This window comes from Bradyrhizobium sp. BRP20 (genome assembly GCF_020194215.1).
Lineage (GTDB): Bacteria > Pseudomonadota > Alphaproteobacteria > Rhizobiales > Xanthobacteraceae > Bradyrhizobium > Bradyrhizobium yuanmingense.
Genome location: NZ_JADYVY010000002.1, coordinates 342,951 through 453,801, shown reverse-complemented (window position 1 = coordinate 453,801; position 110,851 = coordinate 342,951). Strand labels below are relative to the sequence as shown.

The following is a 110,851-nucleotide window of genomic DNA, read 5'->3' as shown; positions in this document are numbered from 1 at the left end:
GGCCGTGGCTCTTTCCGCAGGAGGGCGGACCTCAGCGCGAGATCATGCCATCGGGCCGGCTCCGACTTGACGACCTGGAGGCGATTGCCGATGCCGCGGCACAAGGCATGGGTCTCGCCTGGCTACCCTATTGGCTGGTCCGCGAGCGCCTCGACACGGGTGCGCTGGTCAATCTCTTCAGCAGTCAGCCCCAATTCCTCTACGAGTGCCACGCTCTCTGGCCGCGCTCACCCCGGCTGCCGCCGAAGGTGCGCGCTGCCGTGGACATCCTCGCGACCGGCTTGCCGAAGCTGATGGCGTGACCATGGCTGCGCCCAATTAACTTCTCGTCCACCATCCGGCCCGGCCTGGCGCCGGTAACCACGAGAATTAACAGGCCCTCAACGCACCCCCGACAAATCTATCAATGTTTCTGGAGATTTCGCCGTGGATCTGTTGGTTTTCGAGTTCCTGGGATTGGCCTTGGTCGCCATGTGCGTGATCGTGGTGGCGCTGCCCTGCGCCCGCAAATCCTCGCACCGGATCCGTTACGAATAGGAATTTCGTCGGAAAGGGACGATTCCGGCCCGATGCAAGGCTCGAATTCGCTTAGAGCCCCTTGACATCACAGCACTTTCGGCGGAACGGCTGATACCAAGTGTCATGGGCCGTTCATGGATTTAATTACCACCACCGCTGACCTCGCGGCTGCCTGCAGCCGGCTGGCCAAGCACCCCGTCATAACAGTCGATACCGAATTCCTGCGCGAGACCACTTACTACCCGCTGCTGTGCGTGGTGCAGATGGCCAGCGCCGAGGAAGCCGTGGTCATCGACACCCTGGCCGAGGGGATCGATCTCAAGCCGTTCTTCGAGCTGATGGGCAACGAGGGCGTGCTCAAGGTGTTTCACGCCGCCCGCCAGGACATTGAGATCATCTGGCACCAGGCGGGCATCATCCCGCACCCGGTGTTCGACACCCAGGTGGCTGCGATGGTGCTCGGTTACGGCGACAGCATCGCCTATGACGCGCTGGTCGAGAAGGTCACCGGCCACCGCCCGGACAAGACCCACCGCTTCACCGACTGGTCGCGCCGGCCGCTGACCAAGGAGCAGATGCATTACGCGGTCTCCGACGTCACCCATCTGCGCGACGTGTTCGCCGCGCTCGACGCCGACCTGAAGAAGCGCCGCCGCAGCGAATGGGTCTCCATCGAGATGGAGGTCCTGACCTCGCCCCGCACCTATGATTTCCATCCCGAGCGCGCCTGGGAGCGGCTGAAGACGCGGGTCCGCAAGCCCAAGGACCTCGCGGTGCTGATGGAGGTCGCGGCCTGGCGCGAACAGGAGGCGCAGAGCCGCGACGTGCCGCGCGGCCGCGTGCTGCGCGACGAAGCCGTCACCGATATCGCGACCCACGCGCCGACCACGCTGGAGAAGCTCGCCCATCTGCGCTCGGTGCCGAAGGGGTTCGAGAAATCCAAATGGGGCGCGGACATCATCGCCGCGGTCGAGCGGGGGCTGGCGCGGGACTTCTCGAAGCTGCCCAAGCTGGAGAAACCGCGCAACAATTCCAACGGCGCCGCCATCGTCGAGCTGTTGAAGGTGCTGTTGCGGATGACCGCCGAGCGCCACGCAGTCGCAAGCAAGGTGATCGCGACCGTCGACGACTTAGAGGAGATCGCGGCGGACGATGAGGCCGACGTGCCCGCCTTGCGCGGTTGGCGCCGCGAGCTGTTCGGGGACGCCGCGCTGAAGCTCAAGCGCGGCGAGCTCGCGCTCGCGATCGAGAAAGGCCGCGTGATCGGGGTGCAGCGGGCGTAGGGCCGCTCCGCTCACTCGATCGTCATTGCGAGGAGCTCTTGCGACGAAGCAATCCAGACTGTCTCCGAGGAGGGATTCTGGATTGCTTCGCTGCGCTCGCAATGACGACGGAGAGAGCGACGAAGCCTTACGCCGGCGTCAGCTTCGCCACTTCGCTCTTCATGTCGTTCAGCACGCCGGAGATCGCGTCCACCAGTTCGTCGATCTGGGTCTTGGTCGTGATCAGCGGCGGGCAGATCGCGATGGCATCGAGCATGTTGCGCGAGATCACGCCGCGCTCCTGGAGCATGCGGCTGGCGATGCCGCCGACGGCGCCCGGCGTTGCCGCCGCGGTCTTGCGCGCCTTGTCGAGCACGAGCTCGAGCGCGGCGATCATGCCGACGCCGCGGACCTCGCCGACCAGCGGGTGGCTGGCGAGTTCACGCAAGCGGCCCTGCATGTAGCCACCGAGCTCGGCCGCGTGTGCGACGAGGCCGCGCTCCTCGATGATCTTGAGGTTCTCCAGCGCAATCGCCGAGCCGACCGGATGGCCGCCTGCGGTGAAGCCGTGGCCGAGCACGCCGATCTTGTTGCTCTCGTCCGCGATCGGCTCGAACATGCGGTCGTTCAGGATGATCGCCGAGAGCGGGAAATAGCTCGATGTGATCTGCTTGGAGACGACGATCGCATCGGGCTTGATGCCGTAGGTCTCGCAGCCGAACATCTTGCCAGTGCGGCCGAAACCGCAGATCACCTCGTCGGCGACCAGGAGAATGTCGTACTTCTTCAGGACCTTCTGGATCTTGTCCCAATAGGTCGCCGGCGGCACCACGACACCGCCCGCCCCCATCACCGGCTCGCCGAAGAACGCCGCGATCGTATCCGGCCCTTCCTTCTGGATCAGGGCGTCGAGCTCCTCGGCCCGGCGCGTGGCGAAGGCTTCCTCGCTCTCGCCGGGGGCGCCGTCCTTGTAGAAGTGCGGCGAGCCCGTATGCAGGATGTTCGGCAGCGGCAGGTCGAACGAGCGATGGTTGTTCGGCAGGCCCGTGAGGCTGGCGGATGCGATGGTGACGCCGTGATAGGCACGCAGGCGGCTGATCACCTTCTTGCGCTGCGGTTGGCCGAGCGCGTTGGAGCGATAGGCGATCAGCTTCAACACGGTGTCGTTCGCTTCCGAGCCGGAATTGGTGAAGAACACCTTGCTCATGGGCACCGGCGCGAGCGCGACCAGTTTCTCGGCGAGGTCGATCGAGGGACCGTGCGATTTGGCGGAGAACGTATGGTAGAACGGCAGCGCCTGCATCTGCTTGTGCGCCGCCTCGACCAGTCGCTTCTCGTTGAAGCCGAGCCCGACGCTCCACAGGCCCGCCATGGCTTCGAAATAGCGCTTGCCCGACGCGTCGAAGACGTAAGGCCCCTCGCCGCGCTCGATCACCAGCGGACCGGCCTGCTGATGCGTGCGCGCATTGGTGTAGGGATGGAGCTGATAGGCCACATCCCGGGCCTCTTGCGAATTGGGCAGCATGGACATTTGCGATGATCCCTAAAAGCGTCACGCCGCCGGCGGGCCGGCGTCATCACTCGATGGCGAGTACTTGTCTCAAGTACTTGGCTATTGCCACGACGCAAAACTTGCAATGCCAATTCGTCGGCGGCAAGCGCTCAGCAGCGATGCACAAAGCCGCACATGACAGGACCGCGGATCGCAGAATCGGGCTGGGCAGCTCTCACGCCGCGCCGTCGTCGTCCACTTCGTCGGTGGCGGAAACGGCTTCCCTCACCTCCATCAGCGCCATCGAGAGCAAGTAGACCGTGGTAGGCAGCCCAAGCCTGCGCGCCTTCTCGGCGGCATGCGACAGATCGCTCGCCAGCTCCTTGAGCTCGTCTCCCCGCGACAATTCTCAACCCATCGACCGGCCGCGGCCGCCTACACCGCAACGGCGCCGCTGGTTCTGATCAGTTCGGCGCTGGACTGGACTGTAGCAAAATTCGCAATGACATCCACTACCGCATGCCGGTAGGCCGCGGCATCGTCCGTGCCCGGCTGCCGGCAAGCCACCGCGTCGGTGATCACATGGTAGCGATGACTGCGGTGAAACCCCTCGACGGCAGTGGCCAGGATGGTCTCGTCCAGGGAAAAGCCGATCAGGATGCAGCGTGTGGTGCGGATAGCGGACATGTGGCCGCCAAACCGCGACGAGCTGTAGGCGGACGGCAGCGGGTGCTCGAACGTCATCTCGCCCGGTTGTGGCCTGGTCTCCGCGATCCAATCGGTCAGCCTGGATGACGGATTGAACCAGGCCGCCTGCGCGATGCGCTTCAGATGCATCACCGGCCATAGATTGCTGCGCCACAGCGTCAGGAGTTCCAGGCAGCGCGCCGCCGTCGCATCGCCGTCGCGGATAACGTGACGGCGGCCGGGAGTCAGGTACTCGACCTGAAGATCCGCACAGACCAGGATCGGCGGATCATCGTGCATTGAAACCAGCATCGAGTTGCGCGCAGCTGCACCTGTTTCAGCGGTCGGCGAGCGCGAGGTCCCGCAGCGGCGAGGTCACCGCCCGCCCGGCCGAGGCATCGAGCACGCCAGGACGGTCCCAATCGCCCTCGGGACGAATAATCACATAGGGATCGCTATCCAGCGTGATGGCGTCCGGGCCCGGCTCGATCTCCAGCAGCATCTCCGTGTAGGAGAAATCCGAGAACGTGATCTTGCGGTTGTGACCGAGCGGCTTGGCGCCGAAATGGGCCCAGAAATCGACCAGCCGGTCCTGCGCCTGGCCGTAGATCTTGCGAAAGCCCTTGCGCTTCACATAATCGACACTGGCCTGCACCAGCTTGAACGAGACGCGCGAGCGCCGATATTGGTGACGCACCGCAAGCCGCTCCACCTTGGCGAAATCGCCGAAGAAGCGCACCCGCAGGCAGCCCGCAGGCTCGTTGCCGACGAAGCCGATGAAATGCGCCGCGACCATGTCGTTGCCGTCGAACTCCTCCTCGAACGGACAATCCTGCTCGGCGAGGTAGACCGCCGAGCGGATGGCGGTCACCAGCATGAGATCGCTTGGGTCGCGCGCGAGGCGGATGGTGATGGCGCGGGAACAGGGCTTGGCGACTGGAATCCTAGTACCGTGCATCTGCAAAGCTCCTTGATTGGATGATCGCTCCCGGCATGCGTATCGGCTGTCGATGCCAGGGCCGCTCGTAGCACCAAAGGTCGGGTTGGAAGCTCGGGACGGGCGCAAAGCCTGTCGCCTTCATGATGTCGCGTCCGGCCACCGTTGACGGCTGCGCATAGCAATCCGCATCGCGAAACCTTATCTGCCGCAGATGAGCCGCGGCCTTACCGAGACCGGCGATGCCGCGGCCCGTCGCCGCGATCGCCCAGATGTAGATGGCAGCGACGTCTTCGTCTGCCGATGCGAGATAACGCGTCTCGGGCGCGGTGAGGCAAATCTCGTCGAGCAGCAGCGCGTCATGTCCGCGGTCATTGAGAAACAGGAAGGCCATGCCGCCGACGAGCTTGCCTTTGCGGCTGAATGTCAGGATGCTCTGGGGATCGAAGACGTAATATTTGGCAAGCTCCGCCGTCCCGATCTGCACGCCCGGCACCAGCCGGTGCGCCATCTCCGAAAGCGCTCCAATTTCGGAAAATTGCGCACAGCGGACGTCGACGTCCGGGCTCAACGGCAAGGCATCGAAATCATGCCTTGCGGCAAACGTGCCCCTTTCCATACTCATGTCGCGCCTCTATCGTTCGAGGCTTTCATGCCCCGCTACGACGAGCTTAGCGGTTGGGGATCAGGAGTATGCAGCAGTTATTGCACCGGGGTGCTGCGATGATGCAGCACCGTGAAGAAGCCCTGGGCGCGTCCTGGGATGATTTGAAGCTGTTTTTAGCGTGCGCAAAATTTAAAAGTTTTCGGAATGCCGCCGAAGAGCTCGGCCTCACCTCCACCACGCTGATGCGCCGCATCGACCGGCTCGAGGAGAGCATTGGGTGCAAGCTGTTCCTGCGCGACCAGAGCGGGCTGACGCTCAGCGATGAAGGCGCCGCGATGATCGCCGACGTCACGCATATGGAGCGTCATGCCTTCAACGTCTTCCGCCGCGCCGCGCGGTCCTCGAACGACACCTCGGGCACCGTTCGCGTCGCGGTGACGGAAGGCCCCGGCAATTTCTGGATCCTGCCGCGGTTGATCGACTTTCAGAAGACGTACCGCAAGATCACGGTCGATCTGCGCTGCGCGATGGAGCAGGCCGACGTCGCGCGGCTCGAATCCGATATCGCGATTCAGCTCGAGCCGCCGACCAATCCCGATCTGATCGTCGCCAAGCTCGGCCGCCTCCACATCTATCCCTTCGTCTCCAAGGAGTATGAAAGCCTCTACGGCGTGCCGGCAACGCTCGCCGAACTGAACAATCACCGCATCATCAAGCAGAGCGCGCCGCAGGTCGACGACGGCGCCTATGCCCGCGTGCTCGGGCTGAAGTCGCTCGAAGGCATCGTCGGGATCAAGACCAATTCGTCGGTGGGCGTGCTCTACGCGGTGGAGCGCGGCGCCGGCATCGGCTTCCTGCCGACGGTATCGATCGCGCTCGGTGCGCCGCTCGTTGCGGTCGATCTCGGCGTCAGCCATCACGCCGATCTCTGGCTCACCTATCACAAGGAGTTCCGCAGCTCCGAGCGGCACAAGATCGTGGTCGACTGGCTGAAGAAGATCTTCGATGCCAGGACCTATCCCTGCTTCCGCGACGAGTTCATCCATCCGAACGCGCTGGTGCCGATGATGACGGCGGCGCGCGAGGGCTTTGGCCTGGCGGGATACGTGGCGACGGCGCCGACTTAACGCAGGCGAGCGTCAGCTCACCATTTGTATTCGAAGCCGAGCGTGCCCTGGTGCGAGGTGAGCTCGTTGCGAAATTTGCCGTCGTAATTGACGTAGAGCCTCGCCACGTTGGTCAGGCTGAGCGAAGCCGAGGCGCCGGCATCCGCGCCGTAACGGCTCTCGCCGATGCCGGGGACGATGACGTTCTGGGCGCCCAGACTGACCTGGATGGATCCGAGGTCCTGGTGGAAATTGTCGACGAACTTGCCGTAGGCCGAGAGGTCCAGGATCTTCTGGTCGATGATGAAATAGCGGCCGACCTCGGCCCCGAGCATGATGCGCGCGCGCGAGAGCGCCGACGAGCCGACGTTGAGCGGATCGAGCCCGCCGGTCTCCTGGAACGCGGCGCTGGTGGCACGCACATATTCCAGCGCGCCCTTGGGCACGATGCGCATCTCGTCCTTGGTCCAATAATAGCTGATCTCGGTCAGCGCGCCGTCCACGGCGGCGCGATAGCGCGCGGTCGCAAGGCCAAGGCCGGTATCGCGGCTGGAATGGACCTTGCCGAAGCCGTGCACCACGGCAAACGCCCAGGTCCACGGGCCCTTGTCGACGGAGCCGCTGAAGCCGAGCTGGGTCAGATCGAGGGTTGCGGATTGCAGCGCCAGCGGCACGTCGACGTCGGTGTGGCTATGGTCGACGGAGAATCCGATGTTGACGCCGGGTGCGAGCCGCGCGCCAAAGCCGGCAACGCCGCCGAAGGTCTTGCGCTTGTCGCCGACGAAGTCGCCTTGCGCATCGGTGCGGACCGAAAGGCCATAGCCCTCGAACCAGGTGCGGTAGCGCGGATCTTCCGCAGCCGCCGAGGCGCCGCCGCCGCCCGGATTGGTGCGGAACGCCCGGTTGACGCCGCCGGAGGCCTGATTGCCGAGCCGCTCCAGAAAGCCTGAGCCGAAATTGAGCATGCTGTTGCCGGCTGACTGATTTTGATTGGTCGAGGTCGGCGACGGAATCGGGGTCGGTGACGGCGTGGGTGTCGGCGTGGGCGTCGGGGTCGGTGTGGGCGTGCTTTGCGCGAAGCCGGGGCTCACGGCCGCCATCGTCACGACCAGGGCAAACGCCATCGCAAGCGCAGCCGCGATCCGGCGGACGCGGGTGAGCCCGATCGTCTGCCGTGTCCCGGAGAGCTGCGCGGCGCAGCGCATGACGATGAATCCCGAAAGCGAAGTGGCAGCGCGCAAAAATGCAACACGGTCTGCAGCGCTTGCGGCGATTTGGGCCGAACTGCCACGAAGGGTCAACCGGTTGGCGCATAACGGCCGAGGCTATTGCACCGATTGTGGTTCTGCTGCCACAGGTCGCAAATTGCGCTTGAAGGCACCCGGCTTGGTCTTGAAATCCGCGCGCGGCTTGCTAGCCGGCGAATTTCATGTTGCAATATCGGTCACAATCGGAATTGGCCGTTTGCTGTGCGTTTCGCGACATTGCGCCTCAAGACTCGAACAGACTTCCGGGAGCCCGTTTGTGGCGTGGCACGCGAAAAAGCGGCCGCGTCGTTTTTATATCTAGTGGAGGAGACGAGCGATGCCGCAAAAGGGCACCGTCAAATGGTTCAACCCGACAAAGGGCTATGGGTTCATCAAGCCGAATGGCAGCGACAAGGACGTGTTCGTCCACATCTCCGCCGTCGAGCGTGCCGGACTCTCTACCCTCAACGAGAATCAGGTGGTTGAATTCGACCTCGTGGAGAACCGCGGCAAATCATCCGCGGAGAACCTCAAGGTTTCCTGATGTCTCTCGCGGCATGCGAGCGACCATGACGTTGCCCCCGGCTCTGCCGGGGGATTTTGTTTGTGGCGCCGAAACGGCGACGACTCTTCAGCGCGCCACCGGCGCAACCAGAAAATTCTCCGACGCTGCGCTTCCCGCCGTCCTGCAGACGTCGCCCTCGATACGGACCTTGCCGGTCGCGAGCAGCCGCAGCGCCTCGGGATAGATGTGGTGCTCGACCTCGAGGATGCGCTCCGACAGCGTCTCCGCGGTGTCGTGGTCGCTGACGGGAACCGCGCCCTGCATCACGATCGGGCCGGCATCGGTCTCGGGAATGACGAAGTGCACCGTCGCGCCGGAGAGCTTGACGCCGGCGCGCAGGGCCTGGCCGTGCGGGTCGAGGCCGGGGAACGATGGCAGCAGCGAGGGATGGATGTTGAGCATCCGCCCGTACCAGGCCTTGGTGAACTCGGCCGTGAACAGGCGCATGAAGCCGCCGAGACAAATCAGCTCGATGCCGTGCTTGTCGAGCGCGGCCTGCAGCACCGTCTCGAAGCCGGCGCGGTCCTTGCCGAACGGCTTGCTTTCGATCACCTCGGTGGTCACGCCGCTCGCCCGGGCGCGTTCGAGGCCGGGCGCATCCGCCTTGTTCGAGATGACGAGCGAGATCTCCGCCGGGAAATCCGCGGCGGCGGCTGCCCTGATCAGCGCAGCCATGTTGGAGCCGCGCCCGGAAATCAGGATGGCGACGCGGCGCTTCATCACGGCGCCAGTCATTATAGCGCCATGTCGAGGTGGCCGTTATAGATGACGCGGTGCTCGCCCTCGCCCGGAATCACGGTGCCGAGCTGCGCCACGGTCTCGCCTGCGTCGGTGAAGACTTCGACGACCTTGTCGACCTTGTCGGGCTCGACGATCGCGATCATGCCGATGCCGCAATTGAAGGTGCGCAGCATTTCCAGCTCGGCGATGCCGGCTTGGGCCGCCAGCCATTTGAACACCGGCAGCACCGGCAGGCGTGCCAGGTCGATGCCGACACCGAGATGCTTCGGCAGCACGCGCGGGATGTTGTCGGTGAAGCCGCCGCCGGTGATGTGGGCGAGCCCCTTCACCGCCCCGGTCTCGCGGATCGCGCGCAGGCAGGATTTGACGTAGAGCCTGGTCGGCGTCAGCAGCGCGCCGCCGAGCGTCATCACCGGCGCGAACGGCGCCTGCGCCTCGAAGCCGAGGCCCGACTGCTCGACGATCTTGCGGACCAGCGAGAAGCCGTTGGAATGCACGCCGGACGAAGCGAGACCGATCACGGCATCGCCCGCGGCGATGTCCTTGCGCGGCAACAACGTACCGCGCTCGGCGGCGCCGACGGCAAAGCCGCCGAGATCGTAGTCGCCGTCCTTGTAGAGGCCGGGCATTTCGGCAGTCTCCCCGCCGATCAAAGCGCAGCCGGATTCGCGGCATCCCTCCGCAACGCCCGCGACGATGGCGGCCGTGGCCTCCGGATCGAGCTTGCCGCAGGCGAAATAGTCCAGGAAAAACAGTGGCTCGGCGCCCTGGACCACGAGGTCGTTGACGCTCATGGCGACGAGGTCGATGCCGATGCCGCCATGCAGGCCGGTCTCGATCGCGATCTTGACCTTGGTGCCGACACCGTCGGTCGCGGCCACGAGGACCGGATCCTTGAAGCCGGCCGCCTTGAGGTCGAACAGGCCGCCGAAGCCGCCGATCTCGGCATCGGCGCCCGGCCGCGCGGTGGCGCGCACCATCGGCTTGATCAGGTCGACCAGGCGGTTGCCCGCGTCGATATCGACGCCTGAATCGGCGTAAGTGAGGCCGTTTTTGCGGTCGGTCATGCCCGATTTCCAGTGGGTTTGCGGCTGGTTACGTTGAATTCCGGGGACGCGCAATGGCTCGCATGGCGCTCCCCGCTATACTATGTAGACATATCAACCGGTTCAGCCTGCAACGGGCCGGATTTGAGGTCAGAACCGGTGCCGGGAAGCGCTTTCGTGAGTATTCCGAATATCATTACCTTGGGCCGCATCATGCTGGTCCCGATCATCGTCTGGGCCATCGTGTCGAGCCAAATGGAGGTGGCGTTCGCCGTCTTCCTGATCGCCGGCATCAGCGATGCCGTGGACGGCTTTTTGGCCAAGCGCTTCAACATGACGAGCGAGCTCGGCGCCCTGCTCGATCCGCTCGCCGACAAGGCGCTGCTGGTCTCGATCTACATGGCGCTCGGCATCTGGGGCGCGATCCCGCGCTGGATCGTGATCCTGGTGGTCTCGCGCGACATCATGATTGTCGCCGCCGTGATCGTGTCCTGGTTGTTCGACCGGCCGGTCGAGATGAAGCCGTCGAAAGTCTCCAAGCTCAACACGGTGGCACAAGTGGCATTCGCAGCTTTGGTGCTGGCGGCGCTTGCCTTCGGCTTCAAGCCCGCGCCTTATGATATCATCCTGATGGGTCTCGTCACGGTCTTCACGCTCTCCTCCGTGTCGCTCTATCTCGTCGAGTGGCTGCGGCACATGAGCACGATCGAGGCCAAATGAGCGGGGAAGCAGCCAGCAAAAGGCCAAGTCCCGCACCATCAAGTCGAATCTCTACAAGCGGGCCGGCGCGCCGGCATGGAGCAGAGCAAGCGTGGCAGGCCGCGTTCATCCCCGACAATTGGCGTTTGCGCTTCCGCATGCGGAGAGCCTCAGCCGGGACAACTTCCTCGAAGGCCCCGCCAATGCGGCCGGTCTCGGCCTCATCGACGGCTGGCCGGAATGGCCGAACCGGATCATGTGGCTGGCGGGCCCGGAGGGAAGCGGCAAGAGCCATCTCGCCGCGATCTGGGCCGAGGAAGCCGGCGCCCGCTCGACCACCGCCAATGCGCTGACCGCAATGGACGTGCCCGGCGCGCTCGCCACCGGCGCGCTGGTGGTCGAGGATCTCAAGGCTGGGGACTTCGACGAGCGTGCCCTGTTTCACCTGATGAACCTCGCCCGCGAGGACGGCGCCTACGTCCTGTTCACCGGCCGCGAGGCGCCGGCCGCGCTTCCGATCGAGCTTCGCGACCTGCGCTCGCGCCTGCGGGCCGTTCCGGCGGTCACGCTGCTGCCTCCCGACGACCAGCTGTTCCGCGGCCTCATCGTCAAGTTCTGCGCCGACCGCCAGCTCAATGTGGACGAGAGCGTGGTCGGCTACCTCGCGACGCGCCTGGAGCGGTCCTCGGCTGCCGCCCGGCGGGCCGTCGAGCTGCTCGACAGCGAAGCCCTACGGCTCGGCCGTCCCGTCACCCGGGCGCTGGCCGCTGAGCTGCTCCGGGACGCCTGACAAGCTCGCGGGCCCGCTTGACGCGGCGCGGGGGCGGAACATCAATGTCATCGAAACGTCATCGCTCTAACACATGCTCCCGCCGATTTTTGCGCTTGAGTCGCAATTGGGGTGAACTGGATGGACCGACTTCTGATGGACTCTGCGCAAGCTGTTGAAACGAAAGAGAAAGCCCCGGAAACCGAGAGCCTTCCGGCGATCGCGTCCAGTCCCGAGCGGTTCATCAACCGCGAGCTGTCCTGGCTGCATTTCAACCGCCGCGTCCTGGAGGAATCGGTCAACCCGAGCCACCCCGTGCTGGAGCGGGTGCGATTCCTGTCGATTTCGGCCAATAACCTCGACGAGTTCTTCATGGTTCGCGTCGCCGGCATCAAGGCCCAGGTCCGCGAGGGCATCGCCGAGCGCAGCCCCGACGGCCTGACGCCGTCCGAGCAGCTGGCGCTGATCAACCGCACCGTCTCCCAGCTCGCCTCCGACCAGCAGGCGATCTGGCGCGACCTGCGCGCCACGTTGGCCGAGGTCGGCATCGTGCTGGTCGACGGCAAGGACGTCACAAAGGCGGAACGAACCTGGATCGAGGACTACTTCCTCCACAACGTGTTCCCTCTCCTGACCCCGCTGGCGATCGATCCGGCCCACCCCTTCCCGTTCATTCCGAGCCTCGGCTTCACCATCGCGCTGCAGCTCACGCGCGCCGCCGACGGCAAGCAGATGAACGCCCTGATCCGCATGCCCGGCAAGATCGACCGCTTCATCCGCCTGCCCGCGGATGGCACGGTGCGCCTGATCTCGCTGGAGCAGGCCACCGCCCTGTTCATCAACCGCCTGTTCCCCGGCTACAATCTGCACGGCCAAGGCGCCTTCCGGATCATCCGCGACTCCGAGCTCGAAATCGAGGAGGAGGCCGAAGATCTCGTCCGCCTGTTCGAGACCGCACTGAAGCGCCGCCGCCGCGGATCGGTGATCCGGCTCGAGATCGACGCCAAGATGCCGGAGCAGCTGCGCAGCTTCGTGCAGCACGCGCTCTCCGCCGCCGACGACGAGATCTTCCTGGTCGACGGCGTGCAGGCGATGAACGAGCTCTCGCAGCTCACCCGCCTCGACCGGCCCGACCTCGAATTCACCCCTTACGTGCCGCGCCACCCCGAACGCGTGCGCGAGCATGGCGGCGACATCTTCGCCGCGATCCGGCAGAAGGACCTGATCGTCCACCATCCCTACGAGTCGTTCGACGTGGTGGTGCAATTCCTGCAGCAGGCCACGCGCGACCCCGACGTCGTTGCGATCAAGCAGACGCTCTACCGCACCTCCAACAATTCACCGATCGTGCGCGCGCTGGCCGAAGCGGCCGAAGCCGGCAAATCAGTCACCGCGCTGATCGAGCTGAAAGCGCGGTTCGACGAAGAAGCCAACATCCGCTGGGCACGCGATCTCGAACGCGCCGGCGTGCAGGTCGTCTACGGCTTCCTCGAATTGAAGACGCACGCGAAGCTCTCGATGGTGGTGCGCCGCGAGGGCGGCAGCCTGACGACCTACGTCCATACCGGCACCGGCAATTATCACCCGGTCACCGCGCGCATCTACACCGATCTCTCCTACTTCACCTCGGACCCGACGATCGGCCGCGATGCCGCGCGCGTGTTCAATTTCATCACCGGCTATGCCGCGCCGAGCGATCTGGAAAAGATGGCGGTGTCGCCGCTGACCTTGCGCAAGCGCATCATCGAGCACATCCAGGGCGAGACCGCACATGCGCGGCATGGCCGTCCCGGCGCGGTCTGGATGAAGATGAACGCGCTGGTCGATCCTGATATCATCGACGCGCTCTACGAGGCCTCGCAGGCCGGTGTCCAGGTCGAGCTCGTGGTGCGCGGCATCTGCTGCCTCAGGCCCGGCATTCCCGGTCTGTCGGAGAACATCCGCGTCAAGTCGATCATCGGCCGCTTCCTGGAACATGGCCGAATCTACTGCTTCGGCATGGGCCAGGGACTGCCGAGCGCGAAAGCGGCTGTGTATATCTCGTCCGCCGACATGATGCCGCGCAACCTTGACCGCCGCGTCGAGGTGCTGTGTCCGCTGCAAAATCCGACGGTGCATCAGCAGGTTCTCGAACAGATCATGGTCGCGAACCTGAAGGACAATGAGCAGAGCTGGCAGTTGTTGCCGGATGGGTCTTCAACGCGTATGAAGACCGCGAAGGGCGAGGAGCCTTTCAACGTCCACAACTACTTCATGACGAATCCGAGTCTGTCTGGCCGTGGAAAGTCGCTCAAGGAATCCTCGCCGCGTCGTCTCACGCGCCGGAACGAACGTCATCAATCCTGATCGGGGATTTGCGACGTGAAGCGGCCGCGCAAGCGCGGCTCGAGCGTCGCGGTTATCGACATAGGCTCCAACTCGGTCCGCCTCGTCGTCTACGAGGCGCTGGCGCGCAGCCTGATCCCGATCTTCAACGAGAAGACGCTGTGCGGCCTCGGGCGCGAGGTGCAGAGCACGGGCCTGCTCGCGCCCGACGCCATCGACAAGGCGCTGACCTCGCTGAAACGGTTTCGCGCGCTGTGCCGGGTGATGAAGGTCGGACGCGTGTTCGCGATCGCGACCGCCGCATGCCGCGACGCTTCCAACGGCCCCGATTTCATCGCCAGGGCCGAGCGGATCTGCGCGGTGAAGATCGAGATCCTGTCGGGCTCGCGCGAAGCACGACTGTCCGCGCTCGGCGTGATCTCCGGCATCCACCATCCAGACGGCATCGTCGGCGACCTCGGCGGCGGCTCGCTCGAGCTGATCGACGTGCGCAGGAACGCCGTACGCAGCGGCGTGACGCTGCCGCTCGGCGGCCTCGCACTGCAGGACCTCGCCCACAAATCGCTCAAGCGCGCCGACCGCATCGTGCGCGAGGAGATCGACGGGGTCCAGTTACTCACTGCCGGCCGCGGTCGCACCTTCTACGCCGTCGGCGGCACCTGGCGCGCGCTCGCGCGCATCCACATCATCCAGAGCGGCTATCCGCTCCAGGTGATGCACGGCTATTCCATTCCGGCTGCCGAGGCGCTCGACTTCTCGCGCCGCCTGCGGCGCCTCGCCGCCGCCGACATGCTTGCCGACATCGAGATCGTCGCCGATGCGCGGCGCCCTCTCCTCACCTATGCGGCGCTGGTGCTCGAGCACATCATCCGCGTCGCGAAGCCAAAGAACATCGTGTTCTCCACCTTCGGCGTGCGCGAGGGCCTGCTGCACGAGAAGCTGCCCGAGACCGAACGCAACAAGGACGGGCTGATCTGCGCGGCGGAGGAGCTGAACCAGCTGCTGTCGCGTTCGGCCAGGCACGCGCGCGAGCTGATTGCCTGGACCGACCGCTTGGTGCGCGTCGTCAAGCTGCGCGAGACGGAAGTGGACCGCCGCCTCCGCCACACCGCGTGCCTGCTCTCCGACATCGGCTGGCGCGTGCATCCCGATCATCGCGGCGAGCAGACGCTCAGCCTCGTCGTCAACGGCAATTTCGGCGCGATCACCCACACCGAACGCGCCTTCGTCGGCCTGTCGGTGTTCTATCGCTATGCCGGCCTCAGCGAGGAAAACCAGCCGCCGATCACCATGCAGGAGCTGCTGACGCCGGCCCAGCTCGAACGCGCGCGCCTCCTGGGCGCTGCGTTCCGCGTCGCGCATCTGATCTCGGCCGCACGTCCCGGCGTCCTGCCAGCCACGCATTTCCGCAGCCAGGGCCGCAAATTGATGCTGGTGTTCGAGCACCGGCTCGGCGACCTCGTCGCCGACCGCGTCGGCAGCCGCTTCCGTCAGCTCGCCCGCCTGGTTGGCCGCGCCGGTTCAATCGTCAGGCGCTAACCTCTCAGCCGGGCCTCATCTTCCCGGGCCGTCTCTTGAGCCACATCATCGCGCCGCTGACGAAGAGGACTAGCGGTGCGAAGCCGGCCGCGAACACCAGCAGGCGTCCTGCGAATCCGAACGTCGCGCCATTGTGGAGCCAGAGCTGCTCGGCGAGATAGCGGTCCCCCATCGACATGGTGCCCGGCGTGCGGTCGTGCACCACAGCGCCGCTCCACGGATCGAGCCAGATCGCTCCACGCGACCGCACCGCGGGATCAGCTCCATCAGGACGGAATTGCACCCGCCAGGTGTTGCGCGTTGCGGTCGGCGGATTGAGCATGGCGACCGTCGCACCGGGCTTGACCTCTTGCGCGCGTCGCATGATCGCGTCAGGTGAGAGCACCGGCGTCCCTGCCGGAGGCGGCATTTCGACTCGCGGCGAGCGATCAGGCGTCGGCTGCGACACGAGGCCGACGATGGGCCGCACCAGGTCGGGAAAAACGATGCCGACGCCGGTGATCGAGATCAACAAGAGCACGGACAGCGCCCAAAAGCCTGCCGCACCGTGAAGGTCCAGAACAAATCGAAGCAGCGAGACGTTCTTGCGCACCGAGATCGATCGCCAAAATCGCCCCGGCTTCGGCCACCAAAGGAAGAGACCCGAGACCGCCAAGCCGAGCAGCACGAACCCGGCCACGCCGACCAGTTCCTTGCCCCAGAACTCGTAGAGCAGCAGCGTGAAATGGAGACGGTAAACCTTGAGCGCGAACGCGTTGGCGTAGTCACGCCGCCCGAGCACCTTGCCGTTGGAAGGATCGACCATGGTCGTCCACCGGTTCGGGTAGCTGCCTGGCGCGGTCTCGTGCGAATGGATCACGATCCAGACCGGCCAGGTCCGGTCTGGCGCCAGGATCGTCGCGATCGGCGCGGGATCCGCTGCTGCGGCGGCGTGCATCACCTCCGCTAACGTGACGCTCTGCTCCGGACCGGCGGGCGCATAGAGCGCCGGATTCAGGGCGACATCGATCTCCCGGTAGAAGACGATGAAGCTTCCAGTCAGGCCGATCAGCACCACGACGATGCCGCCGATCAATCCGAACCAACGGTGCGCCCACAGCAGCGCGCGCTGCACGCGTCCGGGCATCATCCTGGATCGGGCGGGCGCCGAGCCGCCTCGACGTGGTGCCCTGATTGTTTGGTCCATTCAGAGCACCCGTCGTCTGCGCCTGATCCAGCTCCGCAGCCGGCCCGAGGAGGCCAAAGCTCAGAAGTCGGTCGACATCGACAAGAGCAGGGTTCGGGGCGAGCCTTGCGCTAGCGCAGAGAAGCTCGCGACGCCAGCCCAGTAGTTGGTGTCGAACACATTCTGGACCAGGGCCCGAACCGTCACTGGCCGGTTGCTGATGCGCGTGGTGTAGCGCGCGCCCAGATCGAGCCTCGTCCAGGCCGGAACAACCTGCGTGTTTGCCCCATTCAGATATTGGTGCCCGGTATAGATGGTGTTGGCGACCAATGTCAGCCCTGGTGCGAACGGGGTGTCCCATTCGGCGGACAGATTGGCCTGCACCTCGGGCACTCCGATCGGCGTCTTGCCGAAATTGGCCAGCGTGCTCGTCTTCGTCAGCTCCGCATCGATCAATGTCACGCCGCCAAGAACGCGAATGCCCGGCTGCACTTCTCCAAACACGGTGAATTCCACGCCGCGATTGCGCTGCTCCTGATCAGCCCGGAAGACGTTGCCGGCACCCGTCTGCCCCGACGGCTTGGTGATCTCGAACAGGCTGATCGTGGTCGCGAGCGTGCCGAAATCGACCTTGACGCCTGCTTCCTTCTGCTTGCTCAAATACGGCGCAAGGACCTCGCCCTGATTTGCCGCCGTGGTCGGCGCGGTGTCGCCCTTGCTGAGCCCTTCGATATAGTTGGCGTAGAGCGAAACGTTGCTCCAGGGCTTGACGACCACGCCGACCATCGGTGTAAACGCCGTCTGATCGTAGGCCGAGCTCACGGCGCCCGTGGTGGTGTTGTAGTTGTTCGACCTAACGCCCTGCTGCCTGACGCCGACCGTCAGCTGAAGCCGCTCCTGGAGAACCGACATGGTGTCGGCCAGCGCAATGCCGGTCAGCTCGGTGTCCGACAGCCGCGGCACGGTCGCGGGAGCCGCAACGAACTGCTGGGGACGGGCGATCGGCGCATAGATGTTGGACGACACCGCCGTTCCGTTCACCGAGCCCCGCGAGATCTCATCCCCGTAGTAGCTCCCCTGCAAGCTCACGGCATGACTGATCGCGCCAGTCTCGATCCGGGCCCGCACGCCGACGTCGGCCACGTTCCTGTCGATGTCGAACTTGAACCGTCCCGGTGTCGACGTGGTGTTGCCAGCCGCATTCAGGATCGTTGGCGTCCCGAACAGACGGTCGACCTGGGTCCTGCCGCCTCCGACATCTGCGAACACCGTCACGGCGTCAGTCACATCGTATTCGGCGCGCGCCAGAAGCGAGTTGTCGTGAACCTTGGCGAATTCCCAGGCCTGGGTGACATTGCGCCGTCCGACCGGCGCGGTCGGAACGGCCACGCCGGTTGCGACCAGGAACGGTCTCGTCGGCGCGTCGAACTTTTCCTCCTGCTCGATGAAATCGAGCGAGGCCCTGAACTTCTCGCCGCGATAGTCGAAGGCTGCAGAGCCGACATGCGCCTCCCGCGTCTGGTTGTCCAACGGCGTATCGCCGTTGTGATAGCTGCCATTGACGCGAATACCGAATTCGCGATTTTCACCGAACCGCCGGCTCACGTCGAGATGTGTGCCGAGCTGGGTGTTTGACGCGTAGTCGGTCGTGACCCGCGTTAGATCGATGTCCCCGGCACGCTTCGGCACGATGTTGATGGTGCCGCCGACACTGCTGTTCGGCGCCATGCCGTAGAGCAGCGCCGTCGGGCCCTTGATGATCTCGATGCGTTCGACGTAGTCGGTGAACACGCGGTAGTTCGGTGCAACGCCGTAGACGCCGTTGAAGGCGATTTCTCCGACATTGCCCTCCCCGATCGGAAAACCGCGGATGAAGAAAGAATCGAAAATGCCGCCGGGTTGGCTCCCCAAGCGGACTGAGGGATCGTTGGTGACGACATCGGCGACGGTGACCGCTTGTTGATCTTCGATCTTCTTCGCCGTGAAGCTCGTGATGTTGAACGGCGTATCCATGAAATCCTTGTTGCCGAGCAAGCCGACCTGGCCTCCACGTGCCACCTGCCCGCCTGCGTAAGTCCGCGGCAGTGCACCGGGCCTCGCAGCCGTCGGGGTCGCTTCCGCCTGCAATTTAGCCCGCTCGTTCGCGGGCGCGCCGCGGCCCGCCCTCCTGACTGGATTGGCTCGTGGACGCGCGCGCGGCTTCGGCGCGTCTGCGGTGACGGTCACCGCCGGCAACGTGCTTCCCCCCGCAGCCTGGGGCGCAGCGCTCTGCGCGCTGCTGCCGTGCAGGACGCCGTCGCTGCACAAGGCAATGGAGACCAGGGAAACCGTGAAGGCTCTCGGGCTGGCGCACGTCAGAAGCGTCTTGATGCGAGCGGCAAGAACGGCAACAGGACGACAAAACACTTTCGACGACATCGCACCTTCCGATTTCATGAACATGAACGTCGGGGCGAGGTGCCGTGCGAACCCTCGTCGAGTCAACGAAAGCACCCTTGAATCTCAGTAGTTTATAATAAGACAAGGTCTAAATCGCGTGAGGGTTGCGAACGACCACTCTCCACGCAACGCCCGCGCGCACGCGCGCGCGACGCGAGCTCTCGCGAAGCGTGATGCGCGCCGGTCATACGAATGCAATGATGGGAGGATTCGGACGAACCCGTGGCCGGTGATCGCTCGCGTCCTGCCAACGCGGGAAGCGCCTCAGTGATGTGGACGCCTCTCATCGCTGGAGGGGCGGCCGCACCGATCAGCGCTTCAACGTCACTCCGTGGAGGCCTTGGCGTGCCGTTCGGAGGATTCGAGGGCAGCCGCGGTGAGACTGCGCCGGCGCCAGATGGTGCCGACCACCAGCACGACGACGACTCCAATCACAGCACAGAAATACTCGCCGCCGGCCCCGCCATGGCCGAATTGCGGCGGGATGCGCAAGACCCCGAGCATGGCGTCGAGCGAGGCGCCGAACGGCCCCTCGAGCAGCGCATGCAGCCGCGGCGTGACCCCGGGATCGGTCGCCATCACCTCGCCCGCGATCCAGCCGAGCAGCGCCGCACCGGCCCAGACCAGCACCGGGAGCTTTGTGAGCAGTGCCATGATCAGCGCGGCGCCGGCGACGATCAGCGGCACGCTGATGGTAAGGCCGAGGATCAGCAGCGGCACGCTGCCATTGGCCGCGGCAGCGACAGCAATGACGTTATCGAGACTCATGACGATGTCGGCCACCACGACGATCTGGATGGCGTGCCACAGATGCGCGGCAGCGTCGACGTCGTTCTCGTCCTCGTTCTCCGGCACCAGGAGCTTTGCCGCGATCACGATCAGCGCAAGGCCGCCGACCAGCTTGAGGTACGGCAGCTCCATCAGGGTGGCGACGATGCCGGTGAAGATGATCCGGAGCATCACCGCTGCGCCGGCGCCGAAGATCATGCCCCAGAGCCGATGCCGCGGCGACAGACCGCGGCACGCGAGCGCAATCACCAGCGCGTTGTCGCCGGAGAGCAGGATGTTGATCCAGATGATCTTGCCGACCGCGATCCAGAAAGTCGGTGCGACCATCTCGTTGCGGAACTGGGTAAAGAAGCTCCCGATCGTAGCGGGATCGAAGATCTGCCAGAGCCAGTCCACAATGAGTCCCTTCGCGCGTCGCCTCTAACCTGCGGACCAGATCAGCCGACGATTTCGTTACCCGAGAAGAACTGCGCGATCTCGATCGCGGCGGTCTCCGGCGCATCCGAACCGTGCACCGAGTTCTCGCCGATCGACTTGGCGTAGAGCTTGCGCACGGTGCCCTCGGCAGCCTTGGACGGATCGGTCGCGCCCATCACCTCGCGGTACTTGGCGATCGCGCCCTCGCCTTCCAGGACCTGAACCACGACCGGGCCGGAGGTCATGAATTCGACGAGCTCGCCGAAGAAGGGGCGCGCCTTGTGGACGGCATAGAAGGTCTCTGCCTGCTCCTTGGTCATGCGGATGCGCTTCTGCGCGACAATGCGCAGGCCCGCCTTCTCGATCACGGCGTTGACTGCGCCGGTCAGATTACGCTCGGTCGCGTCGGGCTTGATGATCGAGAAAGTGCGTTCGATGGCCATGATCTTGTCCTTGGGGAGAAAGCGGTGGTTCGGGGTTGCGGGGCTTATATCGGCGCCTTCGCCGGACGGCAAGCGACCGCGGAACAGCCTCATAGGCGGTTTCCGCGAGGGGATGGCTCCGATCCGCTGGATGACGACAATTTCACCCAGATGAACCCAATCTGAAACCGCCGTCAGGATCCGGTTCAGCTTCCCCGGCGTAAGGTTGGGCCCATCGAAACCGAAGCCTGACCTCAGGCGGACCGTTTCGGCGGCCTTTCAATCGGCGCGATAGCCCCGCGCTGGCAGTCTTCAGGAGATAACCATGTTGAGGAAACTTTCGCTTGCCGCTGTCGCCGCGGTCGCGCTGGGAGCTGCGCTGGCGCCGACCTCTGCCTCCGCTCATTGGCAAGGCGGCGGGCATGGCGGTGGCCGGCACCACGGGCACGCGCACCATCACCACGGCCATCACCACGGCCATGGCTGGGGCGGACCGCGCTTCTACGCCGGCGGTCCCGTCTCCTACGGTTATGGCGGCTGCTATGTGCGCCGGCTGGTCCCGACCCCCTGGGGACCCCGCTGGCGGCTGATCAACCGCTGCTACTGAATCCGTCAGCACCTTCCGAAGGCTACCTAAGCCCCCCAGGTACCTTCCAAGAGAAGCCCCGGCGCCCCCCTCGCCGGGGCTTTGCCTTGAGCGTACAAAGCGCCGCTCATACAATTTTTACGAGAATACCCGGCTTTCCCCAAAGCCAGCGAAACCATTTCGCCGGCAATGACTTGGTACCGTGTCTTTACTTCGAGAACACGGAACCTTGCGATGGCTGGGCTTTTTGCCAATGACAGCGAACAGATCGACCGGCGCACCAGCCGCTCGATTTGCGATGCCGTGGGCGAACGGCTGCAGCAGAGCCTCCGGCCCGAGCCGCGCCTTCCGACCCATCTCGAGCAGCTCCTGAACGAGCTGCAGCGGCGCGAACGCGAGACGCACTAACGCAAAAACGAGTTGCGTTCGCCGCGCCTTGCGGTGACAAGGCCGCATGCTCGCCATCACCGACCTCTCCATCCGCCTCGCCGGACGCCTTCTGATCGACCAGAGTTCCGTGCAGATCACGCCCGGATCGCGCGTCGGCCTGGTCGGACGCAACGGCACCGGCAAGTCGACGCTGTTCAAGGTGATCCGCGGCGAGCTCGCGGCCGAGCACGGCTCGGTGACCCTGCCGCCGCGCTGGCGCATCGGCAGCCTCGCGCAGGAAGCGCCGAACGGCCCCGAAAGCCTGATCTCGGTCGTGCTCAAGGCCGACCTCGAGCGCGACGCGCTGCTCAATGAAGCCGAGCACGCGACCGATCCGCACCGCATCGCCGAGATCCAGACCCGCCTCGTCGACATCGACGCGCACTCGGCGCCGAGCCGCGCGGCCGCGATCCTCTCCGGCCTCGGCTTCTCCGCCGCCGATCAGCTCCGCCCCTGCGCCGAGTTCTCCGGTGGCTGGCGCATGCGCGTTGCGCTCGCCGCAACGCTGTTCGCGGCGCCCGACCTGCTGCTGCTCGACGAGCCCACCAATTATCTCGACCTCGAAGGCACGCTGTGGCTGGAGGATCACCTTGCGCATTATCCGCGCACGGTGATCGTGATCAGCCACGACCGCGACCTCCTGGAAAGCTCGGTCGACCAGATCCTGCACCTCGAGCGCGGCAAGCTCACGCTCTACAAGGGCAGCTACTCCTCTTTCGAGGAGCAGCGCGCCGCGCGCGAGCTGCTCGACGCCAAGGCGGTCAAGCGCCAGGAGGCCGAGCGCGCTCGCCTGCAGTTCTTCGTCGATCGTTTCAAGGCCAAGGCGTCCAAGGCCCGCCAGGCACAGTCTCGCGTCAAGATGCTGGAGCGGCTGAAGCCGATCACGGCGCTGGTCACCGAGGACGTGCGCGAGATCAGCTTCCCGGCACCGGAGAAGATCTTGTCGCCACCGATCATCGCCGTCGACAACGCTTCGGTCGGCTACGACCCGGCGAGCCCGGTGCTGGGCCGCGTCACCTTGCGCATCGACAACGACGACCGCATCGCGCTGCTCGGCGCCAACGGCAACGGCAAGTCGACGCTTGTAAAACTGCTCGCCGGACGGCTCGCGCCGTTCTCGGGCAAGGTGACGCGCGCGGACAAGCTGTCGATCGCCTATTTCGCGCAGCACCAGCTCGACGAGCTCAACGAGGACGCCTCCGCCTACGACCACGTCCGCAAGCTGATGGGCGATGCGCCCGAAGCCAAGGTGCGCGCCCGCGCCGGCGCGATCGGCTTCTCCGGCAAGGCGGCCGATACCAAGGCCGGCAAATTGTCAGGAGGCGAGAAGGCGCGCCTTCTCCTGGGCCTTGCGACCTTCTTCGGCCCCAACATGATCATCCTGGACGAGCCGACCAACCATCTCGACATCGACAGCCGCGGCGCGCTTGCAGAAGCGATCAATGAATTTCCCGGCGCGGTGATTATGGTCTCGCACGACCGCTACCTGATCGAGGCCTGCGCCGATCGGCTCTGGATAGTCGCCGATCGCACCGTGACCAATTACGACGGCGATCTCGACGAGTATCGCCGCCTGGTGCTGTCCACGCGCAACGCGGAAGCCCCGCGCGAGCGCAGTGCGCCGCCTGAGAAGCCGCAGCGGCCGAAAGCGGACAATCGCGGCTCGCTGAAGAAGCGCATCGCCGAAGCCGAGGCCGAGATCGCCCGCGTGAGCGAGATCATCGCCAAGATCGACACGGCGCTGGCCCTGCCCGACATTTTCACGCGCGATCCCAAGCAGGCGGCGCAGCTGTCGAAGGCGCGCGCCAATGCCGCCGACGCGCTGGCGCGCGCCGAGGAGCAATGGCTCGAGGCGAGCGCGCAGTTCGACGAGGCGGCGGGCTAACGTCTCCACCGCACTCCAACCAAACGTGCAAAACAACCCCATGCACAGTACCGGCATGATGGCACCGGCGAACTAGCCTTTGAAGGAGTTGCTTTTTGCCCGCTCGGCCGGCAAGCCCAGCGGGACGCCCCAGCCTCAATCCGCGTATTGCCCGGCCGCCTTGATGATCGGCGCCCAGCGGTCGATCTCGCTCGTCAGCGTCGCGCCTAACGCCTCCGGCGTCGCCCTGTCCTGCGGGACCGGCTCGGTGTTGATGTCGTTGAACCGGGCGATCAGCGCGGGATCTCTAAGCGCGGTCTGCAGCGCCGCGGTCAGCTTCTGAACGACCGCCGGCGGCGTGCCCTTGGGCGCATAGATGCCGTGCCAGACACCGAGCTCGAAACCCTTCAGGCCTGCCTCGTCGGCCGTCGGCAGATCGGGCAGGCTCTTAAGCCGCTCCTTGGTGGTGATCGCGTAGGCCTTGACCTGCTTGGCCGTGATCGGCCCGGTGGTGTTCGTCGCCTGGTCGCAGGTGAGATCGATCTGCTTGCCGAGCAGGTCGTTCATGATCGGGCCGTTGCCCTTGTAGGGCACCGTCGTGAGCTGCTTCTGGATCGCGGTCATGAACAGCATGCCGCACAGATGGGAGGCCGCACCCAGGCCGGCGTTGGCGTAGGTCAGCTTGTCGCCCTGCTGCTGGGCGTAGGCGACGAGCTCCTTGAGCGTGTTGGCCGGGAAATCGGGCCGCGCAATGATGGTCATCGGCGCGTTGGTCACGAGCCCGATCGGCGCAAAGGCCGTCTTGGTGTCGTAGCTGAGGTTGCGGTAGAGCGTCGCCGCTGTGGAGATGCCGACGTGATGGATCAGCAGCGTGTAGCCGTCCGGCTGGGCGCGCGCGGCCCGGGTCGTGCCGATGGTGCCGCCGGCGCCGGTCGCGTTCTCGACGATGACCTGCTGCCCCAACGATTTCGCCATGCCGGCCGCAGTCAGGCGCGCGATGGTGTCGGTCGGCCCGCCCGCGGCGAATGGAACCAGCATGGTGATGGGCCGGGTCGGATAGTCCTGGGCGAATGCCGCACCGAGCGGCAAAAGCAGCGCCGATGCGAGGGCAATGAACCGCATTAGTTTCCTCCGGATTGTTGTTTGCGCCATCAAAGCGCATTCCGGGGCGGGCGGCCATCACGAAAGCGACGTCAGCAGGAGTGTTGCGATCACGATTATGGTCGGGCCACCTACGCAGACGGATATCTGAGCGACTGCGACCGGGCCCGTGGCAAGCAGCCGGCAATTGATCAGGCGGTGCGCTAATGCGCGACGAGATCCTGAGCTGTCACGCTTTTGGCTGTTCGCTGCGCATGAACTCTCCGGAAAACCGCTTCGCCCTTTTTTCCGCATCATGCTTTAAGTTGTCAGTTGTGGGATCACGACAATCTGGGCCACCACTCGACATGCGATTTCAGCGGCATTTGCATCTATTGGCTGCGGCTCTACTTGCGGCGTTCGCTGCGACCATTGCGTTCGTCATCCCATCTTTCATGCAGATCGAAGAGACGATCAATATCGTCGTGATCACGCAAGGCCTGAACCTGACCATGACGACGTTCATGGTCGCAACGGCGCACGCAGTGCTGCTCGGTCTTCCCCTCTATCTTCTCATCAGCCGCAAGCGATCGCACGTCGGGATTGCGGCCTGCGCTCTCGGAGGTTTCGCCGTCGGGGCAATGCCATTCGGAGTCCTAGCATTGATTTCCATGATCGGTGGCGGCACGCCGACAACGATCAATTGGTTCAACGGCGCACCACCCCCGTTTGGTTGGATCGAGTACGTCAGCACCTTAGGACTCCTGGGTTCGTTGGGCCTTGTTGGCGGCCTCACCTTTTGGGCCGCCATACGAATATCCGGGTCTGATGAACGATCATGGCGTGTCGTTTCTGCAGCCGTCCTTCTGACATGCGGCGTCTTCGTCCTGCCGGTCGTCGTAAGAGACAAAAGCTGCCACAATCTCTTCCGGGACAGCCGCACGCCCGTCCGACTACAAGTCCATGCAAATCTAAGGGTGCCGCCCGAAGAATGGAAAAAACTCGAGCAAACCTTCGCCGACTTCGGTCAAGCGCAAGCGCTATCAATTCGGCGCGACGTACACAGCCAGGATGGAAACGTCATATGGCGGAGCGTAAGCCTGTGCAACGATGCCGGAATCAGCATCAGCGTGGACGACGAGCCGTGGCTCGCTCGTATCCATCCTACTCGTGCGGATGAAGGCATGACCCTCAGCATCTATTCTCTAAGGTCGGGTTGGGACTGGAAGCCGCTCACCCGCCATCTGCTCGGCGAGCTCGAGAAAATTTGGCCCGAGAAAACTACATTCAGGGGACTGAGCGGTCAGATCCTGTTGTTCGAAGATGCAATGAAGGGACGGCCGTAGCCGTTACCTTACGTCTGCTTCCTCTTCGGACTTGGCTGCCCTCGGCATCGGCTGCTGGTCCGGATTGCCTTCGATGGAGGACATGCGACCTGCACGCGGCCTCGCCATCGCCCACCTCACGTCTGCTGCTCGGCATCGCTCTCGAGCTTGTTACGGAGTGCCGCGACGATGCGATGAACCGTTTGCAGATCCTTGACCGCAAGCCCTTCGGAAAGGCTGTTGACCCACGGCATCTGCAAAGCCATGGCGGCGTCGAAAGCGCGCCGCCCCTTGTCGGTGAGGACGACGAGCTGTGCGCGGCGGTGATGCGGATTGGCCTCGAAGGCAACGAGGCCTTCCGCATGGAGGTCGTTGACGATCCGCTGCACGTTCTGGCGATTGCCGCCGAGATCGCGGGCGAGCCAGGCTACCGGCTGCGGTCGCTCTGCCTGCACGATGGCGCCGAGAATCTGCCAGCGGGCGCTGGTGAGCCCGAGCGGTGCCACCAAACGGTCCCCTGCGGTCAGGAGCAGGCTGTTCAGCCGGAACAAGTCAAGCATGAGGTTCGTCAGGGCATCGCCGGCCGGCGTCCGTTGGGATTTCCGCATCCGTCACCATAGACAGTTATTGACATCATGATGTCAAATTACTAGATTGGCCATAGTACCATATTGACATCATAAAACCATCTCGACGGAGTTCGTCATGGCACGCTTACGCCCACTGGACCCTGACTTTCCCATCGAGCGTCAGCTCGGCATCGACACCGGCCCTTTGGTGCTGGTGAATCTGTTCACGCTCGACAAGGCCGACGAACAAAGCTTTCTCCAGGTCTGGCAGGACGATGCCGCCTTCATGAAGCGGCAGCCCGGCTTCATCTCCACCCAGCTTCATCGGGCGATCGGCGAAAGCCCCACGTATCTGAACTACGCAGTTTGGCAGACGAATGCCGACTTCCGGGCTGCGTTCACGCACCCCGAGTTCAGGTCGAAGATCTCGGCTTACCCTGCATCCGCGATCGCCTCCCCGCACCTGTTCCAGAAAGTCGCGGTGCCCGGCATCTGCGTCGCGTAGCTCGCTTCGAAACGGCAGACCCATGACCAAGATCATCCACCCAGTCGCGGGAGCGGTCGCACTGATCACCATTGCGACTTTCTGGCTTTCCACGGCTCTCACCGAGCTGTTTGCGTCACACGAGACCATAGCCATGGTGAAGACCGCCATACCGTGGGGCTTCCTGCTGCTCATTCCGATGCTTGCGGCGACGGGAGGCTCGGGATTCGTCCTGGCAAAGCAGCGGCGCGCCGGCCTGATCGGTGCGAAGATCAAACGCATGCCGTTCATTGCCGGCAACGGCATCCTGATTCTGATTCCCGCCGCGTTGTTTCTTGCCTCCAAGGCGAAGGCCGCGGAGTTCGACACCACGTTCTACGCCGTGCAGGCTCTCGAGCTGGCCGCCGGAGCAGCGAACATCGTTCTGCTCGGTCTCAACATGCGTGACGGCCTCAAGATGAAGGGCCGTTTCCGCGTTCGCGAGCCTGATCGCTTGAGCACCAAGCCGATCCTCTGAGCGCGAAGATTCTTTCACTGCTGCGGAAGTGATCCCCGCCTATGCCTGCTTCTTCTTCCCCTTGGCCGCCCTCGGCACCGGCTGCGGGTCCGGATTGCCTTCGATCGAGGACAGACGTCCGGCGGTGAACGTGTAGATGCCGGCGCGCGGACCAGTGGTCCAAGTGACGACGGCGACGCGGCGGCCGCCAGCGTCGTTGGACAGGTTGACGGTCGAGGGCGCGCCGATGCCGCGCACCACGTCGCATTCGGTGTGGCCGAGCGCGACCGTGCCGCCGATCGGCGCGGGCGTCGTCGAGGCATTGGCATCGGCCGGTCCGGGCGGCGGCGCCATGCCGGGACAGGCGCCGTCGGCGCTGACGAGATCCTCAGCCCGCACCGGCTTGTCGGGGGTCAGCGGCGGCGATTCGATCGAGATGTTCTTGATGAAGAGGCGGCCGGGTTTCTGGAACCATTCGGCATCCTTGGACAGCAAATCGGCCCCGCCCGCGCAGCCCGCGACCAGCGGTGCTACGGCAGCCAACGCAATCAAGAGCGAGCCGGGAAGCTTTTGATGTCGCACGATAAACGAATTCCCCACGTGAAGGACCAGCCCTAAGCGATTGTCCCAACATCCCTTTGCGGCATGAAGGTGGCCGAAGCCAGCATCGCCCGAAAAGTGCAAATTATCATTAATTGCGGCTAATTGCGCTTCTGCCACCGGCCGCGGTCGTCGGCCTGCCAATAGGTGACATCAAATCCCCGCGCCTTGCAATCCGTCCAGGCCGTGCGGGCGAGCGCAAGCGCGTCGGGATCGTCGCCATTGAACAGCAGCACCATGCGCTCATAGCCCTGGGCGTCCTCCGGCAGCGCGGCGTTGTCGACCAGGAAGCGGACATTGGCCCCGTTGGGATTGCCGCCCTCGATCGCCAGCACGATCGGCTGGTCGGCCACATCGTTCACCCGCCATGTCGCGTGCGGCAGGAATGAATCGTCGCGATAGGTCCACAAGTGCGAGTCGAGCGCATCGGCGCGCTCCTCCGAGGTCGACTGCACCACGACGCGCCAGCCGCGCTCGAGCGATTTCTCGAGAAGCGGCGGCAACACATTCTCCACCGTCATGTTTTGCAGATGGTAAAACAGCACTTCAGTCATGTCGGGTCATTTGCGCTCGTAATGGTCGGCGACCAGGCGGTCCAGCAGGCGAACGCCGTAGCCGCTGCCCCAGCTCTGGTTGATGTCGGTCTTCGGCGCGCCCATGGCGGTGCCGGCGATGTCGAGATGGGCCCAGGGCACGCCGTCGACGAAGCGCTGCAAGAACTGCGCGGCGGTGATCGAGCCGCCATGGCGGCCGCCGGTGTTCTTCATGTCGGCGAACTGGGAATCGATCAGCTTGTCGTATTCCGGGCCGAGCGGCATGCGCCAGACCTTCTCCCCGCTCTCGATGCCTGCCGTGAGCAGCCGGTCGGCCAGTTCGTCGTTGTTGGAGAACATGCCGGCATGCTCGGTGCCGAGCGCCACCATGATGGCGCCGGTCAGCGTCGCAAGGTCCACCATGAATTTCGGCTTCACCTTCTTGGCGACGTACCAAAGCACGTCGGCGAGCACGAGGCGGCCCTCGGCGTCGGTGTTGATGATCTCGATGGTCTGGCCGGACATCGAGGTGACGATGTCGCCCGGCCGCTGCGCGTTGCCGTCGGGCATGTTCTCGACGAGGCCGATGGCGCCGACCGCGTTGACCTTCGCCTTGCGCGCGGCGAGCGCATGCATCAGGCCGACGACGCAGGCCGCGCCGCCCATGTCGCCCTTCATGTCCTCCATGCTGCCGGCCGGCTTGATCGAGATGCCGCCGGTGTCGAAGCAGACGCCCTTGCCGACGAAGGCGATGGGGGCCTCGCCCTTCTTGGCCCCGTCCCAACGCATGATCACGGTGCGGCTCGGCCGCGCCGAACCCTGGCCGACACCGAGCAGCGCGCCCATGCCGAGCTTCTGCATCGCCTTGACGTCGAGCACCTCGACCTTGACGCCGAGCTTGCGGAGCTGACCCGCTCTGCGGGCGAACTCCTCCGGGAAAAGCACGTTCGGCGGCTCGTTGACGAAGTCGCGTGCGATGATCACACCGTCGACGACATGGCCGGCCGCGGCGAACGCTTTCTTCGCCGCACCGGCATCGCCGACCGCAAGCGAGACGTCGGCGCGCGCGCCGCCCTCCTCGCCGTCCTTCTTCTTGGTTTTGTAGCGATCGAACTTGTAAGCGCGTAAGCGCAGGCCCGAGGCGATCGCAACCGCCTGCTCGCTGGTCAGGGCGCCACCCGGCAGCTCCGCCAGGATGGTCATGGCGCTGGTGCCGGCGGGCAGCTTGCTGGCCGCCACACCGCCGAACTTGAGGAAATCGTTGGCCTTGAGGCCGGTCGCCTTGCCGGCGCCGATCACGATCAGCCGGGTCGCCTTCACCCCCTCCGGCGCCAGAATGTCCAGCGCAGCACCACTCTTGCCCTTGAAGGCGGCCGCAGCCGCCGCGCGCTTCACAATCTCGGCAGCGCCGCCGAGGGCCTTGACCGTCGCCGGACCGAGCTTCAGGCCGTCGTCGCAGAACACGACCAGGATGCCACGAGGGGCGGCAGACAGCGGGACAAAGCCGACCTTGATGGCATCGGACATGGATAACTCCTCCAAAAGATGGGGCTTTTCGTCGTTCGGGCGTTCCAGCCACAACCGGAGCTGAACGGCGATTCACTGAGGCGTCCCCCACTATGGGCCACCCGCCCGGCAGATGCCAAGCTCCGCCGTGGCCCCCACGCCACAACAGCGAAATATTAACCATATGATGAGGGTGCCACGGGGCAGCCATTTTGTTGACGGATCAAAGGGATGGTAGTGAGAGGATGAACTGGCGGAAGAGCTGTTGGCCGACCTTGGGGATCCCCTGATCGGGGATTGGTTGGGCAGCCGGAATTCCGATCGGAATTGGGGCTTGGTGGGAATTCGTGCGGTAGCGCATGGGGTCGATCGATAGGTATATCTTCCGCACGACGCTGGCGTCGTTTGCGTTGGTCCTGGTCAGCCTCACCGGCGTGATCTGGATTACGCAGGCGTTGCGCGGCATCGACCTGATGACGAGCCAGGGTCAGACCATCCTCACCTTCCTCGGCATCACCAGCCTCGTGATCCCGGCCCTGGTCCTGATCATCTCGCCGATCGCGCTGATGATCGCGATCTCGCACACACTGAACAAGCTCGCGACCGATTCCGAGATCATCGTGATGAATGCCGCCGGCTTCTCGCCGATCCGGCTGTTCGTTCCGTTCTTGTATGCCACCTGCGTGGTGGCGCTGCTGGTCGCCTTCATCGCGGCCTATCTCGCCCCAGACGGGATGCGGCGCATCAAGCAGTGGGATGCCGAGATCACCGCGGACGTGCTCACCAACATCCTGCAGCCCGGCCGCTTCGCCCGGCTCGACGAGAACCTCACGATCCGGATTCGCGAACGCCAACCGGGCGGCATCCTCGCCGGCATCTTCATCGACGACCGCCGCGATCCGAACGAGCGCGTCTCGATCGTCGCCGAGCACGGCGAGGTCGTAAAGAACGAGACCGGCTCGTTCCTGGTGCTGGAAACCGGCAATCTCCAGCGCTTCGAGGCGGGCAAGCGCGATCCGGCGCTCGTGGCCTTCGGCCGCTACGGCTTCGACATGTCGAAATTCGCCAAGGGCCGCGACGTCACCCTCGGCATCCGCGAGCGCTATCTCTGGGAGCTGTTCTCGCCATCCGACAACGATCCCGTCTACAAGCAGATTCCAGGGCAGTTCCGCGCGGCCTTGCATGACAGCCTGCTCGCGCCGATGTATCCGTTCGCCTTTGCGGTGCTGACCTTTGCCTTTCTCGGAGCGCCGCGCACCACTCGCCAGAGCCGCAACTTCTCCATCGCCTCCTCGATCGTGGCGGTGTTCGGCCTGCGCATGGCCGGTTTCGCCTGCTCGGTGATGGCGGTGAAGTCGCCGGGCGCGGTGCTGGCTCAATATGCGATGGTTTTCGGCGCCATCGGCGTCGGGCTGTGGATGATCATCCGCGGTGTCGTGGTCGAACCGCCTCCCGGCCTGATGGAGGCCATCAACCGGTCGAATGCACGGATCGCGCGGCTGTTCGGACGTCCGGCCACCGCATGAGCATGCTCACCAACACACTGGGGCGCTATTTCGCCGGCCGCTTCGTGGTCGCGGCGCTCGGCGTCTTCGGCGGCATTTTCCTGCTGCTGGTGCTGGTCGACTACATCGAGATGGTGCGCAAGACCTCGGGCCTTGCATCCGCCTCCGCGCTCATGGTGGCCGAGACCTCGCTGTTCCGGGTGCCGCAGCTCCTGGAGAAGCTGACGCCGTTCTGCATGCTGATCGGCGCCATGACCTGCTATCTCGCCCTCTCCCGCCGGCTCGAGCTCGTGGTGGCGCGCGCCGCGGGCATCTCCGCCTGGCAGTTCATCGCGCCCGCGCTCGGCAGTGCGCTCCTGATCGGCGTGATCGCCACCGTCGCCTACAATCCGATGTCGGCCAATTTGCGCGAGCTGTCCAAGCGCATGGAGGCCGAGCTGTTCGGCTCCGCACCCGGCGGCGGCATCCAGGACGCCTCCGGCTTCTGGCTCAACCAGATGACCAGCGACGGGCAGACCATCATCAATGCGGCGCGCAGCGAGCAGCAGGGCATCCGGCTGACCGGGCTGACGCTGTTCCGGTTCGACCAGGACCAGCACTTCAAGGAGCGGGTCGAGGCGCGCGAGGCGACGCTGGATGCCGGCCGCTGGCTGTTCAAGGGCGTCCGCCGCTTCTCGCTGGACGGACCGCCGATCGACCAGGCCACCCTGGAAATTCCGACCACGCTGACCGAGGCGCAGGTCCGCAACAGCTTTTCCACCCCCGAGACTGTGTCCTTTTGGCAACTACCGAGCTACATCCGCTCCTCCGAAAGCTCGGGCTTCGCGACAGCCGGATACCGACTCCAGTATCAGAAGCTTCTGGCACAGCCGTTTTTGCTCGCAGCCATGGTGATGCTCGCGGCCTCCGTGTCGTTGCGCTTCTTCCGGATGGGCGGCGTGCAGAAGATGGTTTTGAGTGGCGTGGGCGCAGGCTTTCTGCTCTACGTTCTGTCGAAAGTAACTGAGGACTTGAGCAAGGCTGAGTTGATGCATCCGATCGCTGCGGCGTGGTTGCCCGTTGTGGTGGGCGGCCTCACCGGCTTTTTGGCCTTGCTCTATCAGGAGGACGGATAGTGACTGCCGTCCGCCGAGGGCACGTGTCTCGTTTGACGCGGCGCACATGGGTGCGCGCGAACGGGCGCGACTTGTCCGTCCGCAGGCTCCTGATTGCCGCCGTCGCGGCTGCCTCGCTCGGCGGCTTGATCGACGCTGCCGCCGTGGCGCCGGCGAAGGCCCAGAGCTTCACCTACAATCCGCTGCCGCCGCGTGCGAAGCCGCCAAAGGCCCCCAACGACAACCAGATGCTGGTTCAGGCCACCGAGGTGAACTACGACTACAACAACTCGCGCGTCTCCGCGGTCGGTAACGTGCAGCTGTTCTACAACGGCACCAGCGTCGAGGCCGACCGGGTCATCTACGACCAGAAGACCAAGCGGCTGCATGCCGAGGGCAACATCCGCATGACGGATGCCGACGGCAAGATCACCTATGCCGAGATCCTGGATCTCTCCGACGATTACCGCGACGGTTTCGTCGATTCGCTGCGCGTGGACACGGCGGACCAGACCCGCATGGCCGCGAGCCGCGCCGACCGCTCCAGCGGCAATTACACGGTGTTCGAGAATGGCGTCTACACGGCCTGCGCGCCGTGTAAGGACGATCCGAAGAAGCCGCCGCTGTGGCAGGTCAAGGGTGCCCGCATCATCCACGACCAGCAGGAGAAGATGCTGTACTTCGAGACGGCACAGATCGAGTTCTTCGGCGTGCCGCTCGCCTACATGCCCTATTTCTCGACGCCCGACCCGACCGTGAAGCGTAAATCCGGCTTCCTGATGCCGGGCTATATTTCGGGCACGGACAGAACGGGCTATGGCGTCGAGGTCCCCTATTACTGGGCGATCGCGCCCGACATGGACGCAACCATCACCCCGCGCTTCTTGTCGCGGCAAGGCGCGCTGCTGCAGGGCGAATTCCGCCAGCGCCTGATCGACGGCGCCTACCAGATCCGTGCCTACGGCATCTACCAGCTCGATCCCGGAGCATTCGCCGGGCTGCCCGGCGACCGCGAGTTCCGCGGCGCCATCGACACCAAGGGTCAGTTCGCCCTCAACGACAAATGGGTCTGGGGCTGGGACGGCGTGCTGATGTCCGACTACTACTTCTTCTCGGACTACCGGCTCTATCAGTACCGCGATCCGCTCGGCTCGTTCCTGTTGCTGCCGACGGAAGCGCTGTCGCAGCTCTATCTGACCGGCGTCGGCAACCGCAGCTTCTTCGATGCGCGCACGATGTACTGGCTGAGCTATTCGGGCAACCAGAGCCAGGTGCCGATCGTCTACCCGGTGATCGACTATTCCAACGTGCTCAACTATCCCGTCTTCGGCGGCGAGGTCAGCTACAAGACCAATTTCGTGAACCTGTCGCGCGACGATGCGGTGTTCGACCCGATCACGACGCTCGCCAACACCAACAGCCTGTGCACCACGGCATCGGCCGATCCGCTGGCGCGGATGCCCTCGCAGTGCCTGCTGCGCGGCTTCCCCGGCACCTACACCCGCCTCACCGCGGAAGCGCAGTGGCGCAAGTCCTTCACCGACCCGTTCGGCCAGATCTGGACGCCGTTCGCGAGCCTGCGTGCCGACGCGATCAGGTCCTCGGTCTCCAACCAGCCCGGCGTGTCGAACTACCTGCCCGTCGGCGACACCGAGGCGTTCCGCCTGATGCCGACCCTGGGCCTGGAGTACCGCTATCCCTTCATCAACGTTCAGCCCTGGGGCTCGACCACCCTCGAGCCGATCGCGCAGATCATCATCCGGCCGAACGAGACCTATGCCGGCAGGCTGCCGAACGAGGACGCCCAGAGCCTGGTGTTCGACGCCTCGAACCTGTTCAGCGTCGACAAGTTCTCCGGCTACGACCGCGTCGAGGGCGGCGGCCGCGCCAATGTCGGCGTGCAGTCCACCACGCAGTTCGACAGGGGCGGCGCCGTTAAGGTGCTGTTCGGCCAGTCCTACCACCTGTTCGGCCTGAACTCCTTCACGGTGCAGGATGCCATCAATACCGGCCTCAACTCCGGCCTCGACAAGCCGCGGTCGGATTACGTTGCGAGCGCCAACTACTCGCCGAACAGCACCTACACGTTCAGCGTCCGCTCCCGCATGGACGAGCAGACCTGGAACGTGCAGCGCTTCGAGGCGGAAGGCCGCGCCAACTTCAATCGCTGGTCGGTCAGCGTGTTGTACGGCAATTACGCAGAGCAGCCGGAGCTGGGCTATCTGACCCGCCGCGAAGGCATCCTGACGACGGGCTCGCTGAAGGTCGCGACCAACTGGGTGGTGTCGGGCTCGGCGCGCTGGGACCTCGAGGCCAACAAGATCAACCAATATGTGCTCGGTGCCGGCTATGTCGACGATTGCTTCGTGCTGGCGGCGAATTACGTAACTTCGTATAGCTATTCGGCGGGCACCGCACCGCCCACGCTGAGCCACGCGTTCATGTTCCAAATCGGCCTGCGCACGCTGGCGAACTCAACGACCTCCAGCAGTTCCGCCGGCCTCCAGTAAATGGTTTGAAGTGCCGGCCGCGTTTGCCCTATCTCGACGCGGCCGACATGCGAGCGACATCATGACGACGCCATTGCCTGTCTTCCGCCTCCTTCTCGCCATCGGTGCCGGGCTGATCTTGGCCGCCCTGCCCTCGCCGTCGCGCGCGCAGAACATCGCCGTGATGGTCAACGGCGATCCCATCACCGATTTCGACATCGAGCAGCGCATCAAGCTCGACCAGCTGTCGACACAGAAGACCCCCAGCCGGCAGGAGGTCATCAACGTGCTGATCGACGACAAGGTCAAGATCAAGGAAGGCAAGAAATACGGCGTCGATCCCAGCGTGTCCGACATCAACCAGTCCTATGACGGCATGGCGCAGCGCATGCGCATCACGCCGGATCAGCTCACCAAGTCGCTCGAATCCAAGGGCGTCCGCCCGGAGACGCTGAAGAGCCGCATGAGGGCCGAGATGGTCTGGGGCAGCCTCGTGCGCGGCCGCTTCAAGGAGAAGCTGCTGGTCGGCGAGCGCGACGTCGCGCAGGCCGTGCAGGCGCAGACCGGCGAAAAGCTTCAGATCGAGGGCACCGAGTACAAGATGCAGCCGATCGTGCTGATCGTGCCGCGCGGCTCGTCGGCGGCGTTCCTGGAAACCCGGAAGAAAGAAGCCGAGTCCTATCGGGCCCGCGTCGGGAGCTGCGAGGAGGCCAATTCGCTGTTCCGCTCGACCCCGAACGCGACCATCCGCGACACCGTCACCAAGACCACCGCGGAGCTGCCGGAGCCGCTGCGCAAGGTGCTCGACGACACCCCGATCGGCCGCCTGACCGCGCCCGAGATGACCAAGAACGGCATCGAGATGGTGGTGCTGTGCTCGCGCAAGCCGACCATGATCGACACGCCGAAGAAGCGTGAGGTCCGCGAGAAGATGTATCAGGAGAAGTACGAGAAGACGCAGAAGGCCTATCTCGACGAGCTGCGCAAGGCGGCGATGATCGAATATCGCAACCGCTGATGGCTAAGCCCTTCTCAGAGCCCTCCACCGAGTCCGCAGCCAAGCCTCTTGCAACCAAGCCCCTTGCAGCCAAGCCCCTTGCCCTCACCCTGGGAGAGCCCGCCGGCATCGGCCCCGACATCACGATCGCGGCCTGGCTCAGGCGGGGCGAGCTGAACCTGCCCGCCTTCTATCTGCTCGGCGACGAGGCCCTGATCGCGCGCCGCGCCAAGGCGCTCGGCGCCGATATCAGGATCGCCGCGGTGGGCCCCAGTGAAGCGGGTTCCGCGTTCACGGACGCCTTGCCCGTGGTCGCGATCGGCGAGCGCGCCACCGCCGAGCCCGGCAAGCCCGATTCATCCAGCGCGCCGGCCGCGCTCGCCTCGATCCGGCAGGCGGTCCTCGACGTGCGCGCGGGCCGTGCCGGCGCCGTCGTCACCAACCCGATCGCCAAGAGCGTGCTCTACCGCGCCGGCTTCCGTCATCCCGGCCATACCGAATTCCTCGCCGAGCTCGCCGCGGAGAACGGCCGCGTGCCGCAGCCGGTGATGATGCTGTGGTCGCCCCAGCTCGCCGTCGTGCCCGTGACCATCCACGTCTCGCTGCGCGATGCGCTGGGCGAGCTCACCAGCGAGCTGATCGTCTCGACCGTCCGCATCGTCGCCACCGAGCTGAAGTCCCGCTTCGGCATCGCAAGGCCGCGCATCGCGGTCTCCGGTCTCAATCCCCATGCCGGCGAGGACGGCTCGCTCGGCCACGAGGAGCAGACCGTCATCGTCCCGGCGCTGAAAGCGCTGCGCAACGACGGCATCGAGGCCAGAGGGCCGCTGCCCGCCGACACCATGTTCCACGAGGCGGCGCGACGGACCTATGATTGCGCGATCTGCATGTATCACGACCAGGCGCTGATCCCGATCAAGACCGTCGCCTTCGATGACGCCGTCAACGTCACGCTCGGACTGCCCTTCCTCCGCACATCGCCCGATCACGGCACCGCCTTCGACATCGCCGGCACGGGCAAGGCCAATCCGGCGAGCCTGATCGCCGCGCTGCGGCTCGCCAGCCGCATGGCGGCTGCGACAAGCTGATGAGCGCGATCGACGACCTCCCGCCGCTGCGCGAGGTCATTCGCCAGCACGCGCTGTCGGCGCGCAAATCGCTCGGCCAGAACTTCCTGCTGGACCTCAATCTCACCGCGCGCATCGCGCGTGCGGCCGCACCGCTCGAGGATTCCACCATCGTCGAGATCGGCCCCGGCCCGGGCGGGCTGACGCGGGCGCTGCTCGCGCTCGGCGCCCGCCGCGTCATCGCCATCGAGCACGACGAGCGCGCGATCCCGGCCTTGCAGGATATTTCCGCGCGCTACCCGGGCAGACTCGAGCTCGTGCATGGCGATGCCATGACCTTCGATCCACGCCCGCTGCTCGCGGGCGAACGCGCCAAGATCGTCGCCAACCTGCCCTACAACATCGCGACCCAGCTTCTCATCAACTGGCTCATTACCGAGCCGTGGCCGCCCTGGTACGAGATGATGGTGCTGATGTTCCAGCGCGAGGTCGGCGAGCGCATCGTCGCGCGCGAGGACGAGGAGGCCTATGGCCGGCTCGGCGTGCTCGCCAATTGGCGCTGCGAGACCAAGATCCTGTTCGACATTGCGCCATCCGCCTTCGTGCCGCCGCCGAAGGTCACCTCCTCGGTCGTGCGCCTCAAGCCGCGCGCAGAGCCGCTTGCCTGCGATCGCAGGATGCTCGAACAGGTCGCCGCCGCCGCCTTCGGCCAGCGCCGGAAAATGCTGCGGCAAAGCTTGAAATCACTGAATGTCGACCCCGCACGGCTTGCACGAGCCGCCGGCGTCGACGCGACGCGGCGCGCCGAGACCATTCCCATCTCCGGCTTTGTTGCCATGGCGCGTGAATTGGCGGATATACGCAGCGAAAACTGAGTAACCAAGAATTCCGGAGGAAAGAAAATGGCGTTGATGCGTCGGCAGTCCCTGGTCAAGTTCGATGCGCCGCTGTGCGAGACCATCGTCGAGACGCCCAAGCCGCAGGGTCGTGAGGTCTTGGTCCGCATCGAGCGCTGCGGTCTCTGCCATTCCGATCTCCACATCCAGGACGGCTATGCCGATCTCGGCGGCGGCAAGAAGCTCGACACCACGCGCGGCATGACGCTGCCCTTCACGCTCGGCCACGAGATCGCGGGCGTCGTCGACGAGGTCGGCCCCGATGTTCCGGCCAGCCTCGTCGGCGCCAAGAAGGCGGTGTTTCCGTGGATCGGCTGCGGCCAGTGCCGCGACTGCGCCAATGGCGACGAGAATCTTTGTGTGAAGCAACGCTTCCTCGGCGTTTCCATCGACGGCGGCTTCGCCACCCACGTTCTGGTCCCCGACGCCAAATATCTGCTCGACTACGATCCCCTGCCCGTCAACCAGGCCGCCACCCTGATGTGCTCCGGCGTCACCGCCTATGGCGCGCTCAAGCGCCTGATCGACCGTCCGCGCCAGCGCAATTTGCTGCTGATCGGCCTCGGCGGCGTCGGCATGATGGGCCTGTCGTTCGCGCAGGCGATGTTCAAGCAGCCGATCACGGTCGCCGACCTCTCGCCGGCCGCGCGCGAGACCGCACTCAAGAACGGCGCCGCGGTGGCCTACGATCCGGCCGAGCCCGACGTGATCAAACGCATCCTGAAGGAGACCGAGGGCGGCTTCGACGAGATCGTCGATTTCGCCGGCAACGAGAAGTCGATGGCCTTTGCCGTCGCCGTTGCCGCGCGCGGCGGCAAGATCGTGGTCTCCGGCCTGATGGGCGGCCAGTTCACGCTGCCGATGGTGCAGTGGGTCTACAAGCGCATGACCATCGAAGGTTTCATGGTCGGCACGCTCGCGGAGGCTCACGAGCTGATGGCGCTCGCCCGCGCCGGCAAGATCAAGCCGACGCCGATGCGCGAGGAGCCGATGGGCGACGTGCAGAAATGGATCGACGAATTGCGTGCCGGCAAGGTCGTCGGCCGCATCGTCCTGAAGAACTGACCGCGGCGCGGCGGGTCCGACGCAAGTCTCGCCCGCCGCACGGAACGCCTGCGGCCGCGCCGCGTTGGCTGCGCATGTCGATCCGTTGCACCGTCGAAAGCGCATTCTTCATCGCCTGGAGCTGCCTGGAGAAGAGCGGCGAGCTCGGGCCGCCGGACGCGAGCGCGAACTTCCTGCTCGACGCCATCGAGGCCCAGCTTCGAACCGGTGAGCGCCGGCAATTGATGCTCGCCAACCGGGCGATCGACGCTTACCGCGCCGCTGCGTCACAGGGCCGACTGACGGGGGATCGCGAAGTCCGCTGCGGCTGACGATCCTCGCTGCCGTCCAGCCCGCTGAAGCCCGCGACGTCGTGCTCCAGTTTTCGACGCCCAAAAGTCCGTTGTGTGCACTTTGGAACCGTCGGTTCCGCCGCGGAAACGTAGGTTTGCCGCTGGCGCCGATTCCCGGCCCGCCCAAGAGAACGCAATGTGACCGGTCGGCCCAAGAACGATCTGCTCCGGCAGCTCAATCATCAGGATTTCGAACTGCTCGCGCCTCACCTCCAGCCGATCGACGTCGGGGCGAGTCAGGTCCTGCATCACGCCGGCGACGACATTGCCGCGGTGCATTTTCCATGCGGTCCCGCGCTGGTGTCGTTCGCCGTGCCGGTCGAGGACGATCGCGAGGTCGAAAGCCTGCTGGTCGGGCGCGAGGGCGCGGTCGGCATCGCCGCCGGCCCCAGCCCTTCGCTCGCCTATTCGCGCATGGTCGTGAAGTTTGGCGGCACCCTGGTGCGGCTGCCGTTGCGCGCGCTCGAGCAGGCGCAGCAGAGATCGGCGACGCTCCAGGAGGCCTTCGCGCGCTATGCCGACTGCCAGTTCGCGCAGCTCTTGCAGACTGCGGCTTGCAACGCTGCGCATTCGATCGAGCAGCGGGCCGCCAAGTGGATCATGTCCGCGCAGGAACATATCGGCGGAGCCGAGATTCCTCTCACCCACGAGCAGCTCGCCGGCATGCTGGGCGTCTCCCGCAGCTATGCCAGCCGCGTCATCCAGATGTTCAAGGCGCGGCGCATCCTCGCGACCCGCCGCGGCGCCATCCTGATCCTCGACGCAGCAGCGCTCGAAGCGAGAGCCTGCTGCTGTAACGATTGGGTGAAGAAGCATTTCCACGAGGTGCGCGGTGGAGCGGCACCCGCGGAGGGTTGATGCCTCCGCCTCACGCATGCGGCGGCGACTGCCGCTTCAGATGCAGATAGGTCGGACTGAAATCGCCGAGCCGCTGCAGCTCGCGCCATTTCAGCACGACCAGCTCGCCATCACGAAGATCCATCGCGCCGCTGCGCCTGAGATCGGCGAGCGTCCGGTTCACCGTCGCGATCGCCATGCCGAGCGTCTCGCCGAGTTGCGTGAGACTGATCGGCATGCGGCAACGATTGCCGCGCACCAGCTGCGCCGCGCGGGCGCGGTAAAACAGCTCGCAAAACAAGTGCGCCATGCGGGTCTGCATCGGCCGGGCACTGTTGTTGGTGATGGCCTCGCGAAAGATCGCGGCATCGCGCAGCGTCTCGCGCCAGACCGCGAGGGCGAAGGTCGGCCGCCGCCGGAACGCGATGAACAATTCGCGGTGCGGGATGAACGCCACCGACGCCGGCCCGAGCGCACTGAGCCCGTGATCCATCTGGTCGATGAACAACCCCTGCGCATCCGGAAGGTCGCCGGTGAGATGGAACGCCAGATATTGCCGCCGCCCGCTGCCGAGCAGGTGATAGCGGGCAACCATGCCGGAGACGACCAAAGCGGAATGCTCGGGCTCGTCGCCTTGACGGATGAAATCCTCATTGGGTGCGAAATCGCGCAGCATGAAGGTCAACGCGCGAATCTCGCCCATATCCTCCTCTGCGAGCCCGGTGTGCTCGCCGAGGTTCCGTATCAGCACGTCGTGAGCCTTTTCCATGGAGCCGCCAAAAATCGCGCCGGTTCTATCAAATGATACGTCCGGCTTGCGTTCAGCGGACTAGAACGCAGATCGGAAGCACAGGTTGCTAACCGGCTTGCGACGCATCGATCGCAGCCACCCCATTCCCCCCATTCGGACCAGCCGGCCTTAACATGAAAAGCACCACTCTCCTGGAGCGCATCCGGCGCCTGTTCGCATCCGATGCCGGCGAGCATCTGGACAGCATCAGCGACGCCTTGCTGAAGGGAACGCTGAGGGAGCCGGTCCGGCCGATGTCGGATCAGGAGCTCGCTCGCGCGATCCGCGAGTTCCGCTCCGTGCCGGTTTCCGACTGGACGCTTGCGAAACTGTCGCGTCGCCTGGCCGAGGCGTCCGTGCCGCGGGACGGCTGAAGCTGCACGCGAGGCCCATGCCACATCCGAAATTCATCGTCCGTCTGCAGACGATCGAAGGCCTGTCCGAGGACGAGCGCCGCCAGATCGCGGGCTTGCCGTCCACGCTGCGCCAGGTCGCGGATGGCGAGATCGTGCTGCGCCAAGGCGAGGCCGCGAGCCGCTGCGTCTTCGTCGTCAGCGGCTTTCTCTACCAGTCGCGCATCGTCGGCGATCGCAGCCAGACCCTCGCCTTCCATGTTCCCGGCGACATGCCATGCCTGCACACGCTGCTGGTCTCGCCGATGGACGCGGATCTCGTGGGGCTCGGCCCGACCATCGTCGGCACCGTCGCCCACAGTCAGCTCCGCCAGCTGCTCGACAGCTCGATCCACCTGACCCGCGCCTTCTGGCGCGAGACGCTGATCGACGCGGCCATCTCGCGGCAATGGATCGCCCGCCTCGGCGCGCAGGCGGCGCTGCCCAAGGTCGCGCACCTCATCTGCGAGCTCGCCGCAAGGCTGGAGATCGTCGGCCTCGTCAAGCGCAACTGCTTCCAGATGCCAATGACGCAACGCCACGTCGCGGACGCCTGTGGCCTGTCCATCGTCCACGTCAACCGCACCATCCAGGAGCTGAGGCATCGCGGGTTAATCGCCTGGGACGGCAGCGAGATCGAGCTGCTGCAGCCCGACGAGCTGCGCAGACTTGCGGATTTCACGCCTGATTATCTGAGCTGAGCGGACCGCCACGCGGCGAGCAGCGGTCCGCCGCTCCCCAGCACGGGATCCATCTTCGGCTTGCGGACCTTGGCGATGCGCTTGACCGCGTCGGGACGCTGGCGTGTGTCGGTGCACTCGTCATAGGTGCCGTCCTGCGGGTAGGCGCCGACGACCATAAAGTCCCGGCTGGATTCGATCAGCCGGTGGCCGGTGCCCGCGGGCAGGACCAGCACGTCCCCGGCTTTCAGTTTCAGGATGCGGCCCTTGATCCCGCCGCACTCGATCCTCGCCGTGCCGCGCGCCACGCCCATCACTTCATGGATCTGGGAATGATAGTGGACGAAGTCGTACACGGTGTCGCGCCACGACCGGCCCCAGCCATTGGTGTCGAACAGCGTATCGATGACGACCTCGGGCGGAAAGCGCCGACCGTTCAGCTTCACCGCGCCGCGATAGAGCAGCGCCGGGAAGCGCGGATGGTTCGGCACGATGCCGTCATCGCGAAAGTGCATGGCCGTGGGCTTGCGGGCCCGTACCAGCCCCCGCAGCGTCGCTGCATCGGGCTGCTCCTCTACCAGCTTCTTGGCGAAGTTCTTGATCTGATCCTTGACCGGCATGACGTCTCCTCAGCCGCGAAATAACGGCTGCGGAGGTGAGAAGTTTCCGGGCCCGATCGGAGCAAGGCCCGACAGGGCCTCTCCTCGTCATGACGCGGCGTCGGAAGGAAGCGCGTCAACGCTTGGCGGCAATCAGTTCGGCAAACTGCCGCAGACAGAGCGGCCAACCCTGATCGCTGTCAACGCCGCTGCGGACGCCTTCCCAGCCCTCGCCATGCCGATCGAGGCGACGGTGCTCCAGCTCCAAGCGGGTCCGGCTTGGTGTCTCCGCAATGAACCGGACCTCCCATTCACTCGTCTTGGCGGGATCGGTCTCGATTTGCCAGCGCGGGCTGATGTCCCAGCTCAAGAGGACTCGATTGGGTGGTTCGAACGCCAACACGCGCGCCCAGCGGCATTCGCTGCCGTCGATCCCCCGATCATAAATGCTTCCGCCCACCCGAGGTTCGAATACGGTCTCTGCGATGGGAACGGCGAGCAGATTGTGCTCGCGCGGCTTGAAGCTGCCGAAGTCTTCGGTGAAGACCTTGAACGCGCGCTCGATCGGCGCCTCGACGACGATGGAATGTTTGACGGGCGCAATCGATACACGTGTGTTCATCTGGATCCCTCCGATGGTTTTTCGACGGCTAGTTTGTAAGCGGCCAACGTGTCGCTCCAGAACCGGTCGAGCCAGGCTCGCATCTGGCCGAGTCCCGCCGGATCGACGTAATAGACGTTGCTGGCGCCCTTCGGCTCTGCACGAACCAAGCGGGATTCGCGCAGCACCTTGAGATGCTGTGAGACGGCCGACTGGGACACGGGCAGCTGTCGCGTGATCTCGGCGACCGTGCGTGGCCGTGCACCGACAAGCTCGAAGATCCGCCTGCGGGTGGGATCGCCGAGTGCGGCCAGTTGTGCGCTGTCTTTAGCCATAGACACTCCCCGCCCCATGCCACGCTTGTTCGACCTGTCATAAGTTACTACTAATGATTAGTACTGACTTATGATCGTGTCAACCGACTCAGGTTGTGGCGTGGAACTCTGATCGTGACGTTCGGAGAGTCTCATCCGGGGGCGGAACGAACGTCGCGCAGGCCCGATTCAAGCCACATCCTCTCCGGATTTGCGGCTCATTGCCACCCAAGTCTTTGACGAGAAGGGGCTCGTTGAGAGTTGCGTCATGCGTAACCGGGAGACCAGGATGGGCAACCGCGCCGCAAAGTTCATTTCGACCCTCGTCGCCAGCATCCTCGCGGGCGCGCCATTGGCCGCGGTATCGCAGAACGCGCCGACGCCATCGAGCACGGCCGCCGCGGCGCCCGACTGCCTGGCTTCGCCGAAGGATGCCACGCCGCAGGGCCAGCACTGGTACTACCGCCTCGATCGCACGACGAAGCGCAAGTGCTGGTATCTGCGCGCCGCAGGCGGCAAAGCCGCACAGACCGCGCAGGCGACGACCGATACATCCGAGCCGGATGCAGCACCGCCGCAGGCCGTGCAGAACGCGCGCGCGGAATATATCGCGCCGCAGACGAGTGCCGCAGCGGGCACGCCGAACATGGCCGCGCCCGCGCCGGCTGCAGCGAATGCACCCGCGGTCGCGCCGCAGCCGCCGAGCAGCGTCGCCGAAACCAACGCGCAGCAGCCGGCCGTGACCGCGCGCTGGCCCGAGGCCTCCACAGCGTCCACCGCGCCAGCGCATCAGCCGGCGGAAACCACGGTTGCAGCAGCCGCGCAGCCAAACGCGAAGCTGTCAAAATCCCCTGCTCCGCTCCCGCCCGCGGCCGATGGCACGACTGACAAGTCCGGCGGTTCGCTGCAGATGCTGATGCTTGTGATCGGCGGTGCGCTGGCGCTCGCCGGCATCCTCGCCAGCGTCATCTACCGCTTCGCCGGCGGACGCGTCCGCGCCAGGGCCGCCGACCGCCGCGGGCATTGGGACGATTGGGCGCCGCAGGACCATGACGGAAGCCACGCGCCCTGGCGCGATTCACCGCCGGCCGCCGCCCAGCCGCCCCGCCCGATCGACTTCGATGCGGCACGTCCGCAACCGACAAGACAAGTGACGAAACTCGCCGCGATCGGCCGCGAGATCGAGCTGATCGACGCGCGCAGGCAACGTGCCGTCGCTCCGGCCGCAAAACCGGTCGAGTCCGGAAGCGACAAGGTCGAGACCAAGTTGTTCGATCGGGCTGCTGCACCCAAGCTTGCCGCCAACGAAATTGAGGCGGATCGCGATGACGCGCCGGCAGGTCGGGATACCGATGCCGTCGATGTCGACGCGATCACGACGATGCTGGAGCAGCTGGCGAAGGAAGGGCCGCGCCTGTCGCGGCCTAACCTTGAAGCTGACCTTGCAAACTTCGCACGAAGCCTACGAGGCCAATCCGCCGCTCGCGCTTGAGACGCTCGGCCTTCAGGATCGACTGCACCTCGGCGAAGGCTTCGTCGACCGCGTGGTTGATCACGATGTAGTCGTACTCGGCCCAGTGACTCATCTCGTCGCTGGCGCGGCTCATGCGCTTGCGGATCACCTCGTCGGAATCCTGCGCGCGCGAATGCAGGCGCTTCTCGAGGTCGGCGGCCGAGGGCGGCAGGATGAAGACGCTGACGACATCGGCGCGCGCCTTCTGTTTCAATTGCTGGGTGCCCTGCCAGTCGATGTCGAACAGCACATCCTGGCCGGCCGACAACGCCGCATCCACGGGGCCGCGCGGCGTACCATAGCTGTTGTCGAACACCGTCGCCCATTCCAGCAGTTCGTCGGCCTTCACCATGGCATCGAACGTCGCCTTATCGACAAACGTATAGTCCTTGCCGTTGACCTCGCCCGGCCGCATCGCGCGCGTGGTCGCAGAAACCGACATTTTCAAGCCCGGCATCCGGTCGATCAGCATGCGCGACAGCGTCGTCTTGCCCGCGCCTGATGGCGAGGACAGCACGAACATCAATCCGCGCCGCTCGACACCGTCAGTTCCGTGACCGCCCGTCGTCATCGATCACTCCAGATTCTGCACCTGCTCGCGGAACTGCTCGACCACGTTCTTCATGGCGAGGCCCGTGTTGGTCAACTCGATGTCGTTCGACTTCGAGCAGCAGGTGTTGACCTCGCGGTGAAACTCCTGCGCCAGGAAATCCAGCTTGCGCCCGATCGGGCCGCCCTTGCCGATCAGCTCGCGCGCCTGCGCGATGTGGGAGGCGATGCGGTCGAGCTCCTCGCGGATGTCGGCCTTGGTCGCGATCAGGATCGCCTCCTGCATCAGGCGGTCGGAGTCGAAACGGTCGGAGGTGTCGAGCAGCGCTGCGATCTGCTCAGCGAGCTTCGCCTTGATCGCCTCCGGCTTGCGGCCGGGCGCGGCCTCCGCTCTCTTCGCCAGCTGCTCGATCTCGTCGACGCGCTGGGTCAGGATCTGCCCAAGCGAAGTGCCCTCGCGCTTGCGCATCGCAACGAGCTCGTCGAGCGCCTTGTCGAAGGCCTCGGCGGCAGCAGTGCGCGCTGCCTTGTCCTCCTCCTCGTCGCCCTCGGGCTCGGCGACCTCGACGACGCCCTTGATGGCGAGCAGGCCGTCGATGCTCGGCGCCACCGCGTCGACCTTCCCCGAGATCAGCGCGGCGGCCTTCAGCACCGCGTTGAGCACGTCCTCGTTGATGCGGACGGTGGCGGCGGCATTGGTGCGCTTGACGGTGAGATTGGCATAGACGGTGCCGCGCGAGAGCAGCTCGCCCGCGCGCTTCTTGGCATGGGCCTCGAGCTCATCAAACCCCTGCGGCAGCCGCACGCGCAAGTCGAAGCCCTTGGCATTGACCGACTTCAACTCCCATTCGAACGTATACGGCCCGCTTGCGCCGTGGCATCTCGCAAAGCCGGTCATGGACGACAGCGCCATCAGTTCAAATTCTCCAGGAACACGGGATTCGCGAGGCTATCAAGCCACGCGAATCTTAAGACTATTTTGCCGGAAAGTGGAATCGGCAATGTCCGCAAGCCGATCTGCGCGCAAGGCTCAGCGCTGAACCACCGGCGGCGAGCCCTGCACCGCGCCCTGCCGGGCCGGTGGGGGATTGGCTGGAGCAGCCGGGCGTGCTGCCGGCGGCCTCTTCTGCTGATTGGGCCGTGCCGGCGTGGCCGCGGTCGGCGCGTCGGCAGCGCCAGGCGCGGCAACGGCCGGCGGCTGCGCGTCCTCGGGCGGCTCGACCGTGTCGTTCTGGATCTGCTTCTCCATCGCGCGGAGCTTGGCGACGTTCTTCTGGTGCGCGTCGTAGGTTTCGGTGAAGGCATGCCCGCCGGTGCCGTCGGCGACGAAATAGAGGTCGCGGGTGCGGGCCGGGTTGGCGGCAGCTTCGAGCGAGGCGCGGCCCGGATTGGAGATCGGGCCCGGCGGCAGGCCGTCGATCACATAGGTGTTGTAGGGCGAGGGCTGCGTGATCTCGCTGCGTTTGATCGGCCGGCCCAGCGTTCCCTTGCCGCCGACGAGGCCGTAGATGATGGTCGGATCGGACTGCAGCTTGATCCGCTGCTTCAGCCGGTTGACGAACACCGCGGCGACACGGCTGCGCTCGTCCGCCTTGCCGGTTTCCTTCTCGATGATGGACGCCAGCGTGACCAGCTGCTCCGGCGTCTTGACTGGAATGTCCTGATTGCGGCGCTCCCAGATCTCCGACAGCACACGCTTGTGCGCCTGCTGCATGCGCTGGACCACCTGCTCGCGCGGGGTGCCGCGCGGGAATTTGTAGGTCTCCGGGAGCAGCGTGCCTTCGCGCGGCAGCTCGCGCACGCTGCCGGTGAAGATGTCGTTGTCGGACAGCCGCGCCACGATCTGCTCGGAGGTCAGGCCTTCGGGAATCGTCACGGCGTGCTGCACCACCTTGCCCTCGACGATGGTGCCGATGACGTCGCGCAGCGAGGCGTTCTTCTGGAAGGAATACTCACCCGGCTTGAGGTCCGAGCTCGCCTTCAACGCGGCGACGCTGGCGATGAACACCCAGGGATTGACGTCGGTCACGCCTTCCCGGTTCAGCGTCTCGGCGATGTCGCGCTTGCCCGCACGCTGCGGGATGTTGACGATCTTGTCCTCCTTCAGCGGTCCGGGCGCCTCGAGCACCTGGCGGCCGTAATAATAGACGCCGCCGGCGCCGAGCATGGCGATCAGCAGAAGCGTGATGATGGCGTTGCCGACGACGACGAACGGATTGCGCGCGCGGTCCGACCGCTTGGGCGGCGGCGGAAGTTGCTCGGGCTCGAGCGCGGCCCGCGGACTCCGGGGTGAAATGGGCGGCCTTTCACTCATCGAAACAACCTGAATCCTGCCGGTTCAATAGCGGCCCGACAATCGCTTGCCCTGCCAAAAACGCACGCGCCCACGTCCATGACTATCGCCGAATACGGCAAAACGGTGGATTCGTCTCAAACACAAACTAACTGACTAGGCGCCGGACGATCACCGACGCATTGGTACCGCCAAAACCAAAAGAGTTCGACAACGCGACGTTGACCTCACGCTGCTTCGACTTGTGCGGCACGAGATCGATCGCGGTCTCGACCGACGGATTGTCGAGATTGATCGTCGGCGGCACGACATTATCGCGAATCGCCAGAATCGCGAAAATCGCTTCGATCGCACCGGCCGCGCCGAGCAGATGGCCGGTCGACGACTTGGTCGAGGACATCGCGACCTTGGAGGCGGCGTTGCCGAGCAGACGCTCGACCGCGCCGAGCTCGATCTCGTCGCCGAGCGGCGTCGAGGTCCCGTGCGCATTGATGTAATCGAGATCGGACGGCGTCAACCCGGCACGCTTGAGCGCGGCCGACATGCTGCGGAAACCGCCATCGCCGTCGGGCGACGGCGAGGTGATGTGATAGGCATCACCCGACAGACCATAGCCGATCACCTCGGCATAGATCTTCGCGCCGCGCCGCCTGGCGTGCTCCAGCTCCTCCAGCACGAGGACGCCGGCGCCCTCGCCCATCACGAAGCCGTCGCGGTCTTTATCGTAGGGACGCGAGGCCTTTTCGGGAGTCTCGTTGAAACCGGTCGACAGCGCGCGCGCGGCGTTGAAGCCGGCAATGCCGATGCGGCTGATCGGCGACTCGGCGCCGCCCGCGACCATCACGTCGGCATCGCCCAGCGCGATCAGGCGGGCGGCATCGCCAACCGCATGCGCGCCGGTCGAGCATGCCGTGACCACCGAATGGTTCGGCCCCTTCAGCCCGTGCGCGATCGAGACGTAGCCGGAGGCGAGATTGATCAAGCGGCCGGGAATGAAGAACGGCGACACCCGGCGCGGCCCGCGCTCCTTCAGCAGGATCGCGGTATCGGCGATGCCGTTGAGGCCGCCGATGCCGGAGCCGATCATGGTGCCGGTCGCGCATTTGTCCTCTTCGGTCTCGGGATGCCAGTTGGCGTCGTCGAGCGCCTGACCGGCCGCGGCCATGCCGAAGATGATGAAGTCGTCGACCTTGCGCTGGTCCTTCGGCTCCATCCACTTGTCCGGATTGAAGCTGTCGTTCGAGCCGTCGCCGCGCACGACCGTGCAGGCGATCTTGGTCTGCAGATCGGAGACATCGAAGCTCTCGATCCTGCGCGCACCGCTTTCGCCGTTGAGGATGCGCTTCCAGGTCGGCTCGACGCCACAGCCGAGTGGCGAGACCATGCCGAGACCCGTGACGACAACCCGCCTCATATCCGAAAACTCCGCATCGAAAGAATCACGGCCAATAACAAGAAACCGGCTGACCGCTGCGAAGCGGCCCGTCCGGTTTCAATGTTGTCCCCGCGAAATTGAAGAGCCTTAGCTCTTCGCGTTCTTCTCGAGAAACTTCGTAGCGTCGCCGACGGTGAGAATCGTTTCCGCAGCGTCGTCCGGAATCTCGCAACCGAATTCCTCTTCGAACGCCATCACCAGCTCGACGGTATCCAGACTGTCGGCGCCGAGGTCGTCGATGAAGCTCGCGTTGTCGACAACCTTCTCGGGTTCAACACCAAGGTGTTCGACCACGATCTTCTTAACCCGCTCGCCAATGTCACTCATTGCTTAACCTCGTGTTGTTCCCTGTAGACCCGACCCCCCGGGACGATACGAGCCGTCGTGGTCGTTTGACTGCCTTCGCTTACGAACTTTGATTTGGCCCATCCTAACCGATGGAGGCCCCGGCGAACGACGGCCAAAGGCTCCGCATCGCCAATATACAGGGTTTCAAAAACCTGCAATGGCGTTCTTTGCCCATCCGTTGGAGGTCCGGTTATCATACTTCAATTGCCTTGACTACAAGCCTCATTTCGCTCCGGAAACGGCCGTTTGCCGCATGCCGCACCGCCGTGACAGGCGACGCGGCACGAGATGTCAGATCATGGCCATGCCGCCGTTGACGTGGATGGTCTGCCCGGTGACGTAGGCTGCTTCGTTCGAGCTCAGATAGACGGCGGCCGCTGCGATGTCCTCGGGCGTCCCCAGGCGGGCGGCCGGAACCTTGGTGAGAATCGTTTCGCGCTGCTTGTCGTTGAGCGCATCGGTCATCGGCGTCTTGATGAAGCCCGGCGCGATGCAGTTCGCGGTCACGCCACGCTTGGCGTATTCGGCCCCTAACGTCTTGATCATGCCGATCAGGCCGGCTTTCGACGCCGTATAATTGCCCTGCCCGGGATTGCCGGTGACGCCGACCACCGAGGTGATGGCGACGATGCGGCCGAAGCGCTTGCGCATCATCAGCTTGGTCGCGGCGCGCGCCAGGCGGAAGGTCGCGGTCAGATTGACGTTGATAACCTCGTCCCAGTCCTCGTCGCGAAGCTGCACGAAGAGATTGTCGCGCGTGATGCCGGCATTGGCGATGAGAATGTCGACCTGGCCCATCGCCGCTTCCGCAGCGGGCACCAGCGCCTCGACCTCATCGGCCTTGGAGAGATTGCAGGGCAGCACGTGGGCGCGCTCGCCGAGCTTGCCGGCAAGCTCGTCCAGCACCTCCTTGCGCGTCCCTGAAATGGCGACGGTGGCGCCCTGCGCGTGCAGCGCCTGCGCGATCGCGCCGCCAATGCCGCCGGTCGCGCCGGTGACGAGCGCCTTTCGGCCAGTCAGATCGAACATTGATGGACTCCTTTAAGCCTGCTTCGCAGCGGCCAATGCATCCTTGGCGGCGGCAATATCGTTCGGGCCGCCGACCGCAATGCCGACGGCACCGTCCGCGATACGCTTGACGAGACCGGTCAGCACCTTGCCGGCGCCGATCTCGAAGAAGCGGGTGACGCCCTGCCCGGCCATGTAAGCCACCGACTCGCGCCAGCGCACCGTGCCGGTGACCTGCTCGACCAGGCGGCGGCGGATCTCGTCGGGATCGGTGATGGCGCTCGCCAGCACGTTCGACACCAGCGGGGCGGCCGGCGCCTTGATCGTGACTTTCGACAGCGCTTCCGCCATGGCATCCGCAGCCGGCTGCATCAACTTGCAATGGAACGGGGCGGACACCGGCAGCAGCATCGCGCGCTTGGCGCCCTTGGCCTTGGCGATCTCGACGGCGCGATCGACCGCAGCCTTGTCGCCGGAGACGACGACCTGGCCGCCGCCATTGTCGTTGGCGGCCTGGCAGACCTGCCCCTGCGCCGCCTCGCCCGCGACCTCCATGGCGGCCTCGTAGTCGAGACCGAGCAGCGCGGCCATCGCGCCGGCGCCGACCGGGACCGCCTTTTGCATTGCGAGACCGCGGGTGCGAAGCAGACGCGCGGTATCCGAAACCGTCAGGCTGCCGGCCGCCGCGAGCGCCGAATATTCACCGAGCGAGTGGCCCGCGACGAAGGCCGCGTCTCGTCCCACGGAAAAACCAGCCTCGGCCTCGAGCACGCGCAAGGTCGCGATAGACACGGCCATCAGCGCCGGCTGGGCGTTCTCGGTGAGTTGGAGAGTTTCGGCCGGACCTTCCCAGATGATGGCCGTCAGCTTCTCCCCGAGCGCGGCATCGACCTCGTCGAATACGGCGCGCGCCACCGGAAAGGCGTCGGCCAGGGCCTTGCCCATGCCGACAGCCTGGGAACCCTGCCCAGGAAATGTGAATGCAGCCGTCATCGGCGCTCCCTGCTGTCAGGCATGATCCCTGTTCTGAACCGGCAGCCGATTTACGCCCGGCCTTAGGCCGTGGTTCCTTGGGCCATGGTTCCGGATCATGCTCCAAAGGGGGCCGTAGACACCGTCCGGGGCCGCACTGTCAAGCCGAGACGGGAACTTGGAGCAGCATTCAACGGGGAATAAGCCCCTCAAAACCCGCCGGCGGTCTGGTTGGCATCGACGTCCGCTCCTGCCCTCGCGCGGCGCGCACTGTTCACCAGTTGCCCCGGCCGATCCTCGCGGTTCGGCTTTGCCGTGGCCAGCCGCAGCACCGAAGCGTAGTTCGGCTGCACTTCCATGCGATCGGCGTACCGGCTCGCACTCAGCAGCCGGTGCACCTTCGGCAGATTGTAGCAGGGCACGTAGAACAACAGATGATGCTCGAGGTGATAGTTCACGTAATACGGCGCGATGAACAGGCGCTCGAGAAAATTGGCATGCGTCGTGCGCGTGTTGCGCAAGGGGTCGCTGCTATCGGGGACGACGGCGTGCTCGGCGATATTGCGGATGCGGGTGATGACCATCATCCACGTCAAGAGCGGCACCAGCCAGAGCAGCGGATAGGCCCACCACACGCCGGCCGCGGCGAGCGCGGCAAACATGATCCCGTTGACCACACATTGCGGGCCGAGCATCTCCCAGAAATGCGCTGCACGTTGCCGCCATGACCAGTCCTTTGGCCCGAGCGCGTTGAGCAACTGCGCCTTGCGCTGCTGGTAGCCGGTCTGCCCGGTGATGTCGCGGATGAACTTGCGGCGATAGCTCAACTTGGTGATCGGAAACGGCGCCGACAGCACGAGGTCGGGGTCGTCCTCCTGCTGGGTGCGCGCATGGTGCTGAAGATGATAGCGCCGGTAGCTGCGCGTCTCCGCAAACAGCGGATAGGCGCAGAACCACTGGCTCAGCGTCAGATTGGTTTTCTCGTCGGCGGACAGGCAACCATGTGCGCCGTCATGCATCAGGATCGCAAGGCCGAGCTGGCGCGAGCCGATGATGGCGACGGCGAAGATATAGGTGAGCGGATTGGGCCACCACGCGACCAGCGCGATGGCTGCAATGATCAGCGTCCAGGCGTGCGCGATCAGCGCAGCGCCTTTCCACGTCGCGCGCTGGCGCACCTCGGCCAATTGATCGTCGGTCAGGAAATCGCGGGCACGCATGCGAAGCGCGGTCATGGCCTAACCCTTTCCATTGGAATTGTCGGATGCCTCGCGCGCCTCGACGAGACGCAGGCGGGCGGTGTCTTCAGTGGATTTCGCCTGCTCGCCCAGCACGCGCAGCATCTCGGCGCAGAGCGCCTCGGGCGAGCGGCCCATCGCGTAGCCCTCGAGAATGACGCCGATGGCGACGGCCCAGAACCGCCGCGAGCTTTCGTCGGGCGCGCGCAGCGAGCGCCAGCCGTGCCGCGCGACCTGCCCCGCATAAGCGCGCGTACCCTCGCTGTGCAGGCGCTCGATGGTGCGCTCCACCAGCGGCGCGAGATCCTGGCGACGCCGCGTCAGCGTCAGCGCCTCGGCGAAGAAGGCGACCGAATCGCTCGCCGTCACGGTCTCGGCCAGCGCATGGGTGTATTCCCCGGGAGTCCGCGCCTTCAGCGCCGCCTGCTCGGTGGCCCGCGCCAGATACAACAGATCGCGGCAGGCGCATTCGACAAACAGCGCCTCCTTGGTGCGGAAGTAATAGGTGATCTGGCTCGGGAACGCGTCCGCGGCGGCCGCGATGTCGGTAATCGACGTGCCTGACAGCCCCCGCTCCCGAAACAGCGGGCTCGCAGCATCCAGGAGCAGTGACCGCATCTTGCGGCCGGCCGAGCGCGTCGCGCGCGCGGCGTGCTTGGGGTCGCCTGCCGCTTCGAGCGGCGCATCGGCCGACGCTTCTGCCATGGGATCCTCTTCGCTGATTTATTTGTATGTTATACAAACAAATAGATCAAGCCGAATCTTGGTATTGAAGGATGGGGTTCTTGTTCCCGTTGGAGGGGCGGACCGCTCGGCTTGAAAATGCCCCTCCACCTTGCAAAGCCGGCCAAAATCCGTATAAGGCGCCCATCCGCAGACCCCGGCCGGGAGCTGAACGGACGGTCTCAGCAAATCATTCGTGATTTTGGTGTGGCAGGGCCAGTCGGCCCGTCGTCCCGTGTTTCCGCCTTCTGAGCTTGATCCCAGAGTCCTTTCCGAAGGCCTCTTAAGGGTTTGACGCCGGGCGATGCGCCAACATGAGGAAAGGACGACCATGCCTCTTTACGAGCATGTTTTTCTCGCGCGTCAGGACGCGAGCCCGCAGCAGGTCGAAGAGCTGACTGCGCAGATGACCGGTATCGTCGAAGGTCTCGGCGGCAAGATCACCAAGACCGAGAATTGGGGCGTGCGCTCCCTCACCTACCGCATGAACAAGAACCGCAAGGCGCACTTCGTGCTGCTCAACATCGACGCGCCGTCCGCGGCGATCGCCGAGATCGAGCGCCAGGAGCGCATCAGCGAAGACGTGATCCGCTATCTCAGCGTCCGCGTCGAGGAGCTCGAGGAAGGCCCGTCCGCGATGATGCGCAAGGCCGATCGCGACCGCGAGCGTGACGATCGCGGCGGTGGCTTCCGCGGCGAGCGTGAAGGCGGCTTCCGTGGCGACCGCGAGGGCGGTTTCCGCGGTGATCGCGGTCCGCGCCGTCCGCGCGATGAAGCTGAAACCACGGATGGGGAGTAAGAATCATGGCTGAAGCTGGTGCACGCCGCCCGTTTTTCCGTCGTCGCAAGAGCTGCCCGTTCACGGGCGCCAATGCTCCGAAGATCGACTACAAGGACTCCAAGCTGCTGATGCGTTACGTCTCCGAGCGCGGCAAGATCGTGCCGAGCCGCATTACCGCGGTGTCCGCGAAGAAGCAGCGTGAGCTCGCCCGCGCCATCAAGCGCGCGCGCTTCCTGGGCCTCCTGCCCTACGTCATTCGCTGATACGACCAATTCGACCGGCGGCGGCTAGCGCCGCCGGTCGCGACTTTTCGAACTCATAAGGCTTCCGGGTCGTCCGGTCGCCGATGGTTGGGGCAAGCGACGCCTCTAACCGCTCGAAGGGAGCGGGACAGCTGATGATGGCCTTTGGACTGATAGCCCTGATCGCCGGCGCTGCGTCGGCCCTGATGTTCGCCTCGATCATCTCGGGGGCGCTGATCGCGCTCGTCCTGTTCTATCTCGCTCCGCTCCCCCTGATGGTCGCCGCGATCGGCTGGGGCCCGCTTTGCGCGAGCATTGGTGGCATCGCCGCTGCGATCGGCCTCGGCGCCCTGTTCGGCCTGCCCTACTGCATCGCCTTCGCCGTCACCGTCGCGTTGCCGGCGTGGTGGCTCGGCCATCTCGTCCTGCTCGGACGTCAGGTGGGAAGCGCCGCGTCTGCCACCGGCACAGCGCCCTCCGCGGAGCCGGAGGTCGAGTGGTACCCGGTCGGCCGCATCCTGCTCTGGATTGCAGGCTTCGCGACGCTGACCACAATGGCCGCTTTGCTCACTCTCGGGACCGACGCGGAGACCATCACCGGCACGTTGCGCCGTGGCCTGACGCGCCTCCTGCGCGCCACCGACCCGCAAACTTCAGGCGAAGCCAGCCAGTTCGTCGACGCGCTGGTGCGCATCGCACCCGCCGCCGCCACGATTGCCGCGACGATGACGCTCACTCTCAACCTCTGGCTCAGCGCCAAGGTGACCGCGACGTCGGGCCGGCTGCGCCGTCCCTGGCCGGACCTCAAGACCACCGAGCTGCCGCAGATGACGCTGGTGGTGCTGTGCATCTCCCTCGCCTTCTGCTTCACCGGGGGGCTGCTTGGCATCGTGGCGCAGATCGCCACCGCCGCGCTGATGATGAGTTATGCGCTGGCCGGTTTCGCCGTATTGCATACGCTGACGCTCGCGCTGAACGGCCGCACGTTCTGGCTCGGCTCGACCTACGCCGCCGTGGTCGTGTTCGGATGGCCCGTGGTCGCGATGGTGATCCTTGGGCTTGCGGATGCCTTGTTTGGCTTGCGCGAACGCTTCCTGCGCAGCCGGCAGCCGCCGCCACTGCCTACACCTTGAGTTCAACCCCGAAACTGAAACCTTCGAGAGCACTTCAAAAGGAGAACGAATATGGAAGTCATTTTGCTGGAACGCGTCAACAAGCTCGGCCAGATGGGCGAAGTCGTGAAGGTTCGCGACGGCTACGCTCGCAATTTCCTGCTCAAGCGCGGCAAGGCGCTGCGCGCCACCGCCGACAACCGGGCCAAGTATGACGGCATGAAGGCCGAGCTCGAAGCGCGCAACCTCGCCTCGAAGGCCGAGGCGTCCAAGGTCGCCGAGAAGATCGAGGGCAAGAACATCATCGTGATCCGCCAGGCCTCGGAAGCCGGCCAGCTGTTCGGCTCGGTCAACGTGCGTGACATCGTGCTCGCGTTCGAAGCCGACGGCGTTTCGCTCGCCCGTCCGCAGATCCAGCTCGACGCGCCGATCAAGACCATCGGCAAGCACTCGATCACCGTTGCCGTTCATCCCGAAGTCGAGGTCGAGATCACCGTCACGGTTGCCCGCAGCCAGGACGAGGCCGAGCGCATCAACCGCGGCGAGGACATCTCGACCCGCAATGAGGATCGCGATGCGGCCGCCGAGGCGATCGCCGCCGCCGGCGAGTTCTTCGATCCGGAAGCCCAGCACGACGAGGTCGCGCCGGCGCCGGCTGCGGAAGAGAAGTAAGCAGCTCAACTCGTCATTCCGGGACGGTCCGCAAGACCAGACCCGGATGACGATCCCGATCAAAGCCCGGCTGCCTCACGCGGCCGGGCTTTTCGTTTTGGCAGCGACGTCCTCGCTCAGCATCGCGATCGAGGCCAGCGCGGTGGCCGTATGCTTCTCGACGCCGTCGCTGACGCAGAACACGTCGGCGGCGACCACCGCGACCTGGCGGCCCGGCTTGATCACCCGGGCGCGGCAGATCAGCTTCTCGCCGACCGCGGGCGACAACAGATTGAGCTTGTATTCCGCCGTCAGCGCCGGCTGGCCGCGCGACGTGGCGGCTGCGATCGTGGTGGCGTTGTCGACCAGGAAGGCGGTGACGCCGCCGTGGAAGAAGCCGTGCTGCTGTAATAGCTCCGGCCGGCGCTCCACGGCGATGGTGCAAGTGCCGCGCGACAATTCGGAGAGCTCGGCGCCGACCAGGTTCATGAAACCCTGCCGGCCGATATTGGCGTGGATGCGCTCGGCAATCGGCGCAAATTCCGGATCAGCTTCGGCCCGCATGCGATCTCCCCTTATTGCTTGTTGATGCGATCGAACGGCCTCAGCGCACGATTGGCGCAGGCGATCAGCGTGTCCGCCTCGATGCGCGGATCGGTGCGCTCGCGACCCGACAGATAAGCGCGGCAGAAGATCTGCGCCGGACCGATCAGCTGGCTGACGAACATCACCGGCGTCATCGGCAGAAGTTCGCCGCTTGCCACCAGCGGCGCGCGCCAGCGCTCAATGCCTTCGGCAAGCCGCGCATTCTGCGCCCGCTGGGCGTCGCGCACGTCTTCGCCCCACTCGCTGCGCGAGATCTCGAAGAGGTAGCGCGCCTCGCGCCGGCTGTTGACGACCCAGTCGAGATGCGCCCGGATCAGGCGATCGATGCCCTGCTCGGCGTCGGGGCCGGGATCGAGCGCGGCCAGTATCGCGGCGTGATAGTGCCGCAGGACCTCCAGAAACAACGCACCGGCAAGTTCTTTCTTCGAACCGAAGACGTGGAAGAAGCTGCCGTTGGAAGCCCGCGCGCGGGTGCGGATCGCGGCCACCGTCGCGGCTTCGAAGCCGACGCGGTCGAACACGGCAAGGCCGGCCGCCAACAGATCGTCTCGTACGCTCGCCGTCATGGGCGCCTCCTAGAGCAATACTCTAGAGTACTACTCTAATGGCGGTCAAGACGATGTGAAGGCGGCGGATGGGCGCGGCCTTCGCATCGTCGATCGAAAGATCCGGATGACTTAGCGCGAGATCGGCGGCACCGGCGGACCGGAGGACGCAGGCGGCGCCGGCGGCGGCGGGGCTGCAGCGGTCGCGGGCGGCGCCTGTTCCAGCGGCTTAGCCGCGGGGGCCGGCTCGGCAGGTTTCGGAGCAGCCTCTTCCACCGGCTTGGGCGCGGCCGGCTCAGCGGGCTTGGCGGCGGCTGGAGCGGCCGGCGTCACCTGCGGGATCGGATCGGGCCGCGGCGCCGGCGTCTCGCTGCGCGGCTCGACCTTGGCGCTGTCAGGCTTGACGGGCTCCGGCTTCGGCTCGGTCTTCTTGTCGTCGGTCGCCGGCGCCGCGGCATCGACCTTCGGGGCTTCCTCCGTGCCGGGCTTGGCGCGCCGCTTGCCTTTGCGTGCCTCGGGCGCAGCCTCTCCCTCCGGCTTGGCACCCTCCTCGGCCGGCCGCGCCGCACGCTTCTGGCGCGTACCCTCGGCGGCAGGAGCAGCGCCCTCGCCCTCCGGCCTCGCGGCATCCTGCGCGCGCTGGCGTCGACCCTGTTGTTCAGGCGCGGCGCCGTCCTTCTTGGCGTCCTTGGCCTGATAGCGCGTGTCGGTGGCACCGTTCGAGATCAGATAGGCGGAGAGGACGCCCGCCATATCCGAACTCGTCGTGTAGTGCTGGCGCAGGAATCCCGGCAGCGAGCCGGGCGACACGGACTTTAGCAGCCCGCGCGGGCTCTTGTGGCAGACATTGCAGGTCTGCGAGAACAGCTGCGACGGGGTCTTGCCAGCCTCGAGGTTCGTCGCCTGCGCAAGAACGGAATTAGCCGCACCGAAGCCAATCAGAAGCAACACCGTCGCGAGGCTGAGCGCTCGGCTCGACATTCCCATCATCTCCGTTGAATTTCCGCAAATGCAGCCGGCATCCGGCGCGGCGGCGGTCACCTTTTAACCGATTGAGCCGCGAATGGAAGCAGGTCCGCGCGCAAGGATGTGATTAAGCGGTTTTCGAATATCTACTTTGAACACAGTGCAATAGCGCAGCCGGAACCGGCTCGCTAGATTTGAATGCAAACGCATAGGAACCGCTGCGGCGCCTGGGCGTCAGTTATAAAGGCCGGGTAGTCGCATCTTTCGGGTTCGCTCGAGAGGATTGCCGATGGACCGATTGTTGCGTCGATTTCTGTCCCAATTCATCCGCCGCGGGTCGTTGACGGTGACCAGCGCGAGCGGGTCGAAGTTCACCGTCGGCGACGTCTCCGGCGAGCCGGTCGCAGTCCGCTTCGTCACCGCCGACTCCGAGCGGAGGGTCCTCGTCAATCCCGAGCTGGGGCTGGGCGAGGCCTACATGAACGGCGAGTTCGTGGTCGAGCGCGGCACCATAGCTGATGCCCTCGCGATCCTGCTCGATCAACCCGACCCATTGCCGCAGTGGGCAAAGCCGTGGTGGCACCTGCGCTACCTGACGCGGCACCTCAAGCAGTTCAATCCCCGCCCGCGCTCCCGTCAAAACGTCGCTCATCATTACGATCTCGACGGCCGGCTCTATTCGCTGTTTCTCGATGCCGACAAGCAATATAGCTGCGCCTATTTCGAGACGCCCGAGATGTCGCTGGACGACGCGCAGCTTGCCAAGAAGCGGCATATCGCGGCGAAGCTTCTCGTCAGCAATGGCCAGCGCGTGCTCGACATCGGCTCCGGCTGGGGTGGCCTCGGGCTCTATCTCGCCGAGATCGCGAGCGCCGACGTCACCGGCATCACGCTGTCGACCGAGCAGCTGGAGGTCGCCAATGCGCGCGCCGCCGAAAAGGGCCTGACGGGCTCGGCCAGATTCCAGCTCCAGGATTATCGCGACGTCGAAGGTACGTTCGACCGCATCGTCTCCGTCGGCATGTTCGAGCATGTCGGGGCGAGGTTCTACGACGCCTACTTCCAGCGCTGCGCCGAGCTGCTGAAGGAAGACGGCGTCATGCTGCTGCATTCGATCGGCCGTTCGCAGGGCCCGGATTCGACCAATCCCTGGATCGCCAAATACATCTTCCCCGGCGGCTACATCCCCGCGCTCTCGGAAGTGCTGCCGGCGATCGAGCGAGCGGGCCTGCTGGTCTGCGACATCGAGATTCTACGCCTGCACTACGCCGAGACGCTGAAGGCCTGGCGCGAGCGGTTCATGGCGCGGCGCGAGGAAGCCGTGCAGCTCTACGACGAGCGCTTCGCCTTGATGTGGGAATTTTACCTCGCGGCCTGCGAGATGACGTTCCGCAAGCAAGCCATGATGAACTTCCAGATCCAGATCACCCGTCGCCAGGGCGTGGTGCCGATGACCCGCGACTATATCCCGCAGGAAGAAGCCCGGCTGCGGGCCCGGGAGGGCGCGGCCATGCCGAAGCTCAAGCTGGCTGGTGAATAGGTCCGGATCCTAGTGACGCAGGGTCGAAATCCCGGACGTCCGGAAAGACGCCGTTAACGCCAATTGCGCCCGCAATTCCAGCAGGATTTCGGGGGCGACCGGCTGGCGACGTACCTCGGGCCGCTCCGCGTGCTTCATAGCCGCGATCAGCCCCGACAGCCAAAGCCGGCTGCCTGCCTCGCTTCGCCAGTTCTGGTGCTGCCGTTCTGGCTGCATCGCTCGCCTCGTATCCCTGTTGGCGGGGAATGAGATAATCCCCTGCCCATCCGCCTGTTCCGACATGACACCCGAAAGAATCCGGGGAGATGTGATCTGGTTCACAGAAGTCTGGTCGGGCCTGGCTTAGACCGTCGCCATGAGCAAAGAGACCCAAACCTCATTCGACGTGCAGGACGACCTCCGCACCGATTACGCCCTGATCGTCACCGGCGTTGGGGCGGCTCTTGTTGCGCTGGTCTACCTCCTGCTGGTCTGAAGCGTAGCCGAATCGGTCAGCGTGCGTCATTTTGCGCGCCTCTCGGTAGGTCTGCGCGTCAGCCCCCAGGGTTCACGGGTTTCAGGATTTTTCCGCGGCGCGATCACAGCCCTCTGCGCCGGGCGAGCTCCGCCAAAATCCAGTCAAGCGCGGCGCGTGCTGCGACTGCTAATCATCCACCATTTTAACTGAGCGGTTGATAGCGGTCAGCTTTTGCTTCCGCTTTGACCTGCGGCGGCGCTTTATCCCGGCCCCGCATCCGCCCAAGAAAATTGCTAAGCACGTCCGACCATGGCACTGACTGATTCGAACGTTCTCAAACTCGCGCCCGATGCCGGAACTCCCGCCTATCGGAGCGCACCGCACAATATCGAGGCGGAACAGAGCCTTCTGGGCGCAATCCTGGTCAACAACGACGCCTTCTACCGCGTCTCCGACTTCCTGGAGGCGAAGCACTTCTTCGAGCCGCTGCACCAGACCATCTTCGAGACCGCGGGCAGCCTGATCCGGATGGGCAAGATCGCCACCCCGGTCACGCTGAAGACGTTCCTGCCGGCCGATACCGATGTCGGCGGCATGACCATCGGACAATACCTGGCGCGGCTTGCGGCCGAAGCCACCACCATCATCAACGCCCAGGACTATGGCCGCACCATCTACGACCTGTCGCTGCGGCGCGACCTGATCGGCATTGGCGAGGACATGGTCAACGTGGCCTATGACGCGCCGGTCGACTTCCAACCGCGGGCGCAGATCGAGGATGCCGAGCGAAAGCTGTACGAGCTCGCCGAGTCCGGCCGCTACGACGGCGGCTTCCAGAAATTCTCGCAGGCCCTCACCGTCGCGGTCGATCTCGCGGCCAAGGCATTCCAGCGCGACGGCAAGCTGTCGGGCATTTCGACGGGCCTGCGCGACCTCGACACCAAGATGGGCGGTCTGCAGCATTCCGACCTCATCATCGTCGCGGGACGCCCCGGCATGGGCAAGACGTCGCTGGCGACCAACATCGCCTACAACGTCGCGCAGGCCTACGTGCCGGAGCTTCAGGCCGACGGCACCATGAAGGCCGCCAATGGCGGCGTGATCGGCTTCTTCTCCTGCGAAATGTCGGCCGACCAGCTCGCCACGCGTATCGTGGCCGAGCGCACCGGCATTCCCTCCTCCCACATCCGCCGCGGCGGCATCACGGAAGCCGATTTCGAGAAGATCCGGCAGGTCTCGATCGAGCTGCAGTCGCTGCCGTTCTACGTCGACGCCACCGGCGGCCTCTCCATCGCGCAGCTGATGGCGCGCGCGCGCCGACTCAAGCGCCAGAAGGGCCTCGATCTCCTGGTGATCGACTACATCCAGCTGCTCTCGGGCTCGGGCAAGCGCGCCAGCGACAGTCGCGTGCAGGAAATCACGGAGATCACGACCAGCCTGAAGGCGCTGGCCAAGGAGCTCAACGTTCCCGTGATCGCGCTGTCGCAGCTCTCGCGTCAGGTGGAATCGCGCGACGACAAGCGGCCGCAGCTGTCGGACTTGCGCGAATCCGGCTCGATCGAGCAGGACGCCGACGTCGTGCTGTTCGTGTTCCGCGAGGAATATTACCTCGCCATGAAGGAGCCGCGCCCCGGCACCGAAGAGCATGCCAAATGGCAGGCCGACATGGAACGTACCGTGGGGCGCGCCGAAGTCATCATCGGCAAGCAGCGCCACGGTCCGACCGGCACCGTCGAGCTGCACTTCGATGCCTCGGTCACGCGCTTCGGCGACCTCGCGCATGACGGCCAGCTGCCGGACCGCAGCGACTACTAGATTGTTCCCCGGGTTGAACGGGGCCGGTCTCTTGCGTAAAACGACGCCATGACAATGGCGTCCGCCCCGAAATCAATCCCGCAATCCGGCCCACTCTCCCCGGAGGCCAACCAGGCTGCCGCGCTCGCCGCCTTCGGCGGCGTGCTGACCGTCGATCTCGATGCGATCATCGCCAATTGGCGCAAGCTCGAGAAGACCGCGGTGCCGGCCGAATGTTCGGCGGTGATCAAGGCCGACGCCTATGGCTGCGGCGCCGAGCAGGTGTCGCGCGCCCTGAGCAAGGCCGGTTGCAAGACCTTCTTCGTCGCCACCATCGAGGAAGCGCGCAAGGTGCGCGCCGCCGTTCCGGAGCCCACGATCTACGTGCTCGGCGGCTATTTCCAGAACACCGGCGAGCACTACGCCAAGATCAATTGCCGTCCGGTGATCGGCGATCTCAACGAGCTCGCCGAATGGGACGTGTTCTGCCGCCGCACCGGCTGGAACGGGGGCGCCGCTGTTCACATCGACACCGGCATGAACCGGCTCGGGCTGACGCTGTCGGAGGCGCAGGCCATCATCCCCCGCATCAACGCCGGCGATCACGGCATCACGCTGGTGATGAGCCATCTGGTCTCGGCCGAGCAGCTCAACAGCCCGATCAATGCCAGACAGCTCGCGACCTTCCGCAGCATCGCCAGTGAGTTCACAGGCGTGCCGGCGGCGCTCGCCAACTCCTCCGGCATCTTCCTCGGCGCGCCCTTCCAGTTCGACCTGGTGCGCCCGGGAGCTGCGCTCTACGGCGTCAACCCGACGCCGGAGGCCGACAATCCCATGCAGCAGGTCGTCGACCTCAAGGCGCGCATCGTGCAGATCCGCAGCATCGAGCGCGGCGAGACCGTCGGCTATGGCGGCACCTGGACCGCGCGGCGGCCGACGAAACTGGCGATCATCGCGGTCGGCTATGCCGACGGCTATTTCCGCGCCGCCAGCTCCAATGACGGCACCCGCGGCGCCGATGTCATCGTGGCGGGCAAGCGCTGCCCTGTCGCGGGCCGCATCTCCATGGACCTGATCGCGATCGACATCACCGATCTGCCGCCGAACGCGGTGCGGCGCGGCCACATGGTGACGCTGCTCGGCGAAGGCATCACCGTCGACGAGCTCGCGCACCATTTCGGCACGATCGGCTATGAGGTGCTGACCAGCCTCGGCCGCCGCTATGCCCGCGTCTACAAGGGTGGCAATGTCGAGGAGCCGCTGACGAAGCCGGAGCCCGTCTCGAACGCCGGGCAGCCGCCTTCCCCACCGTCGATCGAACAGCCGTCGGCGTTGCCGCCGCTGCCGAGTTAAACCACCCGCACCTACTTCTTCTTCCGGCTGTCCAGCGCCGTCTTGCAGGTGGCGGTGAGCTGGTCGCGCTTGGCGTTGAGGCAGGCGACGATGCCGCCGCCCGGCGCGATGCCGGCGCAGAATTTGTCGTAGTCCGCCTTGCACGCGCCGCGCGTTTCGGCTGACTGTGCCGTGGCCCCGGAGAACGCGACGATGAAGGCGGTAGCGGCAAAGCTCAACTTGGACATTGTATCTCCGGGGACGAAAGGCAGAGCCGGTAGCTCTAGATGAAGATCGCGACATTCAACATCAACAACATCAACCGCCGTCTGCCCAATCTGTTGGCATGGCTGCGAATGGCGAGGCCCGATGTCGTCGCGCTCCAGGAGTTGAAGGCAAGTGATGGCGAATTTCCGGCAGCCGCCATCGAAAGGGCCGGCTATGGCGCGGTGTGGCGTGGACAAAAGACCTGGAACGGCGTCGCCATCCTCGCCCGCAATGCCGAGCCCGTGCTGACGCGCGACCGTTTGCCGGGAAAGCCTGCCGATTTCGAAGCGCGCTACATCGAGGCCGCCGTGCGTGGCGTCATCGTCACCAGCATTTATCTGCCCAACGGCAATCCGCAGCCGGGACCGAAATTCGACTACAAGCTCGACTGGTTCGCGCGGCTGCGGCGCCACGCCAACACCTTCATCAAGCAGGACCTGCCGGTGGTGCTCGCCGGCGACTACAATGTTGCGCCCACCGAGATCGACATCTATCCGACGCGCTCATGGGACAAGGATGCGCTGATCCAGCCGAAGAGCCGCGCAGCCTTTGCCGCGCTGGTCGAGCAAGGCTGGTGCGACGCGATCCGCGAGCTGCATCCGGACGAGCGCATCTACACGTTCTGGGACTACAAGCGGAACCGCTGGCCGCGCGATGCGGGCCTGCGGCTCGACCATCTCCTGCTCAGCCCTGCCCTCGCCCCGCGCCTCGCCAAAGCCGGCGTCGACAAGAAGATCCGCGGCGAGGACGGCGCCAGCGATCACGCGCCGGCGTGGGTGGTATTGCGGTGACCCAAACGCAGTCAGCAGCGGGCCGCCCGATAAAACCTGAAAACAACCCCATGCACAGTAGCTGGCCCCAGTCCGCTCAATGACTTACGGGTAAACCGAAATCAAAGTTGATCCGTCGGGCAAAACACTGGCATGATGTCACCATCGAAGGCGTCCACGTGGCGCCGAGGGCTCTTCAGATCGCCCCTTCATCGGGAATGTTGAGGACGGTGCCGCAAGCCTTGCAATGCACCGCGTCGGAATCGTGCCTCTGGAGCCCGCACGTCGGGCATGGAAACCGCACCTTGTGGGGACTGAGGAGCGCGCGGGCGAGATTGAAGAACAGCGTCACGCCGAAAATCATGATCACGACGGTGATCAGACGACCGAACGTACCCGCCAGCGTGATGTCGCCGAAGCCGGTCGTCGTCAGCGCCGTGACGGTGAAGTACAGGGCATCGGCATAGTTCCGGATCTCGTCGTTGCGAAACTTCTGGGTCTCGTAAACGATCCCGGTCATGACGAAGATGAAAACGGCGAGGTTCGTGACGGCGAAGATGACCTCTTCGTTGCGACGAAAGAACGGGGAATCGATGCGCAGCCTCACAAGCATCTGGTAGTCGCGAAGCAGCCCCAGCGTTCGCAGGATCCGGAGAAAACCGCCCGCCTCGCCGGCAAGCGGCGCCAGGAAGGATACGATCGCAACCATGTCTGCCCACGTCGCGAGCTGGGTGAGTTTTTGAAACGGATGCCGATCGACCAGGAGCCGGGCGGAGAAGTCGGCCAGCAGAATAACGCCGAACAGGACGTCGAGCGTCTCGACGATGTCACTGGGCGGCAGGAACGAGGTCGCAATAATGAACAGCACCGTCACGATATCGAAGATGAGCAGCGCATAACGGAAGCGCACGCCGTCCGGCGTTGCGCCCTCGTAAAGGAGTCGGACGTTGCTTTTGAGAGACGTGAGGGTCACTGCACCATGATCGCGGTTTGCACGGATGTTGGCAACTCGGAGCGTGTGCCGCAACCGACGACGTCTGTATACCTAGAGTGGGCCTCGCGATTAGGAACCCGGACCGCGACGCGGTGTTCAGCTCTCTTTGGGGGCTGAATGCTCAAACCCGACGATTGTCGCAAGCTTGCGGAGCAATATCGAGCGCGCGCGAATGATGCCACATCGGCGAAGCGCCTCGCCAATGTGCTTCTGAGCGTTTCCAACGCCTATCTCGCTCTGGCGAGCCAACTGGAGCTCCTTGCGTCCGTCGAACATCAGGAGCACGCGAGGAGAGCCGGTCGGAACGTTCAAGGCTGAGCCGTCAGACGAAAGATGCAAACCGAGCCGGCGGCGGCGCCATGAAGCCTCATCATTGCGGTGCCCCGCGATCGAGTTCGCCCCGCTGATCACTCGGAGGGAAGCCTCTTGACCTCCGCGGCCTGGTAAGCATACTGGTCTGACCACGATCAGACCAAGAGACGGGGATGGAGTTCAAGCGAGCCGCCGACGGCGAAAAGGGGTTCGAGAAGGTGTTTGCCTTCCTGCGCGAGCGCCTGCTTACCGGCTCGCTCAGGCCGGGCGACCGCCTGATTTCGGAGCGCGAGCTCGCCACCCTGCTCGGCGTCAGCCGGCCAATCGTCCGGGAGGCGCTGCGCGCCCTCACCGTCCTCGGGATCGTCGAGATCCGCGACCGCATCGGCACCGTCGTGACGCGGCCAGATGTCTCGGTGCTGAACGACTTCTTCACCTTCGCCCTCGCCCAGCAGGCCGACATGCTCGAGGACGTCATGCAGGCGCGTGTCGCGATCGAATGCCAGGCGATCCGGCTCGCCTGCGAGCGCGCCAACATCGCCGATTTCGAACGGCTGCAGCGCGCGCTGACGAAGATCGGCGAGACCATCGACGAAGCCGATGCCGGCGGCATGGCGGATTTCGACTTCCACCGCGCGATCGTCGTCGCCTCACATTCGGAGACGCTGAGCGTGCTGCACGCCTCCATGGCGGGCCTGTTGACACATTCGCATCGCAGCCGCCGCGAGCTGGTGCAGGCCTTCCCGTCGATGAAGACCTACCTTGTCGACGATCACCGCCGCATCTTCGAAGCCCTCATTGCGCGCGATCCCGAGCGCGCGGATGCGACGCTGCGCAAGCATTTCGCCATCGGCGACGAATACCGCAGACGCGCCGTCGTCGGCGACATCGACAAGACCAGTGCCTCGGGCTGATCGCGCACAGCCCTTCAATCAAGACGCCAATTAAACAAGAAACGGACTGACGACATGGGACGGAACGACAAGGGCAAGGTCGGCTTCATCGGCATCGGCACGATGGGGCGGGAGATGGTGCGCAACCTGCAGGCGGCGGGCCACGCGGTCCGCGTCTTCGATCTGAACGAAGCCGCGCTGGCCGACAGCGTCAAGGAAGGCGCGACGCGTGCCAAAAGCCCTGCCGATGCCGCGCAAGGCACCGATATCGTCATCACCATGCTGCCCGACACGCCGCACGTCGAGGCGACGATCTACGGCGAGCAGGGCCTGCTGAATTCCCCGCCGCCGGGCAAGCTGATCGTCGACATGAGCACGATCTCGCCGGTCGCCGTCCGCCGCATCCATTCGGACCTGCAGAAGACAGGCGTCGGCTTCATCGACGCGCCGGTCTCCGGCGGGCCGGTGGGCGCCAGGAACGCCGCGCTCTCGATCATGGCCGGCGGCGATGCGGACACGTTCGCCAAGGCCGAGCCGTTCTTCCGCGCGATGGGCACGACCATCACCCATGTCGGCGCATCCGGCGCCGGCCAGACCGTCAAGCTCTGCAATCAGCTGATCTGCGGCATCAACATCCAGGCGATCTGCGAGGCGCTCGCGCTCGGCCGCGCTTCGGGCCTCGATCTCAACCTGCTCCGCCGGGTGCTGCTCGGCGGCTCCGCCGCTTCCTGGATGCTGGACAAGCTCGGCCCCGCGATGATCGCCGGCGACGTTTCCGCGGGCTTCCGGATCGATCTGCAGCTCAAAGACCTTCGCCTGGTGCAGGAGCACGCACAGGCCCTGAACGTGCCCCTGCCTGGCACCGCGCTCGTCACCAGCCAATATGTCGACGCGCGCGCCCATGGCGAAGGCAGCAACGGCAACCAAGCGCTGTTCCGCGTCTATGACCGCATGACCAACCAGACCACCGGCTGACCCTGGAACGATGAGCCTCCAACTCGACTTTCCCGCAGTGCTGGAGCGTTGGCCGAGCTTTCTGGCCGGCGCCGTCCTCACGCTTGAGTTGGCATTCTTCGCGACCGTGCTAGGCGCTTTGCTCGGCACGCTCGCGGCGGTCGGACGCGGCACACACAATTCGCTGATTGCAGGTGCCTGCAAAGTCTATGTCGAGACCATCCGCAACACCCCGCTGCTGGTGCAGATCTTCCTGGTCTATTTCGGCCTCGCCAGCCTCGGCCTGAAATACTCCGCCTTCACGGTGGCGGTGGCGGCGCTGACCATCAATGTCGGCGCCTACACCGCTGAGATCATGCGGGCCGGCTTCGAGGCGATCCCGCGCGGGCAGATCGAGGCCGCCGAGGGGCTGGCGCTGTCGCGCTTCCAGATCTACTGGCACATCATCCTGCTGCCGGCGGTCGAGAAGGTCTATCCTGCGCTCACCAGCCAGTTCGTGCTCCTGATGCTGGCCTCCTCGGTCTGCTCGCAGATCTCGGCCGAGGAGCTCACCGCGGTCGCCAACTACATCCAGTCGGACACCTATCGCGCGTTCGAGACCTACATCATCGTCGCCGTGCTCTACGTCATCCTGTCGCTGGTGATGCGTGCCGGCTTCTGGGGCCTCGGCCTCCTCCTGTTTCCGCGCCGGCGCCGGCTCGGCACGCCGTTGTGAGATGACCATGGGCGGACATCTCAACATCAATCACCTGATGTTCCTCGGCCAGGGCGCGCTGTGGACCATTGGTCTGTCGCTGATCGCGCTGATCGGCGGCGGCATCGTCGGCTTCGTGATCGCACTGGCACGCATCTCGCCGCTGAAATCGGTGCGGCTCGCCAGTGCGATCTATGTCCAGTTGATCCAGGGCACGCCGCTGCTCGTCATCCTGTTCCTCGGTTATTTCGGTCTTGCCGCGATCGGCCTGAAGGTCTCGCCGCTGGTCGCGGCCGGTGCCTCGCTGACGCTCTATGTCGCGGCCTATCTCGGCGAGATCTGGCGCGGGTGCATCCAGTCTGTGCCGAAGCCGCAATGGGAGGCCGCCGAGGGCCTGGCGCTGAGCCGGACCCAGCGCATGGTCAAGGTGATCCTGCCGCAGGCGATCCGCATCGCGACGCCGCCGACCGTCGGCTTCATGGTGCAGATCATCAAGAACACCTCGCTCGCGTCCGTGGTCGGCTTCGTCGAGCTGATGCGCTCGGGCCAGATCGTCAACAATTCGCTGTTCGAACCGTTCGCCATCTACGCCATCATCGCCGTCACCTACTTCGCCATGTGCTATCCCCTGTCGCTGTTCAGCCAGAGGCTGGAACGGCGGATGGGACGTGGCAGGTCCAACCTCGCGCCAGCCTGACATGCAGCAAAACGCCCCCTCCTCCGAACCGATCGTGTCGCTCCACAACGTGCAGAAGAGCTTTGGCGCGCTCCGCGTGCTCGACGGCGTCTCCTTTGCCGTTGCACGTGGCGAGGTGCTCGCCCTGATCGGCCGCTCCGGCTCCGGCAAGAGCACGGCGCTGCGCTGCATCGACCGCTTCGAGAAGGTCGACGGCGGCCAGATCGTGGTCTGCGGGCATCGCGTCGACCGTCCCGACGTGAACTTGCGTGCGCTACGCCAGGACGTCGGCATCGTGTTCCAGAGCTACAATCTGTTTCCGCACCTCACCATCGAGCAGAACATCACGCTCGCGCCCTGCGCGGTGAAGGGCATGGCGACGTCACAGGCCAAGGATCTCGCACGAAAAGTTCTGGCGCAGGTCGGGCTGGATGAAAAGCTGCACGCCTATCCCGAGCAGCTCTCGGGCGGCCAGCAGCAGCGCGCCGCAATCGCCCGCTCGCTCGCCATGCAGCCGAAGGTGATGCTGTTCGACGAGGTCACCTCCGCGCTCGATCCCGAACTCACCGGCGAAGTGCTGAAGGTGATCGAACAGCTCGCGGCTGACGGCATGACCATGGTGATGGTTACCCACGAAATGGGCTTCGCCAAGGGCATCGCCGACCGGATCGTGTTCATGCATCGAGGCAAGGTCCACGAGACCGGACCTGCCTCGATCCTGACGTCGCCGACCACGCCCGAACTCACGCAATTCGTGGGGACGGGGAACCTAAAATCATAACAGGGAGAGGAGAACCAAGGGATGACCAACAGAATGGTGCTGGGGACTGCCGCCGCGTTGTGCGGCCTCATCATGATGGCGGCAACGCCCGCGTCGGCCGATCTGCTCGACGACATCATGAAGGCGAAGAAGATCCGCATATCGACCGACCTCGCCATCCCGCCCTCGGGCATGATGGATTCCACCATGAAGCCGACGGGCTCCGATGTCGAAGTGGCGCAGATGCTCGCCAAGGATTGGGGCCTTGAGCTGGAATTCATCCAGACCACCGGTGCGACCCGCATCCCGAACGTCCTGACCGGCAAGGCCGACATCATCATCTCGACCCTGTCGGTGACGGCCGAGCGTGCCAAGGTGATCGACTTCACCAAGCGCTATGCGACGCTGCAATCCGACGTCGGCTGCCTGAAATCGTCGACCGTGAAGGACTGGCCGGACCTGAAGGACAAGTCGATCGGCGTCTCGCGCGGCACCACGCAGGACACAACCTTGTCCAACAGAAGGACAAGGACCTCAAGATCGCACGCTATGACGACGATGCCACCATGGTGACGGCGGCGGTGTCGGGCCAGGTCGACTGCGTCGGCTCGTCCGCGACAATCATCAACCAGATCGGCGTGAAGAATCCCTCGCGCGTGTTCGAGTCCCGGATTCCGCTGGCGACCTTCGACCTCGCGATCGGCCTGAAGAAGGGTGAGCAGCCGCTGATGGACAAGCTCAACGCCTGGATCACCGACAACGTCAAGAACGGCAAGCTCAACGCCATCTACAAGAAATTCCACGGCGTCGATCTGCCGGCGGACATGCGCAGCTGAACCACGGGGAAAGACATCGTGACAGCCGCGCGCGGCTGTCACGATCAATGCAAAGATCAAGAAGGACAAAGAATGCGTCTCGTCATCGGATCCGACCACGCCGGCTGGCCGCTCAAACAGACCGTCATCGACCACATCCGCAAGCTCGGCCACGAGGTCATCGACGTCGGCTCCTATGACGACAAGCCGGTGGATTTCCCCGACATCGCCCGCGCCGTGGCGGCGAAGGTGACGTCGGGCGAAGCCGCGCGCGGCATCATGGTGTGCGGCACCGGCGTTGGCGCCTCGATCGCCGCCAACAAGATGAAGGGCATCCGCGCCGCGGTCTGCCACGACGTCCACTCCGCGCATCAGAGCGTCGAGCATGACGACGTCAACGTCATGTGCATCGGCGCGCAGATCGTCGGCGCCTGGCTCGCTGTCGATCTCGTGTCGTCGTACCTGTCCGCCGAATTCTCCACCGACGAGGATTTCCGTCGCCGCGTCGAGAAGCTGCGCGTCATGGACGAGGAAGGCTGAGGGCTCTCCGCCATGATCCTGGTGTTCGGATCGCTAAACATCGATCTGGTCGCGCAGGTCCCGGTGATTCCAGGTCCCGGCCGAACGGTGCTGGCGCCGTCCTACCGGACGCATTTCGGCGGCAAGGGTGCCAATCAGGCCGTTGCCGCCGCGCGGATCGCCGGGCCTGGACGCGTGAGCATGGCTGGCCGCGTCGGCCGGGACGGATTTGGCGACAGCGCGATCGAGATCCTCAGAGCCAACGGCGTCGACGCCGACCGCGTCATCAGAGCCGACGAGCCGACCGGCTGCGCTTTCATCACCGTCGATCAGGCCGGCGAGAACGCAATCACGGTGGCGAGCGGCGCCAACATGACGGCGCGTGCCGGCGATCTTGCGAGCGAGCTGTTCAATTTGGACACCGTGCTAGTGCTTCAGATGGAGGTGCCCTTTGCGCACGCGCTGGAAGCTGCCCGAAGAACCGCCGCGGCCTCCGGCACCGTCATCTGGAACCTTGCACCCGTTCCGGAGCAGATGACGCGTGAGATGGTCACCGAGCTTCTCGCCGTCACCGACTATCTCCTCGTCAATGAGCACGAGGCGCGCGACGCCGCCACCGCCATCGGCCTGGCGTCCGCCGACTACGAAGCCGCAAGCGCCGGACTCGCGAAGTCCGGCAACCTCACCTGCATTGTCACCGCCGGCGCACAAGGCGCGCTCGCCGTGACGGCGGAAGGCACCCGCCTGCGGGCGCCCGCCCAGCGCATCACGCCGGTGGACACGACCGGCGCCGGCGACACCTTCGTCGGCGCCTTTGCGGCGATGATCAGCGAAGGCGTGTCGCTGCAACGCGCGCTCGAAGTGAGTTGCGAAGCGGCGGCTTTGAAATGCCTCAAGGCCGGCGCCCAGACCGGCATGCCCATGCGCAGCGCGATGGGCTCCCTCGCGTAGGACTGATCGCCCGCATCGCTGCCCGCGGCTAAACTCTCCCGATTCCTGGAGGCTGTTTTGGCCTTTCTCTTCGTCCTCAGCGTCGGCCTCGTCGCCGGCACCATCTCCGGCATCGTCGGCACCGGCTCGTCGATCATGCTGATGCCGGTGCTGGTCTATGCCTATGGGCCGAAGGAGGCCGTGCCGATCATGGCGGTGGCCTCCGTCATGGCGAATTTTTCGCGGATCCTGGCCTGGTGGCGCGAGGTCGATTGGCGGGCCTGCGCGGCCTATTCGGTCACGGGCATCCCGGCGGCGGCGCTCGGCGCGCGGACGCTGCTGGCACTGCCCTCGCATGCCGTCGATCTCACCATCGGCCTCTTCCTGATCGCGATGGTGCCGGTGCGGCACTTTCTGGCGCGGCACGAGCTCAAGGCCAATCTCTGGCATCTCGCCATCGGCGGCGCGCTGATCGGCTATCTCACCGGCATCGTGGTCTCGACCGGGCCGCTCAGCGTGCCGTTGTTCCTGTTCTATGGCCTGTCCAAGGGCGCGTTCCTCGCCACCGAAGCGGCCTCCTCGCTGGGGCTCTATTTCGCGAAGTCGGTGACTTTCGAGCGTTTCGGCGCCCTGACCGGGGAGGTCTTCATCAAGGGTCTGATCGCGGGCGCCTCACTGATGTCGGGCGCCTTCATCGCCAAACGCTTCGTGCTGCATCTGAGGCCGGAAACCTTCCGCCTGCTGATGGACGCGATCATGATCGCAGCGGGGCTCTCGATGCTCTGGACCGCAACGCAGCCGTGACCCAGCCGCTACTCAGACGGCGAATTCGGGGGTGATCGATGGGCCGTCAGAGACGACGCGGCTCGCCACGGCCGGCGGCCCGTCGAGCCATTGCAGCACGGCCTCGAGTGGCTGCGGCCGCTGATAGAGGAACCCCTGCCCGAGCCGCACTCCGATCTCGCGCATGGCCTCCGCCTGCTCGGCGCGCTCGATGCCTTCGGCGACCAATGTCAGTCCCAGCGTGGCGGCGAGCGAGGCGATGACGCCGACAATGGCCTTGTCCTCGGCGCTGTCGGGGATCTCGCTGATGAACGCCTTGTCGATCTTCACCTTGTCGAGCGGAAACCGGCGCAGATGGGCGAGCGAAGAGTAGCCCGTGCCGAAATCGTCGAGCGCGATCGTGGCTCCCAGGCGCCGCAGGCGATGCAGCGTTTCGGAGGCGCTGGCGATGTTGTTGATCAGCGACCCTTCCGTGATCTCGAGCTCGAGCATCGATGCCGCGACACCGAAGCGCGCACAGGTCGCGCGTAGCTCGGCGGCGAGCGAGTGGTCGGCAAGCTCGGACGGCGGCAGATTGATCGCGATCCGCAGCTGCGGCCTGCCCGCAGCGGCCAATTGCTGCAAGGCCCGGCAGGCATCGGTCAGCACGTAGCGGGTCAGCCGCGCATTGTTCCCGCTGCGCTCGATCAGCGGCAGGAATTCGCCGGGGCCGATCACGCCGTGCTCGGGATGGCGCCAGCGGATCAGCGCTTCCAGACCGACGACCTCATGGCTGTCGAGATCGACCTGGCTCTGGTACCAGACCTCGAACTGGCCCTCGGCGAAGCCGGTGGGAATTGCGAGCTCGAGATCCCTGCGGCGGCGATAGTCGCGCTGAAGCGCTTCGTCCAGCACGGCGACCGTGCCGGGCGCCTTGCTCTTGGCGTGGTAGAGCGCGATGTCGGCGAGCGTCGGCAGATGCGACAGTTCCGGATCGTCGGCGTGGCGCACGGCAAGGCCGATGCTGGCGCGCGGCACCACCTGCTTGTCATGGAGGCGGATCGGCTCGGAAATGGCATCGAGCACGCGTTGAGCGAATGCGTGCGCGGCCTGCTCGTCGCTCACCTCGGGGCGAATGACGACGAACTCGTCGCCGCCGAGCCGGGCGACCCAGTCCTCGGCTTCGACCGCGCGACGAAGGCGCTGCGAAATCTGGACCAGGAACGCATCGCCGGCCTCGTGACCGAAGGTGTCGTTGATGCCCTTGAAGTCGTCGAGATCGATGAAGCAGAACGCGACCAGCGTATCCGGCGCGCCTCCATTCTGGCTCGTCACGGCGAGGCGCTCGGTCAGGGAGCGCCGGTTCGGCAGCCCGGTGAGCGGATCGTGCGTCGCCATGTGCCCGAGCCGGTCCAGCGCGCCGGACGTCGTGTGCTGCATGGCGTTGAAAGCGCGCGCGAGCTGCCCGAATTCGTTCGAGGACGTGACATCGGCCGGATAAGCCCGGCCGTCCTGCTTGCTGCGCTGGATCGCCGACATCATGGCCGCGAGCGGCCGGCCGATGAAGATGTTGGCGGAGATGCGCATGGCGATCAGGGTCGCGAACGTTGCCAGCAGCCCGACGACGAGCAGCAGCAGCAGGCGGCTGCCCGCATCCGCGTACAGCGTCGCACGCGAATAGGCGATGGCGATGCGGCCGGCCTGAACGGCCATATTGCCGTTGCTGTAGTGTATCGGGTGCGAGACTTCGGCGACCGACTGGCCTTGGGGGCGCGCGACCACGCGGGCGATCGCAGCGCCGGTATCGTCATAGACGGCCGCCGCCGCAATGGTCTCGTCGTGCATGATCTCGTTGAGCACGCCCGTGACCTGGTCGTAGCGCATCTTCCAGAGCGGCTCGGCGATCAGCTCGGCCCGGCTCTCGGCGACGCGGGCCATGCGGGCGTCGAGTTGCCTGAGCTGCGACCAGAAGCTCGATGCCTCGACGCCGGCGGAGGCGAGCAATTGCACCAGCAGCAGAACGGGCACGGTGGCCCAGATCATCGCGTCGACGACCGAGCGCAAGCGCGGCGGCGCTGCCTGCTCGTTGCGATCCGGCTCGGTCATCGCCTCATCCTTGCGCATCAGTCGGCAACGCCTTCGGCGACCGGCAGCGACGAAATGAGCGCATCGAGGGAAAAGTCATATTGGCCGCAGCGCCCGGCCCTCGCCCGGAACCGCGCGAAGTCGATCCGGTCGAACGCACGGGTCTTGATGAGGTCGGCGACCGAAGCGAGATTGTCGCGCGTGATCGCCGACGTCTTGACCTCGACGCGGGGCGAGACGGCTGCAAAATCGCAGCCATCGGCATAATCGCGCAGGAGAACGACGGACCAGCCGCCGAGCAGGAAATGCCCGCCATCGGTCAGGAGCATGCGGCCCGCCTTGATCTCGCGCAGCGCATCCTCCGACCAGTTGAGGCCGACCACCTGGATGTTCTCGCCGGGCACGAGGCCGGCGGCGATCGCCGCGCGCAGCGCGCCGAGCGCCATCGGATCGTTTCCGGCCCAGATCCCGGCGGGCCGGATCTGCTTGCGCGCGGCCCAGCTCAGGTAGTTTGCCGTGACCCGCTCGGCCTCGGACTTCGTCCAGTTGGCGAACAGCATGCGGTCCACCACGACGTCGGACGCAGCATCCACCGCGAGCGTGAGGCCGGCGTTACGGGCGATCGAGGCAGGCGTGGTCTCGTCGCCACCGATGCCGAGAATGTGGATCTTGCCGTCCGCGCTCTGCCATTTCTCGGCGCGCGCCGCCGTGATCAGCGCATTGGCCATCCGCGCGCCCGCGGTCTGAAGATCGGTCGTGATGTCGCCGAGCCAGGTCTTGAGCTTTTGCCTCGGCGGTCCAAGGCGCACCGCGTCCTCGCCGATCAGCGTGTTCGAAAGCAGCAGCGTCTTGACGCCCGCGGCTTCGGCCGCCTCGAGGATGGGAACGGCGGCAGATTCCTCATTCGACAGGATGAGGAAGTCGGGCTTGTCGGGACGGGCCACCACGCCGAAGCCGAGCTCCTGCATGGTGCGGTGGTTCCGCTCGCTGGTCAGCACCTCGACATGCGCGTCGAGCTTGCGGCCGGCGGCCTGCATGGTCTGCGCGACCATGTCCCAATAGACCTCGCCGGACTTGCCGGGATTGACGAAGACGATGTTGAGCGGCTTGGCGATGCTACCGCCAACGGACCCGAAGACGCCGCAGGCCATGCCCGCCGCGAGCAATATTCGCAGGAATCTCGTCAATTTCGCCGCCCCCATTGGTTCCGAGATTGGACCCACGTCCGCTAAGAATTGGCAAAATCGCACCGGGACAGCGGCGCAGGGCTAACGAAAGGTATATCTCCCGTGCCGAATTGAGATATTCGAAGCGCCGGCGATCGGCCTGCCAATCCGTGCTATCAGCACATCTGAAACCCGCGACTCGCGCTCCCCATGGCCAAATCCACACTGTCCTTCGTCTGCCAGAACTGCGGCGCGGCCTATAACCGCTGGCAGGGCAAGTGCGAGTCCTGCGGCGAGTGGAATACGCTGGCGGAAGAAGACACCAGCGGCAGCGTGCCGGTGTCGATCCGCTCCAAGCGCAAGGGAAGAACCTTCGCGCTGGAGAGTCTCGCCGGAAAGAGCCCGGATGCGCCGCGCCTGTCCTCGGGGATGACCGAGCTCGACCGCGTTACCGGCGGCGGCTTCGTGCGCGGCTCGGTGCTGCTGGTCGGCGGCGATCCCGGAATCGGCAAGTCGACGCTGCTGACGCAGGCGACCAGCCTGCTCGCGCGCGCCGGCCACCGCGTCGTCTACATCTCCGGCGAAGAGGCGGTCGCCCAGGTGCGCCTGCGCGCCGAGCGCCTCGGGCTGTCGGACGCGCCGGTGCAGCTCGCGGCCGAGACCTCGGTCGAGGACATCGTCTCGACGCTGTCGGAGGGCGCGGTGCCCCGGCTGATCGTGATCGACTCGATCCAGACCATGTGGACCGACACGGTGGAATCGGCGCCTGGCACGGTGACGCAGGTGCGCGCCTCGGCGCAGGCGCTGATCCGCTTCGCCAAAAAGACCGGGGCCGCCATCATCCTGGTCGGTCACGTCACCAAGGACGGCCAGATCGCCGGCCCCCGCGTGGTCGAGCACATGGTCGATGCGGTGATGTCATTCGAGGGCGAAGGCTCGCAGCAATTCCGCATCCTGCGCGCGGTGAAGAACCGCTTCGGGCCGACCGACGAGATCGGCGTGTTCGAGATGACGGGCCTCGGCCTGCGCGAGGTCACCAACCCCTCCGAGCTGTTCCTGTCGGAGCGCGATCTCGGCACGCCCGGCACCGCGGTCTTTGCCGGCATCGAGGGCACGAGGCCCGTGCTGGTCGAATTGCAGGCACTGGTGGCCCCGACCTCGCTCGGCACCCCGCGCCGGGCCGTGGTCGGCTGGGATCCGAGCCGGCTCTCAATGGTGCTGGCGGTGCTGGAGGCCCATTGCGGGGTCAAGCTGTCCGGCCACGACGTCTATCTGAACGTTGCCGGCGGCCTTCGCATCCACGAGCCCGCGGCCGACCTCGCCGCCGCCGCGGCCCTGGTGTCGTCGCTGGTTAATGCGCAGTTACCCACCGATGCCGTCTATTTCGGCGAAATCTCGCTGTCGGGCGTGGTGCGCCCGGTGGCGCAGACCCCGGCCCGGCTCAAGGAAGCGGCAAAGCTCGGCTTCCAGCGCGCCGTGCTGCCCGAATCGGCACGGGGCGATGCGGGCGGCGATGCCGGACTGTCCCTGAACGCGGTGAACAGCCTGACGACATTGGTGGCCGAGATCGCAGCGCGGGGCTCCCGCCGGGGCGAATCCGGTGCACAGCCAGAGAAAAATGCCACACCGGCCAGATTCCGCCGCGGAGAGGGTTAGGTGGAGGTGACGCCGGAGGCCTCCGCCGCTATACAGCCGTCACAAAAGCAGCATGGGATTGCGTGGTTGCGGCCTTGCCGGGAACGCCGTCTGCCCTTCTTTTAGGGCAGCGGCCAAGCACCGATTCGCTAGAGCACCTTTGAAGTACGAGCGGACCAGACCAGCCGATGCCAGTAACCATCCTCGACCTGATCCTGCTCGGTGTGATGCTGATCTCGGGCCTGCTCGCGATGGTTCGCGGCTTCATGCGCGAAATCCTGTCGATCGCGGCCTGGGGTGCCGCGGCGATCGTGACGCTGTATTCGTTCTCGAAGCTGCTGCCGACCGCCAAGACCTATTTCAACAACGACACGGTGGCGAGCGTCGTCGTGGTGGCCGGCGTGTTCATCGGCACCCTGGTCGTGGTCTCCGTCATCACGGTCCGGATCTCCGACATGATCCTGGATTCGCGGATCGGCGCGCTGGATCGGACCCTCGGCTTCCTGTTTGGGCTGGCTCGCGGGCTTTTGATCGTCGTGGTCGCGTTCCTGTTCTTCACCTGGCTGGTGCCGGACAAGCAGCGCCCCGACTGGGTCAGCGGGGCCAAGTCCCGCGTCGTGCTGCAGGGAACCGGCGATTGGCTGATGGCCCTCTTGCCTGACGACCCCGAGAACACCATCTTGAAGAGATTCAAGAAAAACAAACCAGATGATGATCAAGCTGAATCCGAGCAGCAGCCTTCGGGCAGTGGCGACGGGTACAGTAAGTCGGCTCGTGACGGCATGAAAAAGCTGATCGAGAAACCTGCGGCGCGTTGATTGGGCCCCAAAAGAGAGGCGAGAACGAGATGCGACACCCTGACCAGGACGCCCTGCTTGATCTCGATCCAAACGCCGGTCCAGGCCCGGCGGCGCTTGAGCTTCAGGACGATCTGGAAGGCGATACGCTGCGCGAGGAATGCGGCGTCTTCGGCATCTACGGCCACCCTGATGCGGCCGCCATCACCGCGCTCGGCCTTCACGCGCTCCAGCACCGCGGCCAGGAGGCCGCCGGCATCGTCTCCTACGACGGCAGCCGCTTCCACTCCGAACGCCGCCTCGGCCTTGTCGGCGACACCTTCTCCCGCCGCGAGGTGATCGACCGCCTGCCCGGCAATGTCGCGGTCGGCCATGTCCGCTACGCCACGACCGGCGCGACCATCCTGCGCAACGTGCAGCCGCTGTTCGCCGAGCTCAATGCCGGCGGTCTCGCGGTCGCTCACAACGGCAACCTCTCCAACGGCCTGACGTTGCGCCGCGAGCTCGTCAAGAACGGCGCGATGATGCAATCGACCTCCGACACCGAGGTGATCCTGCACCTGGTGGCGCGCTCCAAGCGCGTCCGCTTCATCGAGCGCTACATCGACGCGCTGCGCGAGATCGAGGGCGCCTATGCGCTGGTTTCGCTGACCAACAAGAAGCTGGTCGGCGCCCGCGATCCGCGCGGCATCCGCCCGCTGGTGCTCGGCGAGCTCGACGGCTGCCCGATCCTGACTTCCGAGACCTGTGCGCTCGACATCATCGGCGCGCGCTTCGTGCGCGACATCGAGCCCGGCGAAGTCATCGTGTTCGACGAGAACGGCCAGGACATCCACAAGCCGTTCCCGCCGATGGCGCCGCGCCCCTGCATCTTCGAATACATCTACTTCTCGCGGCCGGATTCCATCGTGCACGGCCGCTCGGTCTACGAGGTGCGCAAGAATTTCGGCGCGCAGCTCGCGCGCGAGAGCCACGTTCCGGTCGACGTCGTGGTGCCGGTGCCGGATTCCGGCGTGCCGGCCGCGGTCGGCTACAGCCAGCATTCCGGCGTGCCGTTCGAGCTCGGCATCATCCGTAACCATTATGTCGGCCGCACCTTCATCCAGCCGACGCAGGCGATCCGCGAATCCGGCGTGCGCATGAAGCATTCGGCCAACCGCGCCGCGATCGAAGGCAAGCGCATCATCCTGATCGACGACTCGCTGGTGCGCGGCACCACCTCGAAGAAGATCGTGCGCATGATGCGCGATGCCGGTGCCAAGGAGGTGCATTTCCGCCTCGCTTCGCCACCGATCCTTTACCCTGACTATTACGGCATCGACTTGCCCGATCGCGGCGGCCTGCTGGCTGCGACGCATTCGCTGGAGGAGATGCGCGAGCTCATCGGCGCCGACTCGCTCGCCTTCCTGTCGATCGACGGCATGTACCGCGCCATGGGCGAGCCCGGCCGCGATCCCGCCAATCCGAAGTTTGCCGATCACTGCTTCACCGGCGTCTATCCGACCCGCCTCACCGACCAGACCCAGACCGAGCCGCAGCCGCGGCAATTGTCGCTGCTGGCGGAGGCGAGCTGACCAAGGATCGTCCCCGGGGGGCTCATCGGAGACTTCTTTTCGTCATGGCCGGGCTTGTCCCGGCCATCTTCGTCTGTAATACCCACCGCAAAGAACGTGGATGCCCGGGACGAGCCCGGGCATGACGGAAGTATTCGACGATGACCAAACCTCTCGCCAACCGCATCGCTCTCCTCACCGGCGCGTCGCGCGGCATCGGTTTCGCCACGGCAATCGCACTGGCGAAAGCCGGCGCGCATATTGTGGCCACCGCGCGCACGCAAGGAGGGCTGGAAGAGCTCGACGACGAGATCCGCAAAGACGGCGGCAGCGCCACCCTGGTGCCGCTCAACCTCACCGATTCCGACGGCATCGCGCGTCTCGGCGCCGGCCTGCACGAGCGCTACGGCAAGCTCGACATCCTCGTCGGCAATGCCGGCGTGCTCGGCCCCTCCTCGCCGATCGGCCATATCGAGCTGAAGACCTTCAACGACGTGATCGCGGTGAACGTCTCCGCGAACTTCCAGCTGATCCGCTGCATGGAACCGCTGCTCAGGCAATCCGATGCCGGCCGCGCCGTGTTCATCACCTCGGGTGCCGCCAACAAGGCCACCGCTTACGTCAGCCCCTACGCGGCCTCCAAGGCCGCACTGGAGACGCTGGCACGTGCCTGGGCGCAGGAAACCGCAAACACGAAGCTGCGCGTCAACCTGTTCAATCCGGGCCCGGTGCGCACCCGCATGCGGGCCACCCTGATGCCCGGCGAGGATCCGGCGACGCTCGACACGCCCGAGCAGGTCGCAGAATTCATCGTGCCGCTGTGCGCGCCCGATTGGACCGAGACCGGCAAATTCTACGATTACAAGACCCGCACCCTGATGAGCTTCCGCGCGCCGGCCTGATTGCCCTCCGACGCCTTGGACGTCATGCCGGCGGTAATGTCCGTACCGCCGAGTTCGATACCGGAAAGCACATTTAGAATTTCAAGCCGACATCGAACGCGCTGAAATAGCGTCTCAACGCATTTTGCCCAAAAGTTAACCGATGGATGACGCTACGACGCAGCGTCATCCGGCTTTAGGTGCATTGCCGTCGGCCAGGGGACACGGTAGAGCGTCAATTGGAATAAGGCTCCCGAAGAGAGCCGTCCGCATATTTGACAATGGAGGAAGCCTTTATGACGATGCCCGCACGCCGCGCCGCGGCTCTTCTGGCCTGTGCCGCTTTCGGCTTTGCCACATCCGCCTTCGCGCAAGACAAGACCATCAAGATCGGCGTGCTCAACGACATGTCGAGCCTCTATGCCGACATCGGCGGCCCGAACTCGGTGGCGGCAGTGAAGATGGCGGTCGAGGATTCCGGCCTGAAGGCCAAGGGCTGGACCATCGAGGTGCTCTCCGGCGATCACCAGAACAAGCCCGACATCGGCGTCAACATCGCCCGGCAATGGATCGACGCCGACAAGGTCGACGCCATCGCCGACACGCCGAGCTCCGGCGTCGCGCTCGCGGTGAGCAACCTCGTCAAGGAAAAGAATGCGGTGCTGCTCAATTCGGGTGCGGCCACCGCCGACCTCACCGGCAAGGCCTGCACGCCCAACACCGTGTCCTTCACCTACGACACCTACATGCTCGCCAACGGCACCGGCAAGGCGCTGACCAAGGCGGGCGGCGACAGCTGGTTCTTCCTAACCGCGGATTATGCCTTCGGCCATGCGCTGGAGCGTGATACCGGCGCGGTCGTCACGGCGACCGGCGGCAAGGTGCTCGGCGGCGTCAAGCACCCGCTGAACACGGCGGACTTCTCCTCGTTCCTGCTCCAGGCGCAGTCCTCCAAGGCCAAGATCATCGGCCTTGCCAATGCGGGCGGCGACACCACCAACGCGATCAAGCAGGCCGCCGAGTTCGGCATCGTCCAGGGCGGCCAGAAGCTCGCCGCGCTGCTGCTGTTCATCAACGACGTGCACTCGCTCGGCCTGAAGACCGCGCAGGGCCTGACCTTCACCGAGTCGTTCTACTGGGACCTCAACGACCAGACCCGCGAATGGTCGAAGCGTTTCCAGAAGGTCTCGCCCAAGGGCTCGATGCCCTCGATGACGGTTGCGGGCCTCTACGCCGAGATCCTGCATTACCTGAAGGCGATGGAAGCGCTCGGCAGCAATCCGCGTGACGGCGCCAAGGTCGTCGCCAAGATGAAGGAGCTACCGACCGACGATCCGCTGTTCGGCAAGGGCCCGCTGCGCCAGGACGGCCGCCGCCTCATCCCCGCCTATCTGTTCGAGGTGAAGAAGCCCGAGGAGTCGAAGGGGCCGTGGGACTATTACAAGCTGGTCGCCACCATCGCGCCGGAAGATGCGGCCAAGCCGCTCAAGGACAGCGACTGCCCGCTGGTGAAGAAGTAGGATCGTAGGGTGGGTTAGCATGCGGCTGCGCAAAGCGCAGTCCGCTGGCGTAACCCACCTCTTCCGCCTCCGCGGAAATGAAAGAGGTGGGTTACGCCTCGCGGTTTGCGCTTCGCGCGAACCGCGAGGCTAACCCACCCTACGAGACTGTCCTGGTCGCACCCAGCGACCGCACCGCGATCGCAACGCACACCACCATCAGCACCGCGGCGAGCAGGAACGGGGCGCCGGGCAGATGCAGCGGCGCGCTGGCGCCGATGAAATAGGAAAATGTCAGCGTGAACAGGAACGGGCCGACGAGCTGCGACACGCTCTGCACGCTCGCGGTTGCGCCCTGCAGCTGGCCCTGCTGATCCGGCGCGACGAGCCGCGTCATCAGCGCTTGCGAGGCGGCACCAGAGATGCCCCACAGCGCCAGAATGGGAATCCCGAGCCACGATAGCGGTCCGGTCGGCGCAGCGCCGAGGACCACGAATCCGATCGCGCCACAGCAGAGGCCGAGCAGGAGCGCGTTGCGCTCGCCGAGCGAATGCACGATGGGGCCGATCGCAAAGCCCTGCACCACCATGGCGCAGATGCCGACCATGGCGAGCGTCAGGCCCACCGTCTTGGCATCCCAACCATAGCGATAGGTCGCGTAGAGCACGAAGGTCGAGGGCAGCACGACGTGCGCGACCTGCGCGATGAAGTTGACGATCGACAACGCGGCAAGTACCGCGTCGGAGCGCAGCAGATGCAGCGCCCCGAGCGGACTGGCGCTGCGCCAGCGCAGCGGCGCGCGCTTGTCGGGCGCCAGCGACTCCGGCAGCACGAATAGGCCATAGAGCGCGTTGGCGAAGCTCAGGGCCGCCGCGGCCCAGAACGGCAGGCGCGGATCGATATCGCCGAGCAGGCCGCCGAGCGCTGGCCCCAAGATGAAGCCGGCGCCGAAGGCCGCGCCGATCCGGCCGAAGACCGCCGCACGCCGTTCCGGCGGCGTGATGTCGGCGATATAGGCGAAGGCGGTCGAGATGCTCGCCGAGGTGATGCCGGAGATCACGCGGCCGATGAACAGCCACGCAAGCGACGGCGCCAGCGCCATCAAGACGTAATCGGCCGCGAGCCCGAAATTCGACAGCAGCACCACCGGCCGGCGTCCGAAACGATCGGACAGCGCACCAAGCACCGGCGAGAACACGAACTGCATCAAGGCCCAGGCGGTGCCGAACAGGCCGAAGATGCGCGCGGCATGTGCGGTGTCGTTGTCGACGAAGCTTTCGATCAGCTTCGGCAGGACCGGCATGATCACGCCGAGCGCGACCATGTCGAGCAGGATGGTGACGAAGATGAAGGCGACCGCGCCGCGCGGGGCCGGCGCTGCGTCCTGCACCACCGCCTCGCCGGCACCGTCGCTCACGATGGCCGCTTGCGCTTGTGCGCGAAGGGATTGGCCTTCTCGCGCAGCGTGATGCGCACCGGCGTGCCAGGCAGCTCGAAGGTCTCGCGCATGGAATTGGTGAGATAGCGCAAATAGGATTGCGGCACGGCGTCCGCACGCGAGCAGAACAATACGAAGCTCGGCGGCCGGGCCTTGGTCTGGGTGATGTAGTTCAGCTTCAGCCTGCGGCCGGAGACCGCCGGCGGCGGGTTGGCCTGGATCGCCTGCTCGAACCAGCGATTGAGCGCCGAGGTCGGCACGCGCCTGTTCCAGATCGCATAGGCGTCCTGGATCGCCTGCATCAGGCGATCGATGCCCTCGCCCATCAGGCCCGAGACGGCGACGATGGGCACGCCCTTGAGCTGCGGCAGCCAATGATCGGCATCGCGGCGCAGGCCGGAGATCGCGCCGCCGCCCTTGGTCTCTATCAGATCCCATTTGTTGACGGCGAGCACGACCGCCCGTCCCTCGCGCTCGATCAGGTCGGCAATGCGCAGGTCCTGCTCCTCGAAGCGGTTCTGCGAATCCATCATCAGCACGACGACCTCGGCAAAGCGCACCGCGCGCAGTGCGTCCGCAACCGACAGCTTTTCCAGCTTCTCCTCGATGCGCGAGCGCCGGCGCAGGCCCGCGGTGTCGAAGACGCGGAAATCGCGGCCCTTCCAGTTGATCTCGACTGCGATGGAATCGCGCGTGGTGCCGGCCTCCGGGCTGGTCAGCAGGCGCTCCTCGCCGAGCAGATGGTTGATCAGCGTCGACTTGCCGGCATTGGGCCGGCCGACGATCGCGACCCGAATCGGGCGCGTGGCCGCCTCTTCCTCGGAGATCGGCGCGTCGTCCTCATCGTCGTCTTCCTCGACGGGTTCGGGCATCAGCTTGGCCAGCGCATCGTAGAGCTCGCCCATGCCCTCGCCGTGCTCGGCCGAGATCTGGATGGGATCGCCGAGGCCGAGCGCGAATGCTTCCATTGCGCCGGCATCGCCGTGCTTGCCCTCGCTCTTGTTGGCGACCAGCAGCACCGGCTTGTCGGCCTTGCGGGCGAAATCGGCGAAGGCGCGATCGGTCGGCGTCAGGCCGATGCGGGCGTCGACCACGAAGAACAGCGCGTCGGCCTGCGCGATCGCGGTCTCGGTCTGCTCCTGCATGCGCGCGGTCAGCGAGCCCTTGGCGCCCTCGTCGAGGCCGGCGGTATCGATGATGGTGAAGCGGAGATCACCGAGCCTGGCCTCGCCTTCGCGGCGGTCGCGGGTGACGCCCGGCAGGTCATCGACCAGCGCGAGCTTCTGCCCAACCAGGCGGTTGAACAGCGTCGACTTGCCGACATTGGGCCGGCCGATGATGGCGATCGTGAAGGACATCGGTCATTCGTGCGCTGCCGAGGCTGCGCCTGTCAATGCAACGGGAAATATTGTTTGAGCATGATCTTTTCGGAAAACCGCTTCACACTTTGCGCTCGGCCCTCCGGGTCCGGATCATGCTCTAGCGCGAGAAGCTGCCGCTCGGCAGCGGTGCCGGGAAGGCGCTCTGCGATTGCTGCTGCGGGGGCTTGGCCGGCTGCGCCTGCTGGGTCGGCTGCGCCTGCTGGGCCGGCTGATCTGGCGGCGGCGCGGTGGTGCGCCTGCGGACGATCTTGTGCTTGGGCGGCGGAGCGGACGTCGCTGGTGCTGCCTCCGGCTGGGCCTCGCCGTCGACCTCGCCGACGGGTGCTTCGGCCGGCGCGGCGGACTGCTTGGTATTCTTTGCCTTGGCCCCCTTTGCCGGCTTGGCCGGCTCCGGCTCCGCAGGCAGGGCCGCGACGGCAGGTGCGTTCGGGTCGGGCTGCTGCTGCTGTGCGCCTTTGTAGAGATCCCTCGGCACGCCCTGCTCGAGCCCCGGCACCCCCTCGGGGAAGACCGGCTTGCGGTCGCCCGGCAGCTTCTTCTTGGTGTCGAGGAAGTCGAGCAGATCGCTCGGATCGAAGCTTGAGCAGCCGCCCAGGGCGCCGGTGAAGGCGATCAGGACGGCGGCTGCGATCAAGCGTGGCGTGCGGCGCATCTTGGTGTCTCGTTACGTCAGAGAACCGTCGTCAGCTTTTGGCGACGGGTGGCAACAAAGCCTGGAGCGCCTCGGCGCGAGAGCGCAGGCCGGGCGGCGTTTCGCCGTCTCCGTCAATCGCCTCGAGCCATTTGCGGGCTGCAGTCATGTCGTTGTTACGCCAGGCCGACAGCGCCAGCATCTCGCGGGCGGTGTGGCGGAAGGTCGATTTCGGCGCGGCGGAAGCTTCCAGCCGCTGCTGGATGTCGGCATAGCCGGCGCTGTCGAGCAGGAGCCCCGCGGCGCGGATCTTGGCCAGATCCTGCCACTCGCCGCCAATGCTGCGGTCCGCGGCGATGTCGTCATACATCTTCGCGGCCGCCTTGGGATCGCGGCTCGCGGCCTCGGCCGCAGCACGCAGCCGCGCCAGGGTGCGATAGCCGGACGGCGCCTTGGCGGCGAGCTCGGTGAAGGCTTTCTCGGCGTCCTCGTGCTTGCCCTGCTCGGACAGCTCGGCGGCCTTCTCGAAAGCGGCGCCGGCCGCGGCGGCCTTCTGGGCCTCCAGATACCTATAACCCTGCCAGCCACCAGCGCCGGCGACGATCAGCACCATCAGCGCGATGAAGTAGATCGAATACTTGTCCCACAGCTTCTTGAACTGTTCGCGACGTACTTCCTCGTTGACTTCGTCAAATAATTCAGACACTTATGCCAATCCCATGCCCGTCCGGGTGCGCGCGCCAAAGCGTTCGCGTCAGGAATCCCGTCCCCGTGTGGCGGCGAGGTAGCCTAACGATATGGCGGTGGCAAGGCAAAGCGAGCCCGATCAAGGCGTTAACCACCCGGGACATCCCCGGATGCCCCTGCCCGGCTCAAGCTCCCAGCAGCTCCCGCAGCTGGCGCTTCAGCACCTTGCCGTTGGCGTTGCGTGGCAGCGGGTCTGCCGTGATCGCCATGGTTTCGGGAACCTTGTAGTCGGACAGGCGCTCGGCGCACCAGGCGCGCAGGTCCGTATCGGTCACCGGCTGTCGCGTCACCACCACGGCATGGACGCGCTCGCCCAGCACCGGGCAAGGCCTGGCAATGATCGCGCTCTCGACCACGGCGGGATGGCCGGCCAGCACGGATTCGACCTCGGCCGAATAGATCTTCAGGCCGCCGCGATTGATCATGTCCTTCTGCCGGTCGAACACGCGAACGAAGCCTTCCGCATCGACCGAGCCGAGATCGCCGGAATGCCAGAATCCGCCCGTGAAGCTTTCGGCGGTGGCCTTCGGGTTATTCCAGTAGCCCCTGATGACGGAGGCGCTCTGGATCCAGAGCTCGCCGATCTCGCCGGGAGGCAGCTCGCGCCCGTCCGGGCCCATCACCGCGATGCGCGCGCCGGGACACGGCAGACCGACGCTGTCGATATGGCGCTCGGTCAGCTCGCCCGGCATGATGGTCGAGGGCGAGGTCGTCTCGGTCGCGCCGTAGCAGTTCATCAGCTTCAGGCCGGGAATCTTCGCCTTGAGCTTCTCGATGGTGGCGATCGGCATCGGCGCGCCGCCGAAGCCGCCGATGCGCCAGCTCGAGAGATCATAGCCGTCGAAATCGGGCTGGAGCAGGCAGAGATTGTACATCGCCGGCACCATCACCGTGTAGGTGACGCGCTCGCGCGAGGCGAGCTTGAGGTAATCGGCGGCCTTGAACTCGGGCATGATGATCAGCGTCCCGCCGCAGCGGATCATGGTCGTAATGTTGGCGACGACGCCGGTGACATGGCCGAGCGGCACAGCTGCGATCGAGCGATCGACCTCCGTCAATTGCAGGCAGGACACGAACACCATCGAGGAATGGACGATGTTGCAATGGGCCAGCATCGCGCCCTTCGGCTTCCCCGTGGTGCCGGAGGTGTAGAGGATCATCGCGGTGTCCTCTTCGCTCACTTCGATCGGTGCCGATGCCGGAGCGTTTTCGGCGAGCGAAGAGAAGCTCGACCGCGCGGCATCGTCATCGATGGCAATGCGATGGATCACATCGGGCACGTCCTTTACGTCGGGCAGTCGCTCGGCGAGCGAGGCCTCGTGGATCAGGATCTTCGCCCCGCAATCGGCGAGCACATAGGCGATCTCCGGCTTCTGCTGGCGCGTGCTGAGCAGCACGGTCACCAGCCCCTCATGCGCGGCGGCAAACAGCAGCAGCGGAAATTCGATGCGGTTGCCGAGCAGGATGGCGAGGCGATCGCCGCGCTGCAATCCTAGCTTGCGAAATCCGGCGGCGATCCGCGCGGCCTGCTCCATTGCTTGCCGCCAGCTCAGGCGGACATTGCCGCAGATCAACGCTTCGCCATCGGCATTGCGGCCGCGCGCCTCCGCGATCATCGCCCAGAGGCTCGATGGCCGATCGCAAAATGCCGGCACCACCCGATCGCCAGAGCGCGCCTCGCGCCGCATCGGCGGGATCTGAAATTGCGACCAGTCCATTGGGATGCCCTCGGCTTGTTGCTCTCGTTATCTTCCCCGCACGGTCAGGCGAGCGCCGTCTTGCGCCGATCGGCTAGACCCCGATCACGGGCACACCGATCACCACCGGATGGAAGGCGAAGGCCAGGGCCAGATAGGCGACCACGCCTACCGCGACCGCGATCAGATCGTTGGTGGGGCCGCCGACCGGAATCGGCGGGGCACCGGCGTCGGTGCGAGCTTTCAGCGAGATGCGGTCATAGATCGCCCAGGCGAGGAACGAGCCGAACAGGATTATGGAGCCGAGATCGCCATTGGCGAGCAGATGCGCGGCGGCCCACAGCTTGATGCCAGCCAGCATCGGATGCTTCAACGTCGCATAGATGCGGCCACGCATGTAGGACGCCACCACGAGGATGACTGCAGGCAGCATCGAGGCCAACGCGATGTGCTTCATCGCCTTCGGCGGATACCAGACGTCGATCCAGCCGGAGCTGCGGTAGTGGGCATAGCCCCAGATGATCAGCGCCAGCCCCGCGAGTGAGACCGCCGAATAGAGGAGCTTGTAGGTCCCCTCGCCCAGCCTCGCGATCGCCTGCGCGCGGGCCTTCCGTCTGGTTGTGAAAATATGGGATGCAAAAAACAGCACCAGCCCCAGGATCATGACCAGCAGACCCACGACATCCTCCCCGCAAAGCAGCCCCCGCCACTGAGGTATCATCGATCGGCCGATGCTCGCAACTCGCGCGCTATTTGCCGAGCTCCCGATTGTCGACATAACGGATCGCGATGGGCCGCCCGGCCAACGCCCCGCCGAGCCCGCTGGTCAATTTCAGCGGCAGACAGGCCTTCAGCGATGAATTGATGGCGTTCAGATAGGTCGTCCGGGTGTCCGCCGGCACGCCCGCAGTCGCGTATGTGAGGCGCGGCGGGCCGATCAGGCCGCCGGTCTTGTTGAAGCTGAAGCGCACCGACATCTGCATGCCTGCGCGCGCATGGTCCGATGGCGGCGACCAGCAGCTGCGCAGCGCGGCGAAGAGGTCGCCGATCGTGTCGAGATCGTGATCGGGCTTCCGGTATTTGGCGCGGTCGGCCTCGGCAGGCACGCTCTCGATCGTGAGCTGGAGGTTCTGGCCGTAAGGGTAGTCGATCTCGGGAATACAGGGGCCGGGCTCGAGCGGGCTGCAATAGGATGGCGTGCAGGGCTCGCCGTCGAGCACGCTGCAAGGCTCGTGCGCGAACGGAATCGGATTGATCTGGCGTCGCTGCGCGTCGGCGACGATCGAGGTCATTGCCAGCAAGGCAAGAACAAGAATGCAGCGCCACATGTACCGGGACCGCAATGGCATTTGCAACAGGTGGCGACGGCTATGAAAGCTTCAAGGCTGGCCGCGATGGTTCGCTTCACTCGACAATCTGATCCGCTTGCGCCACCAGCGTGGGCGGTAAATTCAGCCCCAACGCATTGGCTGTCTTGAGATTGAGCAGGAACTGGAATTCATTCGGTTGCTGGACTGGAAGGTCTGCGGGACGGGTTCCTCTCAAGACGCGGTCGACATAATCCGCCGAGCGACCGACGAGCTGCGTAATCGAGACTCCGTAAGACATCAGCCCGCCGTCCGTGACGAAGGACGGGAACGGATACATCGCCGGCAGACGATGCGCGGCCGCCAAGTTCAGAATCAATTGCCGATGAACGAGTGGAAATGCGTCGGGAAAGATCAGCAGCCCGCCGTCTGGCTGCTCTGCAAAGCGGGAAATCGCCTGTTCGAGCTCGGCGGCGTTGTGCGCCGGCGCCGGAACGAGCTGGAGCTGGACTGCCGGAATGGCCGCCTGCACGGACGGCATCAAGATCATGGGCGCCGTTCGCGGATTGAAGATTGCGGCAACCCTCCGTATCGCGGGTGCCGCCTGCTTGAGCAATTGCAGCCACTTGCCGGCCATTTCAGGCTCGAAAGTCGTGAAGCCCGTGATACTTCCGCCCGGCTTGCCCAGGCTTTGGACGAAACCGGCACCCACGGGATCGGCAACGACCGTGAAGATGATCGGCAAGGTCGGCGCGCGTCGCCTCAGGGCTTCCACAGAGGGAGTGCCGATTGCCAGAAGCACATCCGGCCCCCACTTCACGAGCTCCGCCGCCTGGGCATCGGCGACATTCGGATCGCCGGCCCACCAGCGATACTCGATATGGATGTTGCGCTCCTGTTCCCAACCGAGCTCGCCCAGACGCTGTCTCAGTTTCTGGTAGCCGGCCTGGCTCTCCGGATCGCTCGCCCTGCCTCCCGCCAACACACCGATCCGCCGCACATTCCCCTGCGCGGATGTGCTCAGCGGAAAGGCCGCCGCGCCTGCAGCGAGCATGATGAATTCGCGCCGCCTCATGACCGTCGACCTCGCTATGCGTTGCCGTCCTGCATCACGGAGAACGTCTGGGAAACATTACCCCTTTTTCTTGACGTCCTTGACGTTGCTGAACTCGATGCCCTCGGCACGCTCCTTGGTGTAGCCGAGGTAGAACTCGTTGCGGGCGAGATAGACAGGATCGCCGTCGACGTCGTCGGCAATGCTCGAATTATTGGCGGCGATGAAGCTGTCGAGCTTCTTGCGGTCCTCCGAGGAGACCCAGCGCGCCAGCTGGAACTCGCTGACCTCGAACTCGACCGGCAGCGAATATTCCGCCTCGAGCCGGGCCTTGAGCACGTCGAGCTGCAGCGCGCCGACCACGCCGACCAGCGCCGGGGCGCCGTCGCGGGGGCGGAACACCTGCACCACGCCCTCTTCCGACATCTGCTGCAGCGCTTCCTTCAGCTTCTTCGCCTTCATCGCGTCGGTGAGACGGACACGGCGGACGATTTCCGGCGCGAAGCTCGGCACGCCGACGAAGTTGAAATCCTCGCCCTCGGTCAGCGTATCGCCGATGCGCAGCGTGCCGTGGTTGGGAATGCCGACGACGTCGCCGGCGAAGGCTTCGTCCGCGACCGAGCGGTCCTGCGCGAAGAAGAATTGCGGGCTCGACAGCGGCATGCTCTTGCCGGTGCGCACGAGCTTGGCCTTCATGCCGCGGCTGAGCTTGCCCGAGCACAGGCGCGCAAACGCGATGCGGTCGCGGTGGTTGGGATCCATGTTGGCCTGGATCTTGAACACGAAGGCGCTCATCCTGGGATCGGTGGCCTCGACCTTGCGCTGGTCGCTGTCCTGCGCGCGCGGCTCGGGCGCAAACTTGCCGAGGCCCTCCAGGAGGTCTCCGACGCCGAAATTACGTAGCGCGCTGCCGAAATAGACCGGCGTCAGATGTCCCTCGCGGAACGCGTCCAGCTCGAACGGCTTCGACGCCTCGGTGACGAGCTCGAGCTCGTCCTTCACGGCGGAGACATCGAGATTGGCGTTGAGCTTGGCAAGCTCTTCGATCTCGATCTCGAGCGCCGCGCCGGTCTTGGCGCCACCGCCTTCGAGCAGGCGCACGCCGCCATTGACGACGTCATAGGTGCCGAGGAAGTCGCGGCCGCGGCCGACCGGCCAGGTCATCGGCGTGGTGTCGAGCGCCAGCGTCTTCTCGATCTCGTCGAGCAGCTCGAACACGTCGCGGCTCTCGCGGTCCATCTTGTTGATGAAGGTGATGATCGGGATGTCGCGCAGACGGCACACCTCGAACAGCTTTCGGGTGCGCGCCTCGATACCCTTGGCCGCGTCGATCACCATCACGGCGGAATCGACCGCCGTCAGCGTGCGATAGGTATCTTCCGAAAAGTCCTCGTGGCCCGGCGTGTCCAAGAGGTTGAAGACGAGGCCTTCGAACTCGAAGGTCATCACCGAGGTCACCACCGAGATGCCGCGTTCGCGCTCGATCTTCATCCAGTCCGAACGCGTGTTGCGCCGCTCGCCTTTGGCCTTGACCTGGCCGGCGAGGTTGATGGCGCCGCCGAACAGCAGCAGCTTTTCGGTCAGCGTGGTCTTGCCGGCGTCGGGATGGGAGATGATCGCAAAGGTCCGCCGCCTCGCCACCTCGGCGGCAAGCGGGGAACGGGCCGGCGATTCGGCTGTGGTGGCGGCGATGTCGGACATGGCGGGAGCGTGTGGCAGGGAAAACGGGCCTGATCAAGCCTCATTTGGTGATTGCGAAGGTTTCCGGCCAGCCCCATATCCCCCTTTTGGGAGGACGACCTCCCTGCCCATCAGCACACCAGCCGCGGGGACGACCCTGCCTTGAATGGAGGGTCGTCATGGCCTGGAGCATCCTGTTCGTCGCCGGTCTCCTCGAGATCACCTGGGCCATCGGCCTGAAATACACCGAGGGCTTTAGCAAGCTTGTCCCGTCCGCGGTCACGCTCGCGGCCATGGCCGGCAGCGTCATCCTGCTCGGATTTGCGCTCAAATCCCTGCCCGTCGGAACCGCCTATGCGGTCTGGACCGGCATCGGCGCGGTCGGCACCGCGACGCTCGGCATGGTTCTGTTCGGCGAGCCGGCGACGGCCTTCCGCCTCGCCAGCATCGGCCTGATCGTCGCCGGCATCATCGGACTGAAGCTCGTCACTTGACGAGCTGGACCACCCACCAGGTCAGCGCGGCCACGATGCCTGAGGCCGGGATCGTGATCACCCAGGCATAGACGATCGAGCTTGCGACGTTCCAGCGCACGGCCGAGACGCGGCGGGCGGCACCGACGCCGACGATGGCGCCGGTGATGGTGTGGGTGGTCGAGACGGGAACCCCGAGATAGGTCGCCATGAACAGGGTCACCGCGCCTCCCGTCTCGGCGCAAAAGCCCTGCATCGGGGTCAATTTCGTGATGCGCAGGCCCATGGTGCGGACGATGCGCCATCCGCCCATCAGCGTGCCCAGCGCCATCGCCGCCTGGCACGACAGCACCACCCAGAACGGCACCGAGAACTCGCTGCCGAGATGGCCCTGCGAATAGAGCAACACCGCGATGATGCCCATGGTCTTCTGCGCGTCGTTGCCGCCATGGCCGAGCGAATAGAGCGAAGCGGAGACGAATTGCAGGATGCGGAAGGCGCGGTCGACCGCGAACGGCGTCGAGCGCACCGAGGCCCAGGACACGATCGCAACCAGCGCCATTGCGAGCAGGAAGCCAACCAGCGGCGACAGCACGATCGCCAGCACGGTCTTGGACAGGCCGCTCCACACCGCGGCCGAAATACCGGCCTTGGCCAAGCCGCCGCCGACGAGCCCGCCGATCAGCGCGTGCGACGACGACGATGGAATGCCGAGCGCCCAGGTCACGAGGTTCCAGACGATGGCGCCGACGAGGGCTGCGAAGATCACCTGGGCGTCGACGACCGCGGGATCGATGATGCCGGTGCCGATGGTCTGGGCGACGTGCAGCCCGAACACCAGGAACGCGATGAAATTGAAGAAGGCGGCCCAGAACACCGCGAATTGCGGCCGCAGCACGCGGGTCGAGACGATGGTCGCGATCGAATTGGCGGCGTCGTGCAGGCCGTTCAGGAAATCGAACAGCAGCGCGACGGCGATCAAGCCGACCAGGACGGGAAAAGCCAACGCAGCATCCACGGCGGCCCTGCCCTACACTTGCTCGATGACGATGCTGTTGATCTCGTTGGCGACGTCATCGAAACGGTCGGCCACCTTCTCGAGATGGTCGTAGATCTCGACCCCTACGATGAAATCCATCGCATTGCCGTCGCGATGCTTGAGGAACAGCTCCTTCAGGCCGATGTCGTGGAGATCGTCGACACGGCCCTCAAGCTTGCCGAGCTCCTCGGTGATCGCGGTCAGCATGGCGACGTTCTTGCCGATCTCCTGCATCAGCGGCAGCGCACGGCCGACCAGATTGGCGCATTCGATCAAGAGTCCGCCGATCTCGCGCATCGGCGGCTCGAAGCTGCGCACCTCGAACAGCATCACGGCCTTGGCCGTCTGCTGCATCTGGTCGATGGCATCATCCAGCGACGTGATCAGGTTCTTGATGTCGCCGCGGTCGAACGGGGTGATGAAGGTGCGGCGCACCGCCGTCAGCACCTCGCGGGTGATATTGTCGGCGTCGTTCTCGAACTGGTTGACGCGCTGGCAATAGACCGGCGTCTCCTCGCCCCCGTTAAGCATGCCCTGGAGCGCGACCGCGCCCTGGATCACGGTCTGGGCATGGCGGTCGAACAGGTCGAAGAACCGCTCTTCCCTGGGCAGGAACGCACGAAACCATCGCATCATGGGGGTAGGCTACCGGTTGGAAATGGTCAGGCCCGTGAGGGCTGTCATAAAACTGTCATAGACCATTTTCGATCCGCGCGCGTGTCGCCTCACGCCCGCGGAGCCGGGTCATCCACCGCTTTCATGCATCAATGAAACTGATGCAACATCAGTTACTTAGAGCGAACGTCGGAAGTAATGCGCGATTTCGCCGACGACGCCGCGGCGGAAGGTGAGCACGCAGACCACGAAGATCGCGCCTTGGATCACCGTCACCCACTGGCCGAAGCCGGCCAGATATTGCTGCATGGCGATGATCACGAAGGCGCCGACCACGGGACCGAAAACGGCGCCGAGCCCGCCGACCAGCGTCATCAGCACGACCTCGCCCGACATCGTCCAGTGCACGTCGGTGAGCGAAGCGTTCTGCGCCACGAACACCTTCAGCGCACCGGCAAGGCCGGCGAGCGTCCCCGACAGCACGAAGGCCAGGAACTTGTATTGGTCAGTACGGTAGCCGAGCGAGATCGCGCGCTGCTCGTTCTCGCGGATCGACTTCAGCACCTCGCCGAACGGCGAGTTGATGATGCGGAAGATCAGGAGGAAGCCGGCGAGGAAGCCGACCAGCACCACATAGTACAGCACCGTCGGCTTGGACAGATCGAGCAGGCCGAACATGCGCCCCTGTGGGATGCCCTGGATGCCGTCCTCACCATGGGTGAACGGGGCCTGGAGATAGATGAAGTACAGGAGCTGCGACAGCGCCAGCGTGATCATCGAGAAATAGATGCCCTGGCGGCGGATCGAGATGTAGCCGGTGACGATCGACAGCACGAATGCCGCGGCGACGCCGACGAGAATGCCGAGCTCCGGCGGCAGCGCCCAGACCTTCAACGCATGCGCGCTGCAATAGCCGGCCGTCCCCAGAAACATCGCGTGGCCGAACGACAGCAAGCCGCCATAGCCGACCAGCAGGTTGAAGGCGCAGGCGAGCAGCGCAAAGCACAGCGCCTGCATCACGAAGAACGGGTAGACGCCCGTGAACGGCACCGCTGCGAGCAGCAGCGCCATCACTGCGAATACAATCATCTCGTCGCGCATCGCGCGCGGGGTCACAGGAAGCGTGTCGTCCGTCAGGGTTGTCATCTTTAGGCCGCCCTTCCCGTCAATCCCGTCGGCTTCACCAGCAGCACCAGCACCATCAGCACGAACACGACGGTGTTGGACGCCTCGGGGTAGAAATATTTGGTCAGGCCCTCGATCACGCCGAGCGCGAAGCCGGTGATGATGGAGCCCATGATCGAACCCATGCCGCCGATCACCACCACCGCGAACACCACGATGATGAGATCGGCGCCCATCAGCGGCCGCACCTGGTTGATCGGCGCCGAGAGCACGCCGGCCAGCGCGGCAAGGCCGACGCCGAGACCGTAGGTGAGCGTGATCATGCGCGGCACGTTGATGCCGAAGGCACGCACCAGCGTCGGATTTTCAGTGGCGGCGCGCAGGTAGGCGCCGAGCTGCGTCTTCTCGATGAGAAACCAGGTCGCAAGGCACACCGCCAGCGAGAACACGACGACCCAGCCGCGGTAGATCGGCAGGAACATGAAGCCGAGATTCATGCCGCCCCTGAGCTGGTCGGGAATGGCGTAAGGCAGGCCCGAGGAGCCGAAATAGTTCTGGAACACGCCCTGCACGATCAGCGCGATGCCGAAGGTCAGGAGCAGGCCGTAGAGATGATCGAGCCCGGTCAGCCATTGCAGCATGGTCCGTTCCAGGATCATGCCGAAGATGCCGACGATGATCGGCGCCAGCAGCAGCGCCCACCAATAATTGATGCCACCGAGGTTCAACAGGAAATAGGCGACGAAGGCGCCCATCATGTAGAGCGCGCCGTGGGCGAAATTGATGATGTTGAGCATGCCGAAGATGACGGCAAGCCCGAGACTGAGCAGCGCGTAGAACGAGCCGTTGATCAATCCCACCAGTAGCTGAGCGTAGAGAGCCTGCATCGATCCCGCACCCGGTCCCTTCTATTCCTCAACAACAGGCCGGCGCGGCTGCGCGCCGGCCTGCATCGTTCACCGTTACTTCTTCACCAGCGGACAGGCGCTTTCCGACAGCGGCCGGAAGGCCTGGTCGCCGGCGGTCGTGCCGATCAGCTTATAATAGTCCCAGGGCGCCTTGGATTCCTCGGGCTTCTTGACCTCGAAAAGATAGGCCGGATGCAGCTTGCGACCGTCGGCGCGGATCGAGCCCTTGCCGAACAGCGCATCATCCGTCGGCATCTCCTTCATCTTGGCGACGACCTTGGCCCCGTCATGCGGGTTGCCGCCCATCGCCTCCAGGGTCTTGAAATAGTGCAGCAGGCCCGAGTAGACGCCGGCCTGCACCATCGAGGGCATTGCCTTGTTCTTCATGCGCTCGGAAAAGCGTTTGGAGAAGGCGCGCGTGCCGTCATTCAGGTCCCAGTAGAAGGTCTCGGTGAAGTTCAGGCCCTGCGCCACCTTCAGACCGAGCGAGTGCACGTCGGTGATGAAGAGCAGCAGGCCCGCAAGCCTCTGGCCGCCCGAGACGATGCCGAACTCCGCCGCCTGCTTGATGGTGTTGGTGGTGTCGCCGCCGGCATTGGCCATGCCGATGATCTTGGCTTTGGAGGCCTGCGCCTGCAGCAGGAACGAGGAGAAGTCGGCAGTGTTCAGGGGATGCTTGACGTTGCCGATCACCTTGCCGCCCGACTTCACCACGACCGCGGCGGTGTCGCGCTCGAGGGCATGTCCAAAGGCGTAGTCCGCGGTCAGAAAGTACCAGGTGTCGCCGCCCGCCTTCACCAGCGCCTGCCCGGTGCTGTTGGCGAGCATATAGGTATCATAGACCCAGTGGACCGTGTTCGGCGAGCATTGCGCGTTGGTGAGATCCGACGTCGCAGCACCGGTGTTGATCAGGATCGAATTCTTCTCTTTGACGATGTTGTTCACCGCCAGCGCAACGCCGGAGTTCAGGACATCCATGAAGATGTCGACCTTCTCGACGTCGATCCATTGCCGTGCAATCGTGGAGCCGATATCGGGCTTGTTCTGGTGGTCGGCAGAGATCAGGTCGAGCTTCCAGCCCTTGGCAGCGAGCCCGGAATCCTCAATCGCCATCTGGGCTGCGACGGTCGAGCCGGCGCCGCCGAGGTCGGCATAGAGTCCCGAATTGTCGGTCAGCACGCCGATCTTGACGTTCTTGTCCTGTGCGACTGCGCCGCCTGCCGCGCCGAGCGCCAGGGCCGTCGCGAGCAACATTGCCGAAATGCCGTGCTTCATAATCTGCCTCCCAATATTCCTTTGATAGTTACTCTCGATCGTCCCGCCTGCTCGGCTACACGCCGAGATAGGTGTGGAGCTTGTCCATGTTGGCGGCAAGCTCCGAATTGGAAAACCCGTCAATGATCTTGCCGTGCTCGACCACGTAGTAGCGGTCGGCGACGGTGGAGGCGAAGCGGAAATTCTGCTCGACCAGGAGGATGGTGAAGCCCTCCTTCTTGAGCCGCGCGATGGTGTGGCCGATCTGCTGGATGATGACGGGGGCAAGGCCCTCGGTGGGCTCGTCCAGCATCAGGAAGCTCGCGCCGGTGCGCAGGATGCGCGCGATCGCGAGCATCTGCTGCTCGCCGCCCGACAGCTTGGTGCCCTGGCTGTTCAGCCGCTCCTTCAGATTCGGGAACAGCTCGAAGATCTGCTCGAGCGACAATCCGCCTTCGCGGATCACCGGCGGCAGCATCAAATTCTCGCGGACATCGAGGCTGGAGAATATGCCCCGCTCTTCCGGGCAGAAGGCGACGCCCATGCGCGCGATCTTGTCGGAGGTCGCGCGGATGATCTCCTGGTTGTTGAACTTCACCGAGCCGGTGCGCTTGCCGATGATGCCCATGATCGACTTCAGCGTTGTCGTCTTGCCGGCGCCGTTGCGCCCGAGCAGGGTGACGACCTCGCCCGCGTTCACGTCGAAGTTGATCCCGTGCAGGATGTGAGACTCGCCGTACCAGGCTTCCAGGTTGCGGACTTGCAGGATGTTCCCGCCGGTCGCAGCCCTGGCCGGAGCCTCGGCGATCGCAGTGTCAGGCATGACCGGCTCCCAGGTAAGCTTCCTTGACGCGCTCGTCCTTGGTGAGCTCGGAGTAATGGCCCTGCGCGAGCACCTGCCCGCGCGTCAGCACGGTGATGATGTCGGAGAGGTTGGCCACGACACTCAAGTTATGCTCGACCATCAGGATGGTGTATTTCGCGGAGATGCGCTTGATCAGCGCCGCGATCTTGTCGATGTCCTCATGGCCCATGCCGGCCATCGGCTCGTCGAGCAGCATCATCTCCGGGTCGAGCGCCAGCGTGGTCGCGATCTCGAGCGCGCGCTTGCGCCCATAGGGCATCTCGACCGCGGGCGTGTTGGCGAACTCGCTGAGGCCGACGTCGTTCAAAAGCTCGCGCGCCCGATCGTTGAAGCGGTTGAGCACCGACTTGGAGCGCCAGAAATCGAACGAGGAGCCATGCTGGCGCTGCAGCGCGACACGGACGTTCTCGAGCGCGGTGAGATGGGGAAACACCGCCGAAATCTGGAACGAACGGACCAGCCCCAGGCGGGCCACATCCGCCGGCGCCATCGCGGTGATGTCCTGCCCCTTGTACAGGATTTTCCCGGCCGACGGCTTGAGGAACTTGGTCAGGAGATTGAAGCAGGTCGTCTTGCCGGCCCCGTTCGGGCCGATCAACGCATGAATGCTCCCACGGCGAACCTTGAGCGCAACGTCGCGGACGGCGAAGAAGCCCGCGAACTCCTTGGTCAAGCCTTCCGTTTCGAGAATGAACTCATCGGCCAAACAGTTTTCCCCCTGCCCGCGCGGCGCGTGGCTGTGCTTGTTGCTTCGGCTGTCCGGAGGACTTGCAGCCCACCGGGGCGCCGCCTCCGGGCGCGGAATATGCCGGAGGTGACGGGGGTTAGGCAAGGCGGAAAGCTGAGCAGGTCAGGCCTCCGGCCGGGGTACAAATGCTCCCTTAGTCGGAGACGTTTCGATGCGTGCCTGCCCGGCCACCCGGTTCGCAAGGCACCGGCCATCAAGCCGTCGTTAACGGTCTTTCGTCTCCCGCGCCAGCCTTCATCAAAAATTTTCCCGTTGGCACGATCATCCCAGGGTTTTCTCGTCGCGGAGAATATTGCTTTGGATTTTGCAAGCGCGGCTCCCTCGATCGTCAAGTCGATCCGCCAGCGTGATCTCCTCAACACGTGGCTGCGACTTTATGCGCGCCAGCAGATCGCTCCGGCGATCTGGGAGTATCAGCCCGCACGGCTCGAGGAGGAGCTGTCGGATCTAATCTACTACACGGTGGAGCTTTCGACGCCGACGCGTCTCGTCATCCAGAGCGAAGGCACCCGCGTCTCGCGCGCCTATGGACATACCGGCAAGGGCGTTTCGCTCGATGATTACGTCGGGCCGCGGCTCGCACCTTACGTGTTGCCGATCTATCATGAATGCGTCGCGCGCGGCCTTCCGGTCTACAGCGTTGCCGACGTTGATGACACCTATGGCCGCATCGTCGCGTATGAGCGGCTGCTGCTGCCGTTCCTGACCGACGGCAGGGTCAGCCACGTCATCGCGTCAGTAAAGACCTTCTGCGAGGACGGCGGCTTCGAGATCAAGAATCTGATGCGCGGAAATGACGCGCTGCCGCGCCCGAAGCTGCGGGCCGTGATCGATCGCGAGTTGTTTCATCGCGCCCCCGGCCGCATCGCTCCCGCCGAGCCGGTCGAGTTCTCCGAGCCGGGCCCCGCCATCTCCAACGAGATCATCGAGCTGAACTAAAGCGCGATGAGATTTGGAGGAATCATCATCGCGTTTTAGATTGTTGTTTACGCATGATCTTTCCGGAAAACCGCTGAGCACTTTTCCGGATCATGCTTTGACGTCAGCGCGCCTTGCCGCCGACCTCTTTGGCATAGATATCCGGCTTGAAGCCGACCAGCAGCTTGCCGCCGATTTCGAGCACCGGCCGCTTGATCATCGATGGTTGCGCTAGCATCAAGGCGAGCGCCTTCTTCTCGGTGAGGCCTTCCTTTTCGGAGTCGGGGAGCTTCTTGAACGTCGTTCCGGCGCGATTGAGCAGGGTCTCCCAACCGACCTTGTCGCTCCACTGCTTCAGCCTGTCCTTGTCGACTCCCGCCGCCTTGTAGTCGTGAAACGCGTAAGCCACGCCGTGGGCATCGAGCCAAGCGCGGGCCTTCTTCATGGTGTCGCAGTTCTTGATGCCGTAGATGATGGTGGGCAAGACGGTCCTCGCGCATGACGTAGCGGTGATGTGCGTGGCGTTGTACGAAACTCCGCGTCGCGCGACAATGTCGCGAGACGAGTCACCCACCGAACGGACATCCCATGCACGTCACCCACGATCCCGCGGCGGCGGCCGCACCGACCATCGACTTCGACGCTTTCCTCGCGGTCGACGTCCGTGTCGGCACCATCGTCGACGCCAAACCGTTTCCGGAAGCGCGCAAGCCGGCCTGGCGGCTGTGGATCGATTTCGGCCCCGCCATCGGCGTGCGCAAGAGCTCGGCCCAGATCACCGAAAACCACCCGCTCGAGACCCTCGTGGGCCAACAGGTCGCGGCCGTCGTCAATTTCCCGCCGCGCCAGATCGGCCCGGTCGTCTCCGAGGTGCTGACGCTCGGCTTCCCCGATGCCGACGGCAAGGTCGTGCTGGTGCAGCCGAGCAAGCCGGTGCCGAACGGCGGACGGCTGTTCTAGAGCATGATCCGGAAAAGTGTGTAGCGGTTTTCCGAAAAGATCATGCTCAAACACTAACCTAAAGCGACTTAGGGCCGCTGCGGAATGTTCAATCCGCGCTGCACCGCGGGGCGGGCAAGCCCGCGCTCGAGCCAGGCGCCGACCGCCTTGAATTGGGTGAACTCGACGAGATCGCCGGCGCCATAGAAGCCAATGAGATTGCGCACCCAGCCGAGCATGGAGATGTCGGCGATGGTGTAGTCGTCATCCATGAACCATTGCCGGCCGGCGAGATGCACCTCCATCACGCCGAGCAGGCGCTTGGCTTCGGCGACGTAGCGGTCGCGAGGCCGCTTGTCCTCGTAATCCTTGCCGGCGAATTTGTGGAAGAAGCCGACCTGGCCGAACATCGGCCCGACGCCGCCCATCTGGAAGTGCAGCCATTGCAGGGTCTGATAACGCCGCGCGGCATCCTGCGGCAGCAGCTTGCCGGTCTTCTCCGCGAGATATTGCAGGATCGCCCCGGACTCGAACAACGGCAGCGGCCTGCCGCCGGGGCCGTTCGGATCGAGGATCGCCGGGATCTTGCCGTTCGGATTGAGCGAGATGAATTCGGCCGTCTTCTGATCGTCCTTGCCGAAATCAACCAGGTGGACTTCGTAAGGAAGCCCGATCTCCTCCAGCATGATCGAGACCTTGACGCCGTTCGGCGTCGGCAACGAATAGAGCTGGAGCAGTTCGGGGTGCTTGGCGGGCCAACGTTTGGTGATGGGGAAGACGGACAGAGCGGACATCGGGATCCTGGGCGCATGGACTGAGGCGTGCTCAATCTAGGCAAGATACCGCACCGCGCAAGTGACTTCCGGCTGTGCTTAGGGCGGCAGCGTCGCCATCGTTACGAACGGGGGCAATGCGTCACGCTGCAGCCGAGACTCGATGAATCGTTGACCCGTCACCAACAGCAGGGCCGTAAAGGCGATCGCGAGCATCGCGGTCGCCAATTGGCACACGTCGTACATGGTATTATGTCCCTCACAGCCTCTGGCGTAGAACGTCGGCTCAGGCGCCATGTTCCGAGGCGGCACTAAAATATTGCCGTTTTTTCCCGATCCTACTGCGAAGCGATCGTGCTGTTCCGGCGGCTTGCGCGGGGACCAATGGTCCCCTCGCGCGTTGTCACGCGATGAACATCGAGAAGCGCGCCCTGCTCGACCACGCTGAACGCTGTCGCCGCGTCGCGAACGATCTCGCGCACAGCAAAGCCGCGCAGCGGTTGCGGACGATGGCCGACGAGTATGAAGCGAGAGCAACGAGGCTGGACGACGACAGCGGCAGCGCGCATCCAGGTCACAGCAGCCGCGTGCACCTCGAAGGCGACGTCGAGGGCTGATCGCCGTCAGAAGTTGATCTCCATCCGTAGTCCGCGCGTATCGACCGCGCCGTCACCAACGGAACGCGTGCTGTCGCGCGCTGCGACGGCGCAGGCACAGGCGTCGATGAGATCGTCGCGACCGATCCCGGTGCCGTGGCGAAGCGTGAGCCATCTCTCGACCTCAGTGAAGCCGCGCTCTCTCAAAAGCGCGATGCGCTGCTCTCGCCCGCGCGGCGAGGTCTTCGGTTCGAGCTGCACGCGCCGTGCCAGATTCCAGAAGATCAATTCCGGATGCGCTTCGCCGATCGTCGCCTGCCGCGCCGGCGTCATGGCCTCGTCGACCTCCCTCATCTTGTCCCTGATATTCCACAGTTGCGCCGATACGCCCCTGCCCTCGCCTTCGCGCTTCCAGTAATGGCGATTGGCCGCCGCCATGTCCGGGAATCTCCAGAGGTCGCGACGCGCACCGAGAAACACCGCAGGGCCGATCAGTTCGCGCGCCCGCACATCGCAGGCGCGGTAGCCGCTCGGGTTCAGTCCGATCGGCATGTCGATCATCGCGCGGGCGTGCGGCATTGCGAGCAGACGCGTCAGGCCAGGCGAATAATCGAAGCCTTGATCGCCACGCTCGTCGATCCACGCTGCGACCCACCCGAAACGAAATCCGTCGAGCCCCAAATAGGTTTGGCAAGTCATGCGTCCATCAATTTCAATTTCCGCGCGCGTCTCGCTTGACATCCGCAAGTTGCGGGCGTATGTCCCGCGCCCTCGCAAGCACTTCCGTTTGCGACAGACACCATGAACCGAGCGATGTCGTACCGCTACGAAAGAATTGTCCACACGCCGAATAGCCCCAAGCTATTCGATTGCGCATGCCCGGCTCATGGGAGCGATCTTGCCTGACCGCAAGATCGATCGTCCGCTTCTCACGGACCCTCCCGAGCCTGCCGCTCCGGAGGGTTTTTTGTTGCCCGCCGCGCGGCCCAACCGAACAACCCGGCATCGGCCGGAACGGGAGACCCGGATCCCGGGGCTCGCGCTGGAGAGGCGCGTGTCCAAGTGCGCGGGGCCTGCCGGAGGGAACGAGGCGATGAGCCGGACACCGATGGCAGAGCGAACCCAGCGGGTTCGCAATGTGCGGCGCGTCGACAGCGCCGCGATCGAATTTTTGTAACTCGGTTTGCCGCGACGATCGCGGCTCAACCGATGCTGGTGGTGAAGATGTCGGATACTTCTCCACACGGCACAGCGGGTATGCCTCCCGCCTTTGACACACGCACCGGGATGCGGCCTCGGAAAAGGTACGCACGCGGCCCGGCGCAGGATCTGTCCGTTCGGGACGGAGACTGTGTTGTCGTCACTGAAAGCCGATATCGCCCGTTCCCCAGCGTACCCATCAACGGCCGATGCGAAAAGCGCCGGCCTGGCGGTGGTGAAGATGTCTGTTACTTCGTGGTGAAGGCGCGAAAGCGCCGAGCAGGTTCGAACCCTGCGCGCCGAAAGGCGGATCGCCCGCAAGGGCAGCAACAGCATCGCTCGTTCCCCGCCAACCCCATCACGATCCGTGGTGAAGATTTCTGTTACTTCGCCTGCAACGCGAGAGGTCGCGGGTTCGAATCCCGCCCGGTGTCCCATGCACCGGTAGCTCAGAGGATAGAGCGCTTTCCGGCGAGCTTCGGCTCGTCGGGTACAGCAATCGCCTGTTCCCGGATCGTGTTTCCTTAGCCACCGCCGGTGGTGAAGAGTGCTGTTACTTCGTAATCACACTGTCGAAGGTTCGACTCCTTCCGGACGAAAGTCCGTAGCTCAGCGGTAGAGCATGTGGAGCCCCTCGTGGGCAGGACAGCCTCGCTTGTTCCCCGGCACCCCTTTCATGTCCCCGTCAACCCAAGAGGAGGCCGTCATGGTCAGGCTCAACAAGATCACTCGTGCCTTCACGCGGGAGGGCGCCCGCGCCGTGCGCTTCACGCCCGAGATGGAGCTGAAGCGGGCGCTGATGAACTGCCTCCTGTGGGAGGACCAGTTTTACGAGGATGGCGTCGCCATCGCCGACCGCATCAAGGCCCTCGTGCCCAAGGTCGCGCCCGCGCGCGTCGCGCAGCTTGCGATCGAGGCGCGCGAGGTGATGAAGCTGCGGCACGCACCGCTCCTCGTCATCCGCGAGATGGCGCGGAACGAGAAGCACCGCACCCTCGTTGCCCACACGCTCGCCCAGGTGATCCAGCGTCCCGACGAGATGACGGAGCTGCTCGCGATCTACTGGGCGGATGCGCTGGGGCCGATGCAGCAGCGCAAGCGCCAGCCGGTCTCGGCACAGGTGAAGAAGGGTCTTGCCCGCGCGCTGACCAAGTTCGACGCCTATCAGCTCGCCAAGTGGGACCGCGACGGCGCGGTGCGGATCAGGGACGTTCTGTTCCTGGTGCACGCCAAGCCGAAAGACGCCGATCAGGCGAAGGTGTGGAAGCAGCTCGTCGATGGCGAGCTCGCCTCCCCCGACACCTGGGAGGTTTCGCTCTCGGCCGGCAAGAACAAGCGCGAGACCTTCGAGCGGCTGATCGCCGAGCGAAAGCTCGGCGGCCTGGCGCTACTGCGCAATCTGCGCCTGATGCAGAACGCGCAGGTCCCGCGCGAGATCATCGCAGGCGCGATCGAGGCGATGCGGACGGATCGTATCCTGCCCTATCGCTTCATCACGGCGGCACGCTATGCGCCGGACTTCGAGCCCGAGCTCGAGGCCGCGATGCTCAAGTCAATCAAGGACCATGTGCGGCTTCCGGGCCGCACCCGGCTCCTGATCGACGTGTCCGGCTCGATGTTCGCAACGCTCTCCGCGCAGTCGGAAATGACGCGCGCGGAGGCGGCGTGTGGCCTTGCCATTCTCGCCCGCGAGATCTGCGACGAGGTCGAGATCTTCACCTTCTCCAACGAGGTCGTGAAGGTCCCTCCCCGCCGCGGTTTCGCGCTGCGGGATGCGATCATCAACTCGCAGCCGCATGGCGGAACCTATCTCGGCAATGCGGTGACGGAGATCGACTGCAAGGGCGATCGCCTCATCGTCTTCACCGACGAGCAGAGCCACGACCAGGTGCCCGAGCCGAGGGCGCGCGGCACCATGGTCAACGTGGCCTCGTATCAGCACGGCGTCGGTCACGGCGCCTGGACCCGCGTCAACGGCTTCTCCGAGGCCGTGGTCGCGTGGATCGCGGCGTCCGAGACGGCGTTGAACTGACGCGCAACAACAATGGCCCCGGACGCGAGATGCGCCCGGGGCCAGCGAAATCTCTGAAATGATCCGCCCGCCCCCGTTATGGTGCGCGCGGAATGACAAGGATCTACGACCATGCGACGACCCGATCCCTACATGGAACGCGCCCGCGAGCTCTGCCTCGCCGCCGGTGTCGACCCCGACTCGCGCGTCGGCGAAGGACGCGGCCAGCCGGCCTGGTGCCTGTACAAGGACGCCGCGCGCAAGGAGCATCTTGCCCGCGAGGCCAATGCGACCGCGAGCTCGATTGCCGCGTTCCGGACGCAGGACGCCCGTTTCCAGAATGCGCCGCTGAAGGTGTTCGGCCCGCATGAGGAGGCGACGATCGCGCAGATGCGCAATTGCATGGCCATCGGCAATGTCGTCTCCGGCGTGATCTGCGCCGACGGCCATCTCGGCTATGCGCAGCCGGTCGGCGGGGTGATCGCCTATGAGAAGCAGATCAGCATCTCCGGCGTCGGCTTCGACATTGGCTGCGGCAACATGGCGGCTCGGCTCGACACGCGCTTCGACGACATCGCGGGGATCGCTCCCACGATCATCCGCGACGTCGCCAAGGTGATCTCGTTCGGCGTCGGACGTGCCAACGCGGAACGGGCCGAGCACGACCTGTTCGACGACGGCGAGGCCTGGCGCGAAAGCGACATGGAGGACTACCGTCAGAAGGCGGTGAAGCAGCTCGGCACGGTCGGATCGGGCAACCACTATGTCGACCTCATGCGCGACGAGGAAGGCTTCGTCTGGATCGGCGTCCACTTCGGCAGCCGCGGTCTCGGGCACACCTCCGCGACGCGCTACCTCAAGGCCGCCGGCGGCAAGGACGGCATGAACGTCCCGCCCGCCGTCGTCGACGAGGACAGCGAGCTCGGCCGCCGCTACATCGCGGCGATGCAGCTCGCCGGGCGCTATGCCTATGCGGGCCGCGAATGGGTCGTCGAGCGCGTCCGCCAGATCATCGGCGGCAGCGTGACCGAGAGCGTGCACAACCACCACAATTATGCCTGGCGTGAGACCCACGACGGCAAGGATCTGTGGGTGGTGCGCAAGGGCGCGACGCCGGCGTTTCCCGGCCAGAAGGGGTTCGTCGGCGGCTCGATGGGCGACGACGCCGTCATCCTCGAAGGCGTCGACAGCCCGGAAGCCAAGGCCTCGCTCTACTCGACCGTGCACGGCGCCGGCCGCCTGTTCGGACGACGTGAGGCGAAGCGGCGCTTCTCGCGCGAGGAGATGGACCGTTGGCTGAACGAGCGCGGCGTCACCTTGATCGGTGCCGACCTCGACGAGAGCCCGATGGCCTATCGCCGCCTGCCGGACGTGCTGGCCCAGCACGCCGGCACCGTGCGCGTGCTGCACACGCTGCGGCCATTCGCCGTCGCCATGGCCGGCGAAGGCGAGTTCGTCCGTGGAAGGACTAAAGCGAAACCGTGGGCGGGAGGCGACGTCTCCCGCCCACGTCACTCCGTTTTTTTCCTTTGAATCTGGTTGTCTCTCATCTCGTCAGATATTCGCGCATCAAGGCGCGGGCGCGATGCAGCCGCGCCTTCACGGTCTGCCTGGTCGCGCCGAGCGCGGCGGCAATCTCATCGATCGTCATCTCCTTGACGTCGCGCATCAGCGCGACATCGCGATAGTGCGGCGGCAGGGCCTCGAACGCCGCGGCGACGTCGAGCCGCAGATCGGCCTCAGGGCGCAACAGCAGTGCGGCCTCCGCCTCGCCCTGATCGACTGCCGGTACAACGCCGGCCCGGCGCGCGAGCCGCAGGCATTCGCGCCGGACCACGCTGAACAGCCAGGCCGACAACGCCAGCAGCGAACGGATCGTGCCGACGTGGCGGAACAGGATCCACAGCGCCTCCTGCGTCGCATCCTCGGCGTCCGCCGAGCTGCGGCAGGTCGCGCGCGCATAGCGACGAATATCCGGCTGCGTCGTCTCGAGCAGACGCGCAATCGCCTCGGCATCGCCGAGCCGCGCGGCCTCGAACAGGTTTGGCGAGATCGCCGCCGCGCTCACGACATCCCTCCCTTGCCGATGCCTGCCATCGCGCACATCGGGCAATAACCGACGAAACCGGTCAGCGCGAAGCCGGCGCCACCGAGCGCGACCAGCCATGCTGTCGCGCCGGCAAGATAAACGAACGCCGCAGCCGCCACCGCAATCCCCAGGACGACCCGCACCACCTGATGCAGTCCGCCGATGTTCTTCCGATAGAATCCCATCACATCCTCCGATATGGGCCGAGACCGATTGCCTCGACCAACAAGAGGACGCGATGGCCAAGAAGGATTCGCGCTGACGGAAGATTTTTTTGCGATCAGGCTCCGACCGCCTGATAGGCCAGGCGCTTGAACTCGAAGAAGAACGGATTCCAGAAGCCCATATAGCGCTGGGCCATCAGCACGCCCGCCGTATTGGCTTCCGGACAGATCCACCAATGGGTCCCGGCCAGGCCGCCCCATTGGAATTCACCGGTCGAGTTCGGCGGATCGAACGGTGTCGGCGCGAAGGTGACGGCGCCGCCGAGGCCAAAGCCCTTGCCGGGAATCGGGCCGAGATTGGCAAAGCGGATGGTCTGGCCTGCGGGCAGCTGGTTCGTCATCATCTGCCGCAGCGTTTCCGGCTTCAGCAACGCATCGGACCCGGGCAGCAGCGCACACACCAGCGCGAGCATGTCTGGCAAGGTCGAGACCAGACCGCCGCCGCCCGAGAGCCGCGGCAGCGGCCGCCGATAGGCTTGCGGGTAAGGCAGATGGTCGGCCCGCGTGAGGCCGGGCTTCATGGGGTCGAGCACGTCGGCGCCGTTGTAGAGCGCGACCAGCCTGCCCTGCTGTGTCTCGGGGACATAAAAGCCGGTGTCGGTCATGCCGAGGGAATCGAAGATGCGCGCCTTCAGGAAGGCGTCGAGCGGCTGGCCCGAGACGACCTCGACCACACGGCCGAGCACGTCGGTCGCCACGGAATATTCCCAGGCCGTGCCAGGGTGATAGGACAGCGGCAGGTCGGCGAGCCTGTCGATCATGTCGCTGAGCGGCGTTAGCGGATTGAGCACGCGCGCCTCGTTGTAAGCCTTGAACAGCACCGTGCCGGGATCGAAGATACCGTAGCTGAGACCGGAGGTGTGGGTCAGGAGCTGGCGGATCGTGATCGGACTCTTCGCCGGCTCGACATCGGCAAGGCTCGAAGCGCCCTGCTTCAGCACCTTGCGATTGCCGAGCTGCGGCAGGAATTTTTCGACTGCGTCATCGAGCCCGATGCCGCCTTGCTCGACCAGCAGCATGATCGCGCAGGTGACGAAGATCTTGGTGTTGGAGAACGCGCGGAAGATGTGGTCGGGCCGCAATGCGGTGTTGGCCTCTCGGTCGGCAAAGCCCACGCATTGCTGATCGACCACCTCGCGGCCGCGCAGCACGGCCCAGGATACGCCGGGAATGATCTCCTGATCGACGTAGCGCTGCATCGCCGTCCGTACGGCGGAAAAATCAGTCGTTCTGGCGTCCATGTGCTCCCCCCCGATTTGTGGTTGGAATCGATATAGCGCGATTTCTCAGGATATGAAGCCCACGGTGCAGCTCATCCCTGCTTCATCAGCACGGTGACCTGCAGCCGGCGCCGAATCCGCATGCCCTGCCGCTGGTACAGCGCGATGGCAGACGTATTGCTCGCGAACACGTGCAGGAACGGAATTTCGCCGCGCGCCTCGATCTGGCGCGCGATGGCGGCGAGCAACGCCTGTGCGTAACCGCGACCGCGATGATCGGGATGCACGCAGACCGCCGTCATCTCGGTGAAATTGCCCGGCTTCATCCGCTCGCCGGCCATGGCGACCAGCTCGCCGCGTGCACGGATGCCGAGGAATGTGCCGAGCTCGTGCGTCCGCGCCGCAAACGGCCCGGGCTTGGTCAGCTCGGTCAGCGCCATCATGGCGGGAACGTCAGTCGCGCCGAGGCGGACGATCTCGGCATCGCGCAGCGAAGTGTCGGCGGGCGAGCCGATCAACTGCTCGCCGGGCTCCGCGAGCAGCACCTTGAAGCTGGCGGGAATTTCGACGGGCTCGGGCGTGAACAGCACCGCGACTTGCGAGCCCGACATGAGATCGCCGAGCGCCGCAAAACTTGCCGCGGACATGTCCGCCATATCGGCAAACGGCGTCATGTCCACGGGATAGCGCAGAGCCCGCGGGCCGCCCTCGGCCAGATGCTTCTGGCTCGTCGTCAACGCGCTCCAGATCGGGCGATCCAGCAGCGCCTCATCGCTCGCGGACATCGGCCTAATCCTTGTCGAAGCTGACGATGACGGCGGCATTGGCGATCAGGATGGGATCGTTGGCCACTTCCGTGGCCGAGGGGATCTCCAGCCCGCCCTTGACCGCGGTGACGGTCACGGTGCCGTAAGGCAGCTCCTTGGCGACGGCTTCCTTGTCGACGGC

Annotated in this window: 116 protein-coding genes and 2 pseudogenes (2 of these 118 only partly in view); 55 read left to right on the top strand and 63 right to left on the bottom strand. The window is 65.1% G+C overall.

Features of this window, described 5'->3' with window-relative positions; all coding sequences use genetic code 11:
- Positions 1-302, top strand: the 3' end of a protein-coding gene (locus I6F33_RS06800; RefSeq protein WP_225114151.1) for a LysR family transcriptional regulator. The gene continues 598 nt to the left of window position 1, outside the view; the window shows 302 of its 900 coding nt (coding positions 599-900); the start codon falls outside the window, past its left edge; it ends in the stop codon at positions 300-302.
- Between the two features lie 351 nt (positions 303-653).
- On the top strand, positions 654-1,802 hold the full coding sequence (rnd, locus tag I6F33_RS06795; RefSeq protein ID WP_036000537.1) for a ribonuclease D: 1,149 nt from the start codon (positions 654-656) through the stop codon (positions 1,800-1,802).
- A gap of 127 nt (positions 1,803-1,929) precedes the next feature.
- Here the strand turns inward: rnd and I6F33_RS06790 are convergent, their stop codons facing one another.
- From I6F33_RS06790 to I6F33_RS06770, 5 genes are all read right to left on the bottom strand, one after another.
- The gene (locus tag I6F33_RS06790; RefSeq protein ID WP_036000540.1) at positions 1,930-3,312 is read right to left on the bottom strand and encodes an aspartate aminotransferase family protein; all 1,383 of its coding nucleotides are present in this window, start codon (positions 3,310-3,312) and stop codon (positions 1,930-1,932) included.
- A gap of 196 nt (positions 3,313-3,508) precedes the next feature.
- Positions 3,509-3,679, bottom strand: coding sequence for a hypothetical protein (locus I6F33_RS06785; RefSeq protein ID WP_167361657.1), 171 nt, complete (start codon positions 3,677-3,679; stop codon positions 3,509-3,511).
- Positions 3,680-3,708: 29 nt separating this feature from the next.
- Positions 3,709-4,272, bottom strand: coding sequence for an isochorismatase family protein (locus I6F33_RS06780; RefSeq protein ID WP_036000543.1), 564 nt, complete (start codon positions 4,270-4,272; stop codon positions 3,709-3,711).
- A gap of 25 nt (positions 4,273-4,297) precedes the next feature.
- Positions 4,298-4,918, bottom strand: coding sequence for a GNAT family N-acetyltransferase (locus I6F33_RS06775; RefSeq protein WP_036000546.1), 621 nt, complete (start codon positions 4,916-4,918; stop codon positions 4,298-4,300).
- Positions 4,905-5,522, bottom strand: coding sequence for a hypothetical protein (locus I6F33_RS06770; protein ID WP_036022739.1), 618 nt, complete (start codon positions 5,520-5,522; stop codon positions 4,905-4,907). The genes I6F33_RS06775 and I6F33_RS06770 overlap by 14 nt, the downstream gene beginning before the upstream one ends.
- 68 nt (positions 5,523-5,590) lie before the next feature.
- Between I6F33_RS06770 and I6F33_RS06765 the strand changes: the two genes are divergently transcribed.
- The gene (locus I6F33_RS06765; RefSeq protein ID WP_036000552.1) at positions 5,591-6,631 is read left to right on the top strand and encodes a LysR family transcriptional regulator; all 1,041 of its coding nucleotides are present in this window, start codon (positions 5,591-5,593) and stop codon (positions 6,629-6,631) included.
- Positions 6,632-6,648: 17 nt separating this feature from the next.
- On the opposite strand, the gene I6F33_RS06760 is transcribed toward I6F33_RS06765, so the two are convergent.
- On the bottom strand, positions 6,649-7,815 hold the full coding sequence (locus I6F33_RS06760) for an autotransporter domain-containing protein (RefSeq protein ID WP_225141656.1): 1,167 nt from the start codon (positions 7,813-7,815) through the stop codon (positions 6,649-6,651).
- A 379-nt stretch (positions 7,816-8,194) separates the two neighbouring features.
- Here I6F33_RS06760 and I6F33_RS06755 point away from each other — a divergent pair, with 379 nt between their 5' ends.
- Positions 8,195-8,401, top strand: a complete 207-nt coding sequence (locus tag I6F33_RS06755; protein ID WP_027576280.1) for a cold-shock protein — start codon at positions 8,195-8,197, stop codon at positions 8,399-8,401.
- Positions 8,402-8,488: 87 nt separating this feature from the next.
- Here I6F33_RS06755 and purN read toward each other — a convergent pair whose 3' ends face one another.
- Both purN and purM read right to left on the bottom strand, forming a co-directional pair.
- Positions 8,489-9,142: a phosphoribosylglycinamide formyltransferase gene (gene purN, locus I6F33_RS06750; RefSeq protein WP_225133125.1), complete on the bottom strand. Its 654-nt coding sequence runs from the start codon at positions 9,140-9,142 to the stop codon at positions 8,489-8,491.
- Between the two features lie 14 nt (positions 9,143-9,156).
- Positions 9,157-10,230 carry a phosphoribosylformylglycinamidine cyclo-ligase gene (gene purM / locus I6F33_RS06745; protein WP_225141655.1) on the bottom strand — a complete coding sequence of 358 codons (1,074 nt, stop codon included), beginning with the start codon at positions 10,228-10,230 and terminating at the stop codon, positions 9,157-9,159.
- A gap of 156 nt (positions 10,231-10,386) precedes the next feature.
- On the opposite strand from purM, the gene I6F33_RS06740 reads away from it, so the two are divergent.
- The 4 genes from I6F33_RS06740 to ppx all read left to right on the top strand — a co-directional run bounded on the left by I6F33_RS06740 (position 10,387) and on the right by ppx (position 15,541).
- Positions 10,387-10,929, top strand: a complete 543-nt coding sequence (locus I6F33_RS06740) for a CDP-alcohol phosphatidyltransferase family protein (protein ID WP_025035876.1) — start codon at positions 10,387-10,389, stop codon at positions 10,927-10,929.
- 91 nt (positions 10,930-11,020) lie between these two features.
- On the top strand, positions 11,021-11,698 hold the full coding sequence (locus tag I6F33_RS06735) for a DnaA/Hda family protein (RefSeq protein ID WP_057029312.1): 678 nt from the start codon (positions 11,021-11,023) through the stop codon (positions 11,696-11,698).
- A 135-nt stretch (positions 11,699-11,833) separates the two neighbouring features.
- Entirely contained in the window at positions 11,834-14,023 is a 2,190-nt protein-coding gene (locus tag I6F33_RS06730; protein ID WP_036000566.1) for an RNA degradosome polyphosphate kinase, read from the top strand.
- Between the two features lie 15 nt (positions 14,024-14,038).
- Complete coding sequence (gene ppx / locus I6F33_RS06725) at positions 14,039-15,541, top strand: exopolyphosphatase (RefSeq protein WP_225141654.1); 1,503 nt, start codon at positions 14,039-14,041, stop codon at positions 15,539-15,541.
- Between the two features lie 4 nt (positions 15,542-15,545).
- Here ppx and I6F33_RS06720 read toward each other — a convergent pair whose 3' ends face one another.
- The 4 genes from I6F33_RS06720 to ndk all read right to left on the bottom strand — a co-directional run bounded on the left by I6F33_RS06720 (position 15,546) and on the right by ndk (position 20,794).
- Positions 15,546-16,670, bottom strand: coding sequence for a PepSY domain-containing protein (locus I6F33_RS06720; RefSeq protein ID WP_225141652.1), 1,125 nt, complete (start codon positions 16,668-16,670; stop codon positions 15,546-15,548).
- 117 nt (positions 16,671-16,787) lie between these two features.
- The gene (locus I6F33_RS06715; RefSeq protein WP_225141650.1) at positions 16,788-18,764 is read right to left on the bottom strand and encodes a TonB-dependent siderophore receptor; all 1,977 of its coding nucleotides are present in this window, start codon (positions 18,762-18,764) and stop codon (positions 16,788-16,790) included.
- 705 nt (positions 18,765-19,469) lie between these two features.
- Positions 19,470-20,330, bottom strand: coding sequence for a TerC family protein (locus tag I6F33_RS06710; protein ID WP_225141649.1), 861 nt, complete (start codon positions 20,328-20,330; stop codon positions 19,470-19,472).
- A gap of 41 nt (positions 20,331-20,371) precedes the next feature.
- Positions 20,372-20,794 (bottom strand): nucleoside-diphosphate kinase, encoded by a 423-nt coding sequence (gene ndk / locus I6F33_RS06705; RefSeq protein ID WP_036000620.1) that lies wholly within the window; start codon positions 20,792-20,794, stop codon positions 20,372-20,374.
- Between the two features lie 304 nt (positions 20,795-21,098).
- Here ndk and I6F33_RS06700 point away from each other — a divergent pair, with 304 nt between their 5' ends.
- The 3 genes from I6F33_RS06700 to I6F33_RS06690 all read left to right on the top strand — a co-directional run bounded on the left by I6F33_RS06700 (position 21,099) and on the right by I6F33_RS06690 (position 23,673).
- Positions 21,099-21,380, top strand: a complete 282-nt coding sequence (locus I6F33_RS06700; RefSeq protein WP_074447892.1) for a sulfur globule protein precursor — start codon at positions 21,099-21,101, stop codon at positions 21,378-21,380.
- A gap of 213 nt (positions 21,381-21,593) precedes the next feature.
- Entirely contained in the window at positions 21,594-21,767 is a 174-nt protein-coding gene (locus I6F33_RS06695) for a hypothetical protein (protein WP_167361656.1), read from the top strand.
- A 46-nt stretch (positions 21,768-21,813) separates the two neighbouring features.
- Positions 21,814-23,673 (top strand): ABC-F family ATP-binding cassette domain-containing protein, encoded by a 1,860-nt coding sequence (locus I6F33_RS06690; protein WP_225141648.1) that lies wholly within the window; start codon positions 21,814-21,816, stop codon positions 23,671-23,673.
- A 135-nt stretch (positions 23,674-23,808) separates the two neighbouring features.
- On the opposite strand, the gene I6F33_RS06685 is transcribed toward I6F33_RS06690, so the two are convergent.
- Positions 23,809-24,774, bottom strand: coding sequence for a tripartite tricarboxylate transporter substrate-binding protein (locus tag I6F33_RS06685; RefSeq protein WP_225141646.1), 966 nt, complete (start codon positions 24,772-24,774; stop codon positions 23,809-23,811).
- 185 nt (positions 24,775-24,959) lie between these two features.
- Between I6F33_RS06685 and I6F33_RS06680 the strand changes: the two genes are divergently transcribed.
- Positions 24,960-26,078 carry a hypothetical protein gene (locus tag I6F33_RS06680; protein ID WP_225141644.1) on the top strand — a complete coding sequence of 373 codons (1,119 nt, stop codon included), beginning with the start codon at positions 24,960-24,962 and terminating at the stop codon, positions 26,076-26,078.
- A 116-nt stretch (positions 26,079-26,194) separates the two neighbouring features.
- On the opposite strand, the gene I6F33_RS06675 is transcribed toward I6F33_RS06680, so the two are convergent.
- Positions 26,195-26,665 (bottom strand): MarR family winged helix-turn-helix transcriptional regulator, encoded by a 471-nt coding sequence (locus I6F33_RS06675; RefSeq protein ID WP_036000600.1) that lies wholly within the window; start codon positions 26,663-26,665, stop codon positions 26,195-26,197.
- Positions 26,666-26,762: 97 nt separating this feature from the next.
- Here I6F33_RS06675 and I6F33_RS06670 point away from each other — a divergent pair, with 97 nt between their 5' ends.
- On the top strand, positions 26,763-27,131 hold the full coding sequence (locus I6F33_RS06670; RefSeq protein WP_225141642.1) for an antibiotic biosynthesis monooxygenase: 369 nt from the start codon (positions 26,763-26,765) through the stop codon (positions 27,129-27,131).
- A 22-nt stretch (positions 27,132-27,153) separates the two neighbouring features.
- Positions 27,154-27,627 carry a hypothetical protein gene (locus I6F33_RS06665; RefSeq protein WP_036022723.1) on the top strand — a complete coding sequence of 158 codons (474 nt, stop codon included), beginning with the start codon at positions 27,154-27,156 and terminating at the stop codon, positions 27,625-27,627.
- Between the two features lie 39 nt (positions 27,628-27,666).
- Here the strand turns inward: I6F33_RS06665 and I6F33_RS06660 are convergent, their stop codons facing one another.
- The 3 genes from I6F33_RS06660 to I6F33_RS06650 all read right to left on the bottom strand — a co-directional run bounded on the left by I6F33_RS06660 (position 27,667) and on the right by I6F33_RS06650 (position 30,266).
- Entirely contained in the window at positions 27,667-28,149 is a 483-nt protein-coding gene (locus tag I6F33_RS06660) for a hypothetical protein (RefSeq protein ID WP_081494469.1), read from the bottom strand.
- A 158-nt stretch (positions 28,150-28,307) separates the two neighbouring features.
- Complete coding sequence (locus I6F33_RS06655) at positions 28,308-28,760, bottom strand: DNA polymerase III subunit chi (RefSeq protein WP_036000609.1); 453 nt, start codon at positions 28,758-28,760, stop codon at positions 28,308-28,310.
- A 6-nt stretch (positions 28,761-28,766) separates the two neighbouring features.
- The gene (locus I6F33_RS06650) at positions 28,767-30,266 is read right to left on the bottom strand and encodes a leucyl aminopeptidase (protein WP_225140271.1); all 1,500 of its coding nucleotides are present in this window, start codon (positions 30,264-30,266) and stop codon (positions 28,767-28,769) included.
- 338 nt (positions 30,267-30,604) lie between these two features.
- Between I6F33_RS06650 and lptF the strand changes: the two genes are divergently transcribed.
- The 9 genes from lptF to I6F33_RS06605 all read left to right on the top strand — a co-directional run bounded on the left by lptF (position 30,605) and on the right by I6F33_RS06605 (position 40,548).
- Positions 30,605-31,771, top strand: a complete 1,167-nt coding sequence (gene lptF / locus I6F33_RS06645; protein ID WP_109143997.1) for an LPS export ABC transporter permease LptF — start codon at positions 30,605-30,607, stop codon at positions 31,769-31,771.
- The gene (gene lptG, locus I6F33_RS06640; RefSeq protein ID WP_036000645.1) at positions 31,768-32,865 is read left to right on the top strand and encodes an LPS export ABC transporter permease LptG; all 1,098 of its coding nucleotides are present in this window, start codon (positions 31,768-31,770) and stop codon (positions 32,863-32,865) included. Before lptF ends, lptG begins: the two co-directional genes overlap by 4 nt.
- A gap of 71 nt (positions 32,866-32,936) precedes the next feature.
- A complete protein-coding gene (locus I6F33_RS06635; RefSeq protein WP_225141639.1) occupies positions 32,937-35,354 on the top strand; it encodes an LPS-assembly protein LptD in 2,418 nt (805 codons plus the stop codon).
- A gap of 61 nt (positions 35,355-35,415) precedes the next feature.
- Positions 35,416-36,351, top strand: a complete 936-nt coding sequence (locus tag I6F33_RS06630; protein ID WP_036000650.1) for a SurA N-terminal domain-containing protein — start codon at positions 35,416-35,418, stop codon at positions 36,349-36,351.
- Positions 36,351-37,418, top strand: a complete 1,068-nt coding sequence (pdxA, locus tag I6F33_RS06625) for a 4-hydroxythreonine-4-phosphate dehydrogenase PdxA (RefSeq protein ID WP_225141637.1) — start codon at positions 36,351-36,353, stop codon at positions 37,416-37,418. Before I6F33_RS06630 ends, pdxA begins: the two co-directional genes overlap by 1 nt.
- Positions 37,418-38,272 carry a 16S rRNA (adenine(1518)-N(6)/adenine(1519)-N(6))-dimethyltransferase RsmA gene (rsmA, locus tag I6F33_RS06620; protein WP_225141635.1) on the top strand — a complete coding sequence of 285 codons (855 nt, stop codon included), beginning with the start codon at positions 37,418-37,420 and terminating at the stop codon, positions 38,270-38,272. The genes pdxA and rsmA overlap by 1 nt, the downstream gene beginning before the upstream one ends.
- A 27-nt stretch (positions 38,273-38,299) precedes the next feature.
- Positions 38,300-39,358 (top strand): alcohol dehydrogenase, encoded by a 1,059-nt coding sequence (locus I6F33_RS06615; protein ID WP_225141633.1) that lies wholly within the window; start codon positions 38,300-38,302, stop codon positions 39,356-39,358.
- 74 nt (positions 39,359-39,432) lie between these two features.
- On the top strand, positions 39,433-39,669 hold the full coding sequence (locus I6F33_RS06610; RefSeq protein ID WP_036000665.1) for a hypothetical protein: 237 nt from the start codon (positions 39,433-39,435) through the stop codon (positions 39,667-39,669).
- A 159-nt stretch (positions 39,670-39,828) separates the two neighbouring features.
- On the top strand, positions 39,829-40,548 hold the full coding sequence (locus tag I6F33_RS06605; RefSeq protein ID WP_036022715.1) for a Crp/Fnr family transcriptional regulator: 720 nt from the start codon (positions 39,829-39,831) through the stop codon (positions 40,546-40,548).
- A 10-nt stretch (positions 40,549-40,558) separates the two neighbouring features.
- On the opposite strand, the gene I6F33_RS06600 is transcribed toward I6F33_RS06605, so the two are convergent.
- On the bottom strand, positions 40,559-41,296 hold the full coding sequence (locus I6F33_RS06600) for a Crp/Fnr family transcriptional regulator (RefSeq protein WP_036022714.1): 738 nt from the start codon (positions 41,294-41,296) through the stop codon (positions 40,559-40,561).
- A gap of 155 nt (positions 41,297-41,451) precedes the next feature.
- On the opposite strand from I6F33_RS06600, the gene I6F33_RS06595 reads away from it, so the two are divergent.
- On the top strand, positions 41,452-41,691 hold the full coding sequence (locus I6F33_RS06595; RefSeq protein ID WP_036000675.1) for a hypothetical protein: 240 nt from the start codon (positions 41,452-41,454) through the stop codon (positions 41,689-41,691).
- Between the two features lie 17 nt (positions 41,692-41,708).
- Positions 41,709-42,410 carry a Crp/Fnr family transcriptional regulator gene (locus I6F33_RS06590; RefSeq protein WP_225141631.1) on the top strand — a complete coding sequence of 234 codons (702 nt, stop codon included), beginning with the start codon at positions 41,709-41,711 and terminating at the stop codon, positions 42,408-42,410.
- Here the strand turns inward: I6F33_RS06590 and I6F33_RS06585 are convergent.
- The 3 genes from I6F33_RS06585 to I6F33_RS06575 form a co-directional block, all read right to left on the bottom strand.
- A complete protein-coding gene (locus I6F33_RS06585) occupies positions 42,398-43,009 on the bottom strand; it encodes a cupin (protein WP_036034021.1) in 612 nt (203 codons plus the stop codon). The genes I6F33_RS06590 and I6F33_RS06585 overlap by 13 nt on opposite strands.
- 115 nt (positions 43,010-43,124) lie before the next feature.
- Entirely contained in the window at positions 43,125-43,610 is a 486-nt protein-coding gene (locus I6F33_RS06580; protein WP_225141629.1) for an SRPBCC family protein, read from the bottom strand.
- Complete coding sequence (locus I6F33_RS06575) at positions 43,607-43,924, bottom strand: helix-turn-helix transcriptional regulator (protein ID WP_036000689.1); 318 nt, start codon at positions 43,922-43,924, stop codon at positions 43,607-43,609. The genes I6F33_RS06580 and I6F33_RS06575 overlap by 4 nt, the downstream gene beginning before the upstream one ends.
- A gap of 268 nt (positions 43,925-44,192) precedes the next feature.
- Between I6F33_RS06575 and I6F33_RS06570 the strand changes: the two genes are divergently transcribed.
- On the top strand, positions 44,193-45,395 hold the full coding sequence (locus tag I6F33_RS06570; protein ID WP_225141628.1) for a hypothetical protein: 1,203 nt from the start codon (positions 44,193-44,195) through the stop codon (positions 45,393-45,395).
- Here I6F33_RS06570 and gmk read toward each other — a convergent pair.
- From gmk to I6F33_RS06525, 9 genes are all read right to left on the bottom strand, one after another.
- Positions 45,328-45,987, bottom strand: coding sequence for a guanylate kinase (gene gmk / locus I6F33_RS06565; RefSeq protein WP_036000695.1), 660 nt, complete (start codon positions 45,985-45,987; stop codon positions 45,328-45,330). The genes I6F33_RS06570 and gmk overlap by 68 nt on opposite strands.
- 3 nt (positions 45,988-45,990) lie before the next feature.
- Positions 45,991-46,878 (bottom strand): YicC/YloC family endoribonuclease, encoded by an 888-nt coding sequence (locus I6F33_RS06560; protein ID WP_109144007.1) that lies wholly within the window; start codon positions 46,876-46,878, stop codon positions 45,991-45,993.
- A gap of 117 nt (positions 46,879-46,995) precedes the next feature.
- Positions 46,996-48,279, bottom strand: a complete 1,284-nt coding sequence (gene mltG, locus I6F33_RS06555; protein ID WP_036000702.1) for an endolytic transglycosylase MltG — start codon at positions 48,277-48,279, stop codon at positions 46,996-46,998.
- 127 nt (positions 48,280-48,406) lie between these two features.
- On the bottom strand, positions 48,407-49,672 hold the full coding sequence (fabF, locus tag I6F33_RS06550) for a beta-ketoacyl-ACP synthase II (RefSeq protein WP_109144009.1): 1,266 nt from the start codon (positions 49,670-49,672) through the stop codon (positions 48,407-48,409).
- A gap of 108 nt (positions 49,673-49,780) precedes the next feature.
- Positions 49,781-50,020 carry an acyl carrier protein gene (locus I6F33_RS06545; protein WP_008551805.1) on the bottom strand — a complete coding sequence of 80 codons (240 nt, stop codon included), beginning with the start codon at positions 50,018-50,020 and terminating at the stop codon, positions 49,781-49,783.
- Positions 50,021-50,332: 312 nt separating this feature from the next.
- Entirely contained in the window at positions 50,333-51,070 is a 738-nt protein-coding gene (gene fabG / locus I6F33_RS06540) for a 3-oxoacyl-[acyl-carrier-protein] reductase (RefSeq protein ID WP_025035827.1), read from the bottom strand.
- Between the two features lie 12 nt (positions 51,071-51,082).
- Positions 51,083-52,042 carry an ACP S-malonyltransferase gene (gene fabD / locus I6F33_RS06535; protein WP_109144010.1) on the bottom strand — a complete coding sequence of 320 codons (960 nt, stop codon included), beginning with the start codon at positions 52,040-52,042 and terminating at the stop codon, positions 51,083-51,085.
- A gap of 188 nt (positions 52,043-52,230) precedes the next feature.
- Complete coding sequence (locus I6F33_RS06530; protein WP_036034039.1) at positions 52,231-53,256, bottom strand: fatty acid desaturase family protein; 1,026 nt, start codon at positions 53,254-53,256, stop codon at positions 52,231-52,233.
- A 3-nt stretch (positions 53,257-53,259) separates the two neighbouring features.
- A complete protein-coding gene (locus I6F33_RS06525) occupies positions 53,260-53,964 on the bottom strand; it encodes a TetR/AcrR family transcriptional regulator C-terminal domain-containing protein (RefSeq protein WP_036000718.1) in 705 nt (234 codons plus the stop codon).
- Positions 53,965-54,313: 349 nt separating this feature from the next.
- Here I6F33_RS06525 and rpsF point away from each other — a divergent pair, with 349 nt between their 5' ends.
- From rpsF to rplI, 4 genes are all read left to right on the top strand, one after another.
- Complete coding sequence (gene rpsF, locus I6F33_RS06520; protein ID WP_025035823.1) at positions 54,314-54,781, top strand: 30S ribosomal protein S6; 468 nt, start codon at positions 54,314-54,316, stop codon at positions 54,779-54,781.
- Positions 54,782-54,786: 5 nt separating this feature from the next.
- On the top strand, positions 54,787-55,026 hold the full coding sequence (gene rpsR / locus I6F33_RS06515) for a 30S ribosomal protein S18 (RefSeq protein WP_007592020.1): 240 nt from the start codon (positions 54,787-54,789) through the stop codon (positions 55,024-55,026).
- A gap of 134 nt (positions 55,027-55,160) precedes the next feature.
- Positions 55,161-56,138, top strand: coding sequence for a DUF2232 domain-containing protein (locus I6F33_RS06510; RefSeq protein ID WP_057028958.1), 978 nt, complete (start codon positions 55,161-55,163; stop codon positions 56,136-56,138).
- Positions 56,139-56,189: 51 nt separating this feature from the next.
- The gene (gene rplI, locus I6F33_RS06505; protein ID WP_036000730.1) at positions 56,190-56,789 is read left to right on the top strand and encodes a 50S ribosomal protein L9; all 600 of its coding nucleotides are present in this window, start codon (positions 56,190-56,192) and stop codon (positions 56,787-56,789) included.
- 75 nt (positions 56,790-56,864) lie between these two features.
- On the opposite strand, the gene I6F33_RS06500 is transcribed toward rplI, so the two are convergent.
- The 3 genes from I6F33_RS06500 to I6F33_RS06490 form a co-directional block, all read right to left on the bottom strand.
- On the bottom strand, positions 56,865-57,332 hold the full coding sequence (locus I6F33_RS06500; protein WP_036000734.1) for a PaaI family thioesterase: 468 nt from the start codon (positions 57,330-57,332) through the stop codon (positions 56,865-56,867).
- Between the two features lie 11 nt (positions 57,333-57,343).
- The gene (locus I6F33_RS06495) at positions 57,344-57,940 is read right to left on the bottom strand and encodes a TetR/AcrR family transcriptional regulator (RefSeq protein ID WP_225141626.1); all 597 of its coding nucleotides are present in this window, start codon (positions 57,938-57,940) and stop codon (positions 57,344-57,346) included.
- Positions 57,941-58,051: 111 nt separating this feature from the next.
- A complete protein-coding gene (locus tag I6F33_RS06490) occupies positions 58,052-58,900 on the bottom strand; it encodes a hypothetical protein (protein WP_225141624.1) in 849 nt (282 codons plus the stop codon).
- Between the two features lie 274 nt (positions 58,901-59,174).
- Between I6F33_RS06490 and I6F33_RS06485 the strand changes: the two genes are divergently transcribed.
- Positions 59,175-60,425 (top strand): cyclopropane-fatty-acyl-phospholipid synthase family protein, encoded by a 1,251-nt coding sequence (locus tag I6F33_RS06485; protein ID WP_225141622.1) that lies wholly within the window; start codon positions 59,175-59,177, stop codon positions 60,423-60,425.
- 9 nt (positions 60,426-60,434) lie between these two features.
- On the opposite strand, the gene I6F33_RS06480 is transcribed toward I6F33_RS06485, so the two are convergent.
- Complete coding sequence (locus tag I6F33_RS06480; RefSeq protein WP_225112255.1) at positions 60,435-60,746, bottom strand: hypothetical protein; 312 nt, start codon at positions 60,744-60,746, stop codon at positions 60,435-60,437.
- A gap of 445 nt (positions 60,747-61,191) precedes the next feature.
- Between I6F33_RS06480 and I6F33_RS06475 the strand changes: the two genes are divergently transcribed.
- On the top strand, positions 61,192-62,697 hold the full coding sequence (locus I6F33_RS06475; protein WP_036000744.1) for a replicative DNA helicase: 1,506 nt from the start codon (positions 61,192-61,194) through the stop codon (positions 62,695-62,697).
- A 54-nt stretch (positions 62,698-62,751) separates the two neighbouring features.
- Entirely contained in the window at positions 62,752-64,029 is a 1,278-nt protein-coding gene (alr, locus tag I6F33_RS06470; RefSeq protein ID WP_225126012.1) for an alanine racemase, read from the top strand.
- Between the two features lie 11 nt (positions 64,030-64,040).
- Here the strand turns inward: alr and I6F33_RS06465 are convergent, their stop codons facing one another.
- Complete coding sequence (locus tag I6F33_RS06465) at positions 64,041-64,256, bottom strand: cysteine rich repeat-containing protein (protein WP_036000751.1); 216 nt, start codon at positions 64,254-64,256, stop codon at positions 64,041-64,043.
- Positions 64,257-64,295: 39 nt separating this feature from the next.
- On the opposite strand from I6F33_RS06465, the gene I6F33_RS06460 reads away from it, so the two are divergent.
- Positions 64,296-65,066 (top strand): exodeoxyribonuclease III, encoded by a 771-nt coding sequence (locus I6F33_RS06460; protein WP_225141620.1) that lies wholly within the window; start codon positions 64,296-64,298, stop codon positions 65,064-65,066.
- A gap of 175 nt (positions 65,067-65,241) precedes the next feature.
- On the opposite strand, the gene I6F33_RS06455 is transcribed toward I6F33_RS06460, so the two are convergent.
- Positions 65,242-66,018 (bottom strand): potassium channel family protein, encoded by a 777-nt coding sequence (locus tag I6F33_RS06455; protein WP_225142037.1) that lies wholly within the window; start codon positions 66,016-66,018, stop codon positions 65,242-65,244.
- Positions 66,019-66,156: 138 nt separating this feature from the next.
- On the opposite strand from I6F33_RS06455, the gene I6F33_RS06450 reads away from it, so the two are divergent.
- From I6F33_RS06450 to I6F33_RS06405, 10 genes and pseudogenes are all read left to right on the top strand, one after another.
- Complete coding sequence (locus I6F33_RS06450) at positions 66,157-66,357, top strand: hypothetical protein (RefSeq protein WP_141697612.1); 201 nt, start codon at positions 66,157-66,159, stop codon at positions 66,355-66,357.
- A gap of 167 nt (positions 66,358-66,524) precedes the next feature.
- The gene (locus tag I6F33_RS06445) at positions 66,525-67,265 is read left to right on the top strand and encodes a FadR/GntR family transcriptional regulator (RefSeq protein ID WP_036000760.1); all 741 of its coding nucleotides are present in this window, start codon (positions 66,525-66,527) and stop codon (positions 67,263-67,265) included.
- A gap of 51 nt (positions 67,266-67,316) precedes the next feature.
- Positions 67,317-68,219: pseudogene (locus I6F33_RS06440) on the top strand (NAD(P)-dependent oxidoreductase); the annotation flags it as partial.
- 10 nt (positions 68,220-68,229) lie between these two features.
- Complete coding sequence (locus I6F33_RS06435) at positions 68,230-68,913, top strand: amino acid ABC transporter permease (protein ID WP_036000766.1); 684 nt, start codon at positions 68,230-68,232, stop codon at positions 68,911-68,913.
- Between the two features lie 7 nt (positions 68,914-68,920).
- A complete protein-coding gene (locus tag I6F33_RS06430) occupies positions 68,921-69,589 on the top strand; it encodes an amino acid ABC transporter permease (protein ID WP_036034095.1) in 669 nt (222 codons plus the stop codon).
- 1 nt (position 69,590) lies between these two features.
- A complete protein-coding gene (locus I6F33_RS06425; RefSeq protein WP_036000768.1) occupies positions 69,591-70,349 on the top strand; it encodes an amino acid ABC transporter ATP-binding protein in 759 nt (252 codons plus the stop codon).
- Positions 70,350-70,370: 21 nt separating this feature from the next.
- Positions 70,371-71,164: pseudogene (locus I6F33_RS06420) on the top strand (transporter substrate-binding domain-containing protein).
- A 72-nt stretch (positions 71,165-71,236) separates the two neighbouring features.
- A complete protein-coding gene (gene rpiB, locus I6F33_RS06415; protein ID WP_036022692.1) occupies positions 71,237-71,683 on the top strand; it encodes a ribose 5-phosphate isomerase B in 447 nt (148 codons plus the stop codon).
- Between the two features lie 12 nt (positions 71,684-71,695).
- The gene (locus tag I6F33_RS06410) at positions 71,696-72,613 is read left to right on the top strand and encodes a ribokinase (protein ID WP_225141617.1); all 918 of its coding nucleotides are present in this window, start codon (positions 71,696-71,698) and stop codon (positions 72,611-72,613) included.
- Between the two features lie 57 nt (positions 72,614-72,670).
- Positions 72,671-73,396 carry a sulfite exporter TauE/SafE family protein gene (locus tag I6F33_RS06405; protein ID WP_036034075.1) on the top strand — a complete coding sequence of 242 codons (726 nt, stop codon included), beginning with the start codon at positions 72,671-72,673 and terminating at the stop codon, positions 73,394-73,396.
- A 12-nt stretch (positions 73,397-73,408) separates the two neighbouring features.
- Here I6F33_RS06405 and I6F33_RS06400 read toward each other — a convergent pair whose 3' ends face one another.
- A complete protein-coding gene (locus I6F33_RS06400) occupies positions 73,409-75,478 on the bottom strand; it encodes a bifunctional diguanylate cyclase/phosphodiesterase (protein WP_225141615.1) in 2,070 nt (689 codons plus the stop codon).
- Positions 75,478-76,590, bottom strand: a complete 1,113-nt coding sequence (locus I6F33_RS06395) for an ABC transporter substrate-binding protein (protein ID WP_225142035.1) — start codon at positions 76,588-76,590, stop codon at positions 75,478-75,480. The genes I6F33_RS06400 and I6F33_RS06395 overlap by 1 nt, the downstream gene beginning before the upstream one ends.
- 225 nt (positions 76,591-76,815) lie before the next feature.
- Between I6F33_RS06395 and radA the strand changes: the two genes are divergently transcribed.
- The 5 genes from radA (at position 76,816) to I6F33_RS06370 (ending at position 82,991) form a co-directional block, all read left to right on the top strand.
- Positions 76,816-78,261 carry a DNA repair protein RadA gene (gene radA / locus I6F33_RS06390; RefSeq protein WP_036022683.1) on the top strand — a complete coding sequence of 482 codons (1,446 nt, stop codon included), beginning with the start codon at positions 76,816-76,818 and terminating at the stop codon, positions 78,259-78,261.
- Between the two features lie 167 nt (positions 78,262-78,428).
- Positions 78,429-79,058 (top strand): CvpA family protein, encoded by a 630-nt coding sequence (locus I6F33_RS06385; protein ID WP_036000794.1) that lies wholly within the window; start codon positions 78,429-78,431, stop codon positions 79,056-79,058.
- A gap of 29 nt (positions 79,059-79,087) precedes the next feature.
- A complete protein-coding gene (purF, locus tag I6F33_RS06380) occupies positions 79,088-80,611 on the top strand; it encodes an amidophosphoribosyltransferase (RefSeq protein WP_225141613.1) in 1,524 nt (507 codons plus the stop codon).
- A gap of 140 nt (positions 80,612-80,751) precedes the next feature.
- On the top strand, positions 80,752-81,492 hold the full coding sequence (locus I6F33_RS06375; RefSeq protein WP_225141611.1) for an SDR family NAD(P)-dependent oxidoreductase: 741 nt from the start codon (positions 80,752-80,754) through the stop codon (positions 81,490-81,492).
- Positions 81,493-81,773: 281 nt separating this feature from the next.
- Positions 81,774-82,991: an ABC transporter substrate-binding protein gene (locus tag I6F33_RS06370; RefSeq protein ID WP_050991666.1), complete on the top strand. Its 1,218-nt coding sequence runs from the start codon at positions 81,774-81,776 to the stop codon at positions 82,989-82,991.
- A 139-nt stretch (positions 82,992-83,130) separates the two neighbouring features.
- Here the strand turns inward: I6F33_RS06370 and I6F33_RS06365 are convergent, their stop codons facing one another.
- The 9 genes from I6F33_RS06365 to I6F33_RS06325 all read right to left on the bottom strand — a co-directional run bounded on the left by I6F33_RS06365 (position 83,131) and on the right by I6F33_RS06325 (position 92,927).
- Positions 83,131-84,387: a TCR/Tet family MFS transporter gene (locus I6F33_RS06365; RefSeq protein WP_225141593.1), complete on the bottom strand. Its 1,257-nt coding sequence runs from the start codon at positions 84,385-84,387 to the stop codon at positions 83,131-83,133.
- The gene (gene der / locus I6F33_RS06360; protein ID WP_225141591.1) at positions 84,384-85,766 is read right to left on the bottom strand and encodes a ribosome biogenesis GTPase Der; all 1,383 of its coding nucleotides are present in this window, start codon (positions 85,764-85,766) and stop codon (positions 84,384-84,386) included. Before der ends, I6F33_RS06365 begins: the two co-directional genes overlap by 4 nt.
- Positions 85,767-85,887: 121 nt before the next feature.
- On the bottom strand, positions 85,888-86,442 hold the full coding sequence (locus I6F33_RS06355; protein WP_225141589.1) for a hypothetical protein: 555 nt from the start codon (positions 86,440-86,442) through the stop codon (positions 85,888-85,890).
- 31 nt (positions 86,443-86,473) lie between these two features.
- Positions 86,474-87,127 (bottom strand): tetratricopeptide repeat protein, encoded by a 654-nt coding sequence (locus I6F33_RS06350; protein ID WP_036022675.1) that lies wholly within the window; start codon positions 87,125-87,127, stop codon positions 86,474-86,476.
- A 166-nt stretch (positions 87,128-87,293) separates the two neighbouring features.
- Entirely contained in the window at positions 87,294-88,886 is a 1,593-nt protein-coding gene (locus tag I6F33_RS06345; protein ID WP_225141587.1) for a class I adenylate-forming enzyme family protein, read from the bottom strand.
- Positions 88,887-88,959: 73 nt separating this feature from the next.
- Positions 88,960-89,544: an NnrU family protein gene (locus I6F33_RS06340; RefSeq protein ID WP_225141585.1), complete on the bottom strand. Its 585-nt coding sequence runs from the start codon at positions 89,542-89,544 to the stop codon at positions 88,960-88,962.
- A gap of 70 nt (positions 89,545-89,614) precedes the next feature.
- Positions 89,615-90,193 carry a hypothetical protein gene (locus tag I6F33_RS06335; RefSeq protein ID WP_225142033.1) on the bottom strand — a complete coding sequence of 193 codons (579 nt, stop codon included), beginning with the start codon at positions 90,191-90,193 and terminating at the stop codon, positions 89,615-89,617.
- A gap of 76 nt (positions 90,194-90,269) precedes the next feature.
- On the bottom strand, positions 90,270-91,247 hold the full coding sequence (locus I6F33_RS06330) for an ABC transporter substrate-binding protein (RefSeq protein ID WP_225141583.1): 978 nt from the start codon (positions 91,245-91,247) through the stop codon (positions 90,270-90,272).
- A 57-nt stretch (positions 91,248-91,304) separates the two neighbouring features.
- On the bottom strand, positions 91,305-92,927 hold the full coding sequence (locus tag I6F33_RS06325) for a peptide chain release factor 3 (RefSeq protein WP_036034125.1): 1,623 nt from the start codon (positions 92,925-92,927) through the stop codon (positions 91,305-91,307).
- Between the two features lie 158 nt (positions 92,928-93,085).
- Between I6F33_RS06325 and sugE the strand changes: the two genes are divergently transcribed.
- Positions 93,086-93,400, top strand: a complete 315-nt coding sequence (sugE, locus tag I6F33_RS06320; protein ID WP_036022660.1) for a quaternary ammonium compound efflux SMR transporter SugE — start codon at positions 93,086-93,088, stop codon at positions 93,398-93,400.
- Here sugE and I6F33_RS06315 read toward each other — a convergent pair.
- The 7 genes from I6F33_RS06315 to I6F33_RS06285 all read right to left on the bottom strand — a co-directional run bounded on the left by I6F33_RS06315 (position 93,393) and on the right by I6F33_RS06285 (position 99,891).
- Positions 93,393-94,397, bottom strand: a complete 1,005-nt coding sequence (locus I6F33_RS06315; RefSeq protein ID WP_036022657.1) for an inorganic phosphate transporter — start codon at positions 94,395-94,397, stop codon at positions 93,393-93,395. The two genes, sugE and I6F33_RS06315, sit on opposite strands and share 8 nt — an antisense overlap.
- A gap of 12 nt (positions 94,398-94,409) precedes the next feature.
- Positions 94,410-95,054, bottom strand: coding sequence for a DUF47 domain-containing protein (locus tag I6F33_RS06310; RefSeq protein WP_036000836.1), 645 nt, complete (start codon positions 95,052-95,054; stop codon positions 94,410-94,412).
- Between the two features lie 156 nt (positions 95,055-95,210).
- Entirely contained in the window at positions 95,211-96,179 is a 969-nt protein-coding gene (locus I6F33_RS06305; RefSeq protein ID WP_225141581.1) for a branched-chain amino acid ABC transporter permease, read from the bottom strand.
- A 2-nt stretch (positions 96,180-96,181) separates the two neighbouring features.
- The gene (locus tag I6F33_RS06300; RefSeq protein ID WP_036000843.1) at positions 96,182-97,045 is read right to left on the bottom strand and encodes a branched-chain amino acid ABC transporter permease; all 864 of its coding nucleotides are present in this window, start codon (positions 97,043-97,045) and stop codon (positions 96,182-96,184) included.
- Positions 97,046-97,120: 75 nt separating this feature from the next.
- Positions 97,121-98,341, bottom strand: a complete 1,221-nt coding sequence (locus I6F33_RS06295; RefSeq protein ID WP_225141579.1) for an ABC transporter substrate-binding protein — start codon at positions 98,339-98,341, stop codon at positions 97,121-97,123.
- Positions 98,342-98,396: 55 nt separating this feature from the next.
- Positions 98,397-99,143, bottom strand: coding sequence for an ABC transporter ATP-binding protein (locus I6F33_RS06290; RefSeq protein WP_225141577.1), 747 nt, complete (start codon positions 99,141-99,143; stop codon positions 98,397-98,399).
- The gene (locus tag I6F33_RS06285; RefSeq protein ID WP_014495850.1) at positions 99,136-99,891 is read right to left on the bottom strand and encodes an ABC transporter ATP-binding protein; all 756 of its coding nucleotides are present in this window, start codon (positions 99,889-99,891) and stop codon (positions 99,136-99,138) included. Before I6F33_RS06285 ends, I6F33_RS06290 begins: the two co-directional genes overlap by 8 nt.
- Positions 99,892-100,230: 339 nt before the next feature.
- Here I6F33_RS06285 and I6F33_RS06280 point away from each other — a divergent pair, with 339 nt between their 5' ends.
- A complete protein-coding gene (locus I6F33_RS06280) occupies positions 100,231-100,872 on the top strand; it encodes a PAS domain-containing protein (protein WP_225141575.1) in 642 nt (213 codons plus the stop codon).
- 103 nt (positions 100,873-100,975) lie between these two features.
- Here I6F33_RS06280 and I6F33_RS06275 read toward each other — a convergent pair whose 3' ends face one another.
- A complete protein-coding gene (locus I6F33_RS06275) occupies positions 100,976-101,335 on the bottom strand; it encodes an ArsC family reductase (protein WP_225141574.1) in 360 nt (119 codons plus the stop codon).
- Between the two features lie 104 nt (positions 101,336-101,439).
- Between I6F33_RS06275 and I6F33_RS06270 the strand changes: the two genes are divergently transcribed.
- Positions 101,440-101,811: a tRNA-binding protein gene (locus I6F33_RS06270; RefSeq protein ID WP_225141573.1), complete on the top strand. Its 372-nt coding sequence runs from the start codon at positions 101,440-101,442 to the stop codon at positions 101,809-101,811.
- Positions 101,812-101,879: 68 nt separating this feature from the next.
- Here I6F33_RS06270 and I6F33_RS06265 read toward each other — a convergent pair whose 3' ends face one another.
- Together I6F33_RS06265 and I6F33_RS06260 are read right to left on the bottom strand one after the other, a co-directional pair.
- Positions 101,880-102,584, bottom strand: coding sequence for a glutathione S-transferase family protein (locus I6F33_RS06265; RefSeq protein ID WP_225141572.1), 705 nt, complete (start codon positions 102,582-102,584; stop codon positions 101,880-101,882).
- 78 nt (positions 102,585-102,662) lie between these two features.
- On the bottom strand, positions 102,663-102,809 hold the full coding sequence (locus I6F33_RS06260; protein ID WP_225124203.1) for a hypothetical protein: 147 nt from the start codon (positions 102,807-102,809) through the stop codon (positions 102,663-102,665).
- A 164-nt stretch (positions 102,810-102,973) separates the two neighbouring features.
- On the opposite strand from I6F33_RS06260, the gene I6F33_RS06255 reads away from it, so the two are divergent.
- Positions 102,974-103,180 (top strand): hypothetical protein, encoded by a 207-nt coding sequence (locus tag I6F33_RS06255; protein ID WP_225124204.1) that lies wholly within the window; start codon positions 102,974-102,976, stop codon positions 103,178-103,180.
- Positions 103,181-103,186: 6 nt separating this feature from the next.
- On the opposite strand, the gene I6F33_RS06250 is transcribed toward I6F33_RS06255, so the two are convergent.
- Positions 103,187-103,858 carry a DUF429 domain-containing protein gene (locus I6F33_RS06250; protein ID WP_225124205.1) on the bottom strand — a complete coding sequence of 224 codons (672 nt, stop codon included), beginning with the start codon at positions 103,856-103,858 and terminating at the stop codon, positions 103,187-103,189.
- 1,207 nt (positions 103,859-105,065) lie between these two features.
- Here I6F33_RS06250 and I6F33_RS06245 point away from each other — a divergent pair.
- The gene (locus I6F33_RS06245) at positions 105,066-106,391 is read left to right on the top strand and encodes a vWA domain-containing protein (protein WP_225141571.1); all 1,326 of its coding nucleotides are present in this window, start codon (positions 105,066-105,068) and stop codon (positions 106,389-106,391) included.
- 111 nt (positions 106,392-106,502) lie between these two features.
- Positions 106,503-107,903 carry an RtcB family protein gene (locus I6F33_RS06240; RefSeq protein ID WP_225141570.1) on the top strand — a complete coding sequence of 467 codons (1,401 nt, stop codon included), beginning with the start codon at positions 106,503-106,505 and terminating at the stop codon, positions 107,901-107,903.
- Between the two features lie 13 nt (positions 107,904-107,916).
- Here I6F33_RS06240 and I6F33_RS06235 read toward each other — a convergent pair whose 3' ends face one another.
- The 5 genes from I6F33_RS06235 to I6F33_RS06215 all read right to left on the bottom strand — a co-directional run.
- The gene (locus I6F33_RS06235; protein ID WP_036000900.1) at positions 107,917-108,438 is read right to left on the bottom strand and encodes an RNA polymerase sigma factor; all 522 of its coding nucleotides are present in this window, start codon (positions 108,436-108,438) and stop codon (positions 107,917-107,919) included.
- Positions 108,435-108,644 (bottom strand): DUF2892 domain-containing protein, encoded by a 210-nt coding sequence (locus I6F33_RS06230; protein WP_036000902.1) that lies wholly within the window; start codon positions 108,642-108,644, stop codon positions 108,435-108,437. Before I6F33_RS06230 ends, I6F33_RS06235 begins: the two co-directional genes overlap by 4 nt.
- 95 nt (positions 108,645-108,739) lie before the next feature.
- Positions 108,740-109,924 carry a serine hydrolase gene (locus I6F33_RS06225; protein WP_225125731.1) on the bottom strand — a complete coding sequence of 395 codons (1,185 nt, stop codon included), beginning with the start codon at positions 109,922-109,924 and terminating at the stop codon, positions 108,740-108,742.
- 71 nt (positions 109,925-109,995) lie between these two features.
- Positions 109,996-110,688 (bottom strand): GNAT family N-acetyltransferase, encoded by a 693-nt coding sequence (locus I6F33_RS06220; RefSeq protein WP_225125732.1) that lies wholly within the window; start codon positions 110,686-110,688, stop codon positions 109,996-109,998.
- Between the two features lie 4 nt (positions 110,689-110,692).
- On the bottom strand, positions 110,693-110,851 hold the final stretch of the coding sequence (locus I6F33_RS06215) for a Lin0512 family protein (RefSeq protein WP_225125733.1). The gene runs 189 nt beyond the window's last position; 159 of the gene's 348 nt are visible here — the last part of the coding sequence; the start codon falls outside the window, past its right edge; its stop codon occupies positions 110,693-110,695.

What these genes read in the sequence shown, in the direction of transcription:
- rnd (WP_036000537.1), top strand. Translation starts at nt 654, where the DNA reads ATGGATTTAATTACCACCACCGCTGACCTCGCGGCTGCCTGCAGCCGG.
- I6F33_RS06790 (WP_036000540.1), bottom strand. Translation starts at nt 3,312, where the DNA reads ATGTCCATGCTGCCCAATTCGCAAGAGGCCCGGGATGTGGCCTATCAG.
- I6F33_RS06780 (WP_036000543.1), bottom strand. Translation starts at nt 4,272, where the DNA reads ATGCTGGTTTCAATGCACGATGATCCGCCGATCCTGGTCTGTGCGGAT.
- I6F33_RS06775 (WP_036000546.1), bottom strand. Translation starts at nt 4,918, where the DNA reads ATGCACGGTACTAGGATTCCAGTCGCCAAGCCCTGTTCCCGCGCCATC.
- I6F33_RS06770 (WP_036022739.1), bottom strand. Translation starts at nt 5,522, where the DNA reads ATGAGTATGGAAAGGGGCACGTTTGCCGCAAGGCATGATTTCGATGCC.
- I6F33_RS06765 (WP_036000552.1), top strand. Translation starts at nt 5,591, where the DNA reads ATGCAGCAGTTATTGCACCGGGGTGCTGCGATGATGCAGCACCGTGAA.
- I6F33_RS06760 (WP_225141656.1), bottom strand. Translation starts at nt 7,815, where the DNA reads ATGCGCTGCGCCGCGCAGCTCTCCGGGACACGGCAGACGATCGGGCTC.
- I6F33_RS06755 (WP_027576280.1), top strand. Translation starts at nt 8,195, where the DNA reads ATGCCGCAAAAGGGCACCGTCAAATGGTTCAACCCGACAAAGGGCTAT.
- purN (WP_225133125.1), bottom strand. Translation starts at nt 9,142, where the DNA reads ATGAAGCGCCGCGTCGCCATCCTGATTTCCGGGCGCGGCTCCAACATG.
- purM (WP_225141655.1), bottom strand. Translation starts at nt 10,230, where the DNA reads ATGACCGACCGCAAAAACGGCCTCACTTACGCCGATTCAGGCGTCGAT.
- I6F33_RS06730 (WP_036000566.1), top strand. Translation starts at nt 11,834, where the DNA reads ATGGACTCTGCGCAAGCTGTTGAAACGAAAGAGAAAGCCCCGGAAACC.
- I6F33_RS06720 (WP_225141652.1), bottom strand. Translation starts at nt 16,670, where the DNA reads ATGATGCCCGGACGCGTGCAGCGCGCGCTGCTGTGGGCGCACCGTTGG.
- ndk (WP_036000620.1), bottom strand. Translation starts at nt 20,794, where the DNA reads ATGGCCATCGAACGCACTTTCTCGATCATCAAGCCCGACGCGACCGAG.
- I6F33_RS06700 (WP_074447892.1), top strand. Translation starts at nt 21,099, where the DNA reads ATGTTGAGGAAACTTTCGCTTGCCGCTGTCGCCGCGGTCGCGCTGGGA.
- I6F33_RS06695 (WP_167361656.1), top strand. Translation starts at nt 21,594, where the DNA reads ATGGCTGGGCTTTTTGCCAATGACAGCGAACAGATCGACCGGCGCACC.
- I6F33_RS06690 (WP_225141648.1), top strand. Translation starts at nt 21,814, where the DNA reads ATGCTCGCCATCACCGACCTCTCCATCCGCCTCGCCGGACGCCTTCTG.
- I6F33_RS06685 (WP_225141646.1), bottom strand. Translation starts at nt 24,774, where the DNA reads ATGCGGTTCATTGCCCTCGCATCGGCGCTGCTTTTGCCGCTCGGTGCG.
- I6F33_RS06680 (WP_225141644.1), top strand. Translation starts at nt 24,960, where the DNA reads ATGCGCGACGAGATCCTGAGCTGTCACGCTTTTGGCTGTTCGCTGCGC.
- I6F33_RS06675 (WP_036000600.1), bottom strand. Translation starts at nt 26,665, where the DNA reads ATGCGGAAATCCCAACGGACGCCGGCCGGCGATGCCCTGACGAACCTC.
- I6F33_RS06670 (WP_225141642.1), top strand. Translation starts at nt 26,763, where the DNA reads ATGGCACGCTTACGCCCACTGGACCCTGACTTTCCCATCGAGCGTCAG.
- I6F33_RS06665 (WP_036022723.1), top strand. Translation starts at nt 27,154, where the DNA reads ATGACCAAGATCATCCACCCAGTCGCGGGAGCGGTCGCACTGATCACC.
- I6F33_RS06655 (WP_036000609.1), bottom strand. Translation starts at nt 28,760, where the DNA reads ATGACTGAAGTGCTGTTTTACCATCTGCAAAACATGACGGTGGAGAAT.
- I6F33_RS06650 (WP_225140271.1), bottom strand. Translation starts at nt 30,266, where the DNA reads ATGTCCGATGCCATCAAGGTCGGCTTTGTCCCGCTGTCTGCCGCCCCT.
- lptF (WP_109143997.1), top strand. Translation starts at nt 30,605, where the DNA reads ATGGGGTCGATCGATAGGTATATCTTCCGCACGACGCTGGCGTCGTTT.
- lptG (WP_036000645.1), top strand. Translation starts at nt 31,768, where the DNA reads ATGAGCATGCTCACCAACACACTGGGGCGCTATTTCGCCGGCCGCTTC.
- I6F33_RS06630 (WP_036000650.1), top strand. Translation starts at nt 35,416, where the DNA reads ATGACGACGCCATTGCCTGTCTTCCGCCTCCTTCTCGCCATCGGTGCC.
- pdxA (WP_225141637.1), top strand. Translation starts at nt 36,351, where the DNA reads ATGGCTAAGCCCTTCTCAGAGCCCTCCACCGAGTCCGCAGCCAAGCCT.
- rsmA (WP_225141635.1), top strand. Translation starts at nt 37,418, where the DNA reads ATGAGCGCGATCGACGACCTCCCGCCGCTGCGCGAGGTCATTCGCCAG.
- I6F33_RS06615 (WP_225141633.1), top strand. Translation starts at nt 38,300, where the DNA reads ATGGCGTTGATGCGTCGGCAGTCCCTGGTCAAGTTCGATGCGCCGCTG.
- I6F33_RS06610 (WP_036000665.1), top strand. Translation starts at nt 39,433, where the DNA reads ATGTCGATCCGTTGCACCGTCGAAAGCGCATTCTTCATCGCCTGGAGC.
- I6F33_RS06600 (WP_036022714.1), bottom strand. Translation starts at nt 41,296, where the DNA reads ATGGAAAAGGCTCACGACGTGCTGATACGGAACCTCGGCGAGCACACC.
- I6F33_RS06595 (WP_036000675.1), top strand. Translation starts at nt 41,452, where the DNA reads ATGAAAAGCACCACTCTCCTGGAGCGCATCCGGCGCCTGTTCGCATCC.
- I6F33_RS06590 (WP_225141631.1), top strand. Translation starts at nt 41,709, where the DNA reads ATGCCACATCCGAAATTCATCGTCCGTCTGCAGACGATCGAAGGCCTG.
- I6F33_RS06585 (WP_036034021.1), bottom strand. Translation starts at nt 43,009, where the DNA reads ATGCCGGTCAAGGATCAGATCAAGAACTTCGCCAAGAAGCTGGTAGAG.
- I6F33_RS06580 (WP_225141629.1), bottom strand. Translation starts at nt 43,610, where the DNA reads ATGAACACACGTGTATCGATTGCGCCCGTCAAACATTCCATCGTCGTC.
- I6F33_RS06575 (WP_036000689.1), bottom strand. Translation starts at nt 43,924, where the DNA reads ATGGCTAAAGACAGCGCACAACTGGCCGCACTCGGCGATCCCACCCGC.
- I6F33_RS06570 (WP_225141628.1), top strand. Translation starts at nt 44,193, where the DNA reads ATGGGCAACCGCGCCGCAAAGTTCATTTCGACCCTCGTCGCCAGCATC.
- gmk (WP_036000695.1), bottom strand. Translation starts at nt 45,987, where the DNA reads ATGACGACGGGCGGTCACGGAACTGACGGTGTCGAGCGGCGCGGATTG.
- I6F33_RS06560 (WP_109144007.1), bottom strand. Translation starts at nt 46,878, where the DNA reads ATGGCGCTGTCGTCCATGACCGGCTTTGCGAGATGCCACGGCGCAAGC.
- mltG (WP_036000702.1), bottom strand. Translation starts at nt 48,279, where the DNA reads ATGAGTGAAAGGCCGCCCATTTCACCCCGGAGTCCGCGGGCCGCGCTC.
- fabF (WP_109144009.1), bottom strand. Translation starts at nt 49,672, where the DNA reads ATGAGGCGGGTTGTCGTCACGGGTCTCGGCATGGTCTCGCCACTCGGC.
- I6F33_RS06545 (WP_008551805.1), bottom strand. Translation starts at nt 50,020, where the DNA reads ATGAGTGACATTGGCGAGCGGGTTAAGAAGATCGTGGTCGAACACCTT.
- fabG (WP_025035827.1), bottom strand. Translation starts at nt 51,070, where the DNA reads ATGTTCGATCTGACTGGCCGAAAGGCGCTCGTCACCGGCGCGACCGGC.
- fabD (WP_109144010.1), bottom strand. Translation starts at nt 52,042, where the DNA reads ATGACGGCTGCATTCACATTTCCTGGGCAGGGTTCCCAGGCTGTCGGC.
- I6F33_RS06530 (WP_036034039.1), bottom strand. Translation starts at nt 53,256, where the DNA reads ATGACCGCGCTTCGCATGCGTGCCCGCGATTTCCTGACCGACGATCAA.
- I6F33_RS06525 (WP_036000718.1), bottom strand. Translation starts at nt 53,964, where the DNA reads ATGGCAGAAGCGTCGGCCGATGCGCCGCTCGAAGCGGCAGGCGACCCC.
- rpsF (WP_025035823.1), top strand. Translation starts at nt 54,314, where the DNA reads ATGCCTCTTTACGAGCATGTTTTTCTCGCGCGTCAGGACGCGAGCCCG.
- rpsR (WP_007592020.1), top strand. Translation starts at nt 54,787, where the DNA reads ATGGCTGAAGCTGGTGCACGCCGCCCGTTTTTCCGTCGTCGCAAGAGC.
- I6F33_RS06510 (WP_057028958.1), top strand. Translation starts at nt 55,161, where the DNA reads ATGATGGCCTTTGGACTGATAGCCCTGATCGCCGGCGCTGCGTCGGCC.
- rplI (WP_036000730.1), top strand. Translation starts at nt 56,190, where the DNA reads ATGGAAGTCATTTTGCTGGAACGCGTCAACAAGCTCGGCCAGATGGGC.
- I6F33_RS06500 (WP_036000734.1), bottom strand. Translation starts at nt 57,332, where the DNA reads ATGCGGGCCGAAGCTGATCCGGAATTTGCGCCGATTGCCGAGCGCATC.
- I6F33_RS06495 (WP_225141626.1), bottom strand. Translation starts at nt 57,940, where the DNA reads ATGACGGCGAGCGTACGAGACGATCTGTTGGCGGCCGGCCTTGCCGTG.
- I6F33_RS06490 (WP_225141624.1), bottom strand. Translation starts at nt 58,900, where the DNA reads ATGTCGAGCCGAGCGCTCAGCCTCGCGACGGTGTTGCTTCTGATTGGC.
- I6F33_RS06485 (WP_225141622.1), top strand. Translation starts at nt 59,175, where the DNA reads ATGGACCGATTGTTGCGTCGATTTCTGTCCCAATTCATCCGCCGCGGG.
- I6F33_RS06475 (WP_036000744.1), top strand. Translation starts at nt 61,192, where the DNA reads ATGGCACTGACTGATTCGAACGTTCTCAAACTCGCGCCCGATGCCGGA.
- alr (WP_225126012.1), top strand. Translation starts at nt 62,752, where the DNA reads ATGGCGTCCGCCCCGAAATCAATCCCGCAATCCGGCCCACTCTCCCCG.
- I6F33_RS06465 (WP_036000751.1), bottom strand. Translation starts at nt 64,256, where the DNA reads ATGTCCAAGTTGAGCTTTGCCGCTACCGCCTTCATCGTCGCGTTCTCC.
- I6F33_RS06460 (WP_225141620.1), top strand. Translation starts at nt 64,296, where the DNA reads ATGAAGATCGCGACATTCAACATCAACAACATCAACCGCCGTCTGCCC.
- I6F33_RS06450 (WP_141697612.1), top strand. Translation starts at nt 66,157, where the DNA reads ATGCTCAAACCCGACGATTGTCGCAAGCTTGCGGAGCAATATCGAGCG.
- I6F33_RS06445 (WP_036000760.1), top strand. Translation starts at nt 66,525, where the DNA reads ATGGAGTTCAAGCGAGCCGCCGACGGCGAAAAGGGGTTCGAGAAGGTG.
- I6F33_RS06435 (WP_036000766.1), top strand. Translation starts at nt 68,230, where the DNA reads ATGAGCCTCCAACTCGACTTTCCCGCAGTGCTGGAGCGTTGGCCGAGC.
- I6F33_RS06430 (WP_036034095.1), top strand. Translation starts at nt 68,921, where the DNA reads ATGGGCGGACATCTCAACATCAATCACCTGATGTTCCTCGGCCAGGGC.
- I6F33_RS06425 (WP_036000768.1), top strand. Translation starts at nt 69,591, where the DNA reads ATGCAGCAAAACGCCCCCTCCTCCGAACCGATCGTGTCGCTCCACAAC.
- rpiB (WP_036022692.1), top strand. Translation starts at nt 71,237, where the DNA reads ATGCGTCTCGTCATCGGATCCGACCACGCCGGCTGGCCGCTCAAACAG.
- I6F33_RS06410 (WP_225141617.1), top strand. Translation starts at nt 71,696, where the DNA reads ATGATCCTGGTGTTCGGATCGCTAAACATCGATCTGGTCGCGCAGGTC.
- I6F33_RS06400 (WP_225141615.1), bottom strand. Translation starts at nt 75,478, where the DNA reads ATGCGCAAGGATGAGGCGATGACCGAGCCGGATCGCAACGAGCAGGCA.
- I6F33_RS06395 (WP_225142035.1), bottom strand. Translation starts at nt 76,590, where the DNA reads ATGGCCTGCGGCGTCTTCGGGTCCGTTGGCGGTAGCATCGCCAAGCCG.
- radA (WP_036022683.1), top strand. Translation starts at nt 76,816, where the DNA reads ATGGCCAAATCCACACTGTCCTTCGTCTGCCAGAACTGCGGCGCGGCC.
- I6F33_RS06385 (WP_036000794.1), top strand. Translation starts at nt 78,429, where the DNA reads ATGCCAGTAACCATCCTCGACCTGATCCTGCTCGGTGTGATGCTGATC.
- purF (WP_225141613.1), top strand. Translation starts at nt 79,088, where the DNA reads ATGCGACACCCTGACCAGGACGCCCTGCTTGATCTCGATCCAAACGCC.
- I6F33_RS06375 (WP_225141611.1), top strand. Translation starts at nt 80,752, where the DNA reads ATGACCAAACCTCTCGCCAACCGCATCGCTCTCCTCACCGGCGCGTCG.
- I6F33_RS06370 (WP_050991666.1), top strand. Translation starts at nt 81,774, where the DNA reads ATGCCCGCACGCCGCGCCGCGGCTCTTCTGGCCTGTGCCGCTTTCGGC.
- der (WP_225141591.1), bottom strand. Translation starts at nt 85,766, where the DNA reads ATGTCCTTCACGATCGCCATCATCGGCCGGCCCAATGTCGGCAAGTCG.
- I6F33_RS06355 (WP_225141589.1), bottom strand. Translation starts at nt 86,442, where the DNA reads ATGCGCCGCACGCCACGCTTGATCGCAGCCGCCGTCCTGATCGCCTTC.
- I6F33_RS06345 (WP_225141587.1), bottom strand. Translation starts at nt 88,886, where the DNA reads ATGGACTGGTCGCAATTTCAGATCCCGCCGATGCGGCGCGAGGCGCGC.
- I6F33_RS06335 (WP_225142033.1), bottom strand. Translation starts at nt 90,193, where the DNA reads ATGTGGCGCTGCATTCTTGTTCTTGCCTTGCTGGCAATGACCTCGATC.
- I6F33_RS06330 (WP_225141583.1), bottom strand. Translation starts at nt 91,247, where the DNA reads ATGAGGCGGCGCGAATTCATCATGCTCGCTGCAGGCGCGGCGGCCTTT.
- I6F33_RS06325 (WP_036034125.1), bottom strand. Translation starts at nt 92,927, where the DNA reads ATGTCCGACATCGCCGCCACCACAGCCGAATCGCCGGCCCGTTCCCCG.
- sugE (WP_036022660.1), top strand. Translation starts at nt 93,086, where the DNA reads ATGGCCTGGAGCATCCTGTTCGTCGCCGGTCTCCTCGAGATCACCTGG.
- I6F33_RS06310 (WP_036000836.1), bottom strand. Translation starts at nt 95,054, where the DNA reads ATGATGCGATGGTTTCGTGCGTTCCTGCCCAGGGAAGAGCGGTTCTTC.
- I6F33_RS06305 (WP_225141581.1), bottom strand. Translation starts at nt 96,179, where the DNA reads ATGACAACCCTGACGGACGACACGCTTCCTGTGACCCCGCGCGCGATG.
- I6F33_RS06300 (WP_036000843.1), bottom strand. Translation starts at nt 97,045, where the DNA reads ATGCAGGCTCTCTACGCTCAGCTACTGGTGGGATTGATCAACGGCTCG.
- I6F33_RS06295 (WP_225141579.1), bottom strand. Translation starts at nt 98,341, where the DNA reads ATGAAGCACGGCATTTCGGCAATGTTGCTCGCGACGGCCCTGGCGCTC.
- I6F33_RS06290 (WP_225141577.1), bottom strand. Translation starts at nt 99,143, where the DNA reads ATGCCTGACACTGCGATCGCCGAGGCTCCGGCCAGGGCTGCGACCGGC.
- I6F33_RS06270 (WP_225141573.1), top strand. Translation starts at nt 101,440, where the DNA reads ATGCACGTCACCCACGATCCCGCGGCGGCGGCCGCACCGACCATCGAC.
- I6F33_RS06265 (WP_225141572.1), bottom strand. Translation starts at nt 102,584, where the DNA reads ATGTCCGCTCTGTCCGTCTTCCCCATCACCAAACGTTGGCCCGCCAAG.
- I6F33_RS06260 (WP_225124203.1), bottom strand. Translation starts at nt 102,809, where the DNA reads ATGTACGACGTGTGCCAATTGGCGACCGCGATGCTCGCGATCGCCTTT.
- I6F33_RS06255 (WP_225124204.1), top strand. Translation starts at nt 102,974, where the DNA reads ATGAACATCGAGAAGCGCGCCCTGCTCGACCACGCTGAACGCTGTCGC.
- I6F33_RS06250 (WP_225124205.1), bottom strand. Translation starts at nt 103,858, where the DNA reads ATGACTTGCCAAACCTATTTGGGGCTCGACGGATTTCGTTTCGGGTGG.
- I6F33_RS06245 (WP_225141571.1), top strand. Translation starts at nt 105,066, where the DNA reads ATGGTCAGGCTCAACAAGATCACTCGTGCCTTCACGCGGGAGGGCGCC.
- I6F33_RS06240 (WP_225141570.1), top strand. Translation starts at nt 106,503, where the DNA reads ATGCGACGACCCGATCCCTACATGGAACGCGCCCGCGAGCTCTGCCTC.
- I6F33_RS06230 (WP_036000902.1), bottom strand. Translation starts at nt 108,644, where the DNA reads ATGGGATTCTATCGGAAGAACATCGGCGGACTGCATCAGGTGGTGCGG.
- I6F33_RS06225 (WP_225125731.1), bottom strand. Translation starts at nt 109,924, where the DNA reads ATGGACGCCAGAACGACTGATTTTTCCGCCGTACGGACGGCGATGCAG.
- I6F33_RS06220 (WP_225125732.1), bottom strand. Translation starts at nt 110,688, where the DNA reads ATGTCCGCGAGCGATGAGGCGCTGCTGGATCGCCCGATCTGGAGCGCG.